Source organism: Granulosicoccus sp. 3-233 (genome assembly GCF_052681095.1).
Window position 1 is genome coordinate 51,555 of the sequence record NZ_JBQYLE010000008.1, and the last position, 115,343, is coordinate 166,897.

103 protein-coding genes and 1 riboswitch are annotated in these 115,343 nt (G+C 58.6%); of the genes, 43 read left to right on the plus strand and 60 right to left on the minus strand.

Features of this window, described 5'->3' with window-relative positions:
• Window positions 1–152: 152 nt before the first annotated feature.
• The 10 genes from guaD to ACUNV4_RS19935 form a co-directional block, all read right to left on the minus strand.
• Window positions 153–1,472, minus strand: coding sequence for a guanine deaminase (gene guaD, locus ACUNV4_RS19890; protein WP_430880358.1), 1,320 nt, complete (start codon window positions 1,470–1,472; stop codon window positions 153–155).
• A gap of 7 nt (window positions 1,473–1,479) precedes the next feature.
• A complete protein-coding gene (gene xdhC, locus ACUNV4_RS19895; RefSeq protein ID WP_430880359.1) occupies window positions 1,480–2,613 on the minus strand; it encodes a xanthine dehydrogenase accessory protein XdhC in 1,134 nt (377 codons plus the stop codon).
• Window positions 2,613–4,889, minus strand: a complete 2,277-nt coding sequence (gene xdhB, locus ACUNV4_RS19900) for a xanthine dehydrogenase molybdopterin binding subunit (RefSeq protein ID WP_430880360.1) — start codon at window positions 4,887–4,889, stop codon at window positions 2,613–2,615. The genes xdhC and xdhB overlap by 1 nt, the downstream gene beginning before the upstream one ends.
• Entirely contained in the window at window positions 4,886–6,373 is a 1,488-nt protein-coding gene (gene xdhA / locus ACUNV4_RS19905; RefSeq protein ID WP_430880361.1) for a xanthine dehydrogenase small subunit, read from the minus strand. Before xdhA ends, xdhB begins: the two co-directional genes overlap by 4 nt.
• Before the next feature lie 52 nt (window positions 6,374–6,425).
• Complete coding sequence (locus ACUNV4_RS19910; RefSeq protein ID WP_430880362.1) at window positions 6,426–7,343, minus strand: LysR family transcriptional regulator; 918 nt, start codon at window positions 7,341–7,343, stop codon at window positions 6,426–6,428.
• Window position 7,344: 1 nt separating this feature from the next.
• Window positions 7,345–8,886 carry a hypothetical protein gene (locus ACUNV4_RS19915; protein ID WP_430880363.1) on the minus strand — a complete coding sequence of 514 codons (1,542 nt, stop codon included), beginning with the start codon at window positions 8,884–8,886 and terminating at the stop codon, window positions 7,345–7,347.
• 166 nt (window positions 8,887–9,052) lie between these two features.
• Window positions 9,053–10,909, minus strand: coding sequence for an SLC13 family permease (locus tag ACUNV4_RS19920; RefSeq protein ID WP_430880364.1), 1,857 nt, complete (start codon window positions 10,907–10,909; stop codon window positions 9,053–9,055).
• A gap of 48 nt (window positions 10,910–10,957) precedes the next feature.
• The gene (trmB, locus tag ACUNV4_RS19925; RefSeq protein ID WP_430880365.1) at window positions 10,958–11,605 is read right to left on the minus strand and encodes a tRNA (guanosine(46)-N7)-methyltransferase TrmB; all 648 of its coding nucleotides are present in this window, start codon (window positions 11,603–11,605) and stop codon (window positions 10,958–10,960) included.
• An 86-nt stretch (window positions 11,606–11,691) separates the two neighbouring features.
• Window positions 11,692–12,012 (minus strand): RNA recognition motif domain-containing protein, encoded by a 321-nt coding sequence (locus tag ACUNV4_RS19930; RefSeq protein WP_430880366.1) that lies wholly within the window; start codon window positions 12,010–12,012, stop codon window positions 11,692–11,694.
• A gap of 180 nt (window positions 12,013–12,192) precedes the next feature.
• A complete protein-coding gene (locus tag ACUNV4_RS19935) occupies window positions 12,193–12,453 on the minus strand; it encodes a GIY-YIG nuclease family protein (protein ID WP_430880583.1) in 261 nt (86 codons plus the stop codon).
• A gap of 32 nt (window positions 12,454–12,485) precedes the next feature.
• Between ACUNV4_RS19935 and tcdA the strand changes: the two genes are divergently transcribed.
• The 3 genes from tcdA to ACUNV4_RS19950 all read left to right on the plus strand — a co-directional run bounded on the left by tcdA (window position 12,486) and on the right by ACUNV4_RS19950 (window position 14,815).
• The gene (tcdA, locus tag ACUNV4_RS19940) at window positions 12,486–13,283 is read left to right on the plus strand and encodes a tRNA cyclic N6-threonylcarbamoyladenosine(37) synthase TcdA (protein ID WP_430880367.1); all 798 of its coding nucleotides are present in this window, start codon (window positions 12,486–12,488) and stop codon (window positions 13,281–13,283) included.
• Between the two features lie 19 nt (window positions 13,284–13,302).
• On the plus strand, window positions 13,303–13,944 hold the full coding sequence (locus ACUNV4_RS19945) for a hypothetical protein (RefSeq protein WP_430880368.1): 642 nt from the start codon (window positions 13,303–13,305) through the stop codon (window positions 13,942–13,944).
• A gap of 79 nt (window positions 13,945–14,023) precedes the next feature.
• Window positions 14,024–14,815, plus strand: a complete 792-nt coding sequence (locus ACUNV4_RS19950) for a competence/damage-inducible protein A (RefSeq protein WP_430880369.1) — start codon at window positions 14,024–14,026, stop codon at window positions 14,813–14,815.
• Here the strand turns inward: ACUNV4_RS19950 and ACUNV4_RS19955 are convergent.
• Entirely contained in the window at window positions 14,789–15,838 is a 1,050-nt protein-coding gene (locus ACUNV4_RS19955) for a LacI family DNA-binding transcriptional regulator (RefSeq protein WP_430880370.1), read from the minus strand. The genes ACUNV4_RS19950 and ACUNV4_RS19955 overlap by 27 nt on opposite strands.
• 267 nt (window positions 15,839–16,105) lie before the next feature.
• On the opposite strand from ACUNV4_RS19955, the gene ACUNV4_RS19960 reads away from it, so the two are divergent.
• The 6 genes from ACUNV4_RS19960 to ACUNV4_RS19985 all read left to right on the plus strand — a co-directional run bounded on the left by ACUNV4_RS19960 (window position 16,106) and on the right by ACUNV4_RS19985 (window position 24,148).
• Window positions 16,106–17,467, plus strand: a complete 1,362-nt coding sequence (locus ACUNV4_RS19960) for an ABC transporter substrate-binding protein (RefSeq protein ID WP_430880371.1) — start codon at window positions 16,106–16,108, stop codon at window positions 17,465–17,467.
• 120 nt (window positions 17,468–17,587) lie between these two features.
• The gene (locus tag ACUNV4_RS19965; RefSeq protein WP_430880372.1) at window positions 17,588–18,595 is read left to right on the plus strand and encodes a carbohydrate ABC transporter permease; all 1,008 of its coding nucleotides are present in this window, start codon (window positions 17,588–17,590) and stop codon (window positions 18,593–18,595) included.
• Entirely contained in the window at window positions 18,595–19,743 is a 1,149-nt protein-coding gene (locus ACUNV4_RS19970) for a carbohydrate ABC transporter permease (protein WP_430880373.1), read from the plus strand. The genes ACUNV4_RS19965 and ACUNV4_RS19970 overlap by 1 nt, the downstream gene beginning before the upstream one ends.
• Window positions 19,744–19,755: 12 nt before the next feature.
• Window positions 19,756–20,853: an ABC transporter ATP-binding protein gene (locus tag ACUNV4_RS19975; RefSeq protein ID WP_430880374.1), complete on the plus strand. Its 1,098-nt coding sequence runs from the start codon at window positions 19,756–19,758 to the stop codon at window positions 20,851–20,853.
• Between the two features lie 201 nt (window positions 20,854–21,054).
• Window positions 21,055–22,722, plus strand: coding sequence for an alpha-glucosidase (locus ACUNV4_RS19980; protein ID WP_430880375.1), 1,668 nt, complete (start codon window positions 21,055–21,057; stop codon window positions 22,720–22,722).
• Between the two features lie 457 nt (window positions 22,723–23,179).
• Window positions 23,180–24,148: a flagella assembly protein FlgT middle domain-containing protein gene (locus ACUNV4_RS19985; RefSeq protein ID WP_430880376.1), complete on the plus strand. Its 969-nt coding sequence runs from the start codon at window positions 23,180–23,182 to the stop codon at window positions 24,146–24,148.
• Window positions 24,149–24,503: 355 nt separating this feature from the next.
• On the opposite strand, the gene ACUNV4_RS19990 is transcribed toward ACUNV4_RS19985, so the two are convergent.
• The 4 genes from ACUNV4_RS19990 to ACUNV4_RS20005 form a co-directional block, all read right to left on the minus strand.
• Window positions 24,504–25,220, minus strand: coding sequence for a hypothetical protein (locus ACUNV4_RS19990; protein ID WP_430880377.1), 717 nt, complete (start codon window positions 25,218–25,220; stop codon window positions 24,504–24,506).
• Between the two features lie 32 nt (window positions 25,221–25,252).
• Window positions 25,253–26,023 carry a fimbrial biogenesis chaperone gene (locus ACUNV4_RS19995; protein WP_430880378.1) on the minus strand — a complete coding sequence of 257 codons (771 nt, stop codon included), beginning with the start codon at window positions 26,021–26,023 and terminating at the stop codon, window positions 25,253–25,255.
• A 128-nt stretch (window positions 26,024–26,151) separates the two neighbouring features.
• Window positions 26,152–27,111 (minus strand): DUF4402 domain-containing protein, encoded by a 960-nt coding sequence (locus ACUNV4_RS20000; protein WP_430880379.1) that lies wholly within the window; start codon window positions 27,109–27,111, stop codon window positions 26,152–26,154.
• Window positions 27,112–27,841: 730 nt separating this feature from the next.
• A complete protein-coding gene (locus ACUNV4_RS20005) occupies window positions 27,842–28,522 on the minus strand; it encodes a hypothetical protein (RefSeq protein WP_430880380.1) in 681 nt (226 codons plus the stop codon).
• Between the two features lie 925 nt (window positions 28,523–29,447).
• Between ACUNV4_RS20005 and ACUNV4_RS20010 the strand changes: the two genes are divergently transcribed.
• Both ACUNV4_RS20010 and ACUNV4_RS20015 read left to right on the plus strand, forming a co-directional pair.
• Window positions 29,448–32,414 carry an SPOR domain-containing protein gene (locus ACUNV4_RS20010; protein WP_430880381.1) on the plus strand — a complete coding sequence of 989 codons (2,967 nt, stop codon included), beginning with the start codon at window positions 29,448–29,450 and terminating at the stop codon, window positions 32,412–32,414.
• Window positions 32,415–32,586: 172 nt separating this feature from the next.
• The gene (locus ACUNV4_RS20015; RefSeq protein ID WP_430880382.1) at window positions 32,587–34,854 is read left to right on the plus strand and encodes a methyl-accepting chemotaxis protein; all 2,268 of its coding nucleotides are present in this window, start codon (window positions 32,587–32,589) and stop codon (window positions 34,852–34,854) included.
• Here ACUNV4_RS20015 and ACUNV4_RS20020 read toward each other — a convergent pair.
• The 13 genes from ACUNV4_RS20020 to ACUNV4_RS20080 all read right to left on the minus strand — a co-directional run bounded on the left by ACUNV4_RS20020 (window position 34,844) and on the right by ACUNV4_RS20080 (window position 52,689).
• Window positions 34,844–35,677, minus strand: a complete 834-nt coding sequence (locus tag ACUNV4_RS20020; protein ID WP_430880383.1) for an NAD-dependent protein deacetylase — start codon at window positions 35,675–35,677, stop codon at window positions 34,844–34,846. The two genes, ACUNV4_RS20015 and ACUNV4_RS20020, sit on opposite strands and share 11 nt — an antisense overlap.
• On the minus strand, window positions 35,674–36,171 hold the full coding sequence (locus tag ACUNV4_RS20025; RefSeq protein ID WP_430880384.1) for an LEA type 2 family protein: 498 nt from the start codon (window positions 36,169–36,171) through the stop codon (window positions 35,674–35,676). The genes ACUNV4_RS20020 and ACUNV4_RS20025 overlap by 4 nt, the downstream gene beginning before the upstream one ends.
• A 38-nt stretch (window positions 36,172–36,209) precedes the next feature.
• Window positions 36,210–37,043, minus strand: coding sequence for a 16S rRNA (uracil(1498)-N(3))-methyltransferase (locus tag ACUNV4_RS20030; protein WP_430880385.1), 834 nt, complete (start codon window positions 37,041–37,043; stop codon window positions 36,210–36,212).
• On the minus strand, window positions 37,043–38,758 hold the full coding sequence (dnaG, locus tag ACUNV4_RS20035) for a DNA primase (protein ID WP_430880386.1): 1,716 nt from the start codon (window positions 38,756–38,758) through the stop codon (window positions 37,043–37,045). The genes ACUNV4_RS20030 and dnaG overlap by 1 nt, the downstream gene beginning before the upstream one ends.
• 112 nt (window positions 38,759–38,870) lie before the next feature.
• Entirely contained in the window at window positions 38,871–43,352 is a 4,482-nt protein-coding gene (gene gltB, locus ACUNV4_RS20040) for a glutamate synthase large subunit (RefSeq protein WP_430880387.1), read from the minus strand.
• 215 nt (window positions 43,353–43,567) lie between these two features.
• Window positions 43,568–45,478 (minus strand): AAA family ATPase, encoded by a 1,911-nt coding sequence (locus ACUNV4_RS20045; RefSeq protein ID WP_430880388.1) that lies wholly within the window; start codon window positions 45,476–45,478, stop codon window positions 43,568–43,570.
• 155 nt (window positions 45,479–45,633) lie between these two features.
• On the minus strand, window positions 45,634–46,710 hold the full coding sequence (gene aroB, locus ACUNV4_RS20050) for a 3-dehydroquinate synthase (protein ID WP_430880389.1): 1,077 nt from the start codon (window positions 46,708–46,710) through the stop codon (window positions 45,634–45,636).
• A 147-nt stretch (window positions 46,711–46,857) separates the two neighbouring features.
• Window positions 46,858–47,457 carry a shikimate kinase gene (locus ACUNV4_RS20055; protein WP_430880390.1) on the minus strand — a complete coding sequence of 200 codons (600 nt, stop codon included), beginning with the start codon at window positions 47,455–47,457 and terminating at the stop codon, window positions 46,858–46,860.
• Between the two features lie 248 nt (window positions 47,458–47,705).
• Complete coding sequence (pilQ, locus tag ACUNV4_RS20060; protein ID WP_430880391.1) at window positions 47,706–49,829, minus strand: type IV pilus secretin PilQ; 2,124 nt, start codon at window positions 49,827–49,829, stop codon at window positions 47,706–47,708.
• A 73-nt stretch (window positions 49,830–49,902) separates the two neighbouring features.
• Complete coding sequence (locus tag ACUNV4_RS20065; RefSeq protein ID WP_430880392.1) at window positions 49,903–50,430, minus strand: pilus assembly protein PilP; 528 nt, start codon at window positions 50,428–50,430, stop codon at window positions 49,903–49,905.
• A gap of 3 nt (window positions 50,431–50,433) precedes the next feature.
• Window positions 50,434–51,066 (minus strand): type IV pilus inner membrane component PilO, encoded by a 633-nt coding sequence (locus ACUNV4_RS20070; protein ID WP_430880393.1) that lies wholly within the window; start codon window positions 51,064–51,066, stop codon window positions 50,434–50,436.
• Window positions 51,056–51,625 carry a PilN domain-containing protein gene (locus tag ACUNV4_RS20075; RefSeq protein WP_430880394.1) on the minus strand — a complete coding sequence of 190 codons (570 nt, stop codon included), beginning with the start codon at window positions 51,623–51,625 and terminating at the stop codon, window positions 51,056–51,058. Before ACUNV4_RS20075 ends, ACUNV4_RS20070 begins: the two co-directional genes overlap by 11 nt.
• Complete coding sequence (locus ACUNV4_RS20080) at window positions 51,622–52,689, minus strand: pilus assembly protein PilM (RefSeq protein ID WP_430880395.1); 1,068 nt, start codon at window positions 52,687–52,689, stop codon at window positions 51,622–51,624. The genes ACUNV4_RS20075 and ACUNV4_RS20080 overlap by 4 nt, the downstream gene beginning before the upstream one ends.
• Window positions 52,690–53,121: 432 nt before the next feature.
• Here ACUNV4_RS20080 and ACUNV4_RS20085 point away from each other — a divergent pair, with 432 nt between their 5' ends.
• Window positions 53,122–55,626: a penicillin-binding protein 1A gene (locus ACUNV4_RS20085; RefSeq protein ID WP_430880396.1), complete on the plus strand. Its 2,505-nt coding sequence runs from the start codon at window positions 53,122–53,124 to the stop codon at window positions 55,624–55,626.
• A gap of 60 nt (window positions 55,627–55,686) precedes the next feature.
• Here ACUNV4_RS20085 and ACUNV4_RS20090 read toward each other — a convergent pair whose 3' ends face one another.
• The 12 genes from ACUNV4_RS20090 to rpsU form a co-directional block, all read right to left on the minus strand.
• Window positions 55,687–56,988 (minus strand): TRAP transporter large permease, encoded by a 1,302-nt coding sequence (locus ACUNV4_RS20090; protein WP_430880397.1) that lies wholly within the window; start codon window positions 56,986–56,988, stop codon window positions 55,687–55,689.
• A gap of 33 nt (window positions 56,989–57,021) precedes the next feature.
• Window positions 57,022–57,507 (minus strand): TRAP transporter small permease, encoded by a 486-nt coding sequence (locus tag ACUNV4_RS20095; protein ID WP_430880398.1) that lies wholly within the window; start codon window positions 57,505–57,507, stop codon window positions 57,022–57,024.
• A 126-nt stretch (window positions 57,508–57,633) separates the two neighbouring features.
• Window positions 57,634–58,599: a TRAP transporter substrate-binding protein gene (locus ACUNV4_RS20100; RefSeq protein ID WP_430880399.1), complete on the minus strand. Its 966-nt coding sequence runs from the start codon at window positions 58,597–58,599 to the stop codon at window positions 57,634–57,636.
• 166 nt (window positions 58,600–58,765) lie between these two features.
• On the minus strand, window positions 58,766–59,674 hold the full coding sequence (locus tag ACUNV4_RS20105; protein ID WP_430880400.1) for a LysR family transcriptional regulator: 909 nt from the start codon (window positions 59,672–59,674) through the stop codon (window positions 58,766–58,768).
• Between the two features lie 89 nt (window positions 59,675–59,763).
• Window positions 59,764–60,525, minus strand: coding sequence for a LamB/YcsF family protein (locus tag ACUNV4_RS20110; RefSeq protein ID WP_430880401.1), 762 nt, complete (start codon window positions 60,523–60,525; stop codon window positions 59,764–59,766).
• Window positions 60,522–61,508, minus strand: coding sequence for a 5-oxoprolinase subunit C family protein (locus ACUNV4_RS20115; protein WP_430880402.1), 987 nt, complete (start codon window positions 61,506–61,508; stop codon window positions 60,522–60,524). The genes ACUNV4_RS20110 and ACUNV4_RS20115 overlap by 4 nt, the downstream gene beginning before the upstream one ends.
• On the minus strand, window positions 61,505–62,152 hold the full coding sequence (pxpB, locus tag ACUNV4_RS20120) for a 5-oxoprolinase subunit PxpB (RefSeq protein WP_430880403.1): 648 nt from the start codon (window positions 62,150–62,152) through the stop codon (window positions 61,505–61,507). Before pxpB ends, ACUNV4_RS20115 begins: the two co-directional genes overlap by 4 nt.
• A 96-nt stretch (window positions 62,153–62,248) precedes the next feature.
• Complete coding sequence (locus ACUNV4_RS20125; RefSeq protein ID WP_430880404.1) at window positions 62,249–63,523, minus strand: aminotransferase class V-fold PLP-dependent enzyme; 1,275 nt, start codon at window positions 63,521–63,523, stop codon at window positions 62,249–62,251.
• A 343-nt stretch (window positions 63,524–63,866) separates the two neighbouring features.
• Window positions 63,867–64,925 carry a uroporphyrinogen decarboxylase gene (hemE, locus tag ACUNV4_RS20130; protein WP_430880405.1) on the minus strand — a complete coding sequence of 353 codons (1,059 nt, stop codon included), beginning with the start codon at window positions 64,923–64,925 and terminating at the stop codon, window positions 63,867–63,869.
• Window positions 64,926–64,948: 23 nt separating this feature from the next.
• Window positions 64,949–66,403 (minus strand): FAD-dependent oxidoreductase, encoded by a 1,455-nt coding sequence (locus tag ACUNV4_RS20135; RefSeq protein ID WP_430880406.1) that lies wholly within the window; start codon window positions 66,401–66,403, stop codon window positions 64,949–64,951.
• 37 nt (window positions 66,404–66,440) lie between these two features.
• Window positions 66,441–66,890 carry a GatB/YqeY domain-containing protein gene (locus tag ACUNV4_RS20140; RefSeq protein WP_430880407.1) on the minus strand — a complete coding sequence of 150 codons (450 nt, stop codon included), beginning with the start codon at window positions 66,888–66,890 and terminating at the stop codon, window positions 66,441–66,443.
• Between the two features lie 199 nt (window positions 66,891–67,089).
• Entirely contained in the window at window positions 67,090–67,305 is a 216-nt protein-coding gene (rpsU, locus tag ACUNV4_RS20145) for a 30S ribosomal protein S21 (protein ID WP_088916618.1), read from the minus strand.
• A gap of 287 nt (window positions 67,306–67,592) precedes the next feature.
• Between rpsU and tsaD the strand changes: the two genes are divergently transcribed.
• Window positions 67,593–68,624, plus strand: a complete 1,032-nt coding sequence (gene tsaD / locus ACUNV4_RS20150; RefSeq protein WP_430880408.1) for a tRNA (adenosine(37)-N6)-threonylcarbamoyltransferase complex transferase subunit TsaD — start codon at window positions 67,593–67,595, stop codon at window positions 68,622–68,624.
• Between the two features lie 16 nt (window positions 68,625–68,640).
• Here tsaD and plsY read toward each other — a convergent pair whose 3' ends face one another.
• Complete coding sequence (plsY, locus tag ACUNV4_RS20155; protein WP_430880409.1) at window positions 68,641–69,246, minus strand: glycerol-3-phosphate 1-O-acyltransferase PlsY; 606 nt, start codon at window positions 69,244–69,246, stop codon at window positions 68,641–68,643.
• A 136-nt stretch (window positions 69,247–69,382) separates the two neighbouring features.
• Between plsY and ACUNV4_RS20160 the strand changes: the two genes are divergently transcribed.
• From ACUNV4_RS20160 to ACUNV4_RS20190, 7 genes are all read left to right on the plus strand, one after another.
• Window positions 69,383–70,342 carry a methyltransferase domain-containing protein gene (locus ACUNV4_RS20160; protein ID WP_430880410.1) on the plus strand — a complete coding sequence of 320 codons (960 nt, stop codon included), beginning with the start codon at window positions 69,383–69,385 and terminating at the stop codon, window positions 70,340–70,342.
• A gap of 132 nt (window positions 70,343–70,474) precedes the next feature.
• Window positions 70,475–70,948: a DUF2244 domain-containing protein gene (locus ACUNV4_RS20165; RefSeq protein WP_430880411.1), complete on the plus strand. Its 474-nt coding sequence runs from the start codon at window positions 70,475–70,477 to the stop codon at window positions 70,946–70,948.
• A 163-nt stretch (window positions 70,949–71,111) separates the two neighbouring features.
• The gene (coxB, locus tag ACUNV4_RS20170) at window positions 71,112–72,365 is read left to right on the plus strand and encodes a cytochrome c oxidase subunit II (protein ID WP_430880412.1); all 1,254 of its coding nucleotides are present in this window, start codon (window positions 71,112–71,114) and stop codon (window positions 72,363–72,365) included.
• Window positions 72,365–73,993 carry a cytochrome c oxidase subunit I gene (gene ctaD, locus ACUNV4_RS20175; RefSeq protein WP_430880413.1) on the plus strand — a complete coding sequence of 543 codons (1,629 nt, stop codon included), beginning with the start codon at window positions 72,365–72,367 and terminating at the stop codon, window positions 73,991–73,993. The genes coxB and ctaD overlap by 1 nt, the downstream gene beginning before the upstream one ends.
• Before the next feature lie 34 nt (window positions 73,994–74,027).
• Window positions 74,028–74,189, plus strand: coding sequence for a hypothetical protein (locus tag ACUNV4_RS20180; RefSeq protein ID WP_430880414.1), 162 nt, complete (start codon window positions 74,028–74,030; stop codon window positions 74,187–74,189).
• Window positions 74,186–74,755 (plus strand): cytochrome c oxidase assembly protein, encoded by a 570-nt coding sequence (locus ACUNV4_RS20185; protein WP_430880415.1) that lies wholly within the window; start codon window positions 74,186–74,188, stop codon window positions 74,753–74,755. Before ACUNV4_RS20180 ends, ACUNV4_RS20185 begins: the two co-directional genes overlap by 4 nt.
• A 54-nt stretch (window positions 74,756–74,809) precedes the next feature.
• On the plus strand, window positions 74,810–75,682 hold the full coding sequence (locus tag ACUNV4_RS20190; protein ID WP_430880416.1) for a cytochrome c oxidase subunit 3: 873 nt from the start codon (window positions 74,810–74,812) through the stop codon (window positions 75,680–75,682).
• A 185-nt stretch (window positions 75,683–75,867) separates the two neighbouring features.
• Here ACUNV4_RS20190 and ACUNV4_RS20195 read toward each other — a convergent pair whose 3' ends face one another.
• Entirely contained in the window at window positions 75,868–76,197 is a 330-nt protein-coding gene (locus ACUNV4_RS20195; RefSeq protein WP_430880417.1) for a twin transmembrane helix small protein, read from the minus strand.
• Between the two features lie 11 nt (window positions 76,198–76,208).
• Between ACUNV4_RS20195 and ACUNV4_RS20200 the strand changes: the two genes are divergently transcribed.
• The 7 genes from ACUNV4_RS20200 to ACUNV4_RS20230 all read left to right on the plus strand — a co-directional run bounded on the left by ACUNV4_RS20200 (window position 76,209) and on the right by ACUNV4_RS20230 (window position 83,434).
• A complete protein-coding gene (locus tag ACUNV4_RS20200; protein WP_430880418.1) occupies window positions 76,209–77,003 on the plus strand; it encodes an SURF1 family protein in 795 nt (264 codons plus the stop codon).
• A complete protein-coding gene (locus ACUNV4_RS20205; RefSeq protein WP_430880419.1) occupies window positions 77,000–77,653 on the plus strand; it encodes an SCO family protein in 654 nt (217 codons plus the stop codon). The genes ACUNV4_RS20200 and ACUNV4_RS20205 overlap by 4 nt, the downstream gene beginning before the upstream one ends.
• A gap of 53 nt (window positions 77,654–77,706) precedes the next feature.
• Window positions 77,707–78,639: a heme o synthase gene (gene cyoE / locus ACUNV4_RS20210; RefSeq protein ID WP_430880420.1), complete on the plus strand. Its 933-nt coding sequence runs from the start codon at window positions 77,707–77,709 to the stop codon at window positions 78,637–78,639.
• A 264-nt stretch (window positions 78,640–78,903) separates the two neighbouring features.
• Window positions 78,904–79,842, plus strand: coding sequence for a calcium/sodium antiporter (locus ACUNV4_RS20215; RefSeq protein ID WP_430880421.1), 939 nt, complete (start codon window positions 78,904–78,906; stop codon window positions 79,840–79,842).
• Window positions 79,843–79,873: 31 nt separating this feature from the next.
• Window positions 79,874–80,788, plus strand: coding sequence for a transcriptional activator NhaR (nhaR, locus tag ACUNV4_RS20220; RefSeq protein WP_430880422.1), 915 nt, complete (start codon window positions 79,874–79,876; stop codon window positions 80,786–80,788).
• A 269-nt stretch (window positions 80,789–81,057) separates the two neighbouring features.
• On the plus strand, window positions 81,058–81,813 hold the full coding sequence (locus ACUNV4_RS20225) for a response regulator (protein WP_430880423.1): 756 nt from the start codon (window positions 81,058–81,060) through the stop codon (window positions 81,811–81,813).
• A 64-nt stretch (window positions 81,814–81,877) separates the two neighbouring features.
• Window positions 81,878–83,434 (plus strand): sensor histidine kinase, encoded by a 1,557-nt coding sequence (locus tag ACUNV4_RS20230; protein ID WP_430880424.1) that lies wholly within the window; start codon window positions 81,878–81,880, stop codon window positions 83,432–83,434.
• An 86-nt stretch (window positions 83,435–83,520) separates the two neighbouring features.
• Here the strand turns inward: ACUNV4_RS20230 and ACUNV4_RS20235 are convergent, their stop codons facing one another.
• From ACUNV4_RS20235 to ftsY, 5 genes are all read right to left on the minus strand, one after another.
• Window positions 83,521–84,021 (minus strand): OsmC family protein, encoded by a 501-nt coding sequence (locus ACUNV4_RS20235; protein ID WP_430880425.1) that lies wholly within the window; start codon window positions 84,019–84,021, stop codon window positions 83,521–83,523.
• Between the two features lie 271 nt (window positions 84,022–84,292).
• Window positions 84,293–85,165: an RNA polymerase sigma factor RpoH gene (rpoH, locus tag ACUNV4_RS20240; RefSeq protein ID WP_430880426.1), complete on the minus strand. Its 873-nt coding sequence runs from the start codon at window positions 85,163–85,165 to the stop codon at window positions 84,293–84,295.
• Window positions 85,166–85,325: 160 nt separating this feature from the next.
• Window positions 85,326–86,288 carry a permease-like cell division protein FtsX gene (gene ftsX / locus ACUNV4_RS20245; RefSeq protein ID WP_430880427.1) on the minus strand — a complete coding sequence of 321 codons (963 nt, stop codon included), beginning with the start codon at window positions 86,286–86,288 and terminating at the stop codon, window positions 85,326–85,328.
• 45 nt (window positions 86,289–86,333) lie between these two features.
• On the minus strand, window positions 86,334–87,047 hold the full coding sequence (gene ftsE / locus ACUNV4_RS20250; RefSeq protein WP_430880428.1) for a cell division ATP-binding protein FtsE: 714 nt from the start codon (window positions 87,045–87,047) through the stop codon (window positions 86,334–86,336).
• Complete coding sequence (gene ftsY / locus ACUNV4_RS20255) at window positions 87,044–88,009, minus strand: signal recognition particle-docking protein FtsY (RefSeq protein ID WP_430880584.1); 966 nt, start codon at window positions 88,007–88,009, stop codon at window positions 87,044–87,046. The genes ftsE and ftsY overlap by 4 nt, the downstream gene beginning before the upstream one ends.
• 119 nt (window positions 88,010–88,128) lie before the next feature.
• On the opposite strand from ftsY, the gene rsmD reads away from it, so the two are divergent.
• The 5 genes from rsmD (at window position 88,129) to ACUNV4_RS20280 (ending at window position 92,471) form a co-directional block, all read left to right on the plus strand.
• On the plus strand, window positions 88,129–88,764 hold the full coding sequence (gene rsmD / locus ACUNV4_RS20260) for a 16S rRNA (guanine(966)-N(2))-methyltransferase RsmD (RefSeq protein ID WP_430880429.1): 636 nt from the start codon (window positions 88,129–88,131) through the stop codon (window positions 88,762–88,764).
• 78 nt (window positions 88,765–88,842) lie between these two features.
• The gene (coaD, locus tag ACUNV4_RS20265) at window positions 88,843–89,346 is read left to right on the plus strand and encodes a pantetheine-phosphate adenylyltransferase (protein WP_430880430.1); all 504 of its coding nucleotides are present in this window, start codon (window positions 88,843–88,845) and stop codon (window positions 89,344–89,346) included.
• Window positions 89,346–89,597, plus strand: a complete 252-nt coding sequence (locus ACUNV4_RS20270) for a YfhL family 4Fe-4S dicluster ferredoxin (RefSeq protein WP_430880431.1) — start codon at window positions 89,346–89,348, stop codon at window positions 89,595–89,597. Before coaD ends, ACUNV4_RS20270 begins: the two co-directional genes overlap by 1 nt.
• 144 nt (window positions 89,598–89,741) lie before the next feature.
• A complete protein-coding gene (locus tag ACUNV4_RS20275) occupies window positions 89,742–90,206 on the plus strand; it encodes a gamma-glutamylcyclotransferase family protein (protein ID WP_430880432.1) in 465 nt (154 codons plus the stop codon).
• Between the two features lie 516 nt (window positions 90,207–90,722).
• On the plus strand, window positions 90,723–92,471 hold the full coding sequence (locus tag ACUNV4_RS20280) for a cation:proton antiporter domain-containing protein (protein WP_430880433.1): 1,749 nt from the start codon (window positions 90,723–90,725) through the stop codon (window positions 92,469–92,471).
• A 60-nt stretch (window positions 92,472–92,531) separates the two neighbouring features.
• Here ACUNV4_RS20280 and ACUNV4_RS20285 read toward each other — a convergent pair whose 3' ends face one another.
• Window positions 92,532–94,757: a putative bifunctional diguanylate cyclase/phosphodiesterase gene (locus ACUNV4_RS20285; RefSeq protein ID WP_430880434.1), complete on the minus strand. Its 2,226-nt coding sequence runs from the start codon at window positions 94,755–94,757 to the stop codon at window positions 92,532–92,534.
• Window positions 94,758–94,795: 38 nt separating this feature from the next.
• On the opposite strand from ACUNV4_RS20285, the gene ACUNV4_RS20290 reads away from it, so the two are divergent.
• Window positions 94,796–94,960 (plus strand): hypothetical protein, encoded by a 165-nt coding sequence (locus ACUNV4_RS20290; RefSeq protein ID WP_430880435.1) that lies wholly within the window; start codon window positions 94,796–94,798, stop codon window positions 94,958–94,960.
• Between the two features lie 209 nt (window positions 94,961–95,169).
• Window positions 95,170–97,320 (plus strand): heparinase II/III domain-containing protein, encoded by a 2,151-nt coding sequence (locus ACUNV4_RS20295; protein WP_430880436.1) that lies wholly within the window; start codon window positions 95,170–95,172, stop codon window positions 97,318–97,320.
• On the opposite strand, the gene ACUNV4_RS20300 is transcribed toward ACUNV4_RS20295, so the two are convergent.
• The 3 genes from ACUNV4_RS20300 to ACUNV4_RS20310 all read right to left on the minus strand — a co-directional run bounded on the left by ACUNV4_RS20300 (window position 97,308) and on the right by ACUNV4_RS20310 (window position 101,005).
• Window positions 97,308–98,537, minus strand: a complete 1,230-nt coding sequence (locus ACUNV4_RS20300; RefSeq protein WP_430880437.1) for an MFS transporter — start codon at window positions 98,535–98,537, stop codon at window positions 97,308–97,310. The two genes, ACUNV4_RS20295 and ACUNV4_RS20300, sit on opposite strands and share 13 nt — an antisense overlap.
• Before the next feature lie 198 nt (window positions 98,538–98,735).
• Window positions 98,736–99,980, minus strand: a complete 1,245-nt coding sequence (gene arsJ, locus ACUNV4_RS20305; RefSeq protein WP_430880438.1) for an organoarsenical effux MFS transporter ArsJ — start codon at window positions 99,978–99,980, stop codon at window positions 98,736–98,738.
• Between the two features lie 14 nt (window positions 99,981–99,994).
• Entirely contained in the window at window positions 99,995–101,005 is a 1,011-nt protein-coding gene (locus tag ACUNV4_RS20310) for an ArsJ-associated glyceraldehyde-3-phosphate dehydrogenase (protein WP_430880439.1), read from the minus strand.
• Window positions 101,006–101,198: 193 nt separating this feature from the next.
• Between ACUNV4_RS20310 and ACUNV4_RS20315 the strand changes: the two genes are divergently transcribed.
• Window positions 101,199–101,543, plus strand: coding sequence for a metalloregulator ArsR/SmtB family transcription factor (locus ACUNV4_RS20315; RefSeq protein WP_430880440.1), 345 nt, complete (start codon window positions 101,199–101,201; stop codon window positions 101,541–101,543).
• Between the two features lie 77 nt (window positions 101,544–101,620).
• On the opposite strand, the gene mutM is transcribed toward ACUNV4_RS20315, so the two are convergent.
• The 5 genes from mutM to ACUNV4_RS20340 form a co-directional block, all read right to left on the minus strand.
• Window positions 101,621–102,433, minus strand: coding sequence for a bifunctional DNA-formamidopyrimidine glycosylase/DNA-(apurinic or apyrimidinic site) lyase (mutM, locus tag ACUNV4_RS20320; RefSeq protein WP_430880441.1), 813 nt, complete (start codon window positions 102,431–102,433; stop codon window positions 101,621–101,623).
• Complete coding sequence (locus ACUNV4_RS20325) at window positions 102,433–103,257, minus strand: hypothetical protein (RefSeq protein ID WP_430880442.1); 825 nt, start codon at window positions 103,255–103,257, stop codon at window positions 102,433–102,435. Before ACUNV4_RS20325 ends, mutM begins: the two co-directional genes overlap by 1 nt.
• Window positions 103,258–103,323: 66 nt before the next feature.
• Entirely contained in the window at window positions 103,324–104,655 is a 1,332-nt protein-coding gene (locus ACUNV4_RS20330) for a GldG family protein (protein ID WP_430880443.1), read from the minus strand.
• Window positions 104,652–105,407 (minus strand): ABC transporter permease, encoded by a 756-nt coding sequence (locus ACUNV4_RS20335; protein ID WP_430880444.1) that lies wholly within the window; start codon window positions 105,405–105,407, stop codon window positions 104,652–104,654. Before ACUNV4_RS20335 ends, ACUNV4_RS20330 begins: the two co-directional genes overlap by 4 nt.
• Window positions 105,404–106,159: an ABC transporter ATP-binding protein gene (locus ACUNV4_RS20340; protein WP_430880445.1), complete on the minus strand. Its 756-nt coding sequence runs from the start codon at window positions 106,157–106,159 to the stop codon at window positions 105,404–105,406. Before ACUNV4_RS20340 ends, ACUNV4_RS20335 begins: the two co-directional genes overlap by 4 nt.
• A gap of 242 nt (window positions 106,160–106,401) precedes the next feature.
• Between ACUNV4_RS20340 and ACUNV4_RS20345 the strand changes: the two genes are divergently transcribed.
• On the plus strand, window positions 106,402–107,583 hold the full coding sequence (locus ACUNV4_RS20345) for a DesA family fatty acid desaturase (RefSeq protein WP_430880446.1): 1,182 nt from the start codon (window positions 106,402–106,404) through the stop codon (window positions 107,581–107,583).
• A 206-nt stretch (window positions 107,584–107,789) separates the two neighbouring features.
• Here the strand turns inward: ACUNV4_RS20345 and rpmG are convergent, their stop codons facing one another.
• Complete coding sequence (gene rpmG, locus ACUNV4_RS20350) at window positions 107,790–107,945, minus strand: 50S ribosomal protein L33 (RefSeq protein ID WP_430880447.1); 156 nt, start codon at window positions 107,943–107,945, stop codon at window positions 107,790–107,792.
• A gap of 56 nt (window positions 107,946–108,001) precedes the next feature.
• Window positions 108,002–108,238, minus strand: coding sequence for a 50S ribosomal protein L28 (rpmB, locus tag ACUNV4_RS20355; protein ID WP_430880448.1), 237 nt, complete (start codon window positions 108,236–108,238; stop codon window positions 108,002–108,004).
• A gap of 119 nt (window positions 108,239–108,357) precedes the next feature.
• On the opposite strand from rpmB, the gene folB reads away from it, so the two are divergent.
• From folB to ACUNV4_RS20370, 3 genes are all read left to right on the plus strand, one after another.
• Window positions 108,358–108,720, plus strand: a complete 363-nt coding sequence (gene folB / locus ACUNV4_RS20360) for a dihydroneopterin aldolase (RefSeq protein WP_430880449.1) — start codon at window positions 108,358–108,360, stop codon at window positions 108,718–108,720.
• Complete coding sequence (locus tag ACUNV4_RS20365) at window positions 108,713–109,870, plus strand: class I SAM-dependent methyltransferase (protein ID WP_430880450.1); 1,158 nt, start codon at window positions 108,713–108,715, stop codon at window positions 109,868–109,870. Before folB ends, ACUNV4_RS20365 begins: the two co-directional genes overlap by 8 nt.
• Window positions 109,871–109,939: 69 nt before the next feature.
• Window positions 109,940–110,746 carry an undecaprenyl-diphosphate phosphatase gene (locus tag ACUNV4_RS20370; RefSeq protein ID WP_430880451.1) on the plus strand — a complete coding sequence of 269 codons (807 nt, stop codon included), beginning with the start codon at window positions 109,940–109,942 and terminating at the stop codon, window positions 110,744–110,746.
• A gap of 105 nt (window positions 110,747–110,851) precedes the next feature.
• Here ACUNV4_RS20370 and ACUNV4_RS20375 read toward each other — a convergent pair whose 3' ends face one another.
• Window positions 110,852–111,229 (minus strand): hypothetical protein, encoded by a 378-nt coding sequence (locus ACUNV4_RS20375; protein WP_430880452.1) that lies wholly within the window; start codon window positions 111,227–111,229, stop codon window positions 110,852–110,854.
• A 91-nt stretch (window positions 111,230–111,320) separates the two neighbouring features.
• On the opposite strand from ACUNV4_RS20375, the gene ACUNV4_RS20380 reads away from it, so the two are divergent.
• Both ACUNV4_RS20380 and ACUNV4_RS20385 read left to right on the plus strand, forming a co-directional pair.
• Window positions 111,321–111,695 (plus strand): hypothetical protein, encoded by a 375-nt coding sequence (locus tag ACUNV4_RS20380; RefSeq protein WP_430880453.1) that lies wholly within the window; start codon window positions 111,321–111,323, stop codon window positions 111,693–111,695.
• Window positions 111,696–111,783: 88 nt separating this feature from the next.
• Window positions 111,784–112,224 carry a VanZ family protein gene (locus ACUNV4_RS20385; protein WP_430880454.1) on the plus strand — a complete coding sequence of 147 codons (441 nt, stop codon included), beginning with the start codon at window positions 111,784–111,786 and terminating at the stop codon, window positions 112,222–112,224.
• A gap of 36 nt (window positions 112,225–112,260) precedes the next feature.
• Here ACUNV4_RS20385 and ACUNV4_RS20390 read toward each other — a convergent pair whose 3' ends face one another.
• A complete protein-coding gene (locus ACUNV4_RS20390) occupies window positions 112,261–113,505 on the minus strand; it encodes a multifunctional CCA addition/repair protein (RefSeq protein ID WP_430880455.1) in 1,245 nt (414 codons plus the stop codon).
• Between the two features lie 79 nt (window positions 113,506–113,584).
• Here ACUNV4_RS20390 and ACUNV4_RS20395 point away from each other — a divergent pair, with 79 nt between their 5' ends.
• Both ACUNV4_RS20395 and ACUNV4_RS20400 read left to right on the plus strand, forming a co-directional pair.
• Window positions 113,585–114,667, plus strand: a complete 1,083-nt coding sequence (locus tag ACUNV4_RS20395; protein ID WP_430880456.1) for an aminopeptidase — start codon at window positions 113,585–113,587, stop codon at window positions 114,665–114,667.
• A 40-nt stretch (window positions 114,668–114,707) separates the two neighbouring features.
• A riboswitch (cobalamin riboswitch) is annotated at window positions 114,708–114,920 on the plus strand.
• A 107-nt stretch (window positions 114,921–115,027) separates the two neighbouring features.
• On the plus strand, window positions 115,028–115,330 hold the full coding sequence (locus ACUNV4_RS20400; protein ID WP_430880457.1) for a hypothetical protein: 303 nt from the start codon (window positions 115,028–115,030) through the stop codon (window positions 115,328–115,330).
• Window positions 115,331–115,343: the final 13 nt, after the last annotated feature.

The following is a 115,343-nucleotide window of genomic DNA, read 5'->3' on the forward strand; positions in this document are numbered from 1 at the left end:
AGCAGGCAAGCAGGCAAGCAGGCAAGCAGGCAAGCAGGCAAGCAGGCAAGCAGGCAAGCAGGCAAGCAGGCAAGCAGGCAAGCAGGCAAGCAGGCAAGCAGGAAAGCAGGAAAGCAGGAAAGCAGGAAAGCAGGAAAGGACGCTGACTGGTGCTAGCCAGCATCCCTATCATGCGCGCATTGACCCTGGATGAAGGTCTTGCGCACGGCACGATCGTCACCGAGCATGAACAACGCGAACAACTTCTCTTTCAGTGTCTTCGCAGCCTGCATGCGGCGGGACAGCAAGGGGGTTGACTGCCAGTCGAGCAGCACGAAATCGGCTTCCTTGTTCACGGCGAGGTTGCCGACATGCTCATCGATGTACAGAGATCTGGCACTACCCAGCGTGGCGAGGTACAGGGCACGGTAGGGCGATAGCGATTGTCCGGCCATCTGCGAGACCTTGTAGGCTTCACTGAGGGTCTGCAGCATGCTGAAGCTGGTTCCGGCGCCAACGTCCGTACCGAGGCCAACCCGCGCACCGACGGATTGGGCGGCGGACAGATCGAACAGCCCACTGCCGAGAAACAGATTGGAGGTGGGGCAGAAGGCCATGGCGGCGCCACTGGACGCCAGCCGTTTGCGATCCTCGGTATCCAGATGAATGCAGTGAGCCAGTACCGATCGATCCCGAAGCAGATTGAACTGGTCATAGACATCCAGATAACTGCGACTCTTCGGGAACAGTTCGGCAACCCATTCCACTTCGCGAACATTCTCGGCAACATGGGTATGCACGAAGGTATCCGGATGCTCGGCGGCCAGCTGTCCAGCCAATTGCAGCTGACGTTCAGTGGAGGTGGGGGCAAACCTGGGCGTGATGGCATATTGCAGGCGAGCCTGCCCATGCCAGCGTTCGATCAGTGCCTTGCTGTCGCTGTAGCCGGTCTCCGGTGTGTCACGCAGGTATTCGGGGCAGTTGCGATCCATCAGCACCTTGCCGGCGATCATTCGCAGTCCACGACGTCGTGCGGTTTCAAAAAAGGCATCCACCGATTCGGTATGCACGGTACCCAACACCAATGCACTGGTGGTGCCGTTGCGCAACAACTCCGAGATGAAGAAATCGGCGGTATCGGCAGCATGTGCAGCATCGGAGAACTGCCGCTCGGTAGGAAAGGTGTAGTTGTTCAGCCATTCCAGTAGCTGCGAGCCGTAGGAGGCAATCATGTCGGTCTGCGGGTAGTGAACATGAGTATCAATGAAACCCGGTACGATCAACTTCCCGCGATAGTCCTGCACACTGATGCTGTCGGGCAGGTTCTTCAGCAGTTCATCGGCCGGGCCGATGGCCTCGACGCGCCCCCCGGAAACCAGTAACAGACCGTCCTCCAGATACTCCACCGCCGTATCATCCTGCTCGCCGGGGTCGCGCACACAGTGCAGAATGGAAGATCGAAAAGCCTGTACTGCAGGTGTTGTGTCAATCATGGTGTGGTCATGCAGGTTCATGTTGGGAGGCGGCAGTGGCCGCATCGGCAAGCCGGGCAAGTTGCCGCTGTCTGATATCGAGAATCTGGGCCGCCACCGAGACGGCAATTTCCCCCGGATGCTTGCCCTCGAGCCCGGGCAGTCCGATCGGGCAGGTCAATCGTGCAATGGCGGCTTCACTGATGCCGCGAGCGCGGAAACGTTGCAGGAACCTGCGGCGCTTGCTGGCCGATCCGATCAGACCGCACCAGGCGAGTGTGTCGTTCTGCAACGCCTGCGCACAGATGAATTCATCCAGAGCATGATTGTGGGTCAGGATAAGCACAAAACTGCCGGCAGGGGCTGCCGCGAGTTCCAGCTCCGGCTCCGAGGAGACAATGGGGCTGACATTGGCAGGAAGCGAGGGCGGAAATTCACCTGCGCGGTTGTCTATCCAGCTGATGCTGCAGGGCAGGGTGCCAAGCACATTGACCAGGGCCTTGCCGACATGACCTGCACCGAAGATCAGTATCCGGAAGTCATCGGGTGGCAGTCTTTCCAGCCACAGGGAACGATCGATGGTATCCGGCAACGCCTGGTCACTGCCCAGATGCTGCCGTGCAACCGCGACAGCGGCCTGCTGGATGTCGAGCAGTTCACCATGCGTGTCGATGTCCGTGACCAGCAGTTTGCGAATGGCTGCAATTCTGCTCTTCTCGCGAGTATCGGCCACGGCCTGGGTCATCAGCATGACAGTGCGGTCAGCCTCATGATGTGAACGAATGTACTGCAACCACGGGACTGCCTCGGCATTCAGCGGCTCGAACAGCAGATGCACCAGGCCCCCGCAACATTGGCCCAGGGAGGCACCGAGCGGAAAACGGTGCAACGTCGCAACCGGTCGAGCCGCTTCACTGCTGCCGAGCATTCCGTTCGCCAGGGTGCCGTGACCCTGTTCCTTCGACAACTGCTCTCGTGCCAGGGCAATCGCCTTGTATTCCAGATGACCGCCGCCGATGGTGCCGTGGCATTGATCGGCACAAACGATCATGCGTGTGCCGGCATCGCGAGGCGCGGAACCGCGTGTGCCGATGACGCTGATCAGGACGGCAGATTGCTGTTGCCCGATCAGTTCCAGAGCCGTTGTCAGCCAGTTGTTCATCAGCTGTGCGTGCTCACGGAGTCGATCGCAGACAGAATGGCTTCAGGGGTTGCCGGTGCTGTCAGGGTCGGGTTCACCTGATAGGCGGCCAGGCTTGCAATTGCATCACGAATGGCGAAGAACACCGAGAAGGGCAGCAGCAAGGGAGGTTCGCCCACCGCCTTGGAGCGCATCACGGTGTCCTCATGATTCTGATTGTCGAACAAGCGGGTATTGAAGATGGCAGGACAGTCGTTACTGGCCGGTATCTTGTAGGTCGAGGGGGCATGGGTGGTGAGTCTGCCCTGGTCATTCCAGCACAGCTCCTCACTGGTCAACCAGCCCATACCCTGAATGAAGGCTCCTTCGATCTGACCGATATCGATATGCCTGTTGATCGGGTTGCCGGCATCGTGCAACAGATCGGTTTGCAGCAGCTTCCATTCTCCGGTGAGCGTATCGACGATGACTTCCGATACCGATGCGCCATAGGCGAAATAGTAGAAGGGGCGCCCGGTCATGCTGTCCTTGTCCCAGTGCAGGTCCGGAGTTGCATAGAAGCCATCCGACCACAGTTGCACGCGATTCGTATAGGCTTCCATGATCAGCTGCGGGAACGCGGTCTCGACGCCATTGGCCGTGACCGTGTCCTGGCTGAAGATCACGTCATCGGCTGTGCCACCGTGCCGACGAGCAGCGAACTCTGCCAGGCGAGTGCGAATCTGGCGCGCTGCGTTCTCGGCGGCCTTGCCATTGAGATCGGCACCTGTCGAGGCCGCCGTGGCCGAGGTATTGGCAACCTTGCTGGTATCGGCGGCCGAGGAGCGAACCCGGTTGACGCTGATACCCAGCTCTGCGGCCACCACCTGAGCCACCTTGGTATTGAGTCCCTGGCCCATCTCGGTGCCGCCATGATTGACCAGCACCGATCCGTCGGTATAGACATGGACCAGAGCGCCGGCCTGATTGAAATGCACGACATTGAAGGAGATGCCGAACTTCAGCGGTGTCAGGGCGATGCCCTTCTTCAGTATCGGACTGCCGAGGTTGAAGTCCCGACAGGCCTGGCGTCGTCCGGCATAGTCACTGCTGGTTTCCAGTTCGGCCACCAGCTCGTGAATGACGTTGTCGACCACCGGCTGTCCATAGGGGGTGGTGTTGCGCTCCTGCTTGCCATAGAAATTGACCTTGCGAATCTCCAGCGGGTCCCGACCGAGATCGCGAGCCATGTTGTCGATGATGTACTCGATGGCAATGGCCCCCTGCGGGCCGCCGAAGCCACGAAAGGCCGTATTGGACTGGGTGTTGGTCTTGCCGCAGAACGCCTGGATATCCACTTCATTCAGGTAGTAGGCGTTATCGAAATGACAGACTGCGCGGGTGGCCACCGGTGCGGACAGATCGGCCGAGAAACCGGCACGGGACACCAGCTCCACTCGCGCTGCCTGGATGCGGCCTTCATCGTCGTAGCCCACCTCGTAGTCATAGTGAAAGCAGTGGCGCTTGCCACTGATCATCATGTCATCATCGCGATCCAGACGCAGTTTGACCGGGCGTCCGAGCCTGTGCGCACCGAGCGCCGCAACGCAGCAGAACAGGGCAGACTGGGATTCCTTGCCGCCAAAACCGCCGCCCATGCGGCGCATTTCCACCACCACCTGATGAGCACTCAGGTTCAGCAGGTGGCACAGAATGGTCTGCATTTCGGTGGGGTGCTGGGTAGAGCAGTGAACGTGGAAGCCATCGTCTTCGGTGGGCAGTACGTAGGAGATCTGCCCTTCCAGGTAGAAGTGTTCCTGGCCTCCGACCGACAGTTGACCGCTGAGCCTGTGGGCAGCTCTGTCAATGGCGGCACGCGCGTTGCCGCGCACCAGCTGCATGGGTGGCACCACATAGGACTCCTGTTTCCGTGCCTCTTCGGGGCTCATGACAGCGGGCAGTTCGTCGTAGCTGATGTCGGCCTTGCGGGCCGCGATACGCGCCTGTTCGTAGCTCTCTGCGTAGACCGCAAAGATGGGCTGGCCCACGTACTGAACCAGCCCGTCGGCCAGGATCGGGTCATCGTGCACGATGGGACCACAGTTGTTCTCACCGGGAATGTCCTCGGCCGTGATGACGAGCAATACCCCCGGGGACTGGCGCACGGCGCTCAGATCCATGGCGGTGATGCGAGCATGAGCCTTGTCGCTCAGACCCAGAGCGGTATGCACCGTGCCGGCAATTTCCGGAATATCGTCGATGTAGCGGGCCTCGCCAGCGACGTGCAGATGAGCGGATTCATGGGGCGTGGCTTTCATGCTGTCACCTCCGTGCGGGCAAAGACGCTGGTCCGATGAACGTCCAGCGGCTCCTCCGGCCGGGTTTCCAGGAAGTAGCGCTGGAGCAGATTGAGGCTGGTCCGTTGGCGATAGGTGGCACTGGCACGCATGTCGCTCAGGGGAGAATAATCGCCGCTCAATGCCTGTCTTGCCGCTTGCAGAGTCTCTTCGTTCCAGGGCTTGCCGCGCAGACTGGCTTCGCAGGTCGTGGCACGCTGGCAGGTCGCCGCCATGCCACCGAATGCGATGCGTGCCGTCGTGATGATGTCATCCTGCAGCACCAGATTGAAGGCTGCGCAGACTGCCGAGATATCCGAGTCGTAGCGCTTCGAGAGTTTGTAGGTTCGGAACTGCTGCCCTTCAACGGGCAGTGGCAGGATGATGGCGCCGACGATCTCTCCTTCCTGCATGGAGTTCTCCATGTAGCCGGTATACAGGTCTTCCAGAGCAATGGTGCGCTGCCTGCCCTTGCCCAGCAGTTGCACCTCGGCGCCCAATGCCATCAGCCAGGGCATGGAATCACCGATGGGCGAGCCGTTTGCCACGTTGCCTCCCAGGGTGCCAGAGTTGCGTACCGGAACCGAGGCAAAGCGCTTTTCCATCTCCAGCAGCTGCGGATAGTACTCCACGGCCTGTCCATAGGCATCGCTGAGCGATACGCCCGCACCGATGTGCAGATGGCCCTGATCGACGCTCATCGTCCTGAGCTCTGCAACATTGCCCAGGTAGATGATGTCGGTGACCGGTCGCACCAGCTTGTTGACCCACAAGCCGACATCGGTACCGCCGGCCAGGATCGTGGCCTCGGGTCGAGCACTGCATAGTGTCGTCAGTTCCTGCAAACTGCGTGGTGCGTTGAATGTGGCATCGGCATGAGTCAGCTCCAGAGAGTTGTCTCGAGAGCATTGACTCAGCGCATCGATGATCGGCTGGCGAGACAGTGGACTGGCGGGTAGATCGAACATCTTCCAGCCTGCCTCCAGTATCGGCTTGTAGCCGGTGCAGCGACACAGATTGCCGGACAGGTGATCGGCCAGTTCCTGGCGATCGGGACGAGTGTCGGTACCCGAGTATTCGTTGTACTTGTCCCACAGGGACATCACGATGCCGGGGGTGCAGAAGCCACACTGTGAACCATGGCAGTCGACCATGGCCTGTTGTACCGGATGCAGCTCGTTGTTCATGCGGCGCAGATACTCGACGGTGAACAGCGCCTTGCCATCCAGAGTGGGCAGAAACAGGATGCAGGCATTGACAGTCCGTGTCTGCAGCTCACCCTTGACCAGTTCGCCAATGACTACGGTGCAGGCACCGCAGTCTCCCTCGGCACAGCCCTCCTTGGTGCCAACCAGCCCTTGTTCCTGACGCAGATAGGCGAGCACGGTACGTGTCGGGTTGGGGTTTTCCACCACGATCGTCTCGCCGTTGAGCAGAAACCGGATAGCGTGTTTGTCGTTCGTCATGTCAGCCTCTCATGGCCGTTGCTTGTGTCGGCCTCATGGGGCGGATTGTCGGTCAGCAAGACCAGTGATCCGCGTAGTTTTGCAGGCGATCCTGCAGCAGGTTCAGCAGGTATCGAAACGGTTCCGAATCTCTGCTGCCGCTCGCAGCACACAGACTCAATTGCTGAAACAGCGGGTCAGGATCAGCCAAGGGTATCAGCACCAGCTCACCACTGGTCAGACGCCTCTCGATGCCCATGGCTGTCTGAAAGCCGATTCCCAGCTGCTGATTGATCATGGTGCGCAGGAACTCGACCGAATTGGATGTGGTGAGAATGTTCGCTCCTCCATCCAGCTGCTGCAGCATGGCATCGAGTGTTCGCCGCAACGGCCAGGACTGGTCCGGCAGGATCAGCGGAAACCGGCTGCAGTCCTTGATCGACACGCCGCTGTGGGCGGCAAGTGGATGGCCCGGACTGACGATGGCGCCCACCGGCAGCTCTCGACTGAGCAGGCAGTCGATGCCGGGATCGGGCTGTGGGTCGAACATGATGGCAATATCGGCCGCATGCTCGAGTAGCAAGCGGTTGAGGTCCTGGCCTCCGGCGGCCTTGAAGGACGACTCGGTCTGCGGGTGAGTGGCATGCAACTGAACCAGCACCGGCGGCAGGAACTCGGCAATGACCGATTCCTGCCCGGTGATGGTCAGCAGGGTGCCTGCCACGCCCTTGAGCTCCGCAAGATCGTTCAGACAGCGTTCTTCATCGGACAGGGTCCGGTTGACATGCTCCGACAGTATCCGTCCGGCCGGCGTCAGCTGCATGCCGGCGGTGGTCCGTTCGAACAGACGTGTACCCAGTTCGTCCTCGACCTTGAGTATCTGCCGGTTGACTGCCGATGACGAGATATGCAGCTGTCTGGCCGCCAGGCGCACCGAACCGCAGTTGGCGACCTCGCGAAAATACCGCAGAAACGGAGCATGAAACGACATCTCAGAGCAGATCTTCCGTGTCTTCACGTTCCAGCGGATAGCGTGCGGCTACCCACAGGATCGCTGCCAGCAGCAGATAGCCCCAGACGATGGGGTTGGTGAGGTGCGGCCAGTGCAGCGCAGAGTCATGAATGATGCCGAAGCTGGTCAGCACCGCTGCCAGGACGGCGACGATCTGAGCCTCGCGCACCTTGCCGTCGATCAGAAAAGCGGTAAAGGATCCCCACAGCATGCCGCTGACAATGGCGCCGTTGGCCAGTGCCGATTCGCCGATGACATGCGCACCCTGGGTCACCATGGCACCGACAAAGGAGTCATCCAGCAGGTTCGGTACGCTCTCGATTCCCATGTCACGCAGAGCATTCAGGGCAGAGCCCCATTTGACCACGATGATGCTGGAAACATGCGGCAGGAAAGCGATGGCGATGGCGATGTGATGTTTCGGTTCGCAGGAACGAAACGACACGGCAATGATGGAGATGCCGACGAAGACGAGAATCGGCGCAACGGCGGCCGGTGGAATCAGGTTGCCGAGGAAGGCCACCAGGCCGAACAGGGCGCCGAGCATGAACACGATACCCACGCCCAGAGCGTAACCCGAGCGGGCGTGCATGCGCTTGTAGGCCGGATGTCCGATGTAGACGGTGGTCGGAAAGGGGGAGCCGAACAGGCCGCCGAGCATGGTGCCCATGCCATCCGTCACCTGGCAGGCACCCACCGGGTACTTGTCGCCGGCTACCTCGGCCGACTCCACATTGTTCATGGTTTCGATGAAATTGTAGATCTGCACGGGGATCAGCACCGCAAACAGCTCCGGATTGTCGAACAGGTGTCCGAGACCGACCATCAGGTCACCGAAGTAGGGTACGGGGATGTAGAGGCCGACGCCCTCGAAGCTGAATGAGGATTCACCGATGACCAGCGCCACGATGGTGGCCGCGATCAGCGCCGCCAACCCGGAGGGCAGGCCGAAAGGCAGACGGAAACGCCCGACCATGCCCCACAGAACAAAGGCCAGGGAGGTGAAACCGATCAGGGGGCTTTCATAGATCCGGGCCATGGCGACCGTGGCAATGAAGACCAGGGCAATGCCCGACAGGGTGCCCAGCATGCCGGCACGTGGCGTGACGCGCTGCAGCCAGGGGCCGATGGCGGCACCGAGAATCTCGACCAGGCCACCGATGACACCGGCTGCAATGCCCACCTGCCAGGCCAGCACGGGATCATTGGTGCTCCAGTAGATCGGACCGATGACGCCGAACAGGTAGACGAACATGACGGGTGTGCTGATGCCGTATGGCAGAGCGGTGACATCGGAGCGTTCCTCACGCCTCGCCAGTCGCTGCGCCATCCAGACATAGACCGCGATGCCGATCATGATGGAGATGGCAGCGCCTGGCAGGATGCGGCCGAAGACAATGTCGTTCGGCATGTTGAAAACGAAGCGACAGACCCCGGATATGATGAGCAGGTTGGCCAGTGTGTCGGCAAACAGGGCCCAGAAGCCGTTGATATCGTTCCTTGAGAAAATCGGGTATTGCATGCAGTCTCACCCCTCGTCTGATTCCATTGATCCCTGAGTATCCGACGCCCATTTGTGATAACAGGGCACTTGATCTATGCACTTGCCAGTCAAGACTAAGCGATGTCAGCCGGGGGGAGGTAGCAGAATGATTCGCGCAGGTGATGCCGATTCGGCATCACTTCAGCTACATGAGAAGGTTCAGCATCAACAGGCTGACAAGCAGAAACAGTATGGTCATGATACCGCCGGCTCGCATGAAATCGGCGACCTGATAACCCCCGGGCCCCATCAGCAGCGCGTTGACCTGATGCGTGGGTATCAGGAAGGAGTTGGAGGTGGAGATGGCCACGGTCAGCGCGAACAGTGCCGGATCGGCATCCACGGCGACGGCAATGTTGACCGCCAGCGGTACCAGCAGCACAGTGGCGCCGATATTCGACATCACCAGAGTGAAAAAGGTGGCCAGCAACGCGATCACCACCTGTAACACCCAGTCGGGCACGTCCCCCACCAGTCTCAGTATTTCCTGGGCAATCCAGGCCGCTGTGCCGGACTGATCGACGGCAATGCCCAGAGGGATCAGGCTGGCGAGCAGAAAGACCGTCTGCCAGCTGACCGCTGTATAGGCCTCGTCCATGGTCAGTACCCCGGACAGGACCATGCCCATGGCTCCTGTCAGCAGCGAGATGGCCAGGCTGTCCGTCACCAGGAACAGGACGAGCCCGAGGAGAAAGAATGCCGCGGCCTCCCTGACCTTGTTGGTTCTCAGATCCTCGTATTTCACGTCCGTGGCCAGCACGAAGTCACTGCTGCGAGACAGTGATTTGAGATCCTTCCAGCTGGCGTGAACCACCAGAGTGTCGCCAGGCTGCAGTACCTGATCACGGAAATCATGTCTGATGACGTCTTCGCTGCGAAAGATCTGCAGGATGTTGGTGCCGAAATTGCGGCGCGGCTTGATGTCGCCGATACGCTGCCCGATGAGGCTGGAGCCGGGCGGAATGACGATTTCGGCAATACCGCTATGCTGGGCATTGAGTACGTCGGCAAAGCGATCCGGCTCCCCCAGGACTTCCCAGTGATTGTCTCGGCAGTAGCGTTCGATCTGTTGCCGGTCGCCCATCAGGCCGAGGTGGGTGTTGACCCAGATGATTTCCTCGCGATCCGGTGGCACCTTGACCACATCGCCGCTGTACAACGCCAGTATGACCGGCGTGTCGGGGTTGGCGTCTTCCAGTTGATGAATCGTCATGCCGGCCTGCGGGCTCTCCGGGGTGACCCGGATCTCGACCAGTTCGCCCTTGATGCCGTAGACATTCTCGAAATAATCGGCCGCTCGCGAAATGCGCTTGTCGTCCGTCTTGCTGGTAGCAGGCAGGACAAAGCGACCGGCCAGCACGAAATACATCACGCCGGTGGCCACCAGGGCCAGCCCCAGCGGTGTCACCGAAAACAGGCCGAAGGTATCCATCTGCTGTTCGGCCGGCAGGGTACGGTTGGCCGATATCAGCAGATCGTTGAGCAGAATCAGTGGGCTGGAGCCGATCATGGTGACCGTGCCACCGAGAATGGCGCAGAAGCCCATGGGCATCAGCAGTCTGGACATGGGGATGGCGGTGCGGTCGCTGATACGCGACACCACAGGCAGGAACAGGGCCGCCGCACCGATGTTCTGCATGAAGCTGGAAATGAGCGCGACGGTGCCGGATACCAACGGAATGATGCGTTTTTCCGTCTTGCCACCCTTCTGCAGAATGAGTGAGGCCACCTTGCCCATCAGGCCGGTCTTGTCCAGACCGGCGCCGATGATCATGACGGCAATGACCGAAATCACGGCATTGCTGGAAAAGCCCGAGAACAGCTCCTCACGCGAGACCAGCGGTTCGAGGCCAGGCAGCAGCGTGGTCAGGCCCAGCAGGACCATCACGCAGATGGCGGCCACATCGACACGCAGCAGTTCGAATGCAAACAGGGCAATGGTAACGGACAGCAAGCCCATGACAACCAGCATTTCGATGCTTAGCGTGAGCTCCTGGACCATTGTGCTAGCGTATTGGAAGCGGGTTGTCGGGGGCGAGGGATTCCGGCATCAGCGGCGCTGGTACAACAGGTCCGTGACGTCGTGTCCGAGGCGATGGCCGCGCCGTTCAAAACGCGTCACCGGCCGCCATTCGGGGCGCGGAGACGGCAGCCCCTTGCCGGCCATGTTCTCGAAGCGCTCGTCCTGCTCCAGATGTTCGATCATCCATTCGCCGTATTCGGCCCAGTCGGTAGCGCAGTGCAGAATGCCACCGGGTTTGAGCGTGTGGGCCACGGCGTTCAGAAAATCCGCCTGTACGATTCGCCGTTTGTGGTGGCGTTTCTTGTGCCAGGGGTCCGGAAACAGCAGCAGTACCTTGTCCAGTGAAGCGGGTGGCAGCATGTTTTCCATGATCTCCATGGCGTCGTGCTGAATCAGGCGCACATTGTCCAGTTCATTGGCTTCGATGCCGATCAGGGCATGACCGATACCGGATTGATGCACTTCGGCGCCAATGATGTTGGTATCCGGATGGTTGCTGCCCATGTTCAGCAGCACATCCCCATTGCCAAAGCCGATTTCCAGCCACGTGGGCGCGGCCCGGCCGAAGGCATCGGCAAGATCGATGGTGTTGTCGGAGTAGGGCAGCCCGAATCTGGGCAGCAGACGCTCGAGGGCATCCGCCTGGGCTGCAGTGATACGCCCGTTGCGTACCACAAAGCTGCGAATGGAGCGGCGTGTCAGCCGCCCGGCAGGCGTTGTTTCCTTGTCAGCCTGCTCAGCTGGATTCTGGTTTACCGGGTTCAGCGACGACGGCCTCCACGCTTGCCACCCTTGCGTGGTTCTTCGAACTGGACCTTGAGGGACTTGTCACCCATGATCTTGCCGTTCAGGCCCGCGATGGCGGCGCGTGCTTCATGCCCTTCCATCTCGATGAAGCCGAAGCCCTTGCACTTTCCAGTGAATACATCCGAAGCGAGCTTGATGGAGCGCACCTTGCCGTATTCAGTGAACATTTCGGTTACTGTTTCTTCCGTCGACTCAAGCGGCAGGCCGCCAACAAACATCTTTTTCACGTAAAAACCTCGTATTTCAAGTTCGGTAACCAATGCCAGACATTGCATCGTGTTGCCAACTCTCATGCGATGGTTTGCATGAGTCGTGACAACTGAGTGCTAGGTCAACAACGGTTGATGCCGGCACGGCCCTTTGCCGTGGCAGCAGACAGCGGTACACCCGGTACCGCGAAAGGGTCCAGGCTGAGCTACCGGCAGTCAATGGATAGTGCCAGTCTACTCCTAAGTTTACACCTTTGCCAGACAAGGGTGCCGTGACGCAATCAGCGTCTCTTTCGATGCGCGGCACATTTGCTTGATCTGCCACTCGTGGCGACTGGCCGAAGACCTGTCTGGACAGGCACAAGTATAGACCAGAGTCACCGGTCGGCGTGCGCGGGTGTAGCGGGCCCCGCGAGCGGTGCCATTGTGTTCGGCCAGCCGGCGCATCGTATCGGTCGTGATGCCGGTGTACAGTGAATCATCATTACACCGTACCATGTAGACCATCCACTGTCCCGGCTGCAAAGAACGTTCCTCCGATGTCAATCCAGTCTCCCGATCCGGCGTTTGGCGCTTTGTCACGCGTGTATGGCCATCAGGCCTATGAATGTCTGTCGCAGCTGCGTATCTGCGTTGTCGGTATCGGCGGCGTCGGTTCCTGGGCGGTCGAAGCGCTGGCCCGAACCGGCGTCGGACAAATCACCATGATAGACCACGATGATGTCTCCACCAGCAATATCAACCGCCAGTTGCATTCGCTGCACGATACGGTCGATCAGTCGAAGGTGGAGGTCATGCAAGCGCGGATCCGTCTCATCAATCCACGCTGCGATGTTGCCGCCATTGATGATTTTCTGGCAGAGAAGAATCTGGAAGCCTACCTGGACTGCGGTTTCGACATGGTCATCGATGCCATCGACAACATTCGCTTCAAGGCCGCCATGATCGCGTTCTGCCGGCGCCGCAAGATTCCGATCATCACGACCGGTGGGGCCGGTGGGCGCACCGATCCACTGGCGGTGGAAGTCGCCGACCTGTCACGGACCTGGAATGATGCGCTGGCCGCCAAGGTGCGCTCCCGGTTGAGGTCGGACCATGGATTCACCAGCAACCCGAAACGACGCTTCGGAATCGAGTGCGTGTACTCCACCGAGCAGCCGGTGTACCCGGGCAAGGATGGTCAGGTAACACATGCGAAACCCGGTGTACCGGGGGCCCGCCTGGATTGCGATCAGGGCTATGGGTCGGTGTCTTTCGTGACGGGTACCTTTGGCCTGGTGGCCGCATCACGTGCGGTCAACCGGTCCTTGGCGCAGCGATTGCGTAAGGATCCCTAGAATCTGGTCCGGTCAGTCCATGCAAAACGTTCACGCCCCCATTGCCCGCCGGCATGTCGCCACGCTCTGCGGAAATACGCTTCCTGCCGCAGTCCTCCTGTGTCTGGCGCTGGCCTTGTCAGGCTGTTCGGGCTCCTCTTCCGCGCCGCCGATGTCATCCGGAGTGGTGACAGGCTCTGGTCAGGAAGAGGACATCGGGGTGCCGGACAGCCTGTTGCAGCTGGAAGACGACCCGGGCCTGCTGGCGGAGATTCCGGAGGTACTGGTGACCGTGACAACGTCCGGCGTCGGCTTGCAAGTGGCCTATACGCGGGAAGGTCAGGCGGAGGTGGTGCCGGCGCAGCTTGTCGAGGCACAATGGCTGTACATGCAGGATTGCCTGGGGCAGTCCGGTACATCACCGGTGGTGGTGGTGCGCGATGGCCCCGTGACGCCCTTCACCGCAACTGATGATGTGATCTACGATATCGAAGGTACGCCGGTTGCCAGTGGCAGCCACCGTACAGTGCCCATACTGCAGATCCAGGAAGACGACTTCGACGTATCCAGCAGCAATCCGGGCTTCAACCTGCGTTCCATCATGGGACGATTGCTGTGGCTGTCGGCGAGTCTGCCCGAGCGGGATTACCCGTATGAATGTGCGAGGCAGCGGCCTGACTGATTCGTCGCCGCTCTCGCCTCCGCGTGGACAGTCGTTGTATGTTGCGGGTCTTCTTCCGATTGCTCCTTCACGGATTTCCATGATCAGCGATACTCCCGCACCTGCCGACTCTTCTGCTCCCGACGCCACGACAACTCCGCCGACTGCCGCTGTGCTGCTCATCGGCAACGAACTGCTCAGTGGGCGCACCAGGGACATCAATCTGCCGCACATCGCCGAATCCCTGGTGGCTCGCGGCATTCGCCTGCGTGAAGCGCGGGTCATTGCCGATATTCCGCAGGCCATCGTATCCGCGATCAATGAGCTGAGAAACGGCCATGACTACGTGTTCACCACCGGAGGTATCGGACCGACGCATGACGACATCACGGCAGACTGTGTTGCCGAAGCCTTCGGAGTCGATCTGCCTGTCAATACCGAAGCGCGCGCACTGTTGCAGAGCTTCTGCGACGAGCGGCAAATCGAGCTCAATGAGGATCGTCTGCGCATGGCTCGCATACCGGAAGGTGCATCGCTGATCGACAATCCGGTGTCTGCAGCACCGGGCTTTCGCATGGAGAATGTGTTCGTGATGGCCGGTGTGCCACGCATCATGCAGGCCATGCTGGCTTCGGTACTGCCGGATTTGAGAACCGGGCCGATCGTGCACAGCGTCAGTGTCGGCTGCGACCTCGGCGAGGGTACGGTGGCGTCGGCGTTGCGGGCCCTGCAGGAGGCTCACCCGGCCATCGAGATCGGCAGCTATCCGGGCAAGACCGGGCAGCTGGGCAGACTGTCTCTGGTTGCGCGGGGAACGGATGAAACCGAGCTGGAGAGCGTCAGGCAGGCACTGGTGCAGATGGTGTCAGCGCTTGGTGGTCGCCTGAGCTGATGATCCGGCGGGGCCGGTGGACACGCCAATGGTCAGTTGTGCCTCCAGCAACTGTGTCCGTGAAGCTCTGTCGGGGTCGTCGATGAGGTCCAGCAGCATCTGCGCGGCCAGTTCGCCTGCCTGTCTGACCGAGGATCGGGTGGCCGTGAACTGCGGTTCCGGATCGTTGTTCTGGAAGAAGGACAGCTCATCATCGTGAATGATCACTGATACATCCTTGCCCATGCGCAAACCGGCATGCGCGATGGCCCGTCGCACTCCCAGAGCGACAACATAGGAAGAGACAAGAAAGGCACTGGGCGGCTGGGTGTCGGCCAGCATTCTGCCGGCCGAGCGGTATCCGTGGGTTTCGGTGAGTTCATCACTGCACAGGATGTCCGGATGCGGTGTGATTCCGGCATCGAGCAGGGCTTCCTCATAACCCTGGCGTCGCAACCAGGCGTACGTCAGGGATTCCGGACCGTTGATCAGAGCAATGCGACGATGCCCCAGGTCAAGCAGCAGTCTGGTCGCCTGGCGAAAGGCACGCCGGTTGTTGGTGTCGATCCAGGAGTAGTCGAGCGAGGTCTCCGGCACCCGGCCGTGAATGACAAAGGGCAGGCCGATGTCCTGCAGCAATTGCACCCGGGAATCGTCACGGCGGGGGGAATGCACGATCACTCCATCCACTGTGCCGCGGGCTGCCATGTTGCGATACGTGTCCTCTTCGTTGAGTTGTTCGGCAATCGTCAGCAGCAGCTCATAGCCATTGGCGCTGTAAATCCGGCTGGCGCCGGTGATGAATTCGCCGAATATCGGGTTGCCCACATCATTGCTGGAGTGCATCGGAATCACGTGGCCGATGGTCATGGCACGGCCTGTGGCCAGGCTGGTGGCGCGGGCATTGGGCTGGTAATGGTGCTTTTTCGCCATTTGCAGGACGCGCTGGCGAGTGGACTTGCTGACTTCCGGATACCCGTTGAGCGCTCGACTGACCGTCGTTTGGGAGAGGTTGAGCAATGCTGACAGTTCCTTGAGGTTCATGGGATGACGCAGATACTCGGTTCAGAATTGCATTCAAAGCGCTTTGGGCGAAAATAGTACGGAAGAACAACCCTCATGTCAAAAAATATGCTAGCGAATAGGTCCTTGATAGCCTTGTTTTACCGTGAATATCGATCAGAAAATCACTGGCTTGACACCTTCACAAGTGTCATGAATACTGCGCATTCCAAGGCGCTTTGGCTATGGATTCCAACTGCCTGGCATCCAGATCCGCTCGTCAACAAGAATTCGATCCGGGGAAACACCATGAAACCTGCAATGAAGTCTGCTGTCGCTACCGGCCTGACGCTGGCCATGCTGTCAGCAGGTGGCGCCAGCGCCGCCGAATTGAAATTCACTCCGGGGGAGGGTGATTTCAACTGGGAAAGTTATGAAGCTCTCAAGGAAATGAATCTCGAGGGCGAGCAGGTGACCGTGTTCGGTCCCTGGCTGGGTCCCGATCAGGTGCTGGTGGAAAGTGTGCTGGCCTATTTCGCGGAAGCCACCGGCGCGGATGTCAAGTACACCGGTTCCGACAGCTTCGAACAACAGATCATGATCGATGCAGAAGCCGGTTCCGCTCCCGATGTCGCGGTATTTCCTCAGCCCGGTCTGGCATCCGACATGGCGAAACGCGGATTTCTGACCGAGCTTGGCGATGACACTGCAGCGTGGCTCACGGAAAACTACGCTGCCGGACAATCCTGGGTAGATCTGGCCACCTTCCAGGACGAAAACGGTGAAGATGGACTGTTCGGTTTCTTCTTCAAGGTCGACGTCAAGTCGCTGGTCTGGTACAGCCCTGAAAACTTCGAAGATGCCGGTTACGAAGTTCCCGAGAGCATGGAGGAACTCAAGGCGCTGACCGATCAGATCGTGGCCGACGGAGAGACTCCCTGGTGCATCGGTCTGGGTTCCGGTGGTGCAACCGGTTGGCCGGCTACCGACTGGGTTGAGGACATGATGCTGCGCACCCAACCTGCCGATGTCTACGACCAGTGGGTCAGCAATGAGATTCCGTTCAATGACGAGCGCGTCGTCGCTGCCGTGGAAGAGTTCGGATACTTTGCGCGCAATGATGACTATGTCGCTGGCGGTGCGGGGGCTGTTGCCTCCACCGACTTCCGCGACAGTCCCAAGGGGCTGTTCTCCTCACCACCGCAGTGCTACATGCACCGTCAGGCTTCATTCATCCCGGCGTTCTTTCCGGAGGATACCGTGGTCGGTGAAGATGCCGACTTCTTCTACTTCCCGTCCTACGCCGAGAAGGATCTGGGCAAGCCGGTACTGGGCGCCGGAACCATGTTTGCAGTCACCCGTGAAAGCAAGGGTGCCATGGCACTGATCGAATTCCTGAAATCGCCCATTGCCCACGAGGTCTGGATGGCACAGGAAGGGTTCCTGACACCGATGAACAGCGTCAACACCGACCTGTACGCCTCGGATGCGCTGCGCGGCATGGGCGACATTCTGCTCAACGCCACCACCTTCCGGTTTGACGGTTCCGATCTCATGCCCGGCGGTGTGGGGGCCGGATCCTTCTGGACCGGCATGGTCGACTACGCCGGTGGCAAGGATGCATCGGAGGTCACCACGGCCATCCAGAACAGCTGGGATGCCCTGAAGTAGGCCAGCCAGTCCAGCCAGTCAGGATCGTGTCAGGCACCGTCAGTGCCTGACACGCGGACGCCTTGCCGAGGCGGGTGTCCTTGATCAACTACGCTCCATCGCCTGTTCGTCGGAGGATTCATGCATCCAGCACTTCAGGCCATCCTCACCATCATCATCGGTGTCGGTGGTTGCGTCGGCTATTTCTATTTTTCCAACCAGTTTCTGGACAAGGTGCTGTTTCCGGGCAAGGGGCCGAATGCCGGGCGCAACATCACCCGGGCCAACATGATTCGTCCCTGGTTGTTCCTGATGCCGGCTCTGCTGGCGCTGGGGATCTACCTGGCCTACCCGGTGGTGGAAACCCTGCGATTGTCACTGACCGAGCGTCTGCCGGGTGGCAAGTCGCAGTTTGTCGGTCTTGACAATTACCAGCAGATGTTCGCCGAGCCGAAGTTCTGGGAGGCGATGGGCAACAACATGATGTGGCTGCTGGTGGTACCGGCGCTGTCCACCGTCTTCGGGCTGCTGGCCGCGCAATTGTCCGATCGCGTGCGCTGGGGCAATCTGGCCAAGTCGCTGATCTTCATGCCCATGGCCATTTCCTTTGTCGGCGCTGCCGTCATCTGGAAACTGGTCTACGATGCCCGTCCGGTCGGCCAGGATCAGATCGGCGTGCTCAATGCGCTGTACATGTTCTTCGGCGGTACCGAACCGAAGAACTGGCTGACCATGATCGGCCCCAACAACTATCTTCTGATGATCGTGCTGGTCTGGATCCAGACCGGTTTTGCCATGGTGATTCTGTCAGCAGCCTTGCGCGGCATTCCCGAAGAGACGGTGGAGGCGGCCATCGTCGATGGCGCCAACCCCTTTCAGGTGTTCTTCAAGATCAAGGTGCCGCAGATCATGGGCACCATCGTCGTCGTCTGGACCACCATCACCATCGTTGTATTGAAGGTCTTCGACATCGTTTTCGCCATGACCAATGGCCAGTGGGAAACACAGGTGCTGGCCAACTACATGTACGACAAGCTGTTCCGGGCCAATGACTGGGGTGTCGGCTCTGCCAGTGCCATGATCATCATGCTGCTGGTCTCACCGATTCTTGTCTGGAATGTGTACAACGCCCGCAAGGAGATGAAGTGATGTCGAACATTGCCGGTACCAAATCCAGTCTCACCTGGGCCGTTCATCTCTCGCTCGCCGCTCTGGTGTTGTTGTGGCTGTTTCCCACGGTGGGCTTGCTGGTGTCCTCGTTTCGCACCTCCGATCAGATAGCCAGCACCGGCTGGTGGAAGGCCATGGTGCCATCCGAGCAGAACATGACCTTGCGAACCGGCGGGGCCGATGAACAGCTGCAGAAGGATGGCGGTTTCGTGATCGAAGGCAATCTCTTCGAAGAGCCCGGTGATGCGGTGATCTCCGTCTGGGGTACCAGCTCGCGCGCCATCAGCGATTATCAGGCTGGAGAGACGGCAGAGCTGAAGGACGGCGCCACGGTGTCCGTGCAGAGCAACGGCGATTATCTGCTGCAAAGCCCCGAGGAAATCACCGGCAAGCGAGGTCAACGCATATTTGTCACGGCGAAGACACCGCCTGAATTCACTCTCAGAAACTACAAGTATGTGTTGTTCGATCCTTCCAACCGGGAGGGTATGGCCAAGGCTTTCTTCAATACCCTGACGGTGACCATCCCCGCCACCATCATTCCGATTCTGGTGGCCGCCTTTGCGGCCTATGCGCTGGCCTGGATGGATTTTCCCGGCCGGGCGCTGCTCATTGCCGCGGTGGTCGGCCTGCTGGTCGTGCCGTTGCAACTGGCCCTGATTCCGCTTCTCAAGTTGCATAATGAAATCGGTATCGGCAAGGGGTATCTGGGGGCCTGGCTTGCACATACCGGATTTGGCCTGCCGCTGGCCATCTATCTGCTGCGCAATTACATGGTCGGGCTGCCGCGCGACATCATCGAAAATGCCAAGGTGGATGGCGCGACCGACTTTCAGATCTTCATCAAGATCATCCTGCCCTTGTCCTTCCCGGCGCTGGCCTCCTTTGCCATCTTCCAGTTCCTGTGGACCTGGAACGATCTGCTGGTAGCCCTGGTGTTCCTGATCGACTCGACCGGTGATACCACCGTCATGACCAAGCAGATCGTCGAATTGCTGGGTACTCGCGGTGGCAACTGGGAAATACTGGCAACATCGGCCTTCGTATCCATTGCAGTGCCTCTCGGCGTGTTCTTCGCCATGCAGAAATATCTGGTTCGCGGTCTGCTGGCCGGTTCGGTGAAATAGGGAGAAAAAACAATGACCAACCTCAAGCTGACCAATGTCGAGAAAACCTACGCGGGCAACATCAATGTGCTCAACAACATCAACCTGGATATCAAGACCGGCGAGCTGATCGTTTTCGTTGGTCCTTCCGGTTGTGGCAAATCGACCTTGTTGCGCATGATCGCCGGGCTGGAAACCATCACCGGTGGTGATTTCACCATTGATGGTGTACGCATGAATGACATGCCGCCAGCGCAGCGGGGTATTGCCATGGTGTTCCAGTCCTATGCCCTGTATCCGCACATGACGGTGCGTGACAACATGTCATTTGCACTGAAACTGGCGAAGAAGCCCCAGGCCGAGATCGATGCTGCCATCGAGCGAGTCGCGGCGACCTTGCAGCTGACGGAATATCTGGATCGTCTGCCCAAGGCACTTTCGGGTGGGCAGCGGCAGCGCGTGGCCATTGGTCGCTCCATCGTGCGTGATCCGAAGGTGTATCTGTTCGACGAGCCACTGTCGAACCTGGATGCGGCGCTGCGTGTTGCCACACGTATCGAGATCGCCCAGCTGAAGGAGAGCATGCCGGAATCGACGATGGTGTATGTCACACACGATCAGGTAGAGGCGATGACTCTGGCGTCGCGCATCGTGGTGCTGGCCAACAAGGGCATTGCGCAGGTGGGGACACCGCTGGATCTGTACGAACGCCCGGAAAACGAATTCGTGGCGCAGTTCATCGGTTCACCCGCCATGAATCTGCTCGGTGGCACTGTCGAGCAGACCGGTGAGGTGACTCAGGTGCGCGTCAATCACGGGGGTGGCACCATCAGTGCAAACATACCCACAACCGCCGACATGCAAGGTCAGCCGGTCAACATCGGTATTCGTCCCGAAGACATGAAGCCCACGACCAGTGACAATTACGCCTTCGAGAATGTCGTGGAAATATCGGAAGCACTGGGTGAAGTCACGCAGGTGTATTTCAAGCGGCAGACTGCGGGTGCCAATGCCGTCATTGCCAAGCTGCAGGGCATTCATCGGGACGTCAGGGGACGTAACATGCGCATGAGCGCCGACCCCGACAAGGTGCACCTGTTTGCCGACGGGCAGTCCTTGCTCTACCGCTGAGCACACCGGCGGCCCGCGCCAGTTCCCGGCAATCGCCGACCTGCCGTACCTGAGCTCGTTCACAACGTTTCGGCATGACTCTCATGCCGGCAAGGACATGGAATCTGGCATGCGCAATGCCGTGTCTGGACGCTGCTTGCTTGATCGCGAATTGTGATTTAATCGCCTCGTCAGTTTTTACCTCGGAATGCAAAGCTATCCATGATTGTTTCTTCAATCAGTATCGTCGAGCCCGAAATCATCGTTGACAAGGACTGGTGGCGTGGTGCGGTCATCTACCAGATCTACCCGCGCTCCTATCAGGATTCCAATGGCGATGGCATCGGTGATCTGGGGGGCATCAAGGACCGGCTGGATCACATTGCCGAACTGGGTGCCGATGCGGTCTGGATCTCGCCGTTCTTCAAGTCGCCCATGAAGGACTTCGGTTACGATGTCTCCAACTACAAGGACATCGATCCGATGTTCGGTGACCTGCACAGCTTCGATGAGCTGGTCGAGCATGCCCATGCGCTGGATCTCAAGGTCATGATCGACCTTGTGCTGTCCCATACCTCGGACCAGCACAGCTGGTTTGCGCAATCCTGTTCCAGCCGCGACAACGAGCGACACGACTGGTACGTCTGGGCAGATGGCAAACCTGACGGCAGTCCGCCGAACAACTGGCTATCGATATTCGGTGGTCCGGGCTGGAGCTGGCATTCCACCCGTTGCCAGTATTACCAACACAACTTTCTCAGCTCCCAGCCCGATCTCAACTTTCATAATCCTGACGTTCAGGATGCACTACTGGATGTCGTGCGCTTCTGGCTGGATCGTGGGGTGGATGGCTTCCGGCTGGATACCATCAATTTCTACTTCTGTGACAAGGAACTGCGGGACAACCCGGCGCTGCCTCCGGAGCTGCGAAACGCGGACATTGCGCCCGACGTGAACCCCTACAATTATCAGGAACATCTGTACGACAAGAACCGACCCGAGAACATCGACTTCCTGAAGCGCTTTCGCGCGGTTCTGAATGAATACCCGGCAGCGACGGCTGTCGGCGAGGTGGGGGATGCGCAGTATGGCATGCAGATTCTCAAGGATTACACCAGCCACGAAGACCGCGTACACATGTGTTACACCTTCGATTTCCTGTCGGCGGAGTTACCCACGGCGCAACGTGTGGCCGAGGTATTGCAGAAATTCGAATCCGAAGCCGAAGACAGCTGGGTGTGCTGGGCGTTTTCCAATCACGACGTGGTGCGCCACGCGACTCGCTGGAAGCTGCCGAAGAAGCACTATCTGCAACACCTGAAGATGCTGGCTGCTCTGCTGATGTCCATGCGCGGTTCGGTCTGTCTGTATCAGGGTGAGGAGCTGGGTTTGCCTGAGGCCGACATTCCCTTCGAGCGTCTGCAGGATCCCTATGGCATTACCTTCTGGCCCAAGTTCAAGGGCCGCGATGGCTGTCGAACGCCCATGGTCTGGGATGCCGAGGGCGACAATGCCGGCTTTTCGACAGCCGAGCCCTGGTTGCCGGTCACGGAACCTCACCGGCGTCTGGCCGTGTCGCAGCAGATCGGCGATCAATCCAGCCTGCTGGAACAGTACCGCCGCTTCCTGACATTTCGCCGTCAATGCAAGTCGCTGATCAAGGGCTCGCTGGATGGCATCAGTGTCATCGGCAATGTGCTGAGTTTTCTGCGAACCGATGGCGACGAAACCATCTACTGTGCCTTCAATATGGGCAGTGAGCGAGTGCGCTGTGAAATCGATACGGATCGCGAGCTGCGTCTGATGGAAGGGCATGGCTTCGAGCCGGTATTGAAGGACGGTGCGCTGGAGATTCCTTCATACAGTGCGGCCTTCGTGCAATTGGGTTAGCTGAAGCCTCGGAGCGTTTGGAGCGTTTGGAGCGTTCGGAGCGTTTGAGGCGTTTGAGGCGTTTGAGGCGTTTGAGGCGTTTGAGGCGTTTGAGGCGTTTGAGGCGTTTGAGGCGTTCGGGGCGTTCGGGGCGTTCGGGGCGTTCGGGGCGTTCGGGGCGTTCGGGGCGTTCGGGGCGTTCGGGGCGTTCGGGGCGCTGGCCCGAGAATCCGGATGTCTGTCCGCTGTCGCCTTGCATGGCGTTGCCAAGAGGCATCGACCGTGCCGCCTGAGCGCGGAAATCAACGAACTTGATGGTGCTTCCTGGCGGACAACGCCGTACTGGCACGAACCATGAGTCATGAAACAGTGTTGCCATGCACACAGGTAGCAATTATTCTTCTCGGTACCCGGGTAACTACATCAGAGGTAGATATTTTGTGCAAGCTGGGGTTATAGAAGGTTAACTAGAGACTTTATGACTGTAACTGTTTACAAGCTTTCGATCGTTGCAGTCGTATCGTTACTGCTTGCCGGTTGCTCACTTCCGGGAAAACTGCCGTTTGTCGGCCTGTGGAAGGATACTCCGCAGGTGTCCCCGACGGCGGCGTTCGAGAGCTCAGGCGCGCTGGAGTCCTGCTCACCCGATCCGGGTACGCCATTTTCCTACAGGAAAGCCATTCTCGTGGCCGGTACCATCAGCACACCGGATCTGGCCAGAGACCTGCCCGGTCTGCCCACCTTGACGTCTCTGCGCCTGCAGACACATCTTGATGAACTCGGGCGTTTCAATGTATTTGCGACCCACGATTCGAGTTTCGAAAGCATGGGGCCGAGCACTGCGGGGCGTGTCAGGCAGTTGGGGAGGGAGTACGCATCCCAGTTCGTGGTCAAGCTCGATCTCGAGGATCTGAGCATTCAGCCCTCCGGTGGCTGGTTCGACGAGCTGCTGGGGGGCAGTGATCAACGCAATATACAGATGAGGCTGTATATCTACGATGTCGAATATGGTGCCCTGTTTCATTCTCGGCAGTATCAGCAAACCGTCAGTGGTGATGTCGTCGGTTATCCGGGAAATGGCAGAACCGTTTCCACTCCCTGGTTCGATACGGACCTGGGAAAACAGATTGACACGATGCTGGAAGGCATGAGTCTGGAGATCAACGAGAAACTGGCCTGCGTGCCATTTTCGGCCGAGGTGACTTCCATCAGGGGTAATGACATTCACATCAATGCCGGATTCCTGCATGGCTTCAGGTCGGGCGATACGCTGCGAGTCTATCGGCGCACCGACATCCTGGAACCCGATGAAATACAGCAGCCGGGCGAAAACGATAGCTGGATCAAGGTGCACACCGTTTTCCCGAACCACAGTATCGCCAGTACCGCCCAGGAAGGCATCGGGGGCTATCTGATCGATACCGGAGATGTCGTTCGGGCCTGGTAGGCTCTCGAAGGCCTGAACCTCGGCAGGGGAACGTTCTTCGCGCCTGCGCAGATGCCGATAGCGCACTGTCCTGCATCCCGCTTCGCAACTTGCCGGTTCGCCGAATCGGTCGCGTTGGTGTTCGTGGGTTGCGCTGCCGCGTCGGCGCGCTTTCCCGAGGTTCTCTCCATGCACCTGGACAAGCCCGGTTCGCGGACTGTCGACTTCACCCCCGAGTCATCCCATTCGGTGAAGCTGCATGAGTGGGCCTTGCGAACTTGAGAAGGCCGCCAGTGCGAGCCTCATGCGGTGGCGCAGGGGGCGGCGGTGCCTGCTGATGTACGGGGGCGCTCTGTCCCGGATAATGTTGAAAACTCTACTGGGAATAGTAGTAGCAACTCGGTGACGGTGGTTGCGTCAACTCCACATTGCTGCAGGCGTGGGCAAGCTGCTTCTGCAGATTGATCCTTGCCTCCATGTCTTCGGTCAGGCCACGGGTAAGCGCATGCTCTGTGCGCTCCGGCAGGTTCACGATTCTGCCGGCTTCTTCCTGCGTACGCAAACCCATGATGACGGCCTGTTCGACCGGTACCGGTCGAGTCACGGCATCGCTTTCTCCGGGCAGCTTCACGATGACCAGCGGTTCAGGCCGTTCCAGCCGTTGCTCGGCGGTGTCCTGACCGAACATGCCGCTGATGACCGTGGGTGCAGCATCTTCTGATGGATTGCCGGTCAGTCCTGACAAGCTGCTGAGGCGGGTACTGTCTTCGGGCATGAGACTGCGGTTGAGATAGGCGCGTCGTCTGGCAGAGTCACTGTCGGCATCGGTAAAGGCGGAGCTTTTACCGATCATGAATCCGGCAACGCTTCCCAGTATCGGTGCCAGCGGATTTGCCACGGCGGCGCCGGCAATGATGCTGCCGACCAGGCTGCCGGTCCGACTGGGGTCGGACAGAAATTCCCTCGTTCTTTCCGTCAGAGTCTCAGAGGCGGACAGGCGTTCCTGTGCGTGCAGGCCGGATGCGGAAAACAGTGTGCCAGCCAGAGTCAGCATGCAGACACCCTGACGGGACTTGAATTTTCTCGTTCTCATGCCGATTTCCGGTCTCGGTGGCTGCGATTGTCTCACTTCGTCTGGAAGACCTGCTCCGCCCACAGGACACCCTCGTATTCATTGAGCCCTTCGTAGGCGACGCGAACCAGAGCCCCTTCGGGAATGCGGGCATCGCGCAAGGGGATGGTCAAGGTACGCTGATCCACTTCATGATAGATGGAAAGTTCGCCGTAGTGGCCGATCTGCTCCACCGGGCTGTTGGCATCACGCTGCATTTCCACCGAAACCTTGCCATAGCTGCTGGCATTGCCTTCGCGATTCAACGTCAACTCCAGGCCAACGCGCTCGCCGCCTTTGGCTGGTACGGCCTTGACTGTCTTGATCGACACCATGGGAGTGTCGGTGTCGTGTCGAACCACCACCGGAATGGAAAACGACATCTGCATGAAGACCTGAACGCCCACTCCTTCCTGCGGGCCGCTGGATTCGAATGTCGCGTTGGGTTCAGAGACATCGGGTATGACCTGAAGCAGCAGATGCGAGCGGTATTCGCCCGCTGGCAGCTCGGCAGGGGGACGCCAGTTGAAGCGCACGGTCTGATTCTCACCAGGCCCCACGGTTATCTGCCGTGGAGAAAAACGAACCATGTCCTTCGCGGATGACCATTCTTCGTTTTCGGAAATCGGCTTGTAACCGCCATCTTCACTGGCACGCTTGTCTTCCCAGCTCAGACGATAGGTACGGGGACCGTCACTGGGGTTCCGCAATACCATGGTGGCACTGGTATTGTCGTTGTTCATCAAGACCCTTGTAGGGCTGATCAGCATGTCGGCGGTGGCCATCGTTGCTGTCCATAGCCACAATGCCAGGCTGAAGAAAATCGACGTCGCTAGCCGCTGTCTGTGTATCATCAAATTGCTCATGGATCGTGAAGTGTCTATCATCAACTCTGGACCTGTTGTCCGGTCTTCTAGTAGGAAACCGTGAGTTGGTAGGTCCCCTCATACTGGCCGCTGGGGTATGTCACCGGCGATGCAGTCAGTTCCGTTTTCAACGTGCCGCCGAGCCTTACCAACAGTTCGCCATTGGCGTCGGTTATTCCCGTTCCATCGGGCAATGTCGTCAATGAACTCAGGACGAAGTGCGGCGCACTCCCCGGAAATTCGCTGTGCTCCAGCAATACGTCTGCAGTCTGAGGGTTTATCGTCAGACTGTAGTTCGCTGCGGCGCCACTGACTCTGAATATTCCCAGATCCGGCTTCGCAAGAGAGACCAGACGGGAGTTGTCCGGTTCGCTGATCGTGTAGGATCCTGACGGTGACAAGGTCAGAGTTGCCTGAGCCGTGGTACTGGTTCGAGCAAATAGAGTGCCAAAATGCAGTGGCTGGTCCTCATCGAGAATCAGGGTGGAGCGCAACTCTGCACCAAGATCAATGGTGCTGGTGTTGAACACACGGTTCTGGACATCCGGATGCCAGTAGTCAACGCGCATCAGTGTGGTGCCACTGAAGGGCGCATCCACATAACTGTTGCCGTTGCCGGTTGTATCAAGTATGGCACCCAGTGCCAGCTCGGCTTCGCCCTGAGCATCCGTAGTGACGTCGCCAAGATCGTAGTCGGTCACGGTCAGCGGTTCCAGCGAGCCGTTGGACCCGGCCGTGAGTACGGCGGAATTGAGGCTGACATCCAGCGCTGTATTGGCAGGGAAGCCGGTAAACCGGTAGCGTCCCGGTGTACCGCCTGCAATCAGGGCGAACTGACCCTCCACGGACATGTTGGTGCCTGTCCTGGGCAGACTGAAGCGTGATATCGATGTATTGCTGGCGATGGCCAGGGTACCGAAATTCAATGGCTGCAGTTCTTCGATTAGTGGTTGGGCCGGGGCAGCGCTGCTGCATGTCATTCCCGCCAGCAAAGACAGCTGGCGCATCAGTCGTGAATGACAAAGCGGTGTTTTTCGCCGCTGTCTGCGGCTGACCGAGAGCACGGAATTCGCCGTGTCTGTCATGCGCCTGCCAGCTGTGCACTCCTGTCTTGTCGGATGCAGATGGAATCGCATCGATTTCCAGAACATGGAACGCCTCACCAATGGCCTGTGTGACAAGGGCAACACCCGATGAGGTGTGCCGGGACAGGCAACCGGGAGTACCCCGGTTTGCCGATGTTGCAGGTGACGATGCCGAAGTGCAAGGGCAGCTGCTGACTGGATGAGCAAGTACGATGCCAGATTGGCAAGGTACCGTATCATGGGGCTGAGGCAATCCGGGTGGCATGTCCAAAGCAGAAACGCAGAAAAATCAGTGAGCCGGCGGGACGTGCCGAATGAGGGGCGTAGTACACCCGGTTGTTCCTGGCGGCATGTATTTCGACAGGCAGATCAGCCTGGCTGTGACTGGCTTTGTCAGATGCTCATGACCTTTTCATGAAAACACAAGCATGGTACTCATGGGCTGATGAGGATTCGCCCGTCTGCTAAGGCGTTCAAGAAAATAGCCCATGCGATACCGGTGTTGAGCAGACCGTGACAGGTCGGCTCGCAGTCGTTCCCGATACGTACGGGCTTGCAATAAGTAGAGAAAAGCCTGTTGTTGTTATGATCGTCAGTAGCACCAGGAAGGGGTGCAGTGCTCATGCCCCTTCCTGGTTTCAGCTGAATTCACTCAGTATGCTGCAGTGACTTCGAAAGTGCCTGAATATACACCTTCCTGATAGGTTTGTTCCGATGTTGTTGGCTCGGTCGTCAGGGTCGCACCAATGTTGAATACATAGGTGGTTTGTCCGAAGTCGGGAACAATCGTGAAGTCACCTTCGTTCAAGGTGCCGGCAGTGCTCACGCCGCCACTGACATCGCCGACTGTGAAATGCATCAACCACAGGCTCGGTACTGCAGGGTTGGCACTTTCATGAACCAGTTCGGTTGCATTGCCGGTGCCGTTGGTGATGTTCACGAGGGTGCTGGTTCCATCGGCAGCAAAGTCAGCTGCGACAATGGCTGACGTGTCTGGCAGTTGCAGTGTGAAGTCTGCTGTCATGTCAACCGAGCCCTGTGCCGCTGTCGGGCTTGTCAGGCTGGTGAGGTTCACTGTTGCGCTGTCCGAGCCCTGATCGGCAATGGTTCCACCAGGGGCGATTACCAGAGCGCCCACACCATTGGCCAAGGCTGCGCCTGTGACTGTCGCAAAGACAGAACCGATGTCCAGATCCTGGAGGTTGGTTACAGCGAGTGTGTTCTGCAAAGTGGCGCTGGCAGTGAAATCCTCTGCCTGGGCCATTGAGGCTCCCAGACTCAGGGTGCCGGCTACGGCCAGTGCCAATCGTTTCTTGCTTGTATTAATCATCATTTTATAATCCCGAAATGTAAAGATCGAACGCTTGTTCGTACGTGTACCAGCAGCGGTCTACGCACTTGCCTGAAAGATCAAAAAAGGTCTAGTTCAGAGTAGTCCGCCGTTTCCCTGAAAAGGTTACCTTGACAAATATAACGTCCGTATCTGGGAAAACTGAGTCGGTAAACTCGCTCCGATCCACGCATAAACGGTAACTGAAGCTCAAAATCGAACTTTCCGGGAAAAGCAGCATGATCTGCATCAATTTCACAATAGGACGAGGTTCACACGCTCTGGCCGAGGAGCGGATCATCTGCGAACAGGGTATTGCCAACACTCGCCGCAGGCATCGTTGTCGCAGCATCGCCTGTTTGTCCGTCCGGGATTGCGCGTCATGCACGGTATGCCGTGCTTGTCTTGTTGGAGAGCTGAGTTTCGTCGCTGCTGTCCCGGGACCCGTCGTGGAGGACGCTGCATCCAGCTATCCATCGAGTGACCTGGGTTGCCAGGTAGTAGTGCGGCATGGCGACTGCCTGAGCCGGGGTGCGGCGAACCATGCACCATTGGCAAATCACCACCGTCTTTTCAGTGTCTTTACAAGGCGTCGGCTTGCATACGCCAGTAGTGCCGGTTCGCTGGGTGAGCAGGTCTCGCCACTCCGGACGGTGCTGTCTTTGGTGGAAGTGGTCGGGAATCCTCGGCTCTGGTGTGGGGGCTACACAGACCCAGGGTCCGGTTACATCCTGTAGGTAAGCTGTTTTTCCCGGACTGTCATGAGTGAATCACAGAGCTGGTCTGCCGGTTGATAGCTCTGCTTGCCGGAATCCGTGATACCCCCCGAATTGATGCCCCGGCGGTACATCGGGCCTCATCCTTGCTGGCTATGGCGACCGCTTCGGCAAAAGCTGAAGCATTGAACAGCATTTTCTCTGGAAAAGTTATGTTTGCCGATGGCGATTTCATTCAAGGTTGGAAGTATCTCTTCGTCCTGCTATGTATCGCATTTGGAACACAGGCTCTGTCAGCTACGGCGGAATTGAAGCTCGAGAACGAATTGCTGTTGGAGCTGCGTGTCGACGGCGAGCGGCTTGGCCTGGACATACTGGGTTATCAGCGTGGAGATGATTTCCTGTTGTCACTCGACGAGCTGGCTAGCGGCCTGGGCTTTCCCATTGTCGTGGACGGGCAGCAAGGTACGGCCAGCGGTTGGTATCTGTCCGAGGATCGCCCGTTCTCGCTGGAGCTGCAGCGCGGCACCGTCATCAGTGGCGATAGCGAGTTGCCGATTGGCGATGGGGAAGCCGTATTGTTTCAAGGTGAGGTGTTCGTTGAAACGCGGGCTCTGGAAAAGTGGTTTCCTCTGCGTCTGTCTGCGGTGGTCCGAGAGCTTTTTCTGGATGTCGAACCGTTGGAGCCTCTCCCGTTGCAACTGCGTTCCGATCGGCGTGAGCGGGTGTTCAATCGAACATCCGCTTACCAGGAACCGCAGTACCCGCTTCAGGAAACCCCGTATCAATTGATGGGACCTCATACGACAAAGCTTCGTCTGGGCTACTCGACGGTTCGTCAAACACCTGACAGTCCTGCAGATTACGGCAGCAACTATGCGCTGCTGTCCCGTGGTGATCTCGGGTGGATGACATCCACGCTTGCGCTTGCCGGACAGTCTGGCGAGTCGCTGACCGGCGCGCGCATGAAGCTGGAACGAACAGCCTTCGACGGGCCATTGGGTCTGGACCATGTGGAGGTGGGTGACGTGGATGTCGGAGGTTATCGCGGCCTGTTGCTACGTGGTGGTGGACGCCGGGACGAGGGCGGACGCATTGACACAGAATCGGTCAGCCTCGAGGGCAGCCAGCTGCCTGATTGGGATGTGGAACTCTATCAGAACGACCAACTGCTCATGATACAGACGACCGGACCGGAAGGACGTTATCTGTTCGAGGACGTACCGCTGCAGTTCGGTCAGAACCGTTTCGAACTCAAGTTCTTCGGGCCGAATGGAGAAATGGAATCGCGCGAAGAGTACCACTACCTGGGAGTCGGCATGCTGGAGCCCGGGCGTGTCAGCTATGAGTTGTCAGCGGTGCAGAGCGGACGTACCGTGTTGGGAGTGAACGATTCGAATGGTGAGGGAGATCGGGATAGCGGGCTCTACACGGGCGAACTGAACTTTGGTCTGTCACGCAACATGACTCTGGGGGCAGGTATCAGGAGTGTGGAGCAGGATGGCGAACGGAATGAATCCCGCAATCTCAGCATCGGTCTGAGTACATCGCGACTCTACGGAAACGTCAGGTATGTCGATGCTGCCAATTCACAGAATTCGATTGGGACGTCACTGCGTACCCAACTGGGGGACACCAGTCTCGGCCTGGGGTTTACCCGTTTTCTCGAGGAAACCGAGCTGCCTGCCTCTCCACAGAAGTGGAGCAGCAACGTGAATATCACATCGTCTGTCAGAGGGGTTCCGTTCAAGGTCGAGGTCAACGCGCAGGAGCAGGAAACCAGCTCTGCCTACGATGCCGTTATCGGAGCAACGACACCTCTGGCCGGTTCGGGAAGGTTCTCATCCTCGCTCTGGTACACCTCCGTTGAAGAACAATTGGATGGCATTGACACCAGAACGTCCCAGACAGGTGGTTTGTCGAGCTTCCACACCACCATCAGACCATGGAGTTTCCGTCTGGCGGCCAGTTATGGTCTGGCGCCTGAAACCGAACTGCTGGAACTCAGTGCCGACAGTAATCTGCGGATAGAAAGAAACATGAGTCTGGATCTGAGTATCAGCCAGAACGCCCTGACGGATACGACCTATTACCGAGGTGGTATCAATTGGTTGCTTGATCAGGTGGCGATCAATGCCAGCGTCAGTTATGACAGTGATGAGCGCTGGGGTGGCTTGATCACCCTGTCGACCGGTCTGGTGCATCAACCCGGCACCTTGCGGCCGATACTGGATAGTCGTGCTTCGGTGAGTGCCGGCAGCGTCGATGTCCGGGTATTCGAGAGAGCCAGCGGACTGGAAGACAGACCCATCGCCGGGGTGGGGGTCAAGGGGGTGCAAGCCTGGCGACACGCGACCACGGACGACAACGGTTCTGCCTATCTGTCCCGCATGCCGGCTTATCTCCAGGTGGACATCGAGTTGGATGAGTCCACGCTTGTCGACGGTGAACTGCGATCGCGAAATCCGGGCGTGTCGGTCATACCTCGACCGGGGAGTTTCGCCGTCGTCGAATTTCCGGTGATTCGTACTGCCGAACTCGAAGGTCATGTACTGATGATCGAGGGCGATCAGGAAAAGCCGGTCAGTCGCGTGCTGGTATCGCTGAAGACCTCTGATGGTGAGCTTGTCGCTCAGCGGCGTACCGCGTTTGATGGTTTCTATCTGTTTGACGGCATAGAACCCGGTGGCTATCGGATAAGCCTCGAAGATCCTCTGGGCAGACGCTTGCTCAAGCAACCGGGGAGCGTGTCGGTACTGGGAAACAATGATGTCATCCGAGGACTGGATTTCGCCATGCGAGAGGTTCAGGAAAAACCTCTGACATTGAACAGACTGGCGCAACAGGAGGGCGCGCCACAGCCAACGCTTGCAGTATCGGCACCACCGCTGATTGCCGGTGCTCTGCCTGAGGTCGGCAATGACACGAAGTCGGAGCCGGAGGAGGGCAAATGGTTCGTACAACTGGGAGCCTATGGCTCACGTGAACTAGCGCAGGCGTTCTGGGACCGGGTCAATGGCAGCCTGCAGGCATTCGACGGAAAGACTCCCCGGTTTGAGGACTATCGGAGCATGACGCGCCTGCTTGTTGGTCCTGGTCGAAGCCGTGGCGCTGCCAACGATCTTTGTGAGCAGGTCAAGGCCGGCAATCTGGATTGCCTGGTGCGGAGTGTCGAGTAGTGGTGTTCAGCAGGTATCGCAGGAGATGACAGGAATGCCGAATCGGAGGCCAGCATCTGAAACAGGTAAGTCCTAAAGCCGTATGGTGCCATGCCGATTCCTGCTGTACTCGGCGAGAACCTTGCCCGGACGGTGACGGATTCACTCCAGTGCGGATTCAATTGGCAGCATCATGATGAGTTCAACAACATTGTCATTCAAATCCATCGGACTGCTGCTATGCGCCGGTCTGGTGATTATCGGTGTCGGGATTGTATCGTCCAATTTCCATATCCACGCGCAGGCGACCGAGTCACTGCAATCCTGGGAAGATTACAAGTTCGGACCCAAGCGCAAGGGCGAATTGATAGGTACCCTGCAGCTTTATCTGGGAGATGAATCCCTGTCACATGCTTTCGAGGAATTCCAGCAGCACGACGATGACGAGCATCTGCATCACATTGAAAGGAGTATTGTGGCTGCGCGAGTCGCTCTGTCTGAATATGCTGACATGCCCATGGATCCGGTCGAGTCGGCAGCTCTGGACGATATCGAGTCGGTTCTCGAACAATTCAGTACGGCCGTGGCATCGTTCGAGTCGCATGCTCAGACAGACTCCCGGTTGCATGGCCAGGAAGAGGCAGCAGAAATAAGTGATGCCGCTGCGGCTCGAGCGCTGGATGTCCTGAAGGCAAGGATGTCCGAGGAGTTGGCAACTACAGAGACCGAACTCGAAGATCACCTGGTTGCGATCAACCGCATTACCTGGATATTCTCGATTGTCATGCTGGTGATGCTGTCGCTCCTGGCACTGGGATTGATGGCCACATTTGGCAGTGTCAGACGCAAGGTGGGTGGAGAACCGGATCGCATTCTGACCATCGTGAACCGTATCGCCGAAGGTGATCTGTCCGAGATGTTGCCCGAGGCTGGAGCCGATACCGGGATCTACAACGCCGTTCATCAGATGCAGTTGAAATTGCGGGAATTGAGTATCGATCGGGCGGAGACTGCAGCCAGGACACTGCGTCTGAAACTGGCTCTGGACAATGCGTCTGCCTCGGTGATGGTTGCTGACGAGAACAGTGACATCATCTACATGAACAAGGCTGCCGAGACACTGTTTGCCGAGTCCGAATCGGAGGTGCGTCGAAAATACCCCGATTTTCGTGCCGACGGTATCATCGGACGCAGCGTGGATCTGTTCCATGCCGATCCGGTCAAGAGTCGGGAAATCATCGACTCGCTGCGTGAAAAGCATGTGGTCAATACCAGCTTTGGCAAGATGACCATCAGACTGGTTGTCAACCCGGTGTTTGATGAGCAGGGGAAACGCCTGGGTACCATCACCGAATGGTTCGACCGGACCGAAGAATTGAACAATGAGGAAAAGGTGCAGGAACTGGTGGAGGCGGCTGTGCAGGGGGATCTGAGCCGACGTATCGACGACCGGGAGATGGGTGGCAGCTTCGGTAGGCTGGTGGCCGGCATGAATCAGTTGATGCAGACCAATGAGCAGGTGATCAGCGACATGCAGCGTGTCTTCGGCGCGCTGGCCGCGGGAGATCTGACCGAAACGGTCAGTACGGAATACAAGGGTGTCTATGATCGTCTGAAGCAGGATGCCAACAAGACCGTGGCACAGCTGACCGATATCATCAGCAAGACCAAGCGTGGAGCTGCCGTACTGTCGGAATCATCCGGTCATCTCAAGCGTACCAATGATGAGCTCAGCAGGACTGCCGAGGAGGCGGCAGATCACGCCAGTGTGGCCACCGATGCCGCCCGGCGGGTCATGCACAATGTGGACAATGTAGTGGGCGCTACCAGTGAGCTGAACGGTTCTGTTCAGGAGATCTTCAAGAACGTCTCGGAGGCTGGCAATGTGGCCCGCGAGGCCGTCAAGCTCGCTCACAGTACTGATGCCCAGGTCCGTAATCTGACGGTATCCAGTGGCGATATCGGCAACGTCATCAAGGTCATTACCTCGATTGCCGAGCAGACCAATCTGCTGGCGTTGAATGCCACCATCGAAGCGGCTCGTGCGGGAGAATCGGGCAAGGGCTTTGCGGTCGTCGCCAATGAAGTCAAGGAACTGGCGAAAGAGACTGCCAAGGCGACCGAGGAAATCGCCTCCAAGGTCACGGCGATACAGAGCGATAGTGACAGCGCAACTCGTGCGATCGGTGACATTCGCGACATCATCGAAACCATCAGTCAGTTCCAGAACACCATTACCAAGGCGGTTCAGGAGCAAAGCGATATCACCTCGCGCATCAGTCAGGATTCCAGTGATGCTGCCAGCGGCAATCAGGAGATATCACGCACATCGGAGATGGTCATACAGGGTAGTCGCAGCACGCTGTCGGGAGTGAATCAGGTACAGACGTCCACGGATGAGCTGGCTCGAATGGCGGTCGAACTGGACGAGCTTGTTGCGCGCTTTCAGATCAATGATTGATCAGCTGCTCGGCCATGGTCTGCAGCCGCTGTCCACAGTCGCCTGCGATTTTCAGCGCCGCCAGTGAGTCGGCACGTGTCATCCCGTCATTGAGCAGCACGATGGGCTGGCCGTTGTTCTGCGCGGCTCGACAGAATCGAAAGCCGGAGTACACCATCAGCGATGAGCCGGCCACCAGCAGGGCATCGGCCGAGGCCAGTGCGCCCATCGCTCGCTCGACCAGTGCGCGGGGAACATTCTCGCCGAAGAACACGACATCCGGCTTCATCAGTCCGCCACAATGCGTGCAGGGTGGCACGTACATCTGCTGCAGATCCCCGGGTTCCAGATCGGCATCTCCATCGGGTGCATGAGCGGCGGTCAGTGATGCCAGCCAGCTGTTGCCAGCCAGCAGCTGTATCTGGTAATCGTCTCGACTCAGCGATTCGGCGCACTGAATGCAGCTGACCGTGGCCAGCACACCGTGCAGGTCCAGCACATCTTCATGCCCGGCTTTCTGGTGCAACTGATCGACATTCTGAGTCACCAGCAGTGTCAGTCGGTGGGCCTGCTGCAGGCTGGCGAGTGCATGATGAGCCAGTCCGGGCCTGGCACGGCTGAAGCTCGGCCAGCCAACGAAACTTCTGGCCCAGTAGCGTTTGCGAGCGGCTTCATCGGCGATGAATACTTGCCCGGTGATGGGCTGACGACGCTTCCATTGTCCGCGACTGTCACGATAGTCGCCCAGGCCCGAAGACGTGCTGCAGCCGGCACCGGTCAGTACGAACAGGCGAGGATGCCGCTGGACGAAGTCCAGCAGCTTGAGATCGTCTGAATCGGTCATTGCAGGGCAGGATTATCGACCAGTCCGTCGACATTGAACGGGATGCGCGTTGGCCAGTTTGACAGCTTGACAAACCCTCTGACGTCGTAGGCTATCTCTCGTTCATTGTTGTCCGTTGCCAGCAATAGCTGACCAAGCAATTTGTTGATCCGGGTATTGACCATGATTTCGATGGTTGCGTCCTCGTGTGCTGGCAGATTGACGCGTTCATTGCTGACGCCCTGCGCCAGCTCCTTGCCATCGAGAGCTGCCACGAAGTTCAGGTACTGCAATGGCAGGTCGTAGTCATTCGGATTGCCGACCTTGAGTCTGAAGGCGAGTTGTTGGCTGCTCAGACTCATCTTGACTGCTCGGATGGACTCGATCTCGACGTCCGGGGGCAGTGGTTTGCTGCGGGGAATCGACTGACAGCCGGCCAGCAGAAGTGCCAGCAGCATGAGCAGAACCGATAGTCTGAAATGGCGTTGCATGATGGACCTTGCGGCTGTCTGCATTGTGATTCCCTGTCTGTCTGTACATTCCAGCATCAACCTTACCCCAGGTCTCCGAGCACGGCCTGTACCATGCCAATGCAGGCAGGGCCCGCCGTTTCCGTACGCAGGATGCGTGGACCGATGGTGACCGGTGTCAATCCGGCCTCGACGGCCATGCGGATTTCATCGGGGTCAAGTCCGCTCTCGGGGCCGATGAGCAGGCCGATATCGGGTCGCCGCCCGGGTGATGCCTCGTGAGCGACAGATGCTGCGTCTGTCGGTAATTCATGCAAGTGTGTCACCAGGGAACCCGTGGCGGTCGGGTCCAGAACGTAGCAGTGTTCGGGCAGATGCGTGTTCTCGCCGCTGGACAGCTCGTTCAGCCACTGCTCCAGAGTGACCGGTGATGCCAGCGTGGCAAGCTTTGCTCTGCCGCTCTGTTCACAGGCGCTGACCAGAATGGCTTGCCAGTGTTCGAGTTTCTTCGCGGTGCGTTTTTCATCCAGGGCCCGGGCTGCCTGCCGGGTGTACAGAGGCTGTACATGATTGACGCCCAGTTCCACCGATTGGCGGATACTGGTGTCCATGCGATCGCCGCGAGAGATGCCCTGCAGCAGGCTGATACGCACCGGTGACTCGGTGTCGGCCGGGCGCGCTTCCTGCAGTTCCAGCAAGGCACATTTGCCGGCTGAGCGCTGACCGGTATCGATCACGATTGCCCGGTAGTTGCAACCATCGCCATTGAACATTTCGATGGTGTCGCCCTGGCGAGTTCGCAGTACGGTCACCAGATGGTGGCTGGCGGCCTTCGACAAGGTGAGCTGTGAGTTTGCCTGCAGCTCACCCTGATGATGGAAGCGGGCAATGCGGGCGGAACGGGTACTTTTCTTCATCAGCGGCGTCTGAGTCCGAGCAGGCCGGTACGTGCCGAGAGTTCGACCTTGTCGGCCAGTGTCTGCCGGCTACGCTCGCGCAATCGGCCTATGCAGTGGGCAAATTCACGGGTAGCGCCTTCGCTGTCGATGTCGCTTCCGTCCGGGTAATAGGGTTTGGTTGCCAGCTTGACCAGATAATCGTTGCTTCTGCCATCACGAAAGCGTTCGAGCAGTCGTGCGGTTGTCATCTGCGGGTCACTGTCGCAATAGCCGATCAGTTTGAGCAGAACATCGGCACCGGGCAATTGCGGGTTGATGTCGAAGTCGTCCGCCGGTACCGTGCTCACGACCTGGGGGAACTGCAGGCACAGGAGTACAGCACGGCTCATGGGTGTCAGGCCGCTGTCCTTGCCGCTTGGTGTTCGGGATGGGCTGGCAGGCCGCTGTGGTGCTGCCGCCTCCCTGGAAGTCGCCGGTTTGCTACCCAGCGACAGACCGATCAGGGCTTCCAGTCGTTGCAGGGCCAGCTGCTTGTAAACACCTCTGGGAATCGTGGCCAGCAGTGGTTTGGTCTTCTCGGCAAGGCTTGCCTTGCCACCGATACTGGTCATGTCCAGTTCACTGGCCAGGTGCTGATACAGATAGTCGATGATGGGAATACGGGTGCTCATCAGATCCCGAAATCCGGCTGCCCCTCCGGCTTTCACCACTGAATCCGGGTCCTCGCCATCGGGCAGGAACAGGAAGTGCGCATCGTGGCCATCCTGCAGGCAGGGCAGCGTCGCCGTCAGGGCTCGCCAGGCGGCAGCGCGCCCGGCACGATCGCCATCAAAACAGAAGATGATATTGGGTACCACCCGGAACAGGGCTTCGGAATGCTGCTGGTTGGCGGCTGTACCCAGGGTTGCCACGGCGTTGTCGATACCGTGCTGGGCAAGCGCCACGACATCCATATAGCCCTCTACCACGATGGCGGCCGCGGCATCCTGTGCCGCCTTGCGGGCCTCGTACAGGCCGTAGAGTTCGCTGCCCTTGTGAAACAGCGGCGTCTCCGGCGAGTTCAGGTATTTCGGTTCCTGATTGTCGAGCACTCGTCCGCCAAAACCGATGACGCGTCCACGTCGGTCGCGAATGGGAAACATGATGCGCTTGCGAAATCGCTGATAGGGGCGTTTGCCGCCATTGCCCTGGATCAGCATGCCGGTCTTGAGCATCGCGGCCTCTTCTCCGGGAAAATGGGTCAGAAGGCCATCCCAGCCGTCCGGTACATAACCGATGCCGAAGCGTTTGGCGGTCTCGCCGCTCAGTCCCCGAGCCTTGAGGTAGTCGATGGCCTCGGGCGACTTGCGCAGCTCCGACTGATACCAGGCAGCGATGGATTCCATCAGCGTGTACAGGGGTTTGCTGTCGTCACGAACCTGCTTGGCCTGCGCATTGCGCGGCACTTCCAGACCGACACTGTCAGCCAGTGATTCGATGGCATCCACGAAATGCATGCCTTCGTATTCCATCAGGAAGCCGATGGCATTGCCATTGGCACTGCAGCCGAAGCAGTGATAGAACTGCTTGGTCTGACTGACGGTGAAGGAGGGGGTTTTCTCGTTGTGGAAGGGGCAGCAGGCGCTGTAATTGCTGCCGCTTTTCTTCAGCGTGACGCGTTTGTCGATCACGTCGACGATATCCACCTTTGCAAGTAGATCGTCAATGAAATGTTGTGGTATCTGCCCGGCCATTGGCAGAACTATACGCCTTCCGGACAGCGGCGACGAGGCCGAGACCGGTGCTTGTGTGAACTGCGTGCACCACGGGCGGCTGCCCGTGGTGCACGCCGGTTTTCAGACCGGATCAGGCCGCATGTCCGAGCGTGGCCAGCAGTTCGCTGAGCTCCGCTGCCTTGGGCTTGACCATCCAGAATCGCGAAGCCAGAGAGTAGAAATCGTCAACCATCTGCTGTCCCAGGCTACTGTGGGTTTCTGCCACGTGATCTTCGATCAGGGTCTGCAGATAGTTGCGATAACGCTCCATGGATTCCGAATGCAGACGATGGATGTCGATGAGTTCGTGGTTGTAACGATCGACGAAGACATTGTGACGATCGAAGACAAAGGCCAGTCCGCCCGTCATGCCGGCACCGAAATTCACGCCAGTTTCACCCAGTACAACCACGCAGCCACCAGTCATGTATTCACAGCCGTGATCGCCGATACCTTCTATCACGGCAATGGCGCCACTGTTGCGAACTGCAAAGCGTTCTCCGCCCAGTCCTGCCGCATACATCTTGCCGCCGGTGGCACCGTACAGACAGGTGTTGCCCACGATGGTGGAGTCACGCCCCGTGAAGCGGGCATCCGAAGGTGGTCGAATGACGATCTTGCCGCCGGCCATGCCCTTGCCGACATAGTCGTTGGCATCACCATCCAGATACAGGTTCAGTCCACCGGCATTCCAGACACCGAAGGACTGACCGGCGGTGCCGGTGCAGTGGATGTTGATCGGGTTGGCGCTCATGCCGGAATCACCATGAACTCTGGCAATCTCGCCGGACAAGCGAGCTCCGATGGAGCGATTGATGTTCTTGATGGGGTAATGGAAATCCCCACCGGACTGTTTGCGGATGGCTGTCTTGCAGTCGGACACCATCTGTTCCGCCAGCAGACCCTTGTCATGCGGCACATTGCGTTCCACCATGCAGAAGCGTGGCGCATCTTCCGGGATGCCACCTGTGGACAGCAGTGGGGTCAGATCGAGTCGTTGCTGTCTGGGCGTCTGGCCCTTGGCCGGCGTCAGAAACTCCGGATGCCCGATGATGTCGGCCAGATTGCGAACACCCAGATAGGCCAGGTGACGGCGCACGTCTTCGGCCACGAAACGCATGTAGTTCATCACCTTTTCCACGTTGCCGTGGAAATGACGCATGCGCAGCACCTTGTGTTGAGTGGCCACACCGGTGGCGCAGTTGTTCAGGTGACAGATACGCAGATACTTGCAGCCCATGGCAATCATGGGGCCGGTACCGAAGCCGAAACTCTCGGCGCCCATGATGGCCGCCTTGATGACATCCAGACCGGTTTTCAGACCGCCGTCGGTCTGCACCCGCACCTTGTCGCGCAGATTGTTGGCACGCAGTACCTGATGGGTTTCCGACATGCCCAGTTCCCACGGAGAGCCGGCGTACTTGACGCTGGTCAGTGGTGATGCACCGGTTCCGCCATCGTAGCCGGAGATGGTGATCAGATCGGCATAGGCCTTGGCCACACCGGCAGCGATGGTGCCCACACCGGCTTCGGCAACCAGCTTGACCGACACCAGCGCTTCCGGATTGACCTGCTTGAGATCGAAGATCAGCTGTGCCAGATCCTCGATGGAGTAGATGTCGTGATGCGGAGGCGGTGAAATCAGGGCAACGCCCGGATTGCTGTGACGCAGTCGCGCGATCATCTCGTTGACCTTGTGTCCGGGCAGCTGACCACCTTCACCGGGCTTGGCACCCTGGGCAATCTTGATCTGCAGGACTTCGGCGTTGACCAGGTAATGCGGTGTGACACCGAATCGGCCCGAGGCAATCTGCTTGATCTTGGACATCTTCAGCGTGCCGTAACGCGCCTTGTCCTCGCCACCTTCACCCGAGTTGGAGCGACCACCGAGCCGGTTCATGGCTTCGGCCAGCGTCTCATGGGCTTCCGGTGACAGCGCCCCCAGCGACATGCCGGCGGAGTCGAACCGCGACAGGATGGACTCGACCGATTCCACGGCCTCCAGTGGAATGGAAGGCCCTGCGGGTTTCAGGTCGAGCAGGTCGCGCAGCATGGCCGGACGCCGCTCGTCGACAGTCTTCTGGTAGACGGTGTAATCATCATAACTACCGCTGGTGACGGCCGCCTGCAGTTGTTGGACCACGTCGGGGTTGTAGGCGTGGTATTCGCCGCCGTGGATGTACTTGAGCAAGCCGCCCTGGGATACACCCACCTGTGGGTTGAAAGCGGCCTGACCCAGTATTCTGAGGTCATCTTGCAGGTCGCTGAAATCCATGCCCTCGATGCGACTGGTAGTGCCGGAGAAGCACAGCTTGACCACATTGGAATGCAGCCCGACGATTTCGTAGAGCTTGGCACCGCGATAACTGGAGATGGTGGAGATACCCATCTTCGACAGAATCTTCATCAGGCCCTTGTTGATGCCCTTGCGGTAGTTCTGCTCCAGCTGAGGGACATCGCTGGACGAGACTTCGCCGCGACGGGCCATGCCATGGATGGACTCGTAGGCCAGATACGGAAAGACGCAGGTGGCACCGTAGCCCACCAGTACCGCTACCTGGTGAGAATCCCTGGCAGTGCCGGTTTCGACCACGATGTTGGCGTCGCAGCGGCAACCGGCGTCGATCATGGCGCGATGTACGGCACCGGTTGCCAGCAAGGCGTGTACCGGCAGCATGCCACTGGTCAGTTCCCGGTCGCTGAGCACGATGACCACTTTCTGGTCTTCGGTAACGGCCTTGATGGACTCTGCACAGATGCGACGAATGGCTGCTTCCAGCGATTCCTGCTCGGGATCGTATTGCAAGCCGATGCGGAAGTGCGAATAACCGGGTTCATCGTCCATGACCAGCAGCGTCTCGAACTTTTCGCTGGACAGGACCGGAGAGCGCACCAGCAGGCGATTGGCATGATGGTGGGTTTCCCGGAAGAGGTTCTTTTCGCGACCGAGACAGGTTTCCAGAGACATGACGATGGTCTCTCGCAAGGGGTCGATCGGCGGATTGGTCACCTGGGCGAACTGTTGCCGGAAGCTGTCGTACAGGGGGCGAACATGCTCGGACATGACCGGGAATGGTGTGTCGTCCCCCATGGAGCCGACTGCTTCCTGGGCACCTTCAGCCAGGACTCGCAACACCTGATCACGCTCTTCGAAGCTGACGTTGAACATCTTCTCGTAGATGGCCAGCTGGCTGTCTTCCATGATGGGAGTGGACTGGGCCACGTCGCGCAGGCGTGAACGCAGATGACGTGAATTCTTCTGCAGCCATTTGGCGTAGGGCTGGCGGTGCTTGAGCAGATCGCAGACATCCTGGGGCAGCAGCAGGCGACCGGACTGGGTGTCAACAGCCAGCATTTCACCGGGCTTCAGGCGGCCTTTCTTGATGATTTCACTGGGCAGATAGTCGTGCACACCGACTTCCGAGGCCAGTGTGATGTGACGATCCTTGCTGATGACATAGCGGGCCGGGCGCAGACCGTTGCGATCGAGCACGCAACTGGCGTAGCGACCATCGGACAGGACCACGCCGGCTGGACCATCCCAGGGCTCCATGTGCATGGAGTTGTATTCGAGGAAGGCGCGCAGGTCGGAGTCCAGCTCCCAGGTGTTCTGCCAGGCTGGCGGCATCAGCATGCGCATGGCGCGGAAGATGTCGATACCACCGGCCATCAGCAGTTCGAGCATGTTGTCCAGTGACATGGAGTCCGAGCCGGACTGGCTGACCAGTGGCAACAGTTCGTTGAGTTCAGGCAGAACCGGAGAACGCAACTTGGAAGCACGGGCATTGGCCCAGCTGCGGTTGCCCTGAATGGTGTTGATTTCACCATTGTGCGCCAGATAGCGGAATGGCTGAGCCAGGCGCCACTGTGGCAGGGTGTTGGTCGAGAAGCGCTGGTGGAAGACGGCGATGGACGATTCCAGCGACTCATCTTCGAGATCGACGTAGAACGTGGCCAGATACTCGGGCATGACCAGTCCCTTGAAGAGGATGACGTCGCTGGACAGAGAGCAGACGTAGAACTCGGGGTCCTCATCACGCAGTTCGATTTCCGCACGGCGACGAGCCACGAACAGATGACGGTTGAATTCGGCCGAATCCATTTCCTCGGTGGCGGATACGAAAATCTGTTCGATGCCCGGCACGCTGCGCTGGGCTTCCTCGCCACAGGCTGACAGATCGGTTGGCACGACGCGCCAGCCGTTGACTTCCAGCCCACGCGCCTTGCACTGATCACTCAGGACTTTCTTGGTTGCGGCGGCCTTGTCTGCATCGCGGCTCAGAAAGACGATGCCGGTGGCAAACTCACTGCGCAGTTCGATACCGGCATCCTTCGCTGCACGGCGCAGGAATTTTTCCGGTTTTCGCAGCAACAGGCCGCAGCCGTCACCGGTCTTGCCATCCGCGCCGATGGCGCCACGGTGCGTCATGCGTGCCAGCGAGGTTATCGCCGTGTTGACGAGCCAGTGGCTTGCGCGACCGTCCATCTGCGCGATCAGGCCGAAGCCACAATTATCGCGCTCGAAGTCGGGTTGATACAGGCCATGTTCGGCCAGATTGTCCAGATACGTCATAATTTTCGACCGGTATAAGCCAGAACGAGGGGCGAGACGATATGCGATGCAATTCGCCAGGCGGCCGGGCATTATACCGAGTCAGAGAGGACTTGATTTCACCCGAACTCGGGCAAGTGCAGAAAACTTCTATTCTGCACCGTTTGCCATGCACCTCATGCGCCGAAACGAAGCGTTGTTGCGCCCATTTTGCACCGTCGTGGTGCGGTTGACGGCTATTGGGCCTTGAGCACGTCCTGTACTCGTCCGACGTTGCGGATCCAGGGCTGGTCCGTCACTGCGGAATCCGGCATCTGCTCCACGGCGCTCTGAGCTTCCTCGAATGTGGAATAGAGTCCGTGCAACAGGGCATACCAGGTTTCACCGCGTCTCTGGAAGGTGTAGATGGAATTGGGAGCAGGCAGCACGTCGCGATTGCGCTTGAGAAAACTCTCGATGGACGGACGGTCGCGAGAGGCACTCATCTGCACCGTGATCTTGCTCGAGTCCTGCACCAGGATCCAGGTAGGGGATTCGAGAATATCGACCAGTTCGGGGTCGACCTCCGGTGTTTCGTCGTTGCTCGCCGGTTGGGTCGCTGCGCCCACGGCATCGTTGCCCGGGTTGCTGTTGACGTTCACCTCCGCTACCGGTTGAACCGGCTCGGCAATGGCGGTGTCAGGAAGTTCGTCGAGTGTGTCAGCCGGTGTGTCAGGCAGCAGGTCGGCATCGCTGAGGGTGTCAGCCGGGCCGTCTGCCGACAGATCGTTGCCGGCTGCAGGGTCGGAGTCATTGCCTGCTGGCGTGACTGAGGCGGCAGGATCGGTTGCCGGATCGTTCAGGTCGTTGCCCGCCGGCTCGTTGGTCGCCACTGTTTCTGCTGCGGAGTCCAGCGGGTCGGAATCGACGGCCTCGTTGGCCGTGTTGGCTGCGTCGTCTGCGCTGGAGGCTGCCGTGGAAGACCGGGAGGGGCTGGGGATTTCCGGGACCAGGGACTCGATGGCTTCCGAGGTGAATGGCACGACCTGGCGCTCTTCGACAATACGCAGGCCCGGAGCGTCCTCGTCGATATCGTCTGCAGGCTCTGCGGCAGGTTCGATCACGTCATCCGTGCTCGAGTCTGGCTCGTTGTTGTCGGCACCACTGCCAAGACTGCTGGTGGGCAATGGTGTCGTGGTTCCGGCGTTGTCCGCGTAGCGTTCTTCGTCATCGGCAGCATCCGGGGTGAACATCAGCAGACCGCCGAGAATGAGGGCAATGGCCAGTGCGCCCAGCCCGAACTTCGCATTGCGCGATTGCAGCAGGGGCGGCTTGCTGACGCTGTGCAATTCCTCCAGAGGCGGTTGCATCGTCGGGTCGTACAGCTGGTTGAGCACGTCGGCTGCGGCCGGGTGAATGCCGCCAGGCAGTCCGCCGGACTGGGCGATGATATCGTCCAGATCCTGATCGGAAAAAGGCAGTTCTTCCGTGTAGCCGGCCTGCTGCAGACGGAAAGAGAGGTATTCGACAGCCCGTTCAGAGTTCATGCCTTCGATGGTCAGGCTGGAGTAGGGCAGGTCGGCACCTTCGGGCAGCAGATCGGGGATGCGATCCTCGAATTCAGGGGGGGCTGCCAGCGCCACGCGCATCAGTGTTTCATCCTGACTGTTGACATACAGCATGCTGCTGAGCAATTGAGTCAGTTCGGTTTCGCTGATCTGATCGGCATCGTCCAGCACGATGGCGCTCAGTGTGTTGCGCGCCACCATGGTCTGCAGGCAGGGGAGCAGTTCGTCCAGAATGTCCTTGAGGCTCTCCGGCGGCTTGCGCTTGAAGGCCTCCAGCATGCCGGCGAACAGATTGAGGGTGCTGAACCGGGGACTGCCCTTGACAGCGAAGCACTGGATGTTCTGCCCGCTGTTGATACCCAGCTGATGCAGCAGCACACTCTTGCCGGACCCGGTTTCGCCCAGAATCAGCAGCAGATCATCGCCGCTGACCAGTGCCTGTTTGACGTCGCCCAGCTGTTCCAGGCTGGTATCGTCGATGAAGGTCTCCGAATCGGGCGCAGCAGGGCCGAACGGCTGCTGGATCAGCTGCAGCGCGGATAGAGTAACGTCAGACAGCAGGGCGGGCTGCTGGATGTCCGATGCGTCCTGTGACGGCATGCTTGGCAACTAGAACTGTGGATGCGTGATCTTACTATAACCGTGAGGGAGGTCGCAGGATGTCAGGGGGTAAATGACCGTTAATTGACCGGTCATTGGCTCTTGACAGCCCAGGCTGCCCCGAGCAGGGCGGTTTTTCTGTCAATCGGGATCCTTCAGCCCGCAAAATGCGCCAAAGTCGCATGCAGTGCGCGCTGATCGTAATCGGCGCTGACATGAGCCTTGCCGATGCTGTCAAGCAGGATCAGCCGGATATCGCCGGCATTGGCTTTCTTGTCGCGGGCCATATAGCGCAGAAAGGTCTCGGGCGTCATGTCGGAGGGTGGTGTGACTGGCAGGCCTGCGCGTACCAGTAACTTCAGACCGCGTTCCCGGGTGGCTTCATCGATCAGTTGCAGGCGGACCGAGGTATCCAGCGCCATGGCAATGCCGGCACTGACGGCCTCTCCATGCAACCAGCGCCCGTAACCCATGGCGGCTTCGATGGCATGGCCGAAAGTGTGGCCCAGATTGAGCAGCGCCCGCAGCCCGTGTTCGCGTTCGTCAGCTTCGACCACACGTGCCTTGATCTCGCAGGAGCGGCGCACGGCTTCACCGGTTGCATTGGTGTCACGCGCCAGCAGAGCGTCCATGTTGTCCTCCAGCCAGCGGAAGAAGTCACTGTCGATGATGAAGCCGTACTTGATGACCTCTGCCAGTCCGGCCCGCAGTTCGCGTTCCTCGAGTGTGGCCAGCGTATCCATGTCGGCGATCACGGACACCGGCTGGTGAAAGGCCCCGATCATGTTCTTGCCCAGTGCATGGTTGACGCCGGTCTTGCCGCCGACGGAGGAGTCGACCTGCGCCAGGAGTGTGGTCGGCACCTGAATGAAGTCGACACCCCGTTGATAGCTGGCGGCGGCATAGCCCGTCATGTCACCGACCACGCCGCCACCGAGCGCAATCAGCGTGCAATTGCGATCGAAATTTTCCTCGAGCAGGGCGGTGAAGATGCGGTTCAGCTCTTCCAGGTTCTTGAACGATTCACCATCGGGAAGAATGACGCTGGAGGACGGCAGATTACCCAGACATGCCAGGGTCTTGTCCAGGTACAGCGGAGCGATGGTTTCGTTGGTGACGATCATGGCCCTGCTGCGCACCTGCCCGGCAAGCAGGCCGTGCTGTCCCAGCAAGCCACTGCCGATATGGATCGGGTAGCTTCGATGTCCGAGATCGATATTGACGGTTTGCATGGTCAGCAGCATGTAAGGCGTGAACAGGAAGAACGCCTAGTGTAATGCAAGCCGACAAGTGATCAAGTCATGTTGTCGGTTGGTGATGCACCAGTAATCCGGGGCGAGGCAGGCGACGACCGACAGGGGCGGCTTGCCATGGTCGGACTATTCGCTTTCGGGCCGTCGCAATGGCTCGCAACCGCCAATCTGCTGGTCGGTGAGCTCCGGCTTGCTGGCTGATGGGTCCAGGCTGATGTCGGCCTTCTTCAGATGCCTGAGGATGCGAGAGACCACGTGATGCATCCGGCGTGAATCGGTGGAAATCTCGGCATCCGCCACCGATTTGTAGATTGGTTCACGTTCTTCCATCAGTGCTCGAAGCCGGGCTTCCGGATCGGGTGTCTGCAACAAGGGGCGGTTGGCATCGAATCCGACCCGTCGCAGTTGCTCCTTGATGTCTACCTGCAGCAGCAGCACATGACCACGGGACATCAGGTGTTGTCGGTTTTCCGGTCGCAGAACGGCACCGCCACCGGTGGCCAGGACAATACCGGGGAGTACTGTCAGTTCGGCAATGATGCGCGCTTCGCGTTCACGAAAGCCGGCTTCGCCTTCGTAGTCGAAGATGGTGGGGATGTCGACACCGCAACGGGCTTCGATTTCGCGGTCGCTGTCGACGAAACGGTAACCGATCTTGCGGGCCAGGGCTCGACCAACGGTACTCTTGCCTGAGCCCATCGGGCCGACTAGAAAAATGCTGGTCATGGCGCAGAGGATGTTTTGGACCGTTGCATGATACATAACAAACGCGGATCAGATCATCCGGGTCGGTGATGCTGGCCGATGAATTGGCCGATCCGGCTGACAGGGCTGTGCTCGGTGAAGCCGGTCAGGCACTATCGGACAGGTTGCCCGGCAGACGGGGGCAGGATCGGACTGATGCGGCGCGCATGAAAAAGGCCCCGGTCTTGCGACGGGGGCCTTGTTCTCGATCCACTGTTACGGTCTGTCGGTCAGTAACTCAGTGACACGTTTTCCTTGATGATCTTGGGTGTCACGAATACCAGCAGTTCGGATTTATCGTCCTGGCTGGTGGTGTGCTGGAACAGGCGTCCTATCAGTGGCAGGTTGCCGAAGAAGGGCACCATGTCGACCTCGTTGAGCAGTGTCTGCTCGTAGACGCCGCCCAGTACGACCGTCTCACCGTTGTTCACCAGTACCTGAGTGCTGATTTCGCGAGTATCGATACTCGGTACCTGCACGGAACCGGAGGAGAAGATCTCACCGACGGTATCCTTGTTGACCTTAAGATCCATCACGATGCGATCATCGGGCGTGATCTGCGGCGTGACGGTCAGTCCCAGTACGGCCTTGCGGAACGAGACCGACGTGGCGCCGCTGGACGAGGCTTCCAGATAGGGGATCTCGACCCCCTGTTCGATATAGGCTTCATGCTGATTGGCCGTGATGACGCGTGGACTGGAGATGACCTCACCGGTGCCTTCTGCCTGCATGGCCGAGAGTTCCAGTTCCAGCAAGGTGCCGAAGGGCAGTTTGGCCAGAGCAACCCCCAGTGTACCGGCGGCATTGTTGCCAGGCAGATTGACATTGAAGCGACCGTCGTCAACGGTATCTCCATTGATCAGGTCCTGGATGCCGTTGGCGTTGCCTGACAATGCAAACCCGCTACCGGTGCTGTCGCCACCGGGGTTGACCGTGTTGCGGTTCAGTCCCCAGCGTACACCGATGTCCTTGTTGAAGGCATCAGAGGCAATGACGATCCTGGATTCGATCAGGACCTGACGAATCGGTACATCGAGGCGGTGTACCAAAGCCCGGATGTTCTCCAGTTGGTCGACGGTGTCGGTGATCAGCAATGTGTTGGTACGTTCGTCGACCGTGACACTTCCGCGCTCGGTCATCATGCCGCCTTCCTTGGTCTGGAGCAGTGTGGCCAGCTCGGAAGCCTTGGCGTAATTGGCCTGGAAATACTCGGTGCGCAGGGGAGCCAGTTCGGTCTTCTGCTTCATGCCTTCCAGTTCGATACGTTCGCGATTGGCAATCTCCTCGGCAGGGGCGATCATGATGACATTGCCCGCCTGTCGCTTGCCCAGGGCCTTGGTCTGCAGGATGATGTCCAGCGCCTGATCCCAGGGCACGTTCTTGAGCCGCAATGTCAGCTTGCCCTGTACCGAATCACTGACCACGATGTTCAGGTCGGTGAAGTCTGCCAGTAGTTGCAGTACCGAACGCACCTCGATGTCCTGGAAGTTCAATGAGAGTTTCTCGCCGATGTAGCCGAATTTGGCCTTGCGGTTTTCCTCGATTTCCTCCTTGCTCATCGGCTTGAGTTCGACGGTGAACATGTCATCCGACTGATAGGCCAATTGTTCGAATTCCTGGGTTGCAGGTTGAATGACCACCCGGGTGCCACGCTTGTTGGAAATGGCATCGATGAACTGCACCGGTGTGCCGAAGTCCATGACATCGAGGCGTTTCTGCAGCTTGGCGGCCAGTTGTGTGTCGGGGAATTCGACGATCAGGCGACCACCTTCCTGGCGCATGTCGGTCACGACACCGGCGGACGAGAGGTTGAACATGATGCGTCCTTCACCCATGGGACCGCGCCGGAAGTCCAGCGCATCAATGGTATTGCTGCGCGGCTTGATCGGTCCGCTGGTCAGCAGCGGGCCGGTTTCCTCGACGCCATTGGCTGCGGCCAGTTGCGCCGGCTCTGTCGGCTCTGCGTTGCCGTCGGAATCGAGCGTCACCAGCAGCTGATTGCCACGTACCGATGTGGAGTAGGGGGACAGGGCGGTCAGATTGATGACCACTCGTGTGCGACCGCCAGCTTCCACCGCAGTGACGTTCTGCAGCAGTCCGGAGCTGATGGCGATGCGACGCTGATCCAGTTCATTGGAGGTATCCGCCAGATCCAGCGCGATGCGTGCCGGGTTGTCGATCGTGAAAGCCTTGGGCGTTTCGGCAGGGCCACTGAGTGTCAGGGCCAGCTGCTGCTTGTTGCCCGGCAATGAGACATGACTGATATCGACCAGTGAGTTGCTGGCAGCCTCCAGTTGCTGGCAGGCCAGAACAATCCCTGCCATCAGTGCCAGGCTTGCGGCTCTGACAGTCATGCGGCCTCTGTTCCGGCTGATGGGGTGAGTTTTCTCACAGACTTGAGTTTTCAACGTATTCTCCGTGTTCATCCTAGTCTTCAGACATCGCGAGTTGAGCATCGCGATTGACCCAGCCACTGAGACCATCAGCCACCAGCTCGACTATATCTATCTTGGTTTCAGATACTTTTACGATCTTGCCGTGGTTCTGCCCGGCATAGTTCCCCGGCTGTACACGATGAATCGTTCCATCGGGATCTCTGACGAGACCCCAGGTCTGTGACTTCTGCTGAAGCAGACCTACCATCTTCAGAGCATCCACCGGATAGCTCTCCAGGGGCTCGCGACGTCGTGATGCTTCCGGTCGCGGTCCGTTGTACTCCGCCTCGGCGACCACCGGAGAGGAATTCAGGTCGGTCTGTGGACGGAAGGGATCTCGCACATCCAGAGCATCGTAGGTAAATGTCTGGTAGGGCGGGAATTCGGGCAAGGGGTCAACCTTGCCATGATGAGCCTGTTTGGTCTCGACAATGAATTGTTCGAGGTCGGACATGTCACCACCGCAGGCGGTCAGCATGCTCAGACAAGCGAACAGCGGTATGAGTTTCAACCGTTGCATGGCCTATTCGTCCTCCTCGATATAACGGTAGGTTGTCGCCATGAGATCCATCTTCAGCCTGCTGGATTCGTTGACATTTCTGGAACTGTTCCTGGGGGAGAGTTCGGCGATGTCGATGTTGCTCAGGGTGACGATCCGCGGCAAGGCGGCCAGACCGCTGATGAACTTGCCAAACTGGTGGTATTGCCCGGTCACGCTGATACGTATCGGGTACTCGGCGTAGAATTCTCGCGGAAGCTCGCTTTCGGGCTTGAAGAATTGCACTTCAAGGCCGCTGGCGACGCTCGTCTGTGACAGGTCGACCAACAGGCTTTCGATATCGGTCTTGTTGGGCAGTTGGCGCAGCATCACGTTGAAAGTCTTCTTCATTTCTTCCAGCTGTTCGACATAGGCCGTTCGGTTGGCAGCCTTGGCCTGTTCGCTGTCAAACTTGTTCCGCAGTTGTATTTCCTGTGCCTCGACCACCTTGAGCTTGTCGAATTGCGGCTTGATCATCAGATGAGCCATGCCGCCGATGACTGCTGCGCAGGCCAGAATGATCAGGAAGGCACGCAGAGCAACAGGGGCCGTACCGATACGCTTGAAGTCCTCGCCGTCTATTTTCTGCAGTTCGGCGATGGTGTCGCTAAATGCCATTGTCAGACTCCTGTTCCGTTTTCGGTCTGTCCTGTATCACGCTGAGCTTGAAGGTGGAAATGTTGTCGTCCTTGTCCGATTCGATTACCTCCAGGCGTGGCCTGGTGAAGTACTCGCTGCGATCCATGCGCCGCATCAATGCAGAGACTCGGGCATTCGATTCGGCTCGGCCTTCCAGAACCAGCTGCTTTTCACCCTGTTGCTTCATGCTGGTCAGGAAGATGCCGTCGGGCAGGCGTGTGGCGATTTCGTGAAAGGTGTGAACGATCTGTGGGCGCTGTCCCTGCAATTGCTGGATGATTTCCATCCGGGCCAGCAGATTGTTCTTGGTTTCCTCCAGCTCCTTGATCTCCTTGAGCTCTTCCTGCAACAAGGCGATCTCGGTATTGAGTCTTTCATTGCGCTTGGTCTGGAAGTTGACCTTGTCCTCGGCAAACTTGAAGCCGGCGAAGCCGACTCCTGCTGCCAGTGCCATGCAGAACGCCAGCACCACATAGAACTCGTTGTTCTTCTCGACGCGATGGGTCTCGCGCCAGGGAAGAAGATTGATGCGTGTCATTGATCGGCTCCTCGCATGGCCAGTCCGCAGGCAATCATCATTGCCGGTCCGTCGCCCTTGAGGCGTTGAGTGGGAATGTCGGAGGCAACGGTCATCTGGCTGAACGGGTCGGCGATGACGGTCGGTGTTCCGATACGCTGTTCGATCAGCTCATCGACTCCGGGTATTCCCGTACACCCGCCAGCGAGCACGATCTGGTCAACGTAGTCGTTCTTGTCGGCGGAAAAGAAGAACTGCAGGAAACGATTGGCCTGCTGCACCATCAGATCCCTGAACGGGGTCAGAACCTCGGGATCGTAGTTGTCAGGCAATCCGCCGACTCGCTTGACGCGACCTGCGTCTTCGTAGGAAAGACCGTAACGGCGCATGATTTCCTCGGTCAGCTGTTTGCCGCCGAAGGGTTGTTCGCGGGTGTAGATCAGTTGCTGGTCGCGCAGTACACACAGGCTGGTCATGCTGGCCCCGACGTCGAGAATGGCCACGGTCTGGTCCTGTCCCTCGTGGGGCAGCTGGTGCTTGATCAGCTGGAAGGCCCCTTCGGTGGTGTAGGGTTCGACATCGACGACCTTGACATCCAGTCCGCCGATTTCCGCAGCTGCCGTTCGATCTTCGACATTTTCGCTGCGAGACGCTGCGAGCAGGACATCTACCATGCCGTTCGCCTCCTCGGAGGGGCCCAGAACCTGAAAGTCCAGATTCACCTCTTCGAGCGCGTAGGGTATGTACTGATCCGCTTCGAGCTGGATCTGGGCATCCATCTCGTGATCCTTCAGATCGTCCGGCATCTGAATGACCTTGGTGATAACCATGGCACTGGGAACGGCGACAGCGCAGGCCTTGGTTCGCGAGCCGGAACGTTTCACGGCGCGGCGAATCGCTTCACCCACTGCCTCAACGTCCTGCAGGTTCTTTTCGTTCACCGCATTGGCCGGCAAGGGCTCGACGGCGTAGCTCATGACCTTGAACCCTTTTTTCGAAGGCTTCAGTTCAAGCAGCTTGACCGAGGTTGCGGTGATGTCCAGGCCGATGAGGCCTGCGTTTCTGGATGATAATTTGAGTGCCATGTCAGGTTTAGCGCCCATTCCGTGAAATCCCTTAGGGCTGGTCGAGGTTTTTCCCGTCCAACTTCACGACCTGGTTCACATTTCTCCGTAAGTAGCTGTTAGCAGCAAAATTCAACCTGACGGGCAGAAGCGAGCTTCTGTCACGCCAGTGGCGGTGTTCCGGGGTACGATCCGACGGCTTGGATGAAAAGGCGCATATTGCGGAAGTGCCGGACAAGTTTTACTTTCGTGTACTGGCCAGTTGATATAATTCGGGCAATCACTTACCTAAGCGGCGAGTCAATGCCTTCATTCTCTGGTTCTAGACGCAGTCACCGCCGGTCAGGGCGCCGTTCTCGCCGTTCCCGGCGCGCCGGTTCCCGTGGCGGATGGCTGGGCAGGATATTCAAGTGGCTTGCCATTGCCGGTGCGTCGCTGGGAATACTTGCCGCAATGGGAATTGGTTATCTTTATTACACGATAGCTCCCACCCTGCCGGACGTGCAGCAGCTGCGCGAAGTGCAGTTGCAGCTGCCATTGCGCATCTTCACGGCCGAAGGCGACCTGATTGCCGAATACGGGGAGAAACGCCGGGAACCCGTCATGATTTCCGAGGTCCCGGACAGCCTGAAGAACGCCATCATTGCGGCAGAAGACCAGACGTTCTATACACATCCCGGTGTGGCCTGGCAGGGTCTGGCTCGCGCGGCCTTCTATCTCATCAAGACGGGTCGCAAGGGGCCGGGTGGCAGTACCATCACCATGCAGGTGGCGCGTAACTTCTTCCTCACCAACGATCGCACCTACGATCGCAAGATTCGTGAAATATTTCTCTCCTTCAAGATCGAAAGCGAGCTGGCCAAGGATGAGATTCTCGAGCTGTACATCAACAAGATCTACCTCGGAACACGTTCCTACGGTTTTGCGGCAGCTTCGCGCGTCTACTACGGCAAGCCGATCTCGGAGCTGGAAGTGGCAGAATCCGCCATGCTGGCCGGTCTGCCCAAGGCACCTTCGCGATACAACCCCATTGTCAACCCGGAACGGGCCCTGATTCGCCGGGATTATGTCCTGGGCCGCATGGTTGCGCTCAACATGATCGACCAGGCGACCTACGAAGACGCCAGATCGAGGCAGGTGACAGCCCGATTGCACTCTTCGGAACCCGATGTGGAAGCCGATTACGTGGGCGAGATGGCCCGATCACGGGTCGAGCAGCTGTTCGGCAAGAACTGGGCAAATGCCGGTTATCGCGTGTTCACATCGATTCGCTCGGACCAGCAGCGGGCTGCCAACAAGGCGCTGCGCACGGCTCTGTACGACTATGAGCGTCGCCATGGTTACATCGGGCCCATCACCCGGCTTGAGGAGGCAACACTGGCAGACCCCGAGGCTCTGTCGGCGGCTTTGGAAGAGTTGTCCAACCCGGGCGATCTGGTGCCGGCGGCGGTGATGTCTCTGGGCGACGACAATACGGCCACCGTCCGGATGCCCAACGGCATCGAGCATGTGTTGCCGTTCGAGGATGTCGAATGGGCGCGCCAGCGCATTTCCATCGATTCCAGAGGTGACGAGATCACGCAGGTGTCCGAGGTGTTGGCGGTGGGGGACGTGATTGCCCTGCAGCAGCTGGAGGATGGTTCGGTCAGGTTCGTGCAGGAGCCCCATGTGGAAGGTGCCTTCATTGCCCTGCAACCCGATACCGGGGAGATCACCGCTCTGGTGGGAGGGTATGACTACTATCGCAGCAAATTCAACCGGGCCACGCAGGCACGACGTCAGCCCGGTTCCACCTTCAAGCCCTTCATCTACTCCGCGGCACTGAATGCCGGCGATACAACGGCGACCATCTATAACGATGCTCCCGTGGTGTTTCATGACAGCGCCCTGGAAGGTGAGTGGCGGCCGTCGAACTACAGCGGACGCTTTTTCGGTCCGACGCGCTTGCGCGAAGCACTGGTGAAATCCAGAAACCTGGTGTCTGTCAGGGTGCTGCGGGAAATCGGCATTCCGTATGCCGTGGATTACGCCCAGCGCTTTGGCTTTGCGCCGGGGCATCTGCCACCGGATCTGTCGCTGGCGCTGGGCAATGCATCGGTAACACCGATGGAGATGAGTGGTGCCTTTGCGGTCTTTGCCAATGGCGGTTACAAGGTGACGCCTCACTTCATCGAACGTGTCGAAGACCCGCGTGGTCATGTCATCTACAGCACGCCCAAGGTGGTTTTCTGCGACGATTGCGATCCGATGTTCGCCAACCCGCTGGCCTCCGAGCTGGGAACCGAGGGCGGGGCGGACGAGCCGGCCAGCGGAGCCGCCACTGCGGATGACGAGAGCCTGGCCGCTCTGCTGGACGAAGATGCCACGGCGGAGGAGAGTGCAGCCGCCAGTCTGGAACTGAAGAAGGTGCAGCTGGACACGGTGGATGCGCCGCGAGTCATCGATGAACGCAATGCCTATCTGATGACCAGCATGATGCGGGAAGTGGTGCAGCGTGGCACGGCTCGTCGTGCTGGCGAAGCGCTGCAGCGCGGCGATCTGGCCGGCAAGACGGGCACTACCAACAATCAGCTGGACGCCTGGTTTGTCGGTTACAACCCGGAAGTGGTGGCTGCGGCCTGGATCGGCTCGGACGGTCTGGACCCATTGGGTCGCGGAGAGGCCGGTGGTGTTGCCGCTCTGCCGATGTGGACCACTTTCATGGCCGATGTGGTTACCGGTACACCTGAAGAGGAGTTCACACCGCCAGAGGGCATAACCACGGTACGCATCGATCGCAAGACGGGTGAGCCCGGCGCTGGCGACAACACCATGCTGGAGCTGTTCATGGAAGACAATATGCCCGACGAGGCCGCCATTCGTCGTGCTGCCGCTGCGCGTGAATCGGCCGAGGGCGAAGCTGCGCCAATGGCCAAGAGTCGCAGTGAAAAGGTCGAGGAGGTCGAGCAGCTGTTCTGAGGTCAGTCAGCGGAGTCGTGACCGGATGCGGCAGGGTTGCGCACTGCCGCCACACTTTTGTCAGCCAAACAGCACGCCCGGTAGCCATGTCACTATGCCGGGCGCCACAGCCAGCAGCGCGACAAAGCTCAGCATGATGAAAAAAAACGGCAGGGCTGCCAGAACAATCTGCCCGAGCGGTTTGCGAGTCAACCCCTGTAATACGAAGAGGTTCATTCCGACGGGCGGCGATATCTGGGCAAGTTCCACCATCAGGATCAGGAAAATGCCGAACCAGATCGGATCGTAGCCTGCACCCACAACCAGTGGCAGAGCGATGGGTATGGTGATCACGATGATCGACATGCCTTCGAGAAAGCTCCCCAGAATGATGTAGATCACGACCAGAAGCAGGATCAAGGTCAAGGGTGAGAGATCAAGGTTGGCGATATGCGCCTCGATGGCTTGTGGCATGCCCAGAAAACCCATCGTTACCGACAGGAACGAGGCGGCGGCAATGATCAGTCCCAGCATGGAAACCGTTCGTGACGTGCCGATGGCCGCAGCGCTCAGGCTTGCAATCGACAGGCTGCCCTCGAAGGCCATGATGCCGATGGTGGCAACGACCGCCACAGCGGCAGCTTCTGTAGGGCTTGCCAGTCCACCATACATGGTGCCCAGAATCGAGACGATCAGTATCAGAAAAGGCAACAGACGTGGCAGCCTGGAGAATCGGGTTCGCCAGATGTTCTCGTCACTCGTGTCGACGTGGCCGATTTTTTCGGGGCGCAGGAAGGCCACGATCATCACAAACCCCATGAAACAGGCAGCCAGCAGCAATCCGGGTAGCAATCCGGCTGCAAACAACTTCAACACGGACGTCTGTGACAGAACACCGTAGATGATCATCACGATGCTGGGAGGTATCAGGAAGCCGAGGGTTCCCGCCCCGGCCAGGGTGCCGTGAATGAGCTTCTCGTCGTAGCCGCGCTCGGAAAGCTCCTTGATGGTGATGCGACCCACCGAGCTGGTAGTCGCGGCAGATGATCCGGATATCAGGGCGAACAGGGTACAGCCAACGATATTGATGTGTAACAGTCCGCCCGGCAAACGTCGCAGCCATGGCTCGAGGGCCTCGAACAGGCCATCGATGAAGCGAGACCGGAACAGCAATTCCGCCATCATGATGAACAGTGGAAGTGCCAGCAGTTCAGGCGAATTCAGGCCGTTCCAGACGGCCTGTGCCAGCAGTTTCTCGACGGGAATCGACCTGAACAACTCCATACTGATTATGCCGATGCCAAAGAGGCCCAGACCCACCCATACACCAGAGCCAAGGACGAGGACCAGCAGGATCAGCGGTACAAGAATGGATGCGGGCATGGCGAGGTCTGTCCGGTTTCCAGGCGATTGAAACTACGCAGCGGGATCGATTTCTTCGGGCAGTCCTCTTGCCAGGGATAACGCCCGGAAGAGAATCTGCAAGGTCAGAAACAGTGCACCGAATGCCATGACGCCGGCCGGATACATCAAGGGCGTATCTGTTATCGAGCCACTGGTCCTGCCTGACTGAAAATAGGACCAGGCCAGCTTGATCAGTGCAAAACTGACATACGCTGAAATCACGAGCCCGATGAGCAAGGCCAGCCATTCACCGGCTCGTGGGAAAACCGATTTAAGCCAGGTCACACGAATATGCCCACCCGTACGAAGCGTCCAGGCCAGGCCGAGAAAGACAGCAGCCATGTGCACAAAAACGCCGATTTCCCAGAGAAAATGCAGGCTTATGTCAAACACGTTTCTAAGGATGATCTCGAGCACGATAAGCACGGCAACACATCCCAGGGCAATGCCTGATATCAATGACAGACACCGGGAGACTCTGTCCATGGGAGTGATCATGTGCCCTTGTCCTGTGTTGTCCGCGGCTCGGAATTCGAGCCGCAGAAAATGCTGATATATCGGCTGAGAGATCGTGGAACCATCAGCGATCCATTTCACGAACCCTGATGGGTAGACAGTGCCGCTCTATTGGGTAGCGAGGTAGCCCTCGTAAATTGCCTTGCCCTTTTCTCCAAGCTCCTCCACGGCCTTGGTTCGCAATGGTTCAGCCCTGGCAACCAGTGCGTCGTGAAGCTCGGGAGACACCGTGCCCAGGGTCATGCCATTGTCGGCGAGCGTGGCCATTCTGGTCGCATCCTCGGCGCGTGCTGCCTGCCAGAAGGTGGGTTGCAGGTCCGCGGCGATCTTCGCGATGCTTGCCTGATCTTCGTCACTCAGGGCATTCCAGCTATCCAGGTTCACGGTCATGGCGTTCAGGTTCCAGGAGTGTGCCGTTGGATACCCGTGTGAAAGGAATTCCCAGAACGATCCATCGACGGCAGATGACGAAGAGGTGACGACACCTTCGATGGCGCCCGATGCCAGAGAGGGAATGACTTCGCCCCATGGCAACTGAACTGGCGTCATGCCAGCCGCGCCGTAGACTTCCGTTGACGTCTTGTCGTAGGTCCGGACGCGAATGCCTGCCATGGAGTCGATATCGCTTATCTCCTTTTCGACCCACAGCTGTGGAGCTGGCCAGGGGATCGTATAGAGAACCTTCTGATTGTGATTTGCCATGATTGCGTCAAGATCGTCACGGAAATAGTTGTCGAACGATTCAAACGCGTCAAACGATGCAAACATGAACGGCAGGCCCGGCAATCCGAGCAAGGGTTCATCACCGATCTGCTGTGGTAGCAACAAGTCACCAATGGGGACCAGCCCGTCGCGAACCGTTGCCAGCATTTCAGGGCCCTTGAAGCCCAGAGAGCCACCAGGGTGAATGGTGATATCGACGCGTCCCTCTGTCGATGTTCTGACTTCGTCAGCAAAAACGCCTGCACTGCTCGTGATGAAATTGCCATCTGGCCAGGCCATTGGCAAATCCCAGCTGTCGCCCATGACCGGTGAGCTTGCAATCATCAGCGCCGCAATTGTACGAAACACCATCTTGTCTCTCCTTCAGGATTGTTGCCAAATACACATCTACCTCACGTATGTTCAGGCATTGGCAGGACAAGAGAAAGCGATATAAATTCGTATGCTTGCATTCCTTCCTGGAATGTCACTGTCTATCCGGCAGCCGTCATCACTACCGGATACGACTGTATCAAGGTCAGATCTGATAGCTTTTGCCAAAATCGCAATGCAGTTTTACAAGCTCGGCTATCTCGTGGACAAAGGTATGAGGCCTGTCGCTTCGGTACATGGCCACGTAGGGAACAGGCGGCAAGGGCGTTTCTGTTTCAATGACTTCAAGTTTCCCTGATTCTTCAAGCCGCTGACAGAATTCGTAGGGCAGGTACGCAACCCCGAGCCCCGCAACCGTCAGGCCGAGCAGTGCGGTCATGGAATCGCACACCAGGGTTTCCTGGAAAACGACGCCGCGGTCTTTGAGCCATTTGTTCAGGTACATTCCCGACCCCGATGAGTGTCCCTGGACCAGGACCGGATACTGGGCCAGATCCCTGTGTCGGATCGGTCCTGGCAGATCGACAAGGCCTTTTTTCGCCATCCAGTAGTTCTGCACCTTGGCAACTGGAATGGAGGAGAACTCAGGCAGTGTGAACGTTTCGGGAATGATGACCAGGTCAAGCTGACTTTGCTCCAGATCATTGAACAGTGCTCTGGCCATATCCACTTTCGGGAAGATTCTGACATTGGCGAACTGCTCCTTGATGGCCGAGATGAGCTGGGGCAGCCAGGTGATGGTAGTCAGTTCCGTTACCCCGATACGTAACGATCTTGGCTGCTTGGAATCCCCATGCTGGACTTCGATGATCTGATCGTGAAGCTCGAGAATCTGCCTGGCCACTTCGAACAGCTGTTCACCGCGCGCTGTCAATCTGGCTCCACGCAGGCTGCGATCGAATATCTCTATCCGGGATCCTCGCTCCAGCTCCTGTACACGCTTCGAGATGGCTGATTGCGTTGTGCACAGATGGGCGGCTGCCCGTTCAAATGTGCCTAGTTCGGCGATCCAGTACAGTGTTTCAAGCTGCTTCAGGGTAATGCGTGTGTTCATGCCTGTTGCTCAAATCCGGCGGATTTGATTCCACCGTGGCACATTTTTGCTCGGTTCGGGATGCTTGTATGGAATGAATTCGTAGCGCATCAAAGCGGATAGGGGGCAATCTCGAATCCTGCGGCTGCAACTCCCCTCCTGATGGCATGTGCAAGGCCGACGCTGCCTGGGGTGTCACTATGGACCAGAACAGAGTCGAACTCGCACGGAACCTCGCTTCCATCGATGAGACGCAGTTTCCCGCTTGACAGTGTCTGAGCCACTCTTGACTCTACAGCTCCCAGATCGCTGATCAGCGCAGATTCGGTTCCACGTGGCGCCAGTCTGCCAGCTGCCATGTAGCCGCGGTCTGCGAGAAAGGATCGGATGGTTTCGACACCCGCATTTTCTGCCGCCAAGGCAGCCTCGGTATGCGGTAAACCGATGAACTTGAGTGTCGGGTCAAAGGATTTCATGGCCTGTATCAGTGTGCGCGCGACATCGGCATCGACAAATGACAGGTTGCCCAGTGCGCCGTGAAAGTTGGCGTGAGTCAGCCTGTGTCCACCATGTTCTGCAATTGCGCTCAGTGCTCCCAGTTGCGATAGGGTCTCGAGTTCCAGTTCCTTCAGCGACATCGTCAGGGCGCGTCGGCCGAAACCGTTTCTATCGGGGTAACCGACATGTCCGCCTATCCGGACCTTGTGTTCGCCTGCAAGGGTCACAGCCTGAGCCATCACCATCGGGTCGCCGGCGTGAGCCCCGCAGGCAATGTTGGCGGATGTGACCAGGGGAAAGATCTGCTCGTCAGGGGCGATGCGGTAAGGGCCGAAGCCTTCCCCCAGGTCGGAGTTGACGTCAATCGTTTTCAATTCATTGCTCCCCGGTAGTCCTCTCGAGCCATTGCCATCAGGCACCGTATTCTGTCTGTTTGCCTTTGCTGTGCTTCTCGCGCTGCCACGGCGTCCTCGACAGCGCACGCTTGGAAGCGAACTGGTTTTCCCAATGGGACCTGTGCCAGAACCGGCAAATCCGCGTCGATGATCTTGCCCAGTTTCGGATAGCCACCCGCGGTGTTCGCATCCATCAACTGAACCACGGGTTGTCCTGAGGGTGGCAACTGAATCGTGCCTGGCAATATCCCGTGAGACAGCATTTCACGCGGGGTCCTTGTTCGCAGTTGCGGACCGGAGAGCCGGTAACCGACGCGGTTGCTTTCGGGGGTAATTTGCCAGTCGGTGCGCAGAAATTCAGCCTGATTGCTGGTGTCCAGTTCATCCCATTCGTTCGCCGGCACGAATCTCAGTGTTGGTGTCTCGTCCAGATCTCTCCAGAGCTCGGGAAAGCTTCTGGGGCTCAGGCCAAGCCTCGTGGGTTTGACCGGGTTGCGGCTGCCTCCGACGCTCAGCTTGTCGCCGCTCTTCAGCACTCGACCGTCGACGCCGCCAAAATGCCCCTTGAGGTCGGTCGACCTCGAACCGAGAACCAGCGGTACATCAATACCACCCCGTACACAGAGATAGACACGCATCCCGGACTGGCAGCGTCCGGCCTTCAGTTGTTGCCCTTTCAAGACGGTCTGCACCCACCAGCGGAACAATGGTCGACCGTCTATCTCTGCATCCAACGGTGCGCCTGTCAGACATAGGGTGATATCGCTTTGCGCCTTGATCTCGAAGCCGCCCAAGGTGAATTCCAGAGCCGCGGCGTCGGCCGTATTGCCCAGGGCTGCATTGCCGATGGCAAGCGCTTGCGCATCCATGGCCCCGCAAGAGCCAACGCCAGCGGATCGATGGCCGAATCGACCCTGATCCTGAACCGATGAGTAGAAGCCCGGTGTGATGATCTCGATCACGTGCTCATCGCCACTGCGGTAAACCGGACTCTGTCACCGGGTGACAACAAGGCAGCCTGTGTTCTGTTGATGTCGAACAGCTGAGTCTCGGTGTGCCCGATAATGTGCCAGCCGGATGGCGATGTGCGTGAAATGATGCCCGTCTGGCCACCGCCGATCACCACACTGCCAGCTTCGACGCGTACCCGAGGCTCGGTCCGTCGAGGTTCGGCAAGACGTTCATCCAGACCTCCCAGGTAAGGAAAGCCGGGCTGGCTTCCCAGTGCAAACACCGTGTATTCGCCGCTGGTATGAAGTAGCACGATCTCTGCAACAGACAGATGCTTGCGGGCCGCTATACCGTTCAAATCTTCCCCGTCATAGACTACGGGGATATCCACAAGGGTGGACCTTGGAGCCATCGGCGTGATCGATCTCCACGATTGTAATACCCGCTGGTGAATATCTTCCGGGTCTGCGTCCGGGGACAGGCACAGCAGCAGGCTGTGCATACCAAGAACGCATTCAGCCACGCCCTGAATGTCCCGGCACTGCAGGTCCAGAGACCAATAGTGTCCTTGAACATCCAGGCTGAGCGGACCCTTGCTCTGAAACAGCAAGCCGCTTTCGCCGAGCCTGGACATCTGCAAGTCGGGGCTTTCCACCAGTCAGTCCACGTCGTGCCGAGTCAGAGTGTCACGACAAGACAAGGCCAGCAAACTGTTCATGTAGTGATCTCGCGTTGGCTGGGGGAGGTCATTTCACGAAGTGACGTGTGACTTGCTGCTGATGATTTCCCTGATCGCTTTCAGCGTCCGAGCCACTTCATCCGTTGTGTTGTAGTGGCACATGGAGACACGTATGCAGTCGGGCAGATTCAATGGAATCAGAACATTGCCGCTGTAGTGGTCAGCCTTGCGGGTGTGGGTGCGGATTCCTTGCTTCTTCAGCAAGTCGACAATGTCAGCGGACGCAATACCATCCACCACGAAAGACACGGTGCCTTCACGTTTCGGATTGTCTGCCCCGGCAATGATGGTGACGCCATTCATGCTGCGCAGCCCGGGCAGGTTGGCGGTGCCATTGACCAATGCATTGGTCAGATGGGTTTCATAGGTGTGAATTGCTCTGCCGGCCGCCTCGATGCGTAGCCGAGGTTCGGTCTCATCCGAGACTTCGCCACCCAGCCAGTCGAAATACTCGACCACATTGGAGATCGTTGCAAAGGCACCGGTGTCGCGTGTGCCCAGTTCCCAGTTACCAACGGGCCCGCCATTCAAGGCTTCATGAGGCAATTCGGTGAGTCGGTCGGAGATCCAGGCGATGCCATAACCATGGCGTGAAAATACCTTGTAGGGTGAAATCGCATAGCCGTCGACATCGTAGGCTTGCAGATTCATCTGGCCATGAGCGGCGTGCTGGATGCCATCGACAATGATGAAGCACTCTGGCGCTACGGCACGGATAGCTCTGGAAATGGCGGCCACATCCATACCGATGCCGGTGACAGGGGAGGCGTGCAGGATGGTTGCTACCGCCACGTCCGGGGTCATGCAGGCAGCATAGTCGTCGGCAGTGACGAGGCCGAGTGAATCCTGGTGCGGCACGTTCACATACTCGAGATCGGCGATACCCGCCCAGTGCTGTGCCGCGCTGCGACTGGAAGGGTGTTCGATCGAGCTGCCGATGACCCTGGAACCCTTTGCTGCGTTGACACAGGCAGTGCGGATCATGCGAAACAACAGTTCCGTGCCGGTCTCGCCAACAATGAACTGTCCTGCGGCCGGATTCATGAAGGTCCGCAGATCTGCCCGTGCCTTGTCAATGATGCCGGACAGCGCGGCGGCCGCCGGATTGTCTCGACCCTGGTTATCGGGAATGGCGGCATGGAACGCCGAAGTCTCGATCACCGATTTCAGGGTCAATGCACCACCGCCATTTTCCAGGTAGATGCGTGGTCCCTGAAAGGGGCAGCTCTCCACATGAGCAAAACGGTCACGAATTGCTGCGATGAGAGCGGGGTTGTCTTGAATCATTGGGCAATCCTTTTCGGCGTCAACGCTCAGCTCACGAATGGCAGCGACGATCAGACTGACGTCGTCCATTCCATTCGTTTGATGAACACGGTTGTCACTTGACCACGATGCAAGTGCTCCTGGAAAGCCATCCGCTTTCTACCAGAGCCGCAGGAAGCTCGTCACCCGGGTTTCGTTATCGCAGCAAGTTGGACTGAGATTGCCTGATTCGGCTCCTTACTTAAAGTGATTAATTATCATCATTAATCATCGAAAATGCGCATGTAACGACGCGGCGCGGGTGACGTGTCGTTGCAGGCAGGTACTACTGACGAAAGCCGGCCCTGCATTGAGCCGCAGGAGCCTAGCGTTGGCTCAATTCACGCACCGCTTCCACCATGACACCCAGGTGATCCGGATTGACGTGCTGGTGAATGCCATGACCCAGGTTGAAGACATGTCCCGGGCCTGCACCGTAGCTGTCGAGCACACGCTTGACGTTGCTGCGAATGCTCTCGGGTGAGCCATACAATGCGGACGGATCCAGGTTGCCCTGCAGGGCAACGCGATCGCCGGTTTTTCGCCGGGCATCGGCCAGGTCGATGGTCCAGTCGACACCCAGGCCATCACAGCCGGTATCGGCCATGATATCCAGCCATTGTCCGCCGTTCTTGGTGAACAGCACGACAGGTACCTTGCGCCCTTCGGCCTCGCGAGTCAGACCGTCAACAATCTGCTGCATGTAGCGCAGGGAAAACTCGCGATAGTTGGCTGGTGACAGAACGCCACCCCAGGTGTCGAAAATCATCAGAGACTGCGCACCGGCTTCTACCTGCGCGTTCAGGTAACTGATGACCGAGCGTGCCGTCTTGTCCAGCATCTCGTGCAGCAGGGCCGGGTCGGAGAACAGCATGCCCTTGATCTTCGAGAAATCCTTGGTGCCGCCACCTTCGACCATGTAGGTGGCCAGTGTCCAGGGGCTGCCGGAGAATCCGATCAGTGGCACACGGCCATCGAGTTCGCGGCGTATGGTGCTGACAGCATCCATGACATAACGCAGCTTGTCGCTCGGGTCGGGCACGGGCAGATTCTCGACATCGGCACGCGAGCGCACCGGACTGGAGAATTTCGGGCCTTCACCGGCCTCGAAATGCAGCCCGAGTCCCATGGCATCAGGGATGGTGAGAATGTCCGAGAACAGGATGGCCGCATCCAGATTGAATCGGTCAATCGGCTGCAGAGTGACTTCGCAGGCCAGTTCCGGGTTGCTGCACAGTGACATGAAGTCGCCGGCCTGCTGACGCACTCGCAGGTATTCTGGCAGGTAGCGACCCGCCTGACGCATCACCCAGACGGGCGTGCGTTCCGTCTCCTCGCGGTTCAGGGCGCGAAGGTAAAGGTCGTTCTGCAGAGCTGCGGTCATGGTCACATTGAACTGGGCAACCGTCAGGCTGTGACGGTATGAGTGGAGGTCTGTGCAGCCCGTTCGGTGGCGAGATATTGCACGATGCCTTCTGCAGCGTTGCGCCCTTCGAAAACGGCTGTTACCACGAGATCGGAACCTCTGACCATATCGCCACCGGCAAACACCTTCGGATTGCTGGTCTGATGCATGAGCGCCCCGTGGCCGGGAGCAACCACGCGACCGCGATCATCGGTGTCGATTCCGAACTCGGTGAACCATGGGGCCGGATTGGGGCGAAAGCCGAAAGCGATCAGGACTGCGTCTGCCGGAATGACTTCTTCGGTATCAGGCACGACTTCCGGCATGCGGCGACCGCGATCGTCTGCTTCACCCATGCGGGTCGTGACCACTCTGACACCGGTGACGTTGCCGGAGTCGGAGCCGACCAGTTCGACAGGCTGGCGATTCCACAGGAATTCCACGCCTTCTTCCTTGGCATTCTTGACCTCGCGGCGCGAGCCCGGCATGTTCTTCTCGTCACGACGATACGCGCAGGTGACGGACTGGGCGCCCTGGCGAATGGAAGTACGGTTGCAATCCATGGCAGTGTCACCACCACCGAGTACCACGACTTTCTTGCCATCGAGATTGACGAAATTGTCCGCATTCTCGTCCCAACCGTACTGATGGTTGACGTTGGAAATCAGGAAAGGCAGCGCTTCATGCACGTTCTTCAGGTCTTCGCCCGGGAAACCGCCTCGCATGGAGGTATAGGTTCCCATGCCAAGGAAGACTGCATCGTATTCATCCAGCAGTTGCTGGAAGGGGATGTCCTTGCCGACTTCGGTATTCAGCACGAACTCGACGCCCATCTCTTCCATGATTTCCTGGCGGGTGAAAACCACTTCCTTCTCCAGCTTGAACGGGGGGATGCCGAACGTCAGCAGTCCGCCGATCTGGGAGTACTTGTCGTAGACCACCGCCTTGACACCGTTGCGGGTCAAAACGTCGGCACAGCCCAGACCTGCCGGGCCTGCGCCAATGATGGCGACCTTCTGGCCAGTGGCAACAACGCCGGACATGTCCGGTCGCCAGCCCTGTTTCAGCGCCTCATCGGTGATGTACTTCTCGATGGAGCCGATGGTGACGGCGCCGAAGCCGTCGTTGAGTGTGCAGGCCCCTTCGCACAGGCGATCCTGTGGACAGACGCGACCACACATCTCGGGCAGTGAATTGGTCTTGTGTGACAACTCGGCAGCTTCGAACAGATTGCCCTCGGCAACCAGCTTCAGCCAGTTCGGGATGTAGTTGTGTACGGGACACTTCCACTCGCAGTAAGGATTGCCACAGGACAGGCAGCGGGCAGACTGGCCGGCTGCCTTCTCGGGAGAGAACTGCCCGTAGATTTCATTGAAATTCTTGATGCGAACAGCTGCCTTGACTTTCTTGGGGTCTTTCCGGGGCAAGTCGAGAAACTGGAATGTCGTGTCACTCATGGGATTTTCTCTGCTGAGGCATCAAAGGGGACAGGATTCAGCCGTTCAGGCGGTCCTTGATCGATTTGCTGACAACACTCATGTCAGCGCGTCCCTGCATCTTCGGCTTCACGATGGCCATGACCTTGCCCATGTCCTTGACCGACGTGGCGTCAGCCTCGACGATGGCGCCATCGATCAGCGCCAGAATCTCGGCTTCACTCATGGCTTCGGGCAGGTAGGTCTGAATCAGATCGGCTTCCGTCTGTTCCTGGGCGACAAGGTCGTCCCGGCCCGCGGCCGAATACTGACTGATGGACTCGCGACGCTGCTTGAGCAGTTTGTCGAGTATGGCAATGGTGGCGGTCTCATCAAGCTCGATGCGTTCATCGACTTCCTTTTGCTTGATGGCAGCTGACATCAGGCGCAACGTGGCAAGGCGAGACTTGTCGCCTGCTTTCATCGCAGTCTTGATGTCATCCAGAACGCGTTGACGGGTATCACTCATCACGTGGATCCGAAGGACAGCTAGAAGGGATGCGCACGGTAAGACCGTTGAGACTGGCTCAACCTGAGGCGGTGCCGACGCACACTGAATTTTGCTTACTACTGAAAACGCTGGTATTGCAGCTTCACTGTACCAGCAAACCGGCTGTAATCAACCGGGGCACATTGTGCCCGGTTGGCACCAGTCCTGATCTACGAGATCAGTACAGACGAACGCGACGAGAGGACTCCTTGGAGACCTTCTTCTGGTGACGCTTGACGGCTGCTGCTGCCTTGCGCTTGCGCTCGGTAGTCGGCTTCTCGTAGAACTCACGACGGCGAGTCTCGGTGAGAACTCCCGCCTTTTCACAGGATCGCTTGAAACGGCGCAGTGCCATTTCGAAAGGCTCGTTTTCTTTGACGCGTACTGAAGGCATTAATGAATTACTCGGTGAATCGCGGAAAGTTCTCTAGTATAACGGTTTTCGACCCGATTGCTCAAGATACCGGAAAAATCTGACTGGCTGACAGGCAGAGCCCGTCCGGTTCTGCGCGTGCACAGTGCCTGAGCGGTCTGTGGTCCGACCCGGAACCGAACCTGAGCGGCTGTTGACGACCGAACTTGAGAGAAATATAACCGTAGCCCGACGCCCGAGGTGTCAGGCTGTTCTGGCGAAGGACGAAATGCTGCTGCTACACTCGCCGGATTTTGACGGAAAGTCCAATGATCATTCTCGGAATCGAGAGCTCCTGTGATGAAACGGGGCTGGCTCTCTACTGTACCGAGCGGGGTCTGCTGGCCCATGCCCTGTTCAGTCAGGTGGATCTGCACGCCCTGTATGGTGGTGTGGTGCCGGAGCTGGCTTCGCGGGATCACGTTCGACGCCTGGTACCGCTGACCCGTCAGGTCTGCGATGAGGCGGGTATCGAGCTGGCGGCGATCGACGCTGTGGCCTATACCGCCGGACCGGGTCTGGCCGGGGCCTTGCTGACCGGTGCCATGATGGCTCGCGGGCTGGCCTGGGCACTGCAACGGCCGGCCCTGGGAGTGCATCACCTCGAGGGCCATGTGCTGGCGCCGATGCTGGAGCCGGAAGCGCCGGAGTTTCCGTTCATCTGTCTGCTGGTGTCCGGCGGGCATACCCAGCTCATTCACGTGCAGGCACCAGGTGACTATCGCCTGCTCGGAGAGTCCATCGACGATGCCGCTGGTGAAGCCTTTGACAAGACGGCCAAGATGCTGGGTCTTTCCTATCCGGGTGGTCCGGCGCTGTCGAGGCTGGCGGAGACAGGTGATCCGGCAAACGTCAGTCTGCCACGGCCGATGATGGATCGAGCCGATCTGGATTTCAGCTTCAGCGGGCTGAAGACCGCTGCCATAACCCGTTACAAGGCATTCAACGGGAAGCAGGGAACCAGCGATGATGAGCTGGCGCGGTTCAAGGCAGATCTGGCCGCTTCTTTCGAGCTGGCCGTGGTCGAGGTGCTGATCGGCAAGAGTCGGCGAGCGCTGCAACAGACCGGACTGTCGCGACTGGTCATCTCGGGTGGGGTCAGTGCCAACCGGCAGCTGCGTCAGGCGGCTGATGCGCTGGAAGCCGACGGAGTGCAGGTGTTCTACCCGCGTCTTGAGTTCTGTACCGACAATGGCGCGATGATCGCACTGGCGGGAGCCAGCCGCTTGCAGCGAGGTGAATCCAGTGATCTGGCGGTCAGCGTCAAGCCGCGCTGGCCGCTGGAGTCATTGATGGCCTGAGTGTTTCGCCGGCTGTTCAGCGTTTGCCGATGACAGGCTCGGTGCCGTTCAGCAGGCGCTGGATATTGCCGCGATGCGTGTAATAGAGGAAGGCGCCGATGACGAAGAAGCCGGCGGCAAATGTCTGGTGGCCTTCGAACAGGAGATAGACCGGTACCAGGGCGAAAGTGACCAGAGCCGCCAGGGAGGAGCGTTTGAAGGCAAGACTGACGGCCAGCCAGGTCAGTAATGCCAGGGCGCCCACCGAGAGATCGATACCGAGCAGGGCGCCCAGTGCCGTGGCGACACCCTTGCCTCCTTCGAAGTTGAAGAATACAGGGTAGAGATGGCCGATGAATGCGGCCAGCGCTGCCAGAGCGATGGTAGCCGGATGGTCAATCAGGTTGGCCGTGATGAGCACGGGCAGAAATCCCTTCAGTCCATCGCCCAGCAGCGTGAGGATGGCGGGCAGCTTGCCGCCGACACGCAGGACATTGGTTGCGCCCGGATTGCCGGAGCCGGCCGTGCGCGGATCTTCCAGGCCCATCATGCGGCACACCAGAATGGCGGCAGAGACGGAGCCTGCGAGGTAGGCAAGTACAGCCACGAACAGGGCGGGTATGGCAAGATCTGCGCTGAACACAAGTAGTGGGTGTCTGATGGAATTGGCACCACTATATAAGAATCGCGACGACGGGATAAACGCCTGATGACAAATCGACTAGGAAAAGGGGTTTCACCGTGCCCTTCGCTGGCAGTTCGTTCGTGAGCTCGAACGCATGAGTCTGCTGATACAACCCGGCCCGATGTCGCTGGTGCGTCGCCATTTCCAGAAGGCTGCAGGTGGTTTCGATGCGCATGCGGCGGTGTTCGAGACCGTTGGGGAAAGGCTGCGGGAGCGGCTGGATCTGCTGGCGATCGAGCCGACACGTGTGCTCGATCTGGGGTGTCGCAGTGGCTATCAGCTGGACGCCTTGCAGCGACGTTTCCCGCAGGCGCAGATTGTCGGTGCGGATCCTGCCCCGGGGCCGGCGTCGACCGCGGGCAAACCGGATTCCTGGTCACGCTGGCTGCGGCGACCATGGCGTTCGGTACGTACCCGTCTGCAAGCCGAGCCGGGTTCTCCGGAAACGGTCGCCTGCGATCCGCATGCCTTGCCCTTTGCCGACGGCAGCTTCGACCTGGTGGTCTGCAACCTGCTGCTGCCCTGGTGTCATTCACCGCATCGGGTATTCGAGGAAGTCGCCAGAATTCTGACTGGCGGCGGCGCCTTCTTCTTTACCAGTGCCGGACCGGACACCCTGCTTGAGTATCGGGCGGCCTGGGCCACCATCGACAGTCATCCGCACGGCTTCGGACTGGTGGACATGCATGATCTGGGGGATACCCTGATGGCATCGGGGTTTGCCGCGCCGGTGCTGGATCGCGACAATCTGCGAGTCGACTACCCGAGCATGGGGGCATTGCAGAGCGAGTTGCGGGAGTTGGGTGCGCTCAATATCGCCAATGGTCGCCGTCAAGGCCTGATGTCGCCGAGTGTGCGACAGGCTCTGGATACTGCTGCTGCAGATGCGGAGCGCTTTGCCGTTACATTGGAACTGGTGCAGGGGCATGGCTGGAAGGGGGAGCTGGATTTGCCAGGCAGACGGGCGGGTGACGAATACCGGGTGTCGATCGACAGTCTGCGTGGCAGCCGGGGGCGGCGCAGCGAGGGCGTGCCGGGCGAGTCGCGCGATTGAATGCAGTGCCTGACGGTGGCGGATGTGCCACAGCGTTGGTACACATTCGGACAACCATCTTTCGTCTGCCATCGTACAATCGATGAGGGCGGCATTCGATGAATACCTCCGTGGTCAACAGGCAGTCTGCGAATGATCGAGATACAGGATGACAAGGGGGCGACCGTGCGCATCATCGTGATGGCCAATCGCTCGATGAGCTGGCGCCAGAATCTTTATCTGGCTGCATCGCTCGGAATTGTCTGCATGGGCATGGCGATTGCGATGGCCTGGTTCGGCATGTGGATGATTCTGCCGTTTGCGGGAGCCGAGGTCGTGCTGATCGTTGTCTGTCTCTATCTGACACAGAAAAGATTGTCCAGAAAAGAGGTAATCACCGTCGACAATGAAGCGATTCGTCTCGAGTGGGGCTACAATCATCCCGAAGTCACTGTAAACTTGCCGCGCCAGTGGAGTCGGTTGGCTTACAGTTTTCCCGATAGCGTGTTCGAGGTCGGTCATCTGAGTGTCGTGGCCCATGGCGAGCGGTATGCCCTGGGCAGCTGTCTCAACAAGGATGAAAAACGAGCACTCTACGCAGAATTGAAGTCTGCTCTGGCGCGCTAGCTGCGTGTCGGAGTTTCGGTTTTTGGTAAAGGTCAGGTGCAGTCGGCGGTGATGCGATATCGGTAGCGAGGCTCATGGAGTCAATGGACCAGCGCTGTTCGAACGCTTGCATTGATTGTTTCATTCGGTTGATAATTTCGGTAATACATCTTGGAGAATGGTTATGACGTCTAACGTTAGTCGTTGGGCGCTTCTGTCATTGGTCCTGCTCATGCTGCCTCTCGGGGCATGGGCTGACTGGGGAGCGTTGAACATGCCGAAAGGCGTTACAGAAATCAGTAACGAGGTTCATACCTTGCACATGCGGATTTTCTACGTCTGCGTGGCTATCGGTGTGGCCGTGTTCAGCGTGATGATCGTTTCCATGTTCCTGCATCGCAAGTCACGTGGCGTCAAGCCTGCCGATTTCCACGAGAGCACCACGGTGGAAATCGTCTGGACCGTCGTGCCTCTGGTCATTCTGATCGCCATGGCCATTCCGGCAGCCCGCGTTCTCATCAAGATGGAAGACTTCAGCGACTCGGAGCTCTCCATCAAGGTAACCGGTTACCAGTGGCGCTGGCGCTACGATTATCTGGACAGCGGTGTCTCCTTCTACAGCCAGCTGAAGAGCGAACACAATCTGGCACGTCAGCAGGGTTCCGACATCGATCTGGCCACAGCGTTCCCGGGCGAGTCATTCAACGGCGAAGAAGATGTCTACCTGCGTGAAGTCGACAACGAGCTGGTAGTGCCGGTTGGCAAGAAGATCCGTTTTCTGCACACCTCCGCCGATGTCATTCATTCCTGGTGGGTTCAGGATCTGGCCATCAAGAAGGATGCGATTCCCGGCTTCATCAACGAGAACTGGGCGCTTATCGAAGAGCCCGGCATCTATCGCGGCAAATGCGCCGAACTGTGTGGACGCGACCACGGCTTCATGCCGGTTGTCGTGCGTGCCGTTCCCCAGGATGAATACGACGCGTGGGTAGCCGATCAGAAGCTGGCCATGGCTTCACGAGGTGATGAGTCCGAGCGTCAGTGGGCCCACGAAGAACTGGTCTCCGCTGGAGAGCAGGTCTATCAGGCCAACTGCATGAGCTGTCATCAGGCTGAAGGACAGGGCATCCCCGGCATGTTCCCGGCCATCGCAGGCAGCGACGTGGCCACCGGCAGCATCGACAAGCACCTGAGCACGGTCATGAACGGTGTCGAAGGCACCATGATGTCACGCTTCTCCGAAGTTCTGTCAGACGCCGATATCGCCGCCGTCATCACTTATCAGCGCAACGCCTTCGGCAATGGTACCGGCGACACGCTGCAGCCGTCGCAGGTTCAGTCGCTGCGTCTGGGTAACAAGACAGCCGAGAATGACCTGACTCTGCCAGGCAAGGTGGCTGCCATGCCTGAATTGAATTCAAACACGGGAGTCAACTGATGAGCGCTTCAGACGTCACTCACCACGCGCCAGGCGAGCAGCACGATCATCACGATGATCACGACCACCACGGACCTGCACCGGGTCTGATGCGTTGGGTCACCACGACCAACCACAAGGATATCGGTTCGCTCTACCTGTGGTTCTCACTGCTGATGTTCTTCATCGGCGGTGCCATGGCTCTGGTCATCCGTGCGGAACTGTTCCAGCCGGGCATCCAGATCGTGGATCCGATGTTCTTCAATTCCATGACCACCTTGCACGCCATCGTCATGATCTTCGGTGTGGTCATGCCTGCATTCGTCGGCCTGGCCAACTGGATGATTCCGATGATGATCGGTGCACCCGACATGGCGCTGCCACGTCTGAACAACTGGTCCTTCTGGATCATGCCGTTCGCCTTCATCATCATGCTCTCCACGCTGTTCATGGACAGTGGTGGTCCTGCAGGTGGCTGGACGCTGTACCCGCCGCTGGTCCTGCAGATGGGTGACAGTTTTGCCTTCGTGATCTTTGCCATCCATTTCATGGGTATCTCCTCGGTCATGGGCTCCATCAATATCGTGGCCACCATCTTCAACATGCGTGCACCTGGCATGACATTCATGAAGATGCCCATGTTCGTCTGGACCTGGTTGATAACGGCCTATCTGCTGATTGCCACCATTCCGGTCTTTGCCGGTGCGGTTACCATGCTGCTGACCGATCGCTACTTCGGTACCAGCTTCTTCAGCGCTGCAGGCGGTGGTGATCCGGTCATGTTCCAGCACATCTTCTGGTTCTTCGGTCATCCGGAGGTGTACATCCTGATCCTGCCGGCTTTCGGTATCGTGTCTTCCATCATCCCGACCTTTGCGCGCAAGCCATTGTTCGGTTATGACTCCATGGTGTACGCAACCGCTTCCATCGCCTTCCTGTCGTTCATCGTCTGGGCTCACCACATGTTCACCACCGGTATGCCGCTGGCAGGTGAGCTGTTCTTCATGTTCTCGACGATGATGATTTCGGTGCCCACCGGGGTCAAGGTGTTCAACTGGGTCGCTACCATGTGGCGCGGTGCCATGACCTTTGAAACACCGATGCTGTTTGCCATCGGCTTTGTGATCATGTTCACCATCGGTGGCCTGTCCGGGCTGATGCTGGCGATCACGCCGGCCGATATCCAGTATCACGACACGTACTTCGTGGTCGCGCACTTCCACTACGTTCTGGTCCCGGGTGCGATCTACTCACTCATGGCTGCAACCTACTACTGGCTGCCGAAGTGGACCGGCAACATGTATGACGAAAAGCTGGGCAAGATGCACTTCTGGATCTCCACCATCTTCGTCAACGTGCTGTTCTTCCCCATGCACTTCGTTGGTCTGGCGGGCATGCCGCGACGTATTCCGGACTACAGTCTGCAGTTCGCGGACTGGAACATGATCGCAACCATCGGTGCGTTCGGTTTCGGTTTCAGTCAGCTGATGTTTGTCTACATCATCGTCAAGTGTGTGAAAGGTGGCGAGAAGGCGACGGATGAAGTCTGGGAAGGTGCTCGTGGTCTGGAATGGACCGTGGCCTCACCAGCTCCTTATCACACCTTCGAAACTGCACCGGTCATCAATCCGGACACGGTTACGCGATAAGACGTGAGTCGGAAACATGCGGACAACTCACATCATGAGTGAAGGGCAAGCACCTCAGTCGAAAACCCGGGAGCAGGACGCGGCTCCCGGTTTCTTCCGACGCTATCGCCTGCCGCTGTTTCTGGCCGCAGTCGCCCTGTGTCTCTATGCCGGCAGCATCATCTATATCCTGTATTTCCGGGGGCAAGTGGCATGAGCGAGGGTACTGGCGAGCAGGTGGCAGAGGTACGCGAGCAACGCTCACATGGCCTGGTGGCGGGCAAGATGCTGTTGCTGGCTTGCGCCATGTTCGGCTTTGGTTATCTGATGGTGCCGTTGTACGACATCATCTGTGATATCACCGGGCTCAACGGCAAGACCGGGCGAGTCAGTGTCAGTGAAGTGGCAGAAGCTCCGACGGTTGCCGAGGAGCGCGAAATCATTGTCGAATTCACTGCCAGCATCAACCAGAGTGGCTCGTGGATCTTTCGGCCGGATGTCCAGACCATGACCGTGAAGCCCGGCACGCTGTATCACGCCAGTTACTATGCAGAGAATCTGTCGAATACGCCGGTAGTTGCCCAGGCGACACCCAGCGTGACGCCGTTTGCGGCAGCGAAGTACTTCAACAAGACGGAATGCTTCTGTTTCACCCGGCAGGCGTTCGAGGCGAAGGGCTCGATGCACATGCCACTGACCTTCATCATCGACCCTGACATTCCCGTCAATGTCGATCGAGTGACATTGTCGTACACGTTCTTCCGTTCGCCAGAACAAAGCTGATTTTTCGTATTCAATGACTATCCGGGCGCCAGCGCGCTCGCAAAGGATCAAGACATGAGTGGTGCCACAACAGCCTATTACGTCCCTCATTCAGCACGCTGGCCAATCGTCGGGTCCATCGGGCTGTTCATCTTCTTCTATGGATTCGCATCCTGGTTGAATGACGCACCGCTTGGCAGGGAGATGTTCTTCCTTGGCGTGGGTGTCATGGTGTTCATGATGTTCGGCTGGTTCGGACAAGTGGCCAAGGAAAGTGAATCCGGTGCCTACAACTCGCAGGTCGATTCATCCTTCCGGCTGTCGATGATGTGGTTCATCTTCTCCGAAGTCATGTTCTTCGCAGCCTTCTTCGGGGCGTTGTTCTATGCACGTACCTTCTCCGGTCCCTGGATTGGCGGTATCGGCGGCGGTGGCGCCGATGTGACCAATGCCTTGCTGTATCAAGGATACGATTACGTCTGGCCCACAAACGGTCCGGGAGATATCGGCGGCAATTTCCAGCAGATGGGCTGGTTCGGACTGCCACTGATCAATACTCTGCTGCTGCTGACCAGTGGTGTCACCTGTACCTTCGCCCACCACGCCATCCGGGCAGGTCATCGCAAGCCTTTCATTCTCTGGTTGCTGGCCACGGTCACACTGGGCTTCATCTTCGTCTTTCTGCAGGCTGAAGAATACATGCATGCCTATTCGGCGATGAACCTGACCATGAACAGTGGCATCTACGGTTCCACGTTCTACCTGCTGACAGGATTCCACGGTTTCCACGTCACCATGGGAGCCATCATCCTGCTGGTGGTCATGATTCGCGCCATCCGCAACCACTTCAGCGCCGAGAATCACTTTGCCTTCGAAGCCGCTGCCTGGTACTGGCACTTCGTGGACGTAGTCTGGTTGGGACTGTTCATCTTCGTCTATCTGGTCTGATCGGGATTCGATCGGTCCGACAGCTTCTTCCTGAACCTTGACGAGCGCTGGAAACGTCAGGTCGGGCAGGGCAGCAGGGCGCGAAGCAGTCGAGAAAGGGCGAGATGATTCTCGCCCTTTTTTATTGGGCAATGCGTAATCGGTGTAAGGAACGGGGCAGAGCAGGGGAGCTTGTACCGGAGTTGTCAGGAGCCTTCTTCGACGCGTCGTCTGCCACCACTGCCGAAGATCGATGTTTCCGGGGTTGCCGTCGTATCCGGTGGGTCGAGCGTCTCATCACGGCTCACCGAGGGCGACTGGCCTGACATGGGGTCCGGGTTCATTTCCAGTATCCCGGTGGCTCCGGCAATCAGCACGATGATGATGGCGATGACGGACAGGCCTATGCGCAGGGTCAGAGCATTGACCGTCCGGCTGGACTGGCCCTTGTCCTTGACCAGAAAGTACAGTCCGCTGAACAGGCTGATGATGACAAAGCACAACAGCAGAATGACGACAAATTTAACGAGTAGCATCAAGCAGGACCATGAGATTCTTTGATTACCAGTTTACTCCCAGACTCTGGGCGGTAGTGCTCTATGCAGCATTGCTGTCCTGCATGCTCTGGTTGGGGAACTGGCAGCTGAATCGGGCGGCCCTGAAGGTATCGATGGCCGAGGCGGCGGAGGCTTCTCGCCGTGCACCGGCGATTCCGCTGACGAACATCGAGGACATCGAGGCGGCGGCAGCATCCTATACACGGGTGTCGATGCAGGGTGAATACGATGGAACCCGTCAATTATTGTGGGATAATCGTACGCACAAGGGACAGGCTGGATTCGAGGTTCTGGTGCCACTGCAACTTGAAGGTGGGCAATGGGTACTGGTCAACCGCGGATGGATCGCACCCGGACCATCGCGAGCGCAACTACCCACTGTCAGTTTGCCGGAGACGGCATCAGAGCGGTCAGTAGCCATCGAAGGCTTCCTGTCCAGACCTTCCAAGGGTTTTGCCAGTGGCGAAGCACTGCCTGAGGAGGGCGAATGGCCCCAGCTGCTTCAGTATCTGGATTACCAGGCCATCGAAAAGGTGCTGGGTGTTCCGTTGTTACCTGTGCTGGTCCAGGCACAGACTCTGGCAGAAGACGGTTCCGACCGCACGGTATTGACTGCTCGCCCAGAATGGCTGATTGCCAACTGGCAACCGTCGGCATCCGGACCGGCAAAACACTATAGTTACGCGTTTCAATGGTTCGCGATGGCGCTGGCACTGACCATCATCTTTGTCGTGGTCAACACGCGCAAGTCACGAACCGGATCAGATCAGAGAAAACCATCATGAGTGAAACCGCCTCGCCCAAGAGCGAATCCGATTATCCCGAGATCGATCCGGTCAAACGTCGTGCGTCGCGAATCAAGCTGCTGACCATTCTGGCGGTTTTTGCCGTGCCATTGATTCTGGCGACGATCTACCTGCAGGTGGTGAGATTGAGCGGCGGTCAGGTGGGCGATACATCGCGCGGGCAACTGATCAAGCCGGCGGTTCCCCTCACCGAATTCAGCCTGCAGGCGTCGGATGAAGTATTAGAACTGGAAAGCCTTTACGGTATCTGGACGATGTTGTACATGCCCGAAGGTGAGTGTCTGGATGCATGTAGAATGAGTCTCTACAACATGAGGCAGGTACGGCTTGCGCTGAATCAGCGTATGGATCGTGTGCAGAGAGTGGTGTTGGCAGAATCGGCCGAACAACTGGATGAAGCCTTGCAGGCGGAACACCTTGGTCTGATCGTCGCCACGGGTAGTCCAGCGGAACAGGCCGTTCTGAAGGACCAGGTTCGTGCGGCGGAGTCCGCCATGGAATCCTCGACCGGCGCCATCTATCTGCTGGATCCGTTCGGCAATGTCATGCTGCGCTTTCCTGCCGATCTGCCTCCGGAATCCATGCTCAAGGATATCAAGCACCTGTTAAAAGTATCGCGCATCGGTTAACCTCAGGCACTTGATATCGCAGCTGAATGCCGCGATCGGCAGTGCAATACACCATGAAAATCTCTACTGACATCAAAGCTTCAGACGGACTGCTCAGTCATGCTGTTGCGCACTGGCGTGACTACCTCGAGATCACGAAACCCAAGGTCGTGCTCTTGCTGGTATTCACGGCGCTGGTGGGCATGGCGCTGGCCGTGCCCCTGTGGCTACCCCTGCAGGAAAGCGTTTTCGGGCTGCTTGGTATCGGTCTGGCGTCGGGCTCTGCGGCTGCCATCAATCATGTGATTGACCAGCGTACCGACGCCATCATGAAGCGCACGGAGAATCGGCCGCTGCCGATGGGAGCGTTGTCCACTCGCCAGTGTCTGGTCTTTGCACTGTTGCTGGGGGTCATTGCCATGGCGATTCTGGTGTTTCTGGTCAACCCGCTGACAGCCGTACTCACCTTTTTCTCCCTGATCGGCTACGCCATCATCTATACGGTGTATCTCAAGCGTGCCACTCCGCAGAATATCGTCATCGGTGGGGCTGCAGGCGCCATGCCGCCGGTACTGGGGTGGGCGGCGGTGACCGGTGAGGTCAGTGCATCGGCCCTGCTGTTGTTCCTGATTGTCTTCATCTGGACACCACCGCATTTCTGGGCTCTGGCGATTCATCGTCGTGATGACTATGCCAAGGTCGATATACCGATGCTACCCGTGACACATGGCATCCCGTTCACACGTGTGCAGATCTTTCTCTATACCGTGCTGCTGGTTGTCATCTCGATCTTCCCGTACCTGATTCACATGAGCGGTCTGTTGTATCTCGGTGGGGCGCTGATTCTGGGTGCCATGTTCCTGTATCACGCCTGGAAGATGTTCGACGACAAGGCTACCAGCCAACCCATCAAGACCTTCGTGTTCTCCATCAACTACCTGATGTGGTTGTTCGGCATCATGCTGGTGGATCACTATGTGCCGGTCGTCATGGCGCTGATGTCCTGATCCGTTGTCGTGACCTGAATTCGATGGTCAGGGATCTCGAATAGTCCGGGAAAGCCGCTATATTGCGCGGCATGATTCGTGATTCACGAATCGTTCAGCAGGAAAGCACGACTGTTCAGTGCTTGCCGAGTGGCCGACACTATGTATGGATGAGCCGCCTGCTGGAAACATTCCTGCACGCTCAGCGGGAGATGGATCGACACCGCAGTGCAGGTTCGCGGCTGGTTGTCCATCACACGTACATCAATGGATCCCTAATTCGTCATGTTTCTGTTCCTGCTGGCCATTGCTTGTGGCTGTCTCGGCCTGTATTTCGGTGGAGATCTCCTTTTGAAGGGTGCCACGGTTGTTGGCCGTTTACTGGGTTGGTCTGCCGCCGTCATCGGCTTCGTCCTGATATCACTGGGGACCAGTGCGCCAGAGCTGTTCGTGAGCGCTGGAGCGGCCTTGCAAGGCTACGGCGACGTGGCGGCGGGCAATGTGGTCGGCTCGAACATCGTCAACATCGCCATTGTTCTGGGCCTGGGCGCGCTGATCATGCCGTTGGCCATCAATCGTGCCATCCGGGTGCACCAGTTGCCCTTGATGCTCGGACTGACGGTGATGGGGTTCGGGTTTCTGGTGGATGGACATCTGGGGCGAATAGCGGGCGCATTTCTGCTGTCTGGCGCCGTCGGTAGTGTCTGGTGGGTCATGCGCGTGGACGGTGTGCCCGACCTGGAAGAGGCCCTGGGCGAGGAAGTCCGGCAGGCCGAGCCGCACAGCATCTGGCCGAGTCTGTTCTTCATCACTGCCGGGGTCTTGCTGCTGCTGCTCGGAGCGCAGAGTCTGATCTGGGGAGGGGTGGGGCTGGCCACGTATTTCGGTGTGCCGGATGCCGTTGTTGCGCTGACGGTAACCTCGATTGGTACCGGTCTGCCGGAGATCACGGCCACCGTGATGGCCGTCATTCGCCGCGACACGGACATGGCCGTGGGGAATGTCGTGGGCTCCAACATGCTGAATATCGGCCTGGTTCTGGGTTTCAGCGGCCTGGTGTCACCGATCAACAGCCGTGGTGTCGACATGCTGCCACTGAGTATCATGCTGCTTCTGTCTTTCCTGGTTCTGCTGCTGGCCTGGCGTCCCGGGCATGTGGGTCGATGGGTCGGAGGCAGTCTGCTGGCGGCGTTTGCTGCCTATACGGTTCTGCTGGTTCAATGACGTTCATTCCGGTTACCTGGAGAGTTCATGCATGCGACACCTGAACTACAACCATCTGCTGTACTTTCACACCGTTGCGCGTGAAGGCAGTGTGGCGAAGGCCGCAAAGGTGTTGCATCTGACCCCGCAGACCGTCAGTGGTCAGATCAAGTTACTCGAGGAGGCCATCGGAGAGCCATTGTTTCTGCGCGTCGGGAGAGGCCTGACGCTGTCTGAGACGGGGCGAGTCGTGCAAACCTACGCCGACGAGATCTTCTCGGTCGGAACGGCTCTGGCGCAGCGTCTGCAATCAACAGGGGAAGAAACCCCTCGCTCACTGCGTGTCGGCATCGTCGATTCCTTTCCCAAGCTGGTTGCCTGCCGTTTGCTGGGTGTGACACTGGGCGGCGATGAGCCGGTTCGGTTGTCCTGCTCGGAGGGCAAGCTGGAGTCCTTGCTGGCTGATCTGTCAGTTCACAAGCTGGACCTGATTCTGTCGGACAGGCCTGTTCCCACCGGGCTGAACGTGCGCGCCTACAATCATGCCCTGGGGTCGAGCAATCTGGCCTTTTTTGCACCGAATGAATGGGCACCGCGCTTGTCGAGCGGTTTTCCGCAGTCCCTGGCCGATGTCCCGGTATTGCTGCCGGATGCATCCAGCGCCCTGCGCCGCAGTCTGGATCACTGGTTCGATGAAATCGAGATCGTGCCCCGCGTGGTTGCCGAGTTCGATGACAGCGCGCTGATGAAGACATTCGGAGAGGCGGGTCAAGGTGTCTTTCCGGCCCCCGGTGTGGTGGCGTCCGATATTGCCGGTAGCTGTCATGCGAGTCCCATCGGCTACATCGATGAAGTGGTGGAGACCTTCATTGCCATCTCTCCGCAGCGTCGCCTGCGGCACCCTCTGGTGTTGCGTATTGCTGACCATGCGCGCGAAGTATTGGCCTCCCTGACTCGTACGACATGAAAAACACCATACAGAACCGTAAGTTACCGGCAATGGCGCTGACAGCTTCATGTCCGATAGTCTCGTTCAGGGATCCAGCCTGAAGACAGGCCAGCCATCGCTGCCAGCCCCTTCGAACAGGCGTGGTCACAACCGGACTACATCGCATGACATTACCAGACCTTGCATTGGAAACAACGTCCCTGTTGCCGATCCGGGGAGAAGACGGCCTGCGCGGCGTCTGTGGTAATGCATCGTGCCTTGGACAATGATTCAGGGGATGGAATATCATGGATTCCAGCAAGCCTCGTCACGCGCTGAATGCAAGCGTTGGCACTGACCAGGCCGATTACCTCCACGGAGAACTGATGCACATCTTGTTGGTTGAAGACGATAGCCACACAGCCGACTATGCCGCCCGGGGTTTCAAGGAAGCGGGTCATGTGGTTGACGTTCTGGAGAATGGTCGGGAGGCCATGATCCAGTGTCTGCAGGCGGAATATGATGTGCTGGTGGTGGATCGAATGCTGCCGGGACTGGATGGCTTGTCACTGGTGAAGAGCCTGCGAGCCTCGGGTAACAAGACGCCGGTGATCTTTCTGACCGCCGTGTCCGGTGTCGATGACCGGGTTGCGGGGCTGGAAGCGGGTGCCGACGATTATCTGACCAAGCCTTTTGCGTTTTCGGAGCTGCTGGCTCGGGTCAATGCCCTGGCTCGACGCCCGGCAGCGTCTGTGGAAACGACCCATCTGCAAGTGGCCGATCTGCATCTGGATCTGTTGTCCAGAACGGCTCGACGGGCCGATCAGGATATCGAGCTACAGCCGCGCGAATTCACCCTGCTGGAGGTGCTGATGCGCAATGAGGGGCGAGTCGTGAGTCGTACCATGTTGCTCGAACAGGTGTGGGACTTTCATTTCGATCCCAAGACCAGTGTTGTAGAGACGCATATCAGTCGTCTGCGCAGCAAGATAGACAAACCTTTCCCGGAGCCTTTGCTGCACACGGTGCGCAATCTGGGTTACAGCATGCACGCCCCACGTTGACAGCGTGGCGCCCAGCGCCGCAGTCGCGTAAATCCGGGCTGCGGAAGGAGACGGGAATCAGTTGATGGCAGCGACATCGGACAATACGGTAGCAGGTGGCAAGGTTCGTTCTCTGGCGAATGCCATCGGCAACTCTCTGGGCAGTTCCTGTCCGGGGCGGGGCATCACCTGCCCGGAAGAATCGACCACTGCGATCCCTGTCCAGACAGATTCACTGAGTGCTCGGCTGCAGGGTCGTTTGTTTCAGCGATTCGGACTGCTGCGCAGCATTTCCTTTCGCATGGGCTTCCTGTTCTGGTTGCTGTTCACCCTGTGCTTTGGTGGCGGTGCCTACATGGTCTACACGACCTTGCAGGATCGGGTGCTCGAGCGGATCGACAAGTCCATCGAGGGGCGCTTTGCGGACATGCAGGATGTCTACGAAACCATTGGCATCGAGGCTGTCGTGAAGATGGCCGATGCGCGCAGCAACCTGCCGATGGTGTCGTCAATGGGTTTTCATCTTTCGAATGCCGAGGGTGAGCGAGTGGCAGGCAATCTGCCGGTGTGCCAGGCCAGCTCGGGCTGGGAGATACTCACCGGTGAAGATCTGGGGCTGGAAGGTGACAACAGCCAGTACCGCTTCTATACCGGCAATATCGGTGATTTCGAGCTCTCGATGGGAAAGAGCCTCGATGACCTGGTCGAGCTGCGCAAGATCACACTGTCCTGTCTGCTGTGGACATCCCTGTTGTCCACACTGCTGGCTTTTGTGGTCGGGGGGTACTTTGCACGGAGTACCCACAAACGGGTGGGCCGCATATCAGCTTCACTGGATGCCGTCGGCAAGGGCAATCTGCGTGCGCGTCTGCCTGTCAGTTGTGCCGGTGACGACGTCGACCAACTGTCCGAGAAGATCAACGGCTCACTGGAGCGTCTTGAACACACGGTCAACGGTATGCGACAGGTCAGCACCGATATTGCGCATGACTTGAAAACACCGCTCAACCGGCTGTATATCGGCCTTGAAGAGGCAGCCAGCAAGAGTCGCTCGGGTGCCTGTGTCGGGCAGGAGCTCGATGAAGCGCTGGAAGAAACCCAGGCAATCAACGCAACCTTCGAAGCGCTGCTGCGAATAGCTCAGATCGAGGCCGGAGCACGCAAGTCGCAGTTCAGGCATTTTGATCTGGCCAATGTGCTGGAGACCGCGGCCGAGGTGTATTCGCCCGTTGTCGATGAGCATTGCCAGGAGTTGATCATGGACATGCCGACGGGGCAGTCGTTGCCGATGTTCGGTGACAGGCAGCTGCTACTGCAACTGGTGGTCAATCTGATCGAAAACGCAGTACATCATTGTTCCGACAATACCGTCATACGATTGAGTGCCGGTGAAGAGGGTGGCATCGTCTGGTTTCGGGTGGCCGATTCAGGGCCGGGGATACCTGCCGCTGAGCGAGAGAAGGTATTCCAGCGCCTGTATCGGCTCGAACGCAGCCGTACGACTCGTGGTACCGGGCTTGGCTTGAGCCTGGTCAAGGCCATATCGGATCTGCATTGTGGCCGTATCGCCATGGATGACAATGAGCCGGGGCTGGCAGTGACGGTCCGTTTTGATCGAAACTGCCCCAGTGACGCTCAGTGACGCTCAGTGACGCTCAGTGACGCTCAGTGACGCTCAGTGACGCTCAGTGACTAGCGGTGATGGTTGCTGATGGGCCTTCACCGACATCAAAGGTCGGCTGCCAATTCGTAACTGGCATCCACATGCACCGGAAAATTCAGTGAACGTGCTATGAAGCAGTACTGGTGAATGAGACCATGTACGGCATCGGCCTGCTGACAGTCCGAACCGGCTGACAGGCGGATACGTGGATGCAAGGTGGCAGACAGAAAACGCCCCGCCCCGTTCGGACTTGTTTCTCCGACCCCCACCGGATTGTCGACATAACCCTGCACGACGATGCCCTGGTTGCTGGCCAGGTGCAGATACCAGAGCATGTGACAGGCGGAAACCGTCGTCAGTAGCAGATCTTCCGGATTGTGGCGATCGGGATCACCGCCCAGGAGCGGATCATTGGAACAGTGAACGGTCGGTTTCCCCGGGGTGGAGATGTCCCAGCTGCGCTGATAGGCGTGATAGCTGCTGGTGCCCTGTCCGGTATTGCCGGTCCATTCGATTCGGGCGGTGTAGTCGTGTTGGCGCGGTGAGTCAGACTTGGGAGTGGGCATGGTGGGGCGGTTCCGGGGCAAATGCGTGGACGGAAACCCAGCGTACCCCGACTGGTACCGAATTTCAGTGGCTGGGGAAGGAGCCTCCGGGCAGCGGCATGGTCCGGATTCGCGCTGTCCCATGGTTCATGTGAGCGAATCTGCATGCAGTGCAGGGGTAGCTCATTGAGGGAGGCAAAAAAAAGCCGCCCCTGATCGAGCCGGGGGCGGCCTCTTTTTCCTTTATTCCGGCCTGACGCTACAGGCGTCAAGCGTTCGGATTGGTGCGAGATCAGGCAGCCATCAGATGGGTCTTGATCTTCTTCATCGCAGCCTTCTCGATCTGGCGAATGCGCTCGGCAGATACGCCATATTCATCGGCTAGTTCATGCAGAGTCGACTTCTCGTCTTCCAGCCAGCGACGCTGCAGGATCGTACGACTACGCTCATCCAGAATTTCGAATCCGGCGGCCAGACCCTCGTGAGAGTTGTTTCGACCGTCTTCGCGCTCCAGAATCATGGATGGATCATCCTGTTCCTGAAAGAGCGATTCGGAAGGAGACAGGCTCACACGATCTTCGCTGGCACCCGGAGGTGCATCGAAGGCACTGTCATGCCCGTGCATGCGTGATTCCATCTCGACAACGACTTTCTCGTCAACACCGAGATCCTTGGCCACGGCCTCTACTTCTTCCTGGCTGAACCAGTTCAGTTGCTTCTTGGCGCTACGCAGCTTGAAGAACAGTTTCCGCTGTGACTTGGTGGTTGCCACCTTCACGATGCGCCAGTTACGAATGACGTACTCGTGAATTTCGGCACGAATCCAGTGAACGGCGAAAGAAATCAGGCGCACACCGACATCGGGGTCGAATCGCTTGACCGCCTTCATCAGGCCGATATTGCCTTCCTGGACCAGATCGGCCATTGGCAGACCATAGCCCTTGTACGTGCGCGCGATATGAACCACGAAGCGAAGCTGCGACATGACCAACTGACGCGCAGCGTCCAGATCCTCATCATCTCTCAGGCGGCGCGCCAGCTTCTGCTCTTCCTCGACGGACAGCAGATCGATATTGGCGATTTTCGCAAGATAGCTGTTCAGGTCATCAGCAATGACCGGGATGGTCATGGCTGTGTTCTTGTTAGCAGTCAGGGCGTTACTCATTAGATATTTCTCCAACAACCGTCGGGACGGCGTTATCTTAGCACTCGACAGTTATGAGTGCTAAATAGCGGCAAGGTTCCGGTCTTATTTACACACTCTGACCGTTACCTGCCGATTTGTTTCTTGATGCTTATTCTTACGAAAACAAGGACTTGTCAGATCAACTGCCGTTTGATCCACGGTGAGTCAGTTGCTGTGATGGTCGGTACATGCTGGACAGTGCTCCCACGATTCCCAGTGCAATGGATACAGCGAGAACGATGCCTATCTGGGAGGCCGTGGGATGACTCAACCGAAAGGTACTCTCATACAAGGATGACAGGTCATCGGCGGGCTGCTTGATCGCATTGAATGCAATAACGGCAATAATGCTGGCCACAACGCCGCCCAGCAGTCCATAGAGTGCTCCAATATACAGAATGGGCCGGTTCATGAAGAAACTGCCGGCTCCCAGAAGGCTGGCGACCTCCATTTCACTGCGTCGGCGCAACAGCTCCAGGCGAATCGTATTACCAATGACCAACAGTGCCGTCAGCGTCAGGAAGAGTGCCAACAGGCCGCCTACCAGCTGTATCAGGGAAACCACGGCCTGCAGACGGCGTATCCACCGAAGATCGAATTGCACGCGTTCCACGGCTTCGTTCTGGCGCAGCGTCGCTGCCAGCGACTCGACCGCACCGGCCCGCAATATATTGCCATCTGGAAAGACGATGATCGCACCGGGCAGAGGATTGCTGCCCAGCGCATCAATGGCCGCGCCGATATCGCTGTTTTCCCGAAACACGGCCAAGGCTTCGTCACGGCTGATGTAGCGCGTATCGCGTACCCCTTCCATGGAGGCCCATTGCACCGCCAGTGCAGCCCCGTCCAGATCACTGACACTCTCCTGCAGGTAGGCCGTCAGGCTTTCACCATCGATACTGCGGCTGCTCAGCTGTTGCAGGGCGCTGCTGGCAAACAGCAGCATGACGGGTAGCGCCAGGGTGATGCCCAGAACGAGCAGAGTGATGAGACTGGCGAACTTGTGGCGTTTGAGTTGCCGCAGGCTCTGAGCCAGGGCATAACCTCGCTTGGTGTAGGTCCAGCGAGGACCGGCGGCATTGGCAGCTTGTTCAATACTCATGACTGCATGTGTCTCGCAGACTGTCGAAGATGGCTCAAGACGTCGTCACCCCTTGCCCGGGTTCTGCCGGTTCCGCGGCGAGGCAGCCTCGTCAGCATTCTGAGGCGCGCTGGTGAGCTTGCCCTGATGCAACTGCAGTCGCGGGTAGCGGAAGGTGTCCAGCAGGCTCTGATCGTGGGTGGCAAACAGGACGGTCACTCCCGAGGCGTTGAACTGCATGAACAGCTGCATGATTTCTGCGCTGATGTCCGGGTCAAGATTGCCGGTGGGTTCGTCCGCCAGCAGCAATTTGGGACGCGCCACGATGGCCCGGGCTATGCCGATGCGCTGCTGCTCGCCGCCGGAGAGCACTTGCGGATTCTCGAGAGCCTTGTCGGCGAGGCCGACGCGATTGAGTGCCGCGCCGACACGTGTCTTGATATCACTGTATCGATAGCCGCCGATGATCAGTGGAAAGGCGACATTGTCGAAGACACTGCGATCGAGCAGCAGCTGATTGTCCTGGAAAACGATCCCCATCTGCTGACGCAGCGCCGGTTCCTGCCGGGGGCGCAACTGACTGTAATGGATGTTGCCGACCTGAATATCGCCACTGCTGGGCCGTTCCAGGCGTGCCACGAGTCTCAGCAGGGAGCTCTTGCCGGCACCGGAATGTCCGGTCAGAAAGGTGAACGAGCCCGCACTGAGTGTGAAGCTCACATCCTGCAGGGCGAAACGCCCCGGAAGATACTCCAGACTGACGTGCTCGAAGGCAATCACGAGATGCTGACCAGCGCATTGACATAGCGTTCGGCTTCGAACACTTCCAGATCTTCCACTTTTTCACCCACACCGATGAAACGGATGGGCAGTCCGAGTTGCTCGGCAATGGCGAAGATGACTCCCCCCTTGGCCGTGCCGTCGAGTTTGGTGACCACCATGCCGGTCAATTGCATGGCCTCATGAAACTGCCGGGCCTGGTTGAGTGCGTTCTGACCGGTTCCGCCATCGAGTACGATCAGGGTTTCATGTGGCGCCGTCGGGTCGATCTTGCCGATCACGCGCTTGACCTTCTGCAGTTCCTCCATCAGGTTGTTCTGCGTGTGCAGACGTCCGGCGGTATCGGCAATCAATACATCGATGCCACGTGCCTTGGCTGACTGGACCGCATCGAAAATGACCGAGGCCGAGTCCGCACCGGTACCCTGGGCGATGACCGGTACCTGGTTTCTTTCTCCCCAGGTCTGCAACTGCTCCACGGCCGCTGCCCGGAACGTGTCGCCAGCGGCCAGCATGACGCTCTTGCCGCCATCCTGCAGCTGTTTGGCAAGCTTGCCGATGGTGGTTGTCTTGCCCGAGCCATTCACACCGACCACCAGGATCACGAAGGGTGAGTCGCTGTCGGGAATCTCCAGGGGCTGCTCCACCGGCAGCAGCAGGCGGGTGAGCTCCTTTTGCAACGCCAGGCGAAGGGCTTCCGAATCGCCGACCTCCGAGCGATTGACCTGCTGGTTCAGCGAGGCCATGACTCGTGAGGTGGCATCCATGCCGACATCGGCCATGATGAGCTGGCTTTCCAGTTCTTCCAGCAGGTCGGCATCAATCGGCTTGTTGCCGAGCATGAAGTCGAGCAGATTGTCGCGAAACCTGGAGCGCGTGCGAGAAAGCTTTGCATCGAGGGGTGCATCGCTCTCGGGAGCCTGCTCACGCTGTGATTTTTGTCGTTTGAGAAAACTGAATATGCCCATCGCTGGTCTGCTGACGTTCCTGAATGGAGGGAGTGTCTTGAGTTTCGTCTGTACCGGGCTGCCTGTACGTCGGTATCATGGCAAGTTTCCGGCTCGCGCAACATCCTACCACCGTGACCCCACCTTCAAACCGTAGTAGAAACCCGCGTCAGGGCAAGTCTGATCGCAAGGGCAACCGTAACTCGGCTGGCCAGGTACGCATCATTGCCGGAGAGTGGCGTGGCCGCAAGCTGGCGGTGGCCGACGTGGAAGGATTGCGACCCACTGGCGATCGTGTCAGGGAGACCCTGTTCAACTGGTTGCAGCCTCTGGTGGCCGGCAGTCGCTGTCTGGATCTGTTCGCGGGCAGCGGTGCATTGGGGTACGAAGCCCTGTCTCGCCATGCCACCTCCGTCACGCTGGTGGAGCCGAACGGCAGGGCCCATGCCGTCCTGCAGCAGTCCGCGGAAGTTCTCGGGGTACCGAAAAGCCGGGCACGACTGGTTCAGGGGAGTGCCGAACAGTTTCTGTCGGGTAATCGAGACAGGTATGACATCGTCTTCATCGACCCGCCATTCGATTACGAGCTGCAGTGGGATACTCTGGCGGTGCTGGCATCGGGCCATGTGACGGACAACGCTCATGTCTATATCGAATCGCCAACCGTGCAGGCCATGCCGGAACAGTTGCCGGGTGGATTTTGTGTCCACAGGGAAAAGGTATTTGGTGACGTGCATGCGCGTTTACTGGCCCGAAAAGACATAATGTGATCTCGGAGGCGATCTGTGGCATTGCACCACGGGATTAATTGCCTCACACTCGATTGTTCGATCCGTAGGGGCACCTGAATGCGCGTAACTGCCGTATACCCTGGTACTTTCGACCCAATGACTGTCGGGCACATCGATGTTGCACGCCGTGCCAGCCGCATGTTTGACGATGTCATTGTCGCCGTTGCTGCCAGCACCTCGAAAAGTCCGTTCTTCTCGCTCGAAGAGCGAGTGGACATGGCGACCACCATTCTGGAGGAGCTGGAAAACGTTACCGTGCAATCTTTCGGCGGCTTGCTGGTGGACTACGCTGCTGAAGTGGGCAGCAAGGTGATCGTCAGAGGCTTGCGTGCCATCTCGGATTTCGAATACGAAGTGCAGATCGCCGGCGTCAACCGGCATCTGGATCCGGAAATAGAAACGGTATTCATCGCGGCTTCTCAGGAATACACCTTTCTGTCGTCGAGTATCGTGCGCGAGATCGCCCGCATGCATGGGGATGTCAGCGAATTCGTTCATCCGGTGGTCATCGAGTCGTTTTCGCGTCGCCACCACCGGGCCTTGCATGAGGGAAACGCGTAGTGGCCTTGCTGATTACCGACGAATGCATCAACTGTGACGTCTGCGAGCCGGAATGTCCCAACGATGCCATCTATCAGGGTGAAGAGATCTACGAGATTCATTTCCACCTGTGTACCGAGTGCGTCGGACACCATGACGAATCCCAGTGCGTGGTGGTGTGCCCGGTCGAGTGCATCATCGTCGACACCAGCAAGCCCGAGTCCCGGGACGATCTGCGTCTCAAGTACGAAGGTCTGATGCGTTCTGCCTGAGGCGTTTGTCCGTCGTATCCCGACGGGGGGCAAGCGCGCCGCTGTTGCCGCGTCGAGATGCCGGATGGCAGTCGACAGCAGCCGGTCGCGTGCGGCTACCCGGTATTCACATTGGCGCGATAGCGCCATTTCAGCGGTTGGACCATGACTTCAAGGCTTGCTCTGTTTACCTTTGGAACGCTGATGGACCCGGATGTGCTGGGTCTGGTCGCTCAGCAGGATCTCGCGACCCTGGTGCGTGAAGCGGCTACCGTGCCCGATCATGTCAGGCGTTGGGTGCTGGATGATCACTATCCGGTTCTGGTGCCCCGGCCTGGTAGCCGCACTGCCGGCCTCGTCATCCGTGGTCTGCAGGAAGAAGCCATGCGTCGCATCGAATTCTTCGAAGGGAACGAGTTCAGTCTGCGCACTCTGCGCATTGAAAATGCCCTGGGACATCTGGAAGAGGTCAGCTACTTTGCAGACAACCAGCGGCATGACATCAGCGATGAGGAATGGTCGCTGGAGCAATGGCAAACGACAACCAAACCGGACACCATGTTGCGTGTCGAACGCTACATGGGCTGTTACGGGAAGATGACGACGACCGAGGCCGACGCGTACTGGTAACGTCGAGGGCGACGAGCCGCTGGCCAGCAGGCAGAAATCAGTAGCCTGTGAATGAGCAGCGAGGCTGACAGCTGAATACCATGAGTCGTAAGCCGCGAACCGCGAACCGTGAATCGTGAATCGTGAATCGTGAACCGTCCACCGTCCACCGTCCACCGCCTACCGCCTACCGCCTACCGCCTACCGCCTACCGCCTACCGCCTACCGCCTACCGCCTACCGCTTGCCGCTTGCCACCCACTGCCTACCGCTTGGGCCTGTCGCACATCACGAATCGCTAGCCACCGATACTGTTGCTTCGCTGATCTGACGTCGGATCAAAGCGACTTTCGGCAGTCCTGTTTTCGATGAATTTCATGAATAATATGTCAGACTAATGGGGTGCGGGTTATCAGCCAGTGCCTCGCATATGGACACTGCATGGTGTTGCGCTGATTGCCGGTGTAACGCCTGAATCAGGCGCGGACAGGGGATCTTCAGGCCACCCGTTCGACAGGAACCGGGAGGAGCCCGACAAATGATGGAGAACCTCGCACAGATCCTCATGCTGCTGAGTGTGGCTGTGACCGTGGTCGTTGCGTTTCAGCACTTTCATATTCCAACCAGTATCGGTTATCTGCTGGTGGGCCTGATTCTCGGCCCGCATACCATCGGCCCCACGTTCAACGTGCCGGAATTCAAGACGCTGGCAGAATTCGGCGTCGTGTTTCTGCTGTTCACCATTGGCCTGAACTACTCCTTGCCACAGCTGCATGCACTGCGCCACCAGGTGCTGGGTCTGGGGACGGCACAGGTGATGCTCGTGACCATCGTGGTGACGCTGGTATTGTGGCTGGCCGGTCTGCCAGCCAGCGCGGCTTTCGTGATTGGCGCGGTGTTCGCCCAGTCTTCCTCGACCATCATCAGCAGTCAGCTGACTGAGCAGGGCGAACAGAGCAGCCCGCATGGGCGCCTCGGTCTGGCAATGTCCGTCTTCCAGGATGTCACGGCAGTCCCGTTTCTGGTCGTCATACCGGTGTTGGGTACGGCGGTGGGCAATCTCGAGCTGGCCGGGGCTCTGGGTTGGGCCGTTGGCAAGGCCGTACTGGCCTTCGCACTGGTATTCTTTGCCGGACGCTGGTTGCTGCGACCGCTGTTCCAGCTGGTTACCCGACGACGGTCTGCCGAGGTGCTGACCCTGGCGGTGTTGCTGGTTGCCTTGCTGGCCGCCTGGACGACCAGTACGCTGGGTCTGTCCCTGGCCTTCGGTGCGTTTCTGGTCGGCATGATGCTGGGGGAGACCGAGTTTCGTTATCAGGTCGAGTCCACGATACGCCCGTTCCGTGATGTCTTGCTGGGACTGTTTTTCGTGGGTATCGGGACACTGATAGATCCGGGTGTGCTGCCCGACATCTGGCATTGGGCTGTGTTGGGGGCCGTACTCATTCTTGCCAGCAAACTGCTGCTGGTAACCGCGATGGTGCGCATGAGCGGCATCGTCACGCAGACGGCCTGGCGCGTGGGCTTGTTACTGGCCGTGGGTGGGGAGTTCGGTTTTGCCCTGCTGGCCATTGCGCTGCAGGCTGATGTGATCGATGTGCGTCTGGGGCAGATTGCACTGGCATCCGTGTTCTTCTCGATGGTCGCCGGCTCGTTTCTGATTCGTTTCAATCAGGCAATTGCAGCGTGTCTGGGTGGCGCTCGGCACGTTGAACCCACAGACCTGCCGGCAGCACTGGACACGGTTGAACCGCGTGTACTGATCGGTGGTTATGGCCGTGTCGGTCACACGATAGCCGTGATGCTGGAGGACAGTGGCATTGCCTTCATGGCACTGGATACCGATATGAAACGGGTGGCTCAGGGGCAGGCGGATGGTCATCAGGTGGTCTATGGTGACATCAGTGATCCCGAACTTCTGGTGGCAATCCAGGCCGAGCGCGCCGCACTTCTGGTACTCAGTGTTGATGATTTCGCGGTGGCCTTGCAGGCCGTGACGCACATGCGCAGCGCGGCGCCACATGTACCGATCATTGCACGTGCGCGCGATCTCGAGTCGAGTTCCCGCTTGCTGGCAGCGGGTGCTGCACATGCTTATCCGGAAACGATTGAAGCGAGTTTGCGTCTAGGTGCGTTCGCTCTGAAGGTGCTTCGCGTGCCGGGCAATGATATCGATCTGCTGATGCAGGCGGTCAGGGATCGGGATTACGAGCCTGTTCTGGAAGAAGACGATACCGGGAAAGAAGGGTCAGAGCCGTCGGGAAAGGGCCAGAGCAGTAGTGAGTGACGAGGAGCCGGGCGATGCTTCCGGCCAACCGGAATCGCGGGTGGCAGGGTTTGCCGTCCTTCATCCGGTTTGCCTGAAACGGCGATCTGCCTGTTCATGCAACAGGGCAGTCATGTCGTGCACGTTCAATGGTCGGGCCAGATAGTAGCCCTGTGCCATATCGCATTGCCGGCTTTTCAGAAAATCCAGTTCGCTTTGCTGCTCGACCCCCTCGGCCACGACCTGCATCTTCAGGCCATCAGCCAGCATCAGAATGGCCGATACGATCTTTTCATTGGGTGAGCCGATCGTCAGATTGGTCATGAAGCTGCGATCGATTTTCAGGGTATCAACCGGCATGGTGGCAATGGTGGACAGGGAAGAGTAGCCGGTGCCGAAGTCGTCCATGGCAATGGCTATGCCACTGGCCCGCAGATCGCTCAAGGTGTTGAACATCTCTTGTGGCGATTCGATGATGCAGCTTTCTGTCAGTTCCAGCTCGAGCGCACTGGCAGGCATGTCGTATCGTTTCAGGACCTCATCGACCAACTGCTGGATGTTACCGCAGGCGAATTGCCGGGCAGAGACATTGACGGCGATGTGTTTCAATTCAATACCGCTGTTCTGCCACTGCTTCCACTGACGACAGGCCTCATCGAGGACCCACGCACCGATCTTGTCGATCAGATCGCGTTCCTCTGCAATTGCTATGAATACATCCGGTGGAATCATGCCTCTATCGGGATGCTGCCAGCGCAACAGCGCCTCGGCTCCCACGATCTCCATGCCATCGACGCAATACTGAGGCTGGTAAACGAGAGAGAGCTGCTCTTTCGGCATGGCCTGCCTCAGATCCAGCTCCAGTTGCAGGCGATCTTCGAGCATCTGCTGGATATCACTGCCATAAGTCCGGTAGTTGTTCTTGTTGAGGCGTTTGGCTTCATACATGGCTGCATCAGCACACTTCACCAGGTCGTCCACATTGTCTGCATGGGTTGGATACTGCGCAATGCCGATGCTGGTACTCACGACAAATTCGTGTTCGTTCAGGGAAATCGGTCTGGCCATGGCGTCCAGAATGCGGGCTGCGGCGGCCTCACCTTCATTGCCGTTATCAGAATGCGGTAGCAGTACGATGAATTCATCGCCACCCATTCGCGCAACGGTATTGTTCTCAGGGCGTGAGGTATGGACACAGTCAGCGCCAGGGGCCGTCTCGGCAAGGCAGTTCAGCAGTCTTTCGCTGACGGTCTCCAGCAGCCTGTCACCGGCCTTGTGTCCCTGTGTATCGTTGATGCGCTTGAAATCGTCCAGATCGAGAAACAATACGCACAGCCCGTGACCCTGTTCCCTTGCCTCCTGGATTCTCAGCTCGGCCATCTGGTTGAACAGGCGCCGGTTTGCCAGCCCTGTCAGAGCATCACGGTAGGCCAGAGTCTCGATCTGCGAGTGGGAGTCCTGCAATTCACTCATGGACAGTTGCAGTCGTTCACTGGTTTCCTTGAAGGCTCTGGACAGATCGCCAATCTCATCGCGTCGTTGCACATCCATGCAGGCATGGGTATTGTCAGGCGGTTCGCGACCGATCGACATGGCGAGATGGCGAAGTCTGATCAGAGGGCGCATGACGAAAAATCGCAATAGTGTGAAAAACGTGGCGATGCCCATGAAGGTGCTGACTGCCGAGACGATCGTCAGCTGATCGGAAAACTCGACGTAGCTGTCCTGCACTGCCGACTCCGGTAACAATGCAACCATGGATAGATTGTCCGTCAGCGGCTTGCGAGTGATGATCGTGGGAACGCCTCGGTAGAGCGCATTGTCGATCTTGCCGGAAGCCGATACTGTGCTGGCATCCTGCATTAGCTCCCTGTCCACGTTGCCGATCAGAGACCGGTCGGCATGCAGGATGATCTGCCCCTTGTCATCGACTGCCGACCAGAATATTTCCCTGCTGATGGATTCGAAGGCTGTACTCAGAGCCAGGTGCTCGGAGTGAGCTTCCTGAAATCGTGCGACAGCGTTCCGCAGCTGTTCCTGCGGGGCGCGAGCCTGTGAGTTCTGCTCGCTGGCAGAGGCATGGGCGCGCTCTGACGGCATACCCGCCAACAGGCTTGCATCGGCATTTGCCGTGGTAATGAATTGCCTGAACTGAAGATCGGCCAGATCCAGTGCAAGGTTCATCTCTGTCAGCAGTTGACGGCTGGTCCTGTCGTGCAGCCCGGCGTTGGTAAAGAGGTAGATCAGAACGAGCGACAGTATTGCGCACGGTGCAACGAACAGAAGAAGTTTTGCTTGTAATCGCATTGTGTGGATATCTGTTACTGATGCATCGAACAGCCTCAATGAGTATGCCCTCGGAGCCAGCCCTGGCACCCGACCTTGCGCAGATTCTGACACTCTCCATGGGGCGGCAAGAACCGGTTGCAATGTCGATTCACGGCATTCGAGAATATCAGTGTGCCAATCCGGTTGTGGATTCCCGGACACGGAGAGTGACAACCTTGTAGGGGGTATCGGCGGATTGCAGCAGAAAAAGACTGAATTCGGATGACAAGATACCGTCAACAGGTTACGCCTGTCGTGAGGCACGCCCGGTTGCCGTCGATGAGGGCGAGCCGGCATCTCTGCGCCAACTTGTATACTGGTAAAGAGAAGCCGCAGTCCATCAATCGGTGGTTCAGTTTGGCGCTTCGGTCTGGAACAGGGGAAACATGCCATGACATTCGACGACGAGCTGACAGGTGATGCCGGCTTGCTGGCGCTTTGCAGCACCGCAGACATGCGCGCCCTGCGCGCAGCAGTGGGTCAAGCGGGCCTGATGGGCGAGAGCATTGCTGCCATGGTGTCACGCATGAGCCCGCATCTCGGATCCACCAGCGACATTCCGGGGCATGGTGAGGCGGGTGGTTACGCGCATAACCAGCACCAGTTCAACTGCCGGGCGTGCGAAGAGGCAGGCACACTGTATCAGTTGACGGGAGAGCAGGGCTACGCGGACTTCGCCGTCGACCTGCTGCAACGCTATGCAGACTGCTATCTGAATCTGGGGTTCCAGAAAGCCAGAAACACCAATCCACCGGGCCGGATATTTCACCAGATTCTCAACGAGAACATGTGGCTGTTGTCGATGTCGATCGGCTACGGCAGCGTCAGACATGGCCTGTCGCAGGCGCAACGGTCTCACATCGAGAGTCGCCTGTTGCGCCCTGTCGTGGACATGATGACGCAGCGTTATGCCCATGACTTCGGCACCATTCACAATCATGGCCTGTGGAGTGTGGCGGCAGTAGGCACCTGCGGTCTGGTCATCGGTGATGAAGGCTATGTGGCGCAGGCTGTCAATGGATTGCAGGGTGATGCTGTTGCGGGTGGCTACCTGGCCGAGATCGCCCAGTTGTTTGCACCGTCGGGCTATTACATCGAGGGACCCTACTATCATCGCTTTGCGTTGCGGCCACTGGTGGTCTTCGCCGAAGCCCTGCACACACACCGTCCGGAACTGGACATCTACAACGTATGCGAACAGCGTATCGGCACCACGATCAAGGCCCTGCTGTCACTGGTATATCCGAATGGTCGCCTGCCGGCCCTGAACGATGCATCACTGAGCATGGGCATTCAGGACGAAGGTCTGCTCATTGCCGCCAGCGTCTATAACGCGCGCTACGGTGATGACCCTGCCGTGCATGCACTGGCGCGGCAGCAGGGCCAGGTCTGGGTTCATCCGAGCGGCCTGGCACTGGCGGCAGAGGCAGATCGGCTGGCTGAGGGCACCCTGCCGTTCTGGCCGAGTGTATTGCTCGGCGAAGGGCCGAATGGCGACAGGGGGGCGCAAGGTTTTCTGCGAGCCAGGGCCGCGGATGGTGATATCAGTCAGGTATCGATGAATCATGGTCAGCATGGCATGGATCACGGACACTTCGATACGCTTGGCATCACCCTGTTCAATCGTGGTGACGAGGTATTGCGGGAATACGGCTTTGCCCGCTGGCTCAATGTCGAGCCCAAGTTCGGTGGACGCTACCTGCCCGAAAACAAGAGCTGGGCACGCCAGACACTGGCACACAACTGTGTCGTCGTCGATCGGCAATCACAGAATGCAGCGGAACTGCAGCGCGCGGACGCTGTGCACGGTTTGCCGCATTTCTTCGTTGATGCAAGACCGGTGCAGGGGATGAGTGCCTTTGCCAACGACCACTACCCTGGCGTGGGCATGCAACGGACTGTCTTGCTGATAGAGGACGAGAGCTTGAAAACGCCCCTGCTTGTCGACCTGTTTCGTCTGAGCAGCGACTCGGAGCACGATTATGATTACCCCTTGCAGTATTCAGGGCAGATCTGCGATACGAACCTGACCCTGGAACCCGGTCTGACCCAGTGGTCGGTTTTGGGGCAGTCCGGTGGTTATGAACACCTGATGGGGACGGCGCGGGCCGGTGTCACCAGCCCGACTCGTATCACCTGGTTGCAAGGGCAGCGCTTCAATACCTGGCTCAGCGCTGCGGATCAGGGCGAGCTGGTGTTTGCCCAGCTCGGCGGCAATGATCCATCGTTCAACCTGCGCCGCGAAACGACGCTGTTGCTGCGTCAGCGTGGCAGCAGTCATCTGTTTGCATCGGCCTTTGAAACGCATGGATTTTTCGATGAAGCAACCGAACGCTGTTCGGGGGCGCGAGGTGAAATCGATGCGATACGAACGCTCGGGCATGACGATAGTGCCAGTGTGATCGAGCTGCAAGGCGAACGATTTCACCGGGTGATCATGGTCAGCAATCGGCCCGATGTCAGGTCCGACAGCGTGAACGAGGTCAGCTTCGCTGGCCAGACCTATCGCTGGACCGGCTTCTTCGCCTGTCAGCCGGTCTGATGCAGTGGCGCCTGCACGGGCACCAGTTCACTGCATTCTGCCTTGTGCACCAGAGCCAGTGAGGCGATGGCACAGCTGCACAGACAGATCGACAGGGGGATCAGCGTCTGGTCGTAGAAGTGTCCGCTGGTCATGGATACCACAACTGCCACGGCGCTGGAGACCGAGGCGATGACCGAAGCTCCGACACCGGCGACGGCGCCCAACGGTTCCATCGCCATGGCGCCCAGATTGCCGAACAGGATTCCGATGGCGAACAGGCTGCCACTGAACAGCAGCATGAAAACCATCAGTGAGGGTGCGCCGCCAAGAGCCGTGGAGAAGCCGAGCAGCAGCGCACCGCTGGCCACCATGCCGATCAGCGCCAGTTTCGAGAGCCGGTACATGCCCAGACGCATGACCAGTCTGCTGTTGGTGAGAGTGGCGATTCCCATGCCCAGTGCCAACAGGGCAAAGAGTGTCGTGAAATAGCTTCCGACAGCATAGATATCGTGGAAAATCGACGCTGCGATCCCGTAGTAGCTGGTCAGACAGCCGAACATCAGCCCGGCGGCGATCGTGGGCGGCATGACACGCGGATTGGCGCAGATTCGCAGCGCGGTTGCCAGTGTCTGACCCCACAGAAACGGCCTGCGATGCTGCAAGGGCAGGGGCTCTGGCTGACGCAGACACAACCAGAGTGCGCCAACCGTTGCCAGCACGCAATAGGCAATGAAGATGGTACGCCAGCTGCCGAGCAACATGACGAGCTCGCCAAGCGCTGGCGCCAGCATGGGAACCATGATCAGCACGGTCAGGATGATCGACATGGCACGAGCCATCGAGGCCCCCTCGTAACGATCCCGAATGGCAGCGCGTGAGCCGATCTTGGGGCCTGCAACGCCGACTCCCTGGATGAAGCGTGCCAGCAGCAATGTCTTGAGATCCTGCGCCGTGACGGCAAGCACAGCGCCGCTCACGAAAATGGCAATGCCCAACAGGATGGCGAACTTGCGCCCACGAGCGTCGGACAACGGGCCAAACACCGGTTCCCCGACCGCCATGCCCAGTACCAGCGCTGAAATGATCAGATGCACATCGCTATCGGCACCGTTGGACAACTCCCGGGCGATGATCGGCATGCCGGCGATGATGGCGTCGATGCTCAGCGCTGTCAGCGACGTCAGGAAGCCGAACAGCGCAATGAATTCGACTTCGCTGGTCTGTCGTACTGGCATGGGCGGGGTATGTCCAGTCTGGGGAGGCGGGGGGACAGGGTATTGTAACGTGCAGTGTGTCGAGGACACACTGCCTTGCCTTGCCTTGCCTTGCCTTGCCTTGCCTTGCCTTGCCTTGCCTTGCCTTGCCTTGCCTTGCCTTGCCTTGCCGGTCAGTGCGGGGCTGGCACGCCGGCATGCTGTCTGCCTGCAGCCCGGTCAGTCACTGCTTCGCTGAGGACTGCCCTGAGCAGGGACCGGCTCCGGGAGTCTGGCGACGATGATGGCCGACAGTGCGATGAAAAAGGCCGAAACCCAGAGACAGGCGGTCAGGCCGTCGCGCTGATACAGCCAGCCTGAGAGCACCGTACCGACGAGCCGGCCCATGGCATTGGCCATGTAGTAGAAACCGACGTCCAGTGACACGCCATCACGCTTGGCACTCTTGACGATCAGAAAGCTGTGCAATGAGGAGTTGATGGCGAACAGCACACCGAAGACAAGCAGGCCGAGAACCAGTGTGTATTCGGTCTGGATGTCCGCGCCGATTGCCAGTGCGATGCCGGCGGGTACCAGTGCCAGCAGCGCTGCCCAGAAGAATGCTCCCTGTCCGTCCGTACGGTTTGCCGTGGATCGACCGGTCAGTCGTGGCGCAATGGTCTGCACGAGCCCGTAGCCAATGACCCACAGGGCCAGATACCCACCCACGGTCCAGTGATCCCAGCCGAGCGTCAGGCTCAGATAGACCGGTAGAGCAACGACGAACCAGACATCCCTGGCGCCGAACAGAAAGAGGCGCGCGGCGGACAGAATGTTGATCGTCGGGCTTTTCGAGAACATGGCGGTGAAAGGCGGCTTGTCGCGTGCCTTGCCCAGATCTCGGCCCAGGGTCATCAGACTGACAATCCAGACCACTGCCAGCGCTGCCGCCATGATCAGCATGGCACCACGAAAACCCACGAGGCTCAACAGTGCACCACCGAGAAAGAACCCGACGCCCTTGAGGGTATTCTTGGAGCCGGTCAGCAGTGCCACCCAGGTATACAGGCGTCCGTGATCTCCATCCGGAACCAGCAGCTTGATGGAGCTCTTGGCGCTCATCTTGTTCAGATCCTTGGCGATTCCGGAGAGCGCCTGTGCCGCCATCACCCAGGCCACACTCAGTGCGCTGACTGGAACCAACAGCATCGACAGAGCGATAATCTGCAGGCCCAGGCCGATGTTCATGGTCCGGTTGAGCCCCAGTCTGGCTCCCAGCCAGCCACCGATGAGATTGGTGACAACCCCGAAGATCTCGTAGAACAGAAACAGCATGGCAATCTGTAGCGGTGAATAGCCCAGATCGTGAAAATGCAGGACCACCAGCATGCGCAGCGCGCCGTCGGTCAGCGTGAAGGCCCAGTAATTGCCGGTGACGATGCCGTATTGCCGGATGGGCTCGGGCAATTGCTTCCAGGATTGCATGCTTGCTGTGTCTCTCAGTTCTGATCGAGACGACCAACCAGTTGTGCCAGTTCCACTGTGCGATTGGCATAACCGAATTCGTTGTCATACCAGGCATAGATCTTGACGTGGGTGTCATTGACCACCATGGTCGATGCGGCATCGATGATGCTGGAGCGAGGGTCGCCCTTGTAGTCTATGGAGACCAGAGGCCTCTCCTCGAAGCCGAGAATGCCGGCGAGTTCCTGCTCGGCGGCCTGCTTGAGCAGTTCGTTGACTTCTTCGACACTGGTCTTGCGACTGGCGTCGAACACGAAGTCGGTCAACGAGGCATTGGCCAGAGGTACTCTGACGGCGTGGCCGTTCAATCGCCCCTCGAGTTCGGGAAAGATCCGGGTTATGGCGGTCGCCGAGCCGGTGGTAGTGGGTATCAGGCTCATGCCGCAGGCTCGGGCGCGACGCAGATCCTTGTGGGCTGCGTCGAGTATGGTTTGCGTGTTGGTCAGGTTGTGGATGGTCGTGATGGAGCCTTGCTCGATGCCGATGTGCTGGTGCATGACCTGGACGACAGGTGCCAGACTGTTGGTCGTGCACGACGCTGCAGTAACGATTCGGTGCGTGCCAGGGTCATACTGCTGGTGATTGACTCCCATGACCACATTCAGCACGGAGTCCTCTTTCACGGGCGCGGTGACCACCACTCGCTTGACCCCCTGATCCAGAAAACCCTGCAACTTCTCGGTCGTGCGCAGGGCACCCGAAGACTCGATGACGACATCGCAATCGGACCAGGGGGTGTCGGCCAGCGCCGTATGGCGAGTGCAGGCCGTATGCTGTCCGTTCACGATCAGTTGTTCACCTTCGGTGGTAACCTGCTGATCCCAGCTGCCATGTACCGAATCGAATTGCAGCAGATGGGCCAGGGTTGCTGCATCGGCAGCAGGATCATTGATACGGACGATGTCGATATCGTCTGCCTGGCTGGCAATGCGGAATGCCAGTCTGCCGATTCTGCCGAAACCGTTGATACCCAGTCGAATGCTCATGGAAATGCCTGTCGGAATGTGAAAATGAGAGGGCAGGTCGCTGTAGGTCGAGTACCTGTGTGAGTTAATATATACGCCAATCCATATGTAGATCAAATGAAGATTTGATGACAGCGAAGCTGCTCGTCCGGGGCAGGCCTTGCCGCTACACTATGCGTTCAGAAACGCCGCGTTGCGGCAGGAGATCCGATCGATGACGCCCACCAGCGTGTTCAAGTGCCTCAGTGATGAAACACGTCTGTTGTGTCTGTTGCTCATTCGTCAGGAAGGCGAATTGTGCGTGTGTGAGCTGACGGCGTCTCTGGCATTGAGCCAACCGAAGGTCTCACGACATCTGGCACAGCTCAAGTCCTGCAATCTGGTGAGGGATCGCAAGCAAGGCTTGTGGAGCTTCTACCGGGTTCATGAGGATCTGCCGGAGTGGGTGCTTACTGTGCTGGATACGACGTTGAGCGGGAATCGGTCCAGTCTGGAGTCCTGCATGGAGAATCTGCGCAGCATGGGCGAACGTCCCGAACGACTGGCCTGCTGCGACTGACGTCGCGACAGTGGCTGCAGCCGGTCCACGGTGCGTGGTTGTCACCTGTCGCAGTGGATTCGATTCTGGTAGCTACCTCATTTCTGGCACTGCTTGCAATAGAAGCTGGCCCGCTGACCGAGCACCTGATGCCGGATGGGTGAACGACAGCTGCGGCAGGGCTCGCCAGTGCGACCATAGACATTCAGCGATTGCGCAAAATAACCCGGGTTGCCATCACTGTTGATGAAGTCGCGCAAGGTCGTACCGCCTTGTTTGATGGAACGTTGCAGAACGTGCTTGATGGCATCGACCAGGGCATGAGCTTCACGACGAGTGATGCGACAGGCGGCACGCCCCGGGCGAATGCCCGCCATGAACAGGGATTCGCTGGCGTAGATGTTGCCGACACCGACCACGACCTTGCTGTTCATGATGAAATTCTTGATGCTGACCTGCCGCTTGCGCGACAGGGCGTACAGGTACTCACCATGAAAGTCGCTCGATAGCGGCTCGGGTCCCAGGTCTGCCAGCAGGGCGTGCGTCCTTTCACCGGCACTCTGCCACAGAAAGCAGCCGAACCGACGCGGGTCGTGAAAGCGCAGGATGGAGCCGGATGCCAATTCCAGTTCGATGTGATCGTGCTTGCGTCGTTCCTCGTCAGCGGGACAGATGCGCAGGCTGCCTGACATGCCCAGATGCACGATGGCCGTTCCCGCCGGCACGTCCACCAGCAGGTACTTGCCACGACGGGTCACCGATTCGACGGTGGCACCCTGCAAGGCCTGGATGTCCGCCGGCACCGGCCAGCGCAGATTGGGGTTGTGTACTCTGACCTGCAGTACGGTCTTGCCGACCAGATGAGGTTGAATGCCACGGCGCGTGGTCTCGACTTCGGGAAGTTCGGGCATCAGGGGAAGACGCTGTCGGGAAGTGACGTTCGGGGCATTATGTAGGCGCAGGCGGCGTTCTCAAAGCGCAAGGCCAGAAAATGCTGGAAATCATGAAGCGTCAGAGGGGTACGCTGTCCGGCGATATCGGCTTCCAGATGTCGCGCGGCGATGGCCGTTTCGCTGTCTGCCAGCGGCCAGCTGACGATCTGCTGCGCACTCAATGTTCTCCATTGTTCCAACGAGTCCGCTGTCAGGTTCAGCGCGGGCAGGGTCATGTCGTCGGTCGGCGATGATAGTGCGCTCAATGCGTCCAGACCCGTTGGAAAGACTTCCAGCACGGCCAGCGCGGATAGCCCACCATTGAGCATGGACAGGAGCCACTCGGGCACGAATTCCACGCGTTCGCCTCGCTGCAGATAACGACGCTCTCCTGACAGATCGGTGCCGCCGAGAACCAGACGCTGTTCATCGAGATACACCACTGCGGCAGGGTCGAGCAGGCCGGCCGCATCCAGATCCACTTCGGAGCTCGCGTATCCGTGGGCTGCGGGTGCCAGGGCGTCGAGCAGTGGCTGCAATCGCTGATCATTGACCGGCAGGGGACAGGGCTCGACAATACGCCACTGTTCGTCTTCCTGCCTGGTCAATGCAATGGTGGCGAATCCGGGGCGCTCGATGCGCAGGCTCTGACCCGAGTAGGCAATTGCCTGCGTCTGTCGAGACGAGTGCTGGTCGGACCACCAGACGAAAGCGATGAGACACAGCAAGACGACCAGCAACAAGCAGCCGGTGTACAGGAGACGTTGAATCTTCTGCGAATGTGTCAGCGAAGGTCCAGGCATGAGTGAGGTGTCATTTGGACGATACCGGTTCGGATCTACTGATCCGCTGGCCGTGTGCCCACTCTATCACCTGCGTCGTCGCCAGCGTACGATCACGGCGATCAGCAGCAGCAGAGCCGGTAGCGCGGCCAGATAGGTCGTGCTGATGATGACGATGCTGCGATTGTCCAGTTGCAATTCGCTATCGAGTGCCTTGTGAGTCACGAACTCCAGAGCATCGGCTTCACCGGTCAGCCACAACAACAATGACTCTGTAAAGGCCTTGTTGCCGCCGTTGTCGAGAAACTGCGAAGCGGCAAAATCGGCATCACCCAGTACAGCGATACGCTGTGTCCCCTGCGCCCGCGGCCGCTCGATGCTGACGCCGAGCAGCAGTGGGCCGGCCACCTCGGTGGTGTCGGCATCAAACTGGATGGCCCCCGACAGTACCCCGGTTTCCGTCCAGCTCGAGGCCGGAGTCTGCAACAGAGGCAATGTTTCCTGACCGGCCAGTGGTGTGACCGACAGGGCAGAGGCCTGGGGCAGCAGGATGGGGCTGGTCAATCTGTCGGTCACGGGGTGAGCCGGGAATCGGTCGAGCAGTACGAAGTCCGGTGACTGGGCATTGAGCGCCTGACTGTTGCTGTCGATCACTCTGCCGGGCAGCGTATCGACACCCAGCTGGTCTGCCAGCAACTGCAAGCCTGGTCCGGCTGGTGCATCGTTCGGCACCTCGCTGAGCCACAGCAGGTTGCCACCGCGCAGCAGATAATCGTTGAGGCTGGCGATTTCTCCCGGGAAATAGGGGCGTCTGGGGGCTGCCAGCACGACAAGGTCGATATCATCGGACAGTCGCGGCTGACTCACCAGGCTCACTTCGCGGCTGACCAGACCAATGGCCTGGAGGTCTGTGGCCATTCGGCTCCAGCCATCGTTGTCGCCGCGTACCGGACTGCGCTCCTCATGACCTGTGATGAAGACGATATCGCGCTCGCCTTCGCGATTGAGCAGACGCAGACTGTCGACCAGGGTTCGTTCAGAGAGCGTTTGCAGGCGTTGCTCTCGACCGGCTGTTCGCAATATGAGTTCACCGCCCGGTGCTGCATCCAGGGCCCGTGCTGCGGCCGGATCGGTTTCGGGATTGATGAATTGCAGCTGCAGATCCGGCTTGATGGCCTGAAAGCGGGACACCAGTGCCCGGACACCGGCCTGTTGCGCAGGATCGGGACCCAGTACCGCGATCAGTTCCACCGGCTTGTCCAGAGACTGCAGAACATCCACGGTCGCCGGCGCAAGACTGTGGCGTTCGTTGGCCGTGACGTCAAAGGCGGTACTGAAACGTTGAGTAAGCCATCCCAGCGAGAGCACGATGCCCAGCAGCAGCAGCCCCAGTGCGAGATGCAATCTGGAACCGTTCATGGGTGTCCCTTCTGTCGGAGTGAATCCAGACGGATGATGGTCAGCCCGAGAAACAGCAGGGTCGTCAGCAGGAAGAAGGCTATGTCGCGAGTCTGCACATAACCCTGAAAGAAGCCGTGCAGGTGTGTGGCAATGGACAGTTCCGTCAGTCCCTGCAATGGCAGAGTGCCGCTGCTGGCGCTGCCGAGCATCCAGGACATGAAGAGCAAGGCCAGGCTGGCCACGATGGCAATCAGGGAGTGGCGGGTCAGTGACGAGAAGTACAGGCCGCAGGCAGCACAGGCCGCGGTGCACAGCATCAGCCCGACACTCGCTGACAGCAGCAATGGCCAGTCAACCGGAATCAGCAGTTGCATGACGCCCAGCATGCCGATGGCGAGAACCACATTCAGCAACAGCACGAAGAACACACCCAGAAACTTGCCCAGTGTCAGTGAGACAGCGCTGACCGGTGAGGATTGCCACAGTGCATAGGTCTGGTGACGAAACTCATCACTGAAACTGCGCATGGCGAACAGGGGCGCTACCAGGGTGAAAGCCAGTGCCAGCGGTTCCAGATAGCGCACACTCATGAAGCCGGTCAGGCCGACAGGGTGATCCTGCAGGGCCAGTCGCGCCTGTACCGACAGGAACACTTCGAGTTGTTTCAGAAACTGAAAACCGAAGAGGCCGGCCAGCAGGGCCATGATGAGCCATACCTGCATGCTGCGCAGCAGACTGGCACCTTCATGGCGAGCAATGATGCCGATCATGACGTCGCCTCCTGAAAAACGGCCGCCAGGTCGTCGCCACTGCAGGGGCGATCCGCGACCAGCCGACCGGAATGAATGATGGCGACCCGATTGCAGGTGGCGGTCACCTCGGCCAGCAGGTGCGTGGAGAAAATGAGGGTCTGATCCCTGCCGACGTCGGCTATCAGCTGTCGCATGCCGTCCATCTGCTGTGGATCCAGTCCATTGGCAGGTTCGTCGAGCAGGACGACAGCCGGTTCATGTATCAGGGCCTGCGCCAGCCCGATGCGCTGGCGAAAACCCTTGGACAGCGTGCCGATGATTCTGTGCTGCACATCCCCCAGGGCACATTGCTCGATGATCTGCGACAGGCGCAATGTTGTTCTCCGCCGATCCAGACCGCGAATGCGACCGGTCAGCGTCAGGTATTCGCGGACTCGCATGTCGTCATACAGCGGTGGCTGATCGGGTAGATAGCCGATCTGAGCGCGAGCCTGCAACGGGGCCTCGGTCAGTGACAGACCATTGACATGAACGCTGCCGGAATCCGGTACCAGCACGCCGCAAAGCAGTCGCAGGGTGGTGGACTTGCCGGCACCATTGAGTCCCAGCAGGCCAATGATATCGCCGCGTCGCAGGCTCAATGAAATATCGTCGACGCCAGTCCCGCCGGCATGACGCAGACTCAATGACTGCGCCTCGAGCAGAGGCGAGCTGATGTCGTCCGGCAGCGTATTGCCTGTCTGTGCGGAATCGGTTGTGTGCAGAGCCATGTCCTGAGGTCAGTCGGAGCCAGAGTATAGAAGAGTGTTGGAGCAAGCTTTGCATCTGCAGCAGTTATGCCGCTTTGCCATTGTCGAGGTCTGGGACAGGAATGGCGGGCGATAGTTGCTCATTGCATGCCCTTGAGACAGCAATGCATGCGGAGCAGTCACCGTTCATCGGACGCGTCACCCCATTGACGAATGGATTGTGTAAGGTGTCCGCAACATTGATTTTTCGAGAGGTAGTGAGTTTGTTTCTACTAGGTTTCTGGGATGTATCTCTCTGGACGCTGGTGGCATGGACGGCAATCAGCTGTCATGTCACGCTACTGTCGGTGACAGTCTATCTGCATCGCAGCCAGGCACATCGCTCCGTCGATCTGCATCCCGTACTACAACACTTCTTCCGCTTCTGGCTCTGGTTGACAACCGGCATGAACACCAGGGAGTGGGTGTCGGTGCATCGCAAGCATCATGCGCGGTGCGAAGGTCCGGAAGATCCGCACAGCCCGCAGATCCACGGTCTCAAGAAGGTGTTGCTGGAAGGCGCCGAGCTGTACCGGGAGGCCGCTGCCGACAAGGACGTACTGGACAAGTTCGGATTCGGAACGCCGGATGACTGGCTGGAGCGAAACCTCTACTCCCGATTCCCGATAGGGGGCGTTGCCCTGCTTGCCGTGACCGAATTCCTGCTGTTCGGTCTGGCCGGCATCGCTGTCTTTGCCATTCAGATGCTGTGTGTGCCGGTACTGGCGGCCGGTGTCATCAACGGACTGGCGCACTTCTGGGGCTACCGCAATTTCGAAACCGACGACGCAGCCACCAACCTGACTCCCATTGCCGCCCTTATCTGCGGTGAGGAACTGCACAACAATCATCATGCCTACCCCTCTTCGGCGCGTTTTTCCCTGCGTCGCTGGGAACTGGATCTGGGCTGGGTCTACCTGCGCCTGTTCAGTTTCCTGGGGTTGGCAAGAATTCGTCGCGTGGCCCCGCGGCCCCGATTCGATGCCGACAAGACCGTCATGGACATGGACACGGTGAAGGCCATCATTTCCAGTCGTCTGCATGTCATGGAAAGCTATGCACGCAAGGTCGTGAAACCGACCCATGCCATCGAGTTGAAAGCCTCAGTCGAGAATCGTCGTACCTTGAGTGAAGCGGGGCGGGACCTGCTGAAGGTGGATCATCTGCTGGATGAGGCGGCACGTGTGCGGGTTGCGGCCGCCCTGTCTACCAGCGAATCCCTCAAGACTGTCTACGAGCTGCAGAATCAGCTGCAGGAGATCTGGCACAAGGCGGGTGCCAGTCAGGAGGCCTTGCTACTCGCCCTGCAGGAGTGGTGCAGGCAGGCCGAGGCAACGGGTATCGAATGTCTGGAAGAGTTCGCCGCCAGATTGCGGGGCTATCACCTGCAACCGTTCAAGGGCTAGCTGCCGAGAACGGCTTGCCGGCATCGCGTCAGGGGTGCTTTCCCAGACGCGATGCCGGCAAGGTCTGCAGGAGGTGTCGTTACCCTGTCACTCCCATGCACATGCCGCCCCTTTAATCGGGTTCGATTGCCGCCGCCTTTTCAGCAAGACACAAAAAAGCCCGGACAGTGCCGGGCTTTTTCGCATACATCCGGAAGGATCGGAAATTACTTGATCTTTGCTTCCTTGTACATGACGTGCTTGCGAACGACTGGATCGAATTTCTTCATTTCCAGCTTGCCTGTCATGGTTCGCTTGTTCTTGGATGTGGTGTAGAAATGTCCGGTGCCTGCTGAGGACACCATCTTGATCTTGTCTCGCATGATTCAGATTCGGTTGGGGCTCGTTTGCAAAGGCGCAGAGCAAAAAGGACGGTGGCTTATACTTTCTCGCCGCGTGAACGCAGTTCCTGGAGAACCGTGTCGATGCCGCGCTTGTCGATAATGCGCATGCCGCTGGAAGATACTCGCAGGGATACAAACCGCTTTTCAGCAGCGACCCAGAAACGATGGGTGTGCAGATTGGGCAGGAAACGGCGCTTGCGCCGATTCTTGGCGTGCGACACGTTATTACCTGACATTGGGCTCTTGCCGGTGACCTGGCAGACTCTGGACATGCGAAACTACTCCGAATAAGGATTGTACTGCGCTTAGCCTGCGAAGTGTAGCGAATACCTGGCCAGTTCTCAAGGGGGCGAGGCCGACTATTTTCACATTAACGGAAATGAAACGTAAAATGGATCGCATATTCATCAGGAATCTGCAGATAGACACCGTTATCGGCATCTATGACTGGGAACGTATCCGGCGTCAGCGAGTGGTGATCGATCTGGAGATGTCGGCTGATGTGGTGCGTGCCGCCAATGCGGAAGATGTGGCATCCACCCTTAACTACAAGACATTGTCGGACGAACTGGTGAACCACATCGAAAACAGTGAATTCCAGCTGATCGAAACCCTGGCCGAGAGCGTCACGCGCATCATCAGAGAGGATTTCGGGGTGCAGTGGGTGAAACTGACCCTGCACAAACCCGACGCTCTGTCCGGCAATACCGATGTCGGCGTCATCATCGAACGGGGGGAGCGACCTGATGACTGAGCTGCCCGAACCGGATGCCACAGCGCTGGCGCACAGTGAACGCCTGCGACAGCAGCTGATCGAGCGCATGCGGCAGCAAGGCATGTTGTCCTTTGCCGAATACATGGAACAGGTACTTTACGAACCGGGACTGGGCTATTACATGGCCGGAGCGGCCAAGTTCGGCGATGAAGGTGACTTCATCACGGCTCCGGAGGTCTCGCCGCTGTTCGGGGCTGCGCTGGCCAACGAGTTGCGAGGCGTGCTGGTGCACACCGGTGGCGGTATCCTGGAATTCGGTGCCGGTAGCGGCAAGTTGGCACTGAGCATTCTGCAGGCCCTGTCCGACGTCGAGGAACTGACCTATACCATCCTGGAGCCCAGTGCCGAGCTGGTCAACCGACAGCAGCGCTTGCTTGGCGATGCGCTGGATGCGTCGCTATTCCGGAAGGTTCGCTGGGTGAGCACGCTGCCGGAATCGTTTACCGGTGCCATCGTGGCCAACGAAGTCATGGATGCCTTGCCGGTGGAGCGCTTTCGCAAGCAGGAAGATGGGGTCGTCCAGCTCTGCGTCGATGAGCACCTGGCAACGGCGGCACGACCCGCCGGTGACGCTCTGCGCGAGGCCGTGCTTGCCATCGAGAATGATCTGGGAGAGCCACTGCCCGATGGTTATCAATCGGAAGTGTGTCTGTTGCTGAAGCCCTGGCTGGCCAGTCTGGCGCAGACGCTGGCGCAAGGCGTGGTGCTGCTGATCGATTACGGCTATCCGCGTCGTGAATACTATCTGCCGGAGCGAATGCAGGGGACCCTGGCCTGTTATTACAGGCACAGGACTCATGACGATCCGTTTCGCTGGCCAGGCCTGCAGGACATCACGGCGCATGTGGATTTCACCGCAGTGGCCGAAGCGGCGGTGCACCAGGAGCTTGATCTGCTGGGCTATGCGTCCCAATCCGCCTTTCTTCTGGACAATCGCCTGCTGGAACTGACCGAGCGTGAAAGTGTGCAAAGCACTGGCGAAATGCAACGCGTCAGCCTGGCTCGAGCGGTCAAGACACTGACCCTTCCTGGCGAAATGGGCGAACGGTTTCAGGTAATGGCGTTGGGTAGAGGCTATGATCTGCGCCTTCAGGGGTTCAGCTCGCAGGATCTGTCCTACCGGCTGTAGGCTCCCTTCCCATTGGCAGTCGCTCATGCGCGGTACGGAACCGGCGCATGACATCAGGGTTCGTCTCACATGGAATTAATGCATATCATCTGGCTGGCTCTGGTGCAGGGGCTGACCGAATTTCTACCGGTGTCCAGTTCGGCCCATCTGATTCTCGTACCGAGTCTGCTTGGCTGGCCGGATCAGGGACTGGCCTTCGATGTGGCCGTGCACCTGGGCACTCTGATCGCCGTGGTTGCCTATTTCCGCCGCGATATCGTCACCCTGTTTCTGGCCTGGGTGGAATCCATGACTCGCCGCCAGATGAGTGCCGAGGCCCGGCTGGCCTGGGGAGTCATCCTGGGAACCGTGCCAGCCGGTCTGGTTGGTCTGGCGTTCAAGGACTACATCGAAGTGTATCTGCGCTCACCGCTGGTGATTGCCACGACAACCATCGTCTTCGGCCTGCTGTTGTGGGTGGCTGACAAGCGCAGCAAGCTGGTTCGATCGGAATACACACTGGGCTGGCAGGATTTTCTGGTCATCGGCGGCGCGCAGGCTCTGGCGCTGATTCCCGGAACATCACGCTCGGGCATTACCATCACGGCCGGGCTGCTGCTGGGCCTGACACGGGAGGCAGCGGCGCGTTATTCCTTCCTGCTCTCCATTCCCATCATCGTGCTCTCGGGGCTCAGCGTGACCAAGGATCTGGTGGAGTCCACCGTGCCCGTCGACTGGCAGGCACTGTTTCTGGGTACGCTGATTGCGGCCATCAGCGCCTTTGTCTGTATCCACTACTTTCTGGCGTTCATCAACCGTATCGGCATGACACCTTTCGTGATCTATCGCCTGCTGCTGGGTGTCTTGCTGTTCTGGGTCTTCGCTGTCGCAGTCTGAACGGACGGCTGACAGGTTCAGGGCATGGTCTTCGGCTTGCGCAAGGCCTGGCCTGGCAGAAGCGACAAAACGAGACTTCATCCGAACACTGCCCTGTTTGCAGGTTCAGGGAGACGGGACTGCCAGTTCGAGGGTCTTGCCCCCCAGGCCATGTACGGAATCATGCGCCTGCAGCCGAATGACGCTGATACCTTCGGGCAATGTCAGTGTCAATGACCGGGTAAAGGGTTGCTCGTTTTCATGGGGATGGGCCAGTTCCCGGCTGCCGAGCACCCGGCCATCGGCAGCCAGAACATCCCAGCGGTCCGCGTAGTGGTCCCAGCCTTCGTCGGCATGCAACACGGTTGCGTCGATTCGGTAACGGTTATCCCCCAGTGCGGTAACCTTGCCGTCGACGACATCGGCTTCTCCGGCGTTGGCTGCTCCGATCAGGGCGGCCAGGCCCAATGCCAGCAAGGCAGGTGCTTTTGCATTTATCATCATGATTATCTGAATGTTTCGTCGTATCCCGAGTCCTAACCCTACCGTATAACCATATCGCCCATGGCAGTCCGATTATTGTAGAGTTCTCGATTTGAGTTCAGTCGTTGTTCGCGGAGGCAAGGCCATCACTACCATGACAAGAAATTTTCTCGGAAATTCAACCGTCGCAGGCCCGGTAACGCAATTTGCCTTGCTGCTGGTGCCTATGGTCATGAGCTGTTTCTTCGTCGTTTACGCCATGGCCGGCTGGGTCATCGATGGTCGAGACCGCTTGAACTGGGCAGTGGAGGCGCTGACAGTCAGTGTATGGGTGGCACTATCCATGTTGGCCTTCAATGGCCTGGTTATCGCTTATACCCGTTGGCGTGGCGGAAGCTGGTGGCATCCTTTGATTGTTTCCAGCATTGGCCATATGGTCTTGTCGGTCCTGATGACACTGTCAGTGTTCATCACCGTCAGATTGTAAGCGGCGTTTCATCCGCTGCGCGCCTTCTGGCGGGCAGAAACAGGCCGGGCCGGACGCGCCCTTCAGCCAAGAGGTAGATGATTACCACATGAGTTTCGATTTCACGCCCAGAGCGATGCTGTCCGTCAGACATCTGCGTTATCGACGGCTGTGGATAGCCGTGGGTGTCGCGCTGATCCTGATGGTCGCCATCGCCTCGATGATCACGATCCCGGCACCGCTCAAGGTGGTGATGATGAAGGACAAGCTGATGCATACCCTGGCCTATGCGGGTCTGATGGGCTGGTTCGCGCAGATCTACCGGCATGACCTGACCCGACTACTGCTGGCAGTGGGGCTGGTGCTCATGGGGGTCGGGATCGAGTATCTGCAGGGCATGACCACCACGCGTCATTTCGATGTGCTGGATATGGTTGCCAACACATCGGGCGTCGTACTGGCCTGGGCCCTGGCCTATACCTGGGTGGGTACCTTGCTGGCGCGATTCGAGGGCCTGTTCAGTCGCTCCACCGTACACTCCAGCAGTTGAGGCAGTTCATTCCGTCCTGCAGGTATCTGTGCTCATTCAATCCTGTGCGTTACTGCCCGGCTTTTGCGTCAGCCACTGACTGATGGCTCGGGTTCTGGCCTCGGTGATTCGCTCGGCAATGGTCGACTTGTCCGTTGTCTCACGGGCAATGGCCGCACTGTCAACTTTCCTGAAGACTTCCGCCACGTTGCGCAGGAAGTCGGCCTGAGGGTATTCACCTTCTTCGTGACCCAGGCGGCCGCGAGCATCGGCCTCACACACCTGCAGGTACTGATCGAATCGTTCGGGCTTGCGTACCACATCCATCGTCTGCATCAGGCTGGTCAGCTTGCCTGGTGTCAGATCGCGAGCTCGGTGAGAATGTGTGTGCCAGCGTGCGGTCAATACGCCCAGGTCTCTTGTCTTGCGCGGAACGCGCAGACGCTCGCACAGCGCTTCGGTCAATGCGGCGCCACGCTTTTCATGTCCATGATGAGAGGGCAGGATATCGACCGGTGTCGTGGCCTTGCCCAGATCGTGGCACAAGGCGGCAAAGCGTACATCCAGTTGCTCGCTGCCGAGTGATGCCTGCTGCAGCACCATCAGGGTGTGAATACCGCTATCGATCTCCGGATGCCATCGAGCGGGTTGGGGCACACCGAACAGGGCGTCCACTTCCGGCAGTACAACGGCCAGGGCACCGCAGTCGCGTAGAGCACGGATGAAGGCATCGGGTGAGCGGGCCTGCAGGGCACCACTCATTTCCTGCCAGACACGTTCGGCGACCAGATTGTCCGTTTCGCCCTCGCGCACCATGTGGCGCATGAGCTCCAGGGTTTCATCGGCAATGGTGAATCCCAGATGACTGAAGCGCGCCATGAAGCGAGCTACCCGCAGAATGCGAACAGGGTCTTCGACAAAGGCTTGCGAGACGTGTCTCAGCACCCGGTTCTCGATGTCCTGTCTGCCATTGTACGGATCCACCAGCTCGCCGTCATCGCGTTGCGCTATCGCGTTGATGGTGAGGTCGCGACGGCTCAGGTCCTCCTCGAGCGTCACGCTCGAATCTGTCGAGAACTCGAAGCCGTGGTAGCCGGGTCCGGTCTTGCGTTCCAGGCGAGCCAGCGCATATTCCTCGTGACTCTCCGGGTGCAGGAAGACCGGGAAGTCCTTGCCGACGGACCTGAAGCCGGCCTGCAGCATTTCGGCAGGCGTGCTGCCCACGACCACCCAGTCGCGATCGATGACTGGAAGTCCAAGCAGGTGATCGCGCACCGCACCTCCAACCAGGTAGTGTTTCATGACGTCGTGTTGCGAATTGCGGGCATGTACTGAATGTTACACTGCCGCCCATCCCCGGAAGCTGCTCGACTTCTCGTAGATGCGAATCAATCGTCTGGTCCCCGCCTGTCTGTTGGCAGCCACTGTTGCCGTACTGGGTGGCTGTAGCAATGTGGGCTACTACTCACAGGCCGTCGGCGGTCATGTCAGATTGATGCTGGCCAGGGAGCCCATCGACAAGCTGCTGGCTGACGCCACCACCTCGGAAGAGCTGCGCGGCAAGCTGCGCACGCTGGTCGATGCACGCCAGTTTGCCGTCGAGCGTCTGCAACTGCCGGACAACGACAGCTATGACAGCTATGTGGAAACCGGGCGTGATGCGGTTACCTGGAACGTGGTGGCAGCCGGGGAGTTTTCCCTGCAGGCCAGAACCTGGTGCTTCCCGGTCGCCGGTTGCGTCAGTTATCGGGGTTATTTCGACAAGGCGGATGCCGAAGCGTACGCCGCGCAATTGGCGGCAGAAGACTACGATGTCTCGGTGGGTGGGGCATCGGCCTATTCGACACTGGGCTGGTTCGATGACCCGGTTCTGGACACCATGCTGCGGGGCACGGATGTACGCTTTGTGGGCACTCTGTTCCATGAGCTGGCGCATCAGGTGCTCTACGTCAAGGACGACAGCAATTTCAATGAGGCCTTTGCCACCTTCGTGGAGCAGCAGGGTGTGCGGCAGTGGCTGGCCGAACGAGGCGAAAGCGAGCGTATCGAGGCCTACAATGCGTCACAGCAGCGTGTGGTCGACTTTCTGGGCTTGCTCAGACAGACCCGGGACGAGTTGCAGGCGCTGTACGCGCAGGACTTGCCGGATGCGGCGATGCGCACGGCCAAACAGGCTACGTTCGACAACATGCGCGATGCCTATGACTTGCTCAAACAGCAATGGGGGGGCTATGCCGGTTACGACAACTGGTTCCGGCGTGAACTGAACAACGCTCGCCTGGTGGCCGTATCCACCTATCGGCGTGACGTGCCTGCCTTTCAGGCCATGTACGAGGAAGCGGGGCAGGACATGTCTGCCTTCTACGAACTGGCACGGCGGGTTGGCAAGCTGCCGTACAAGGAACGGCGCAGCCGCATTGCGGAATATGATGCCAAGGCGGCCGGCAAGCTTGACAGCCCGTGATGCACTTCCAATAATGGTACAGCGGATGCACCCTGGTGGTGTGTCTGCACGATGTGATGGTTCCCGTCGTCGGCATGACTCGGGATGAAAAGGGAACACGGTGAGGCCTCTTAGCTGTTGGCCAATTCCATGACTGCCCCCGCAACTGTAAGTGGTGAGTTGATCCGAACAATCCCACTGGGTACGGCACCCGGGAAGGGTCGGTAAACGTTGAACCACAAGTCAGGAGACCTGCCATTGCTTGTCAACTCAACCCGGGCGGGGTGCCTCGGTCAGGAGATTTGCGATGCCTGTCAGTTTCTTGCCGACACATCCTGAAATTACCTGTCCGGCCATCCGCCCACGAGCGCGGAGGGCGCCATGCAGGTAATGGATCGGATCATTCTCAGACTTATCGAACCGCAGAAAAACCGCGAGGATGCCGTGCTTCTGGGGCGCCTGGGCTTTCTGGAATGGCTGGTGTCGATTCCCGATGACTGCGATTTCGATGAAGAGCTTCGACTCGCCCATGAGCGCGCCGAACCTCTGAAACTGTCCATGCCGGCAGTGGGTGTTCTGTGCGAGCTGCTGAGCGAGGCTGGAAAACTGGCGGAATCGCCGACTCCGGCCTCGACCTCACTGGTCAGACGCAAGGGGGCTCGTCGTCGACGCTCGCTGCACTAGTCTCGGAAAACCG

Bases quoted from the DNA above. Each gene is read 5' to 3' on its own strand.
- guaD (WP_430880358.1), bottom strand. From the start codon at position 1,472: ATGATTGACACAACACCTGCAGTACAGGCTTTTCGATCTTCCATTCTG.
- xdhC (WP_430880359.1), bottom strand. From the start codon at position 2,613: ATGAACAACTGGCTGACAACGGCTCTGGAACTGATCGGGCAACAGCAA.
- xdhB (WP_430880360.1), bottom strand. From the start codon at position 4,889: ATGAAAGCCACGCCCCATGAATCCGCTCATCTGCACGTCGCTGGCGAG.
- xdhA (WP_430880361.1), bottom strand. From the start codon at position 6,373: ATGACGAACGACAAACACGCTATCCGGTTTCTGCTCAACGGCGAGACG.
- ACUNV4_RS19910 (WP_430880362.1), bottom strand. From the start codon at position 7,343: ATGTCGTTTCATGCTCCGTTTCTGCGGTATTTTCGCGAGGTCGCCAAC.
- ACUNV4_RS19915 (WP_430880363.1), bottom strand. From the start codon at position 8,886: ATGCAATACCCGATTTTCTCAAGGAACGATATCAACGGCTTCTGGGCC.
- ACUNV4_RS19920 (WP_430880364.1), bottom strand. From the start codon at position 10,909: ATGGTCCAGGAGCTCACGCTAAGCATCGAAATGCTGGTTGTCATGGGC.
- ACUNV4_RS19930 (WP_430880366.1), bottom strand. From the start codon at position 12,012: ATGCAATGTCTGGCATTGGTTACCGAACTTGAAATACGAGGTTTTTAC.
- ACUNV4_RS19935 (WP_430880583.1), bottom strand. From the start codon at position 12,453: ATGGTCTACATGGTACGGTGTAATGATGATTCACTGTACACCGGCATC.
- tcdA (WP_430880367.1), top strand. From the start codon at position 12,486: ATGTCAATCCAGTCTCCCGATCCGGCGTTTGGCGCTTTGTCACGCGTG.
- ACUNV4_RS19945 (WP_430880368.1), top strand. From the start codon at position 13,303: ATGCAAAACGTTCACGCCCCCATTGCCCGCCGGCATGTCGCCACGCTC.
- ACUNV4_RS19950 (WP_430880369.1), top strand. From the start codon at position 14,024: ATGATCAGCGATACTCCCGCACCTGCCGACTCTTCTGCTCCCGACGCC.
- ACUNV4_RS19955 (WP_430880370.1), bottom strand. From the start codon at position 15,838: ATGAACCTCAAGGAACTGTCAGCATTGCTCAACCTCTCCCAAACGACG.
- ACUNV4_RS19960 (WP_430880371.1), top strand. From the start codon at position 16,106: ATGAAACCTGCAATGAAGTCTGCTGTCGCTACCGGCCTGACGCTGGCC.
- ACUNV4_RS19965 (WP_430880372.1), top strand. From the start codon at position 17,588: ATGCATCCAGCACTTCAGGCCATCCTCACCATCATCATCGGTGTCGGT.
- ACUNV4_RS19970 (WP_430880373.1), top strand. From the start codon at position 18,595: ATGTCGAACATTGCCGGTACCAAATCCAGTCTCACCTGGGCCGTTCAT.
- ACUNV4_RS19975 (WP_430880374.1), top strand. From the start codon at position 19,756: ATGACCAACCTCAAGCTGACCAATGTCGAGAAAACCTACGCGGGCAAC.
- ACUNV4_RS19980 (WP_430880375.1), top strand. From the start codon at position 21,055: ATGATTGTTTCTTCAATCAGTATCGTCGAGCCCGAAATCATCGTTGAC.
- ACUNV4_RS19985 (WP_430880376.1), top strand. From the start codon at position 23,180: ATGACTGTAACTGTTTACAAGCTTTCGATCGTTGCAGTCGTATCGTTA.
- ACUNV4_RS19990 (WP_430880377.1), bottom strand. From the start codon at position 25,220: ATGAGAACGAGAAAATTCAAGTCCCGTCAGGGTGTCTGCATGCTGACT.
- ACUNV4_RS19995 (WP_430880378.1), bottom strand. From the start codon at position 26,023: ATGGCCACCGCCGACATGCTGATCAGCCCTACAAGGGTCTTGATGAAC.
- ACUNV4_RS20000 (WP_430880379.1), bottom strand. From the start codon at position 27,111: ATGCGCCAGCTGTCTTTGCTGGCGGGAATGACATGCAGCAGCGCTGCC.
- ACUNV4_RS20005 (WP_430880380.1), bottom strand. From the start codon at position 28,522: ATGATGATTAATACAAGCAAGAAACGATTGGCACTGGCCGTAGCCGGC.
- ACUNV4_RS20010 (WP_430880381.1), top strand. From the start codon at position 29,448: ATGTTTGCCGATGGCGATTTCATTCAAGGTTGGAAGTATCTCTTCGTC.
- ACUNV4_RS20015 (WP_430880382.1), top strand. From the start codon at position 32,587: ATGATGAGTTCAACAACATTGTCATTCAAATCCATCGGACTGCTGCTA.
- ACUNV4_RS20020 (WP_430880383.1), bottom strand. From the start codon at position 35,677: ATGACCGATTCAGACGATCTCAAGCTGCTGGACTTCGTCCAGCGGCAT.
- ACUNV4_RS20025 (WP_430880384.1), bottom strand. From the start codon at position 36,171: ATGCAGACAGCCGCAAGGTCCATCATGCAACGCCATTTCAGACTATCG.
- ACUNV4_RS20030 (WP_430880385.1), bottom strand. From the start codon at position 37,043: ATGAAGAAAAGTACCCGTTCCGCCCGCATTGCCCGCTTCCATCATCAG.
- dnaG (WP_430880386.1), bottom strand. From the start codon at position 38,758: ATGGCCGGGCAGATACCACAACATTTCATTGACGATCTACTTGCAAAG.
- gltB (WP_430880387.1), bottom strand. From the start codon at position 43,352: ATGACGTATCTGGACAATCTGGCCGAACATGGCCTGTATCAACCCGAC.
- ACUNV4_RS20045 (WP_430880388.1), bottom strand. From the start codon at position 45,478: ATGCCGTCACAGGACGCATCGGACATCCAGCAGCCCGCCCTGCTGTCT.
- aroB (WP_430880389.1), bottom strand. From the start codon at position 46,710: ATGCAAACCGTCAATATCGATCTCGGACATCGAAGCTACCCGATCCAT.
- ACUNV4_RS20055 (WP_430880390.1), bottom strand. From the start codon at position 47,457: ATGACCAGCATTTTTCTAGTCGGCCCGATGGGCTCAGGCAAGAGTACC.
- pilQ (WP_430880391.1), bottom strand. From the start codon at position 49,829: ATGACTGTCAGAGCCGCAAGCCTGGCACTGATGGCAGGGATTGTTCTG.
- ACUNV4_RS20065 (WP_430880392.1), bottom strand. From the start codon at position 50,430: ATGCAACGGTTGAAACTCATACCGCTGTTCGCTTGTCTGAGCATGCTG.
- ACUNV4_RS20070 (WP_430880393.1), bottom strand. From the start codon at position 51,066: ATGGCATTTAGCGACACCATCGCCGAACTGCAGAAAATAGACGGCGAG.
- ACUNV4_RS20075 (WP_430880394.1), bottom strand. From the start codon at position 51,625: ATGACACGCATCAATCTTCTTCCCTGGCGCGAGACCCATCGCGTCGAG.
- ACUNV4_RS20080 (WP_430880395.1), bottom strand. From the start codon at position 52,689: ATGGCACTCAAATTATCATCCAGAAACGCAGGCCTCATCGGCCTGGAC.
- ACUNV4_RS20085 (WP_430880396.1), top strand. From the start codon at position 53,122: ATGGGAATTGGTTATCTTTATTACACGATAGCTCCCACCCTGCCGGAC.
- ACUNV4_RS20090 (WP_430880397.1), bottom strand. From the start codon at position 56,988: ATGCCCGCATCCATTCTTGTACCGCTGATCCTGCTGGTCCTCGTCCTT.
- ACUNV4_RS20095 (WP_430880398.1), bottom strand. From the start codon at position 57,507: ATGATCACTCCCATGGACAGAGTCTCCCGGTGTCTGTCATTGATATCA.
- ACUNV4_RS20100 (WP_430880399.1), bottom strand. From the start codon at position 58,599: ATGGTGTTTCGTACAATTGCGGCGCTGATGATTGCAAGCTCACCGGTC.
- ACUNV4_RS20105 (WP_430880400.1), bottom strand. From the start codon at position 59,674: ATGAACACACGCATTACCCTGAAGCAGCTTGAAACACTGTACTGGATC.
- ACUNV4_RS20125 (WP_430880404.1), bottom strand. From the start codon at position 63,523: ATGATTCAAGACAACCCCGCTCTCATCGCAGCAATTCGTGACCGTTTT.
- hemE (WP_430880405.1), bottom strand. From the start codon at position 64,925: ATGACCGCAGCTCTGCAGAACGACCTTTACCTTCGCGCCCTGAACCGC.
- ACUNV4_RS20135 (WP_430880406.1), bottom strand. From the start codon at position 66,403: ATGAGTGACACGACATTCCAGTTTCTCGACTTGCCCCGGAAAGACCCC.
- ACUNV4_RS20140 (WP_430880407.1), bottom strand. From the start codon at position 66,890: ATGAGTGATACCCGTCAACGCGTTCTGGATGACATCAAGACTGCGATG.
- rpsU (WP_088916618.1), bottom strand. From the start codon at position 67,305: ATGCCTTCAGTACGCGTCAAAGAAAACGAGCCTTTCGAAATGGCACTG.
- tsaD (WP_430880408.1), top strand. From the start codon at position 67,593: ATGATCATTCTCGGAATCGAGAGCTCCTGTGATGAAACGGGGCTGGCT.
- ACUNV4_RS20160 (WP_430880410.1), top strand. From the start codon at position 69,383: ATGAGTCTGCTGATACAACCCGGCCCGATGTCGCTGGTGCGTCGCCAT.
- ACUNV4_RS20165 (WP_430880411.1), top strand. From the start codon at position 70,475: ATGATCGAGATACAGGATGACAAGGGGGCGACCGTGCGCATCATCGTG.
- coxB (WP_430880412.1), top strand. From the start codon at position 71,112: ATGACGTCTAACGTTAGTCGTTGGGCGCTTCTGTCATTGGTCCTGCTC.
- ctaD (WP_430880413.1), top strand. From the start codon at position 72,365: ATGAGCGCTTCAGACGTCACTCACCACGCGCCAGGCGAGCAGCACGAT.
- ACUNV4_RS20180 (WP_430880414.1), top strand. From the start codon at position 74,028: ATGAGTGAAGGGCAAGCACCTCAGTCGAAAACCCGGGAGCAGGACGCG.
- ACUNV4_RS20185 (WP_430880415.1), top strand. From the start codon at position 74,186: ATGAGCGAGGGTACTGGCGAGCAGGTGGCAGAGGTACGCGAGCAACGC.
- ACUNV4_RS20190 (WP_430880416.1), top strand. From the start codon at position 74,810: ATGAGTGGTGCCACAACAGCCTATTACGTCCCTCATTCAGCACGCTGG.
- ACUNV4_RS20195 (WP_430880417.1), bottom strand. From the start codon at position 76,197: ATGCTACTCGTTAAATTTGTCGTCATTCTGCTGTTGTGCTTTGTCATC.
- ACUNV4_RS20200 (WP_430880418.1), top strand. From the start codon at position 76,209: ATGAGATTCTTTGATTACCAGTTTACTCCCAGACTCTGGGCGGTAGTG.
- ACUNV4_RS20205 (WP_430880419.1), top strand. From the start codon at position 77,000: ATGAGTGAAACCGCCTCGCCCAAGAGCGAATCCGATTATCCCGAGATC.
- cyoE (WP_430880420.1), top strand. From the start codon at position 77,707: ATGAAAATCTCTACTGACATCAAAGCTTCAGACGGACTGCTCAGTCAT.
- ACUNV4_RS20215 (WP_430880421.1), top strand. From the start codon at position 78,904: ATGTTTCTGTTCCTGCTGGCCATTGCTTGTGGCTGTCTCGGCCTGTAT.
- nhaR (WP_430880422.1), top strand. From the start codon at position 79,874: ATGCGACACCTGAACTACAACCATCTGCTGTACTTTCACACCGTTGCG.
- ACUNV4_RS20225 (WP_430880423.1), top strand. From the start codon at position 81,058: ATGGATTCCAGCAAGCCTCGTCACGCGCTGAATGCAAGCGTTGGCACT.
- ACUNV4_RS20230 (WP_430880424.1), top strand. From the start codon at position 81,878: ATGGCAGCGACATCGGACAATACGGTAGCAGGTGGCAAGGTTCGTTCT.
- ACUNV4_RS20235 (WP_430880425.1), bottom strand. From the start codon at position 84,021: ATGCCCACTCCCAAGTCTGACTCACCGCGCCAACACGACTACACCGCC.
- rpoH (WP_430880426.1), bottom strand. From the start codon at position 85,165: ATGAGTAACGCCCTGACTGCTAACAAGAACACAGCCATGACCATCCCG.
- ftsX (WP_430880427.1), bottom strand. From the start codon at position 86,288: ATGAGTATTGAACAAGCTGCCAATGCCGCCGGTCCTCGCTGGACCTAC.
- coaD (WP_430880430.1), top strand. From the start codon at position 88,843: ATGCGCGTAACTGCCGTATACCCTGGTACTTTCGACCCAATGACTGTC.
- ACUNV4_RS20275 (WP_430880432.1), top strand. From the start codon at position 89,742: ATGACTTCAAGGCTTGCTCTGTTTACCTTTGGAACGCTGATGGACCCG.
- ACUNV4_RS20280 (WP_430880433.1), top strand. From the start codon at position 90,723: ATGATGGAGAACCTCGCACAGATCCTCATGCTGCTGAGTGTGGCTGTG.
- ACUNV4_RS20285 (WP_430880434.1), bottom strand. From the start codon at position 94,757: ATGCGATTACAAGCAAAACTTCTTCTGTTCGTTGCACCGTGCGCAATA.
- ACUNV4_RS20290 (WP_430880435.1), top strand. From the start codon at position 94,796: ATGAGTATGCCCTCGGAGCCAGCCCTGGCACCCGACCTTGCGCAGATT.
- ACUNV4_RS20295 (WP_430880436.1), top strand. From the start codon at position 95,170: ATGACATTCGACGACGAGCTGACAGGTGATGCCGGCTTGCTGGCGCTT.
- ACUNV4_RS20300 (WP_430880437.1), bottom strand. From the start codon at position 98,537: ATGCCAGTACGACAGACCAGCGAAGTCGAATTCATTGCGCTGTTCGGC.
- arsJ (WP_430880438.1), bottom strand. From the start codon at position 99,980: ATGCAATCCTGGAAGCAATTGCCCGAGCCCATCCGGCAATACGGCATC.
- ACUNV4_RS20310 (WP_430880439.1), bottom strand. From the start codon at position 101,005: ATGAGCATTCGACTGGGTATCAACGGTTTCGGCAGAATCGGCAGACTG.
- ACUNV4_RS20315 (WP_430880440.1), top strand. From the start codon at position 101,199: ATGACGCCCACCAGCGTGTTCAAGTGCCTCAGTGATGAAACACGTCTG.
- mutM (WP_430880441.1), bottom strand. From the start codon at position 102,433: ATGCCCGAACTTCCCGAAGTCGAGACCACGCGCCGTGGCATTCAACCT.
- ACUNV4_RS20325 (WP_430880442.1), bottom strand. From the start codon at position 103,257: ATGCCTGGACCTTCGCTGACACATTCGCAGAAGATTCAACGTCTCCTG.
- ACUNV4_RS20330 (WP_430880443.1), bottom strand. From the start codon at position 104,655: ATGAACGGTTCCAGATTGCATCTCGCACTGGGGCTGCTGCTGCTGGGC.
- ACUNV4_RS20335 (WP_430880444.1), bottom strand. From the start codon at position 105,407: ATGATCGGCATCATTGCTCGCCATGAAGGTGCCAGTCTGCTGCGCAGC.
- ACUNV4_RS20340 (WP_430880445.1), bottom strand. From the start codon at position 106,159: ATGGCTCTGCACACAACCGATTCCGCACAGACAGGCAATACGCTGCCG.
- rpmG (WP_430880447.1), bottom strand. From the start codon at position 107,945: ATGCGAGACAAGATCAAGATGGTGTCCTCAGCAGGCACCGGACATTTC.
- rpmB (WP_430880448.1), bottom strand. From the start codon at position 108,238: ATGTCCAGAGTCTGCCAGGTCACCGGCAAGAGCCCAATGTCAGGTAAT.
- folB (WP_430880449.1), top strand. From the start codon at position 108,358: ATGGATCGCATATTCATCAGGAATCTGCAGATAGACACCGTTATCGGC.
- ACUNV4_RS20365 (WP_430880450.1), top strand. From the start codon at position 108,713: ATGACTGAGCTGCCCGAACCGGATGCCACAGCGCTGGCGCACAGTGAA.
- ACUNV4_RS20370 (WP_430880451.1), top strand. From the start codon at position 109,940: ATGGAATTAATGCATATCATCTGGCTGGCTCTGGTGCAGGGGCTGACC.
- ACUNV4_RS20375 (WP_430880452.1), bottom strand. From the start codon at position 111,229: ATGATGATAAATGCAAAAGCACCTGCCTTGCTGGCATTGGGCCTGGCC.
- ACUNV4_RS20385 (WP_430880454.1), top strand. From the start codon at position 111,784: ATGAGTTTCGATTTCACGCCCAGAGCGATGCTGTCCGTCAGACATCTG.
- ACUNV4_RS20390 (WP_430880455.1), bottom strand. From the start codon at position 113,505: ATGAAACACTACCTGGTTGGAGGTGCGGTGCGCGATCACCTGCTTGGA.
- ACUNV4_RS20395 (WP_430880456.1), top strand. From the start codon at position 113,585: ATGCGAATCAATCGTCTGGTCCCCGCCTGTCTGTTGGCAGCCACTGTT.
- ACUNV4_RS20400 (WP_430880457.1), top strand. From the start codon at position 115,028: ATGCAGGTAATGGATCGGATCATTCTCAGACTTATCGAACCGCAGAAA.